This window comes from Pseudomonas sp. LAP_36, from assembly GCF_019456785.1.
In the GTDB taxonomy this organism is placed as follows: Bacteria; Pseudomonadota; Gammaproteobacteria; order Pseudomonadales; family Pseudomonadaceae; genus Aquipseudomonas; species Aquipseudomonas tritici.
The window spans coordinates 971487-1086829 of the sequence record NZ_JAHZMS010000001.1 but is presented as its reverse complement, the minus strand read 5'-3'; the positions used below and the strand labels follow the sequence as shown (position 1 = coordinate 1086829).

Here is a 115343-nt window from a genome sequence, read left to right as displayed (position 1 = left end):
TGTGCGGCAAATCGTCAGTAACCTGCTGTCCAATGCCTTAAAATTCACGCGCTTCGGCCGGGTCGATGTGCGCCTCAGCGCGCTGGATGGCCGAGTGCGCATCGAGGTCTGTGATACCGGCATCGGCATTGCGCAGGAAGCCCAGGTAAAGATTTTCCAACCGTTCACCCAGGCCGGAGCCGGTATCACACGCCAGTTTGGCGGCACGGGTCTCGGCTTGGCGTTGACGCACAACCTGTGCGAAGCGATGAAAGGCCGACTGAGCATCAGTTCGGAGGTCGGCTTCGGCAGCCAGTTCTGCGCCGACCTGCCGTTGCCGATCCATTTGCCCGCCGTTCAACAGGTGCCGCTCAAGGGTGAGGTGATCGCCATCACCAGTGCCGGCAGCGGCCTGACGGAACTGCTGACCACCCTCCTGCCCCACTGGGGGCTGACACCGCGCTGCTACCCGCGTGATGAGGATTTAAGCGGGCAAACGCCGGACTTGCTGATCACCGACTGCCCCGAATGCCTGTTCCGCCTGCGGCCTTCCATCACCGCGCCGATCCTGCTGGTGACCGCCTATGGCAATTTCATGCCCAGCGAAGAAGTCGCGGCACTGGCGCCGTTGCAGCAACAGGCGCGCCCGCTGAGCCGCAATGCGCTGTATCAAATCCTGGAACGTAACTTGCGCAGCGATCACCCACTCATCCTTGATCCCATCCAGATAGAAGCCGTGCCCCTGGCACGCCGGGCGCGCATCCTGCTGGTGGAGGACAACGCGGTCAACCAACTGGTGGCCAAAGGCATGCTCAGCAAACTGGGGTGTGAAGTGATCGTGGCCGCCCACGGTGGGGAGGCGCTCAAGTTTCTTGAAGAACAACACTTCGACATGGTGTTGATGGACTGCAATATGCCGGTGATGGACGGTTACGAAGCCAGCCGGCAGATCCGTCGCAGCGGGCGCTGGCCGGAACTGCCGATCGTCGCGTTGACAGCCAACGCCCTTTCCGAAGAACGCGAGCGTTGCCGGGCTGCGGGCATGAATGACTACCTGGCCAAGCCGTTTCGGCGCGAGGAACTCAGCGCTTTGCTGGACGTGTGGGTGCCGAAGACGACACGTCTCTGATCTGCAGCAGCAACTGGTCCAAGCCGTCGCGCAAGGCATCGGCCTGGTTCAGGTCGATGCCGCTGTCGCACAGCAGCCGGGTCTTGAGCGCATGGGTCTGGTCGCGCAACTGCACACCGCTTTCGCTGAGGCTCAGGTGCACTTCTCGCTCATCCTTGGCGCTGCGCTGGCGCTTGACCCACTTAAGGTGCTCAAGGCGCTTGAGCAACGGCGTCAGCGTGCCGGAATCCAGCATCAAGCGTTCGCCCAAGGCCTTGACCGTGGGTTGCGCGGGGGCTGTGTCGTGCCATTCCCACAACACCAGCATCACCAAGTATTGCGGGTAGGTCAGGCCCAGTTGATCCAGCATCGGCTTATAGGCGCGGGTCACCGCCCTGGACGCAGCGTAGAGCTTGAAACACAGCTGGTTATCGAGGGCCAGGGATACGCTCATTTGAGCAGGGCTTCGATCTCTTGAGTCAGGTCCTGCGGCTTGGTGGTCGGGGCAAAACGCTTGACTACCTGGCCGTCACGACCGATGAGGAACTTGGTGAAGTTCCACTTGATGCCTTTGGACCCAAGCAGGCCCGGGGCCTGTTGTTTCAGTTGCACGAACAACGGGTGGGCATCGCTGCCATTCACGTCGATTTTCTTGAACAGCGGGAAGCTGACGCCGAAGTTCAGCTCGCAGAACTCGGAGATCGCCCCTTCGTTACCCGGTTCCTGCTTGCCGAACTGGTTGCAAGGGAAACCCAGTACCACCAGCCCCTGGTCCTTGTACTGCTGCCAAAGTTGCTCCAGGCCCTTGTACTGCGGGGTGAAGCCACACTTGCTGGCAGTGTTGACCACCAAGATGGCCTTGCCGGCAAAATCGGCCAAGGTCTTTTGCTCACCTTTGATGGTGGTGCAAGGGATGCTCAGCAGGTTGTCGCTCATGGCAGTGCCTCGATAACGGAAAGAAAGAATAAACATAGTGATCAATTCAATTGTGTTCAATTCAATTGACCAGAATGATAGGCCGATATCAGACGATGTGTTTATCGCGGGACGAGGTCCAGGCACACCGAATTGATGCAATAACGTAGCCCAGTCGGCGGCGGACCGTCGGGGAATACATGGCCCAAGTGGGCATCGCATTTGGCGCAGGTGACTTCGGTGCGGATCATGCCGTGGCTGACGTCACGGATTTCGATCATCGCGCTGTCGGCAATCGGCGCGTAGAAACTGGGCCAGCCGCAGCCGGAATCAAACTTGGTGGTCGAATCGAACAGCGGCTCGTTGCAGCAGATGCAGTGGTACACACCGTCCGTCTTGGTGCCGTTGTACTTGCCGCTGAAAGGTCGCTCGGTACCCTTGAGACGACATACGTTGTACTGCTCGGGGTCGAGCATGGCTTTCCATTCATCAATGGTCTTCTGCAGCTTTTCCATCGGTACACCTCGGCAACTGAAAAAGCCTGATCTGTGTCTTTTCCGTAGATCAGGCGGCACGTATGATTGCGCCTCTTCAAAACGCCAGTCTGGCACCCGCGCTACCGGCATTCAAACGTATTTATGGGGGCGGCCCCGCGGGATTCACAGTACGGTAGTGTCCACACCGTCTGGATCGTTCATTTTCAGGATCACATCGCCATGCAGGTCAGCAAATCGAACAAGCTCGCCAACGTCTGCTATGACATTCGCGGCCCGGTGCTCAAGCACGCCAAACGCCTGGAAGAGGAAGGCCATCGCATCCTCAAGCTGAACATTGGCAACCCGGCGCCCTTTGGTTTCGAGGCGCCGGACGAGATCCTCCAGGACGTGATCCGCAACCTGCCCACCGCCCAGGGCTACAGCGACTCCAAAGGCCTGTTCAGCGCGCGTAAAGCGGTGATGCAGTACTACCAGCAAAAGCAGGTCGAAGGTGTTGGCATCGAAGACATCTACCTGGGCAATGGCGTGTCCGAGCTGATCGTGATGTCCATGCAGGCCCTGCTCAACAATGGCGACGAAGTGCTGGTGCCGGCGCCGGACTACCCGCTGTGGACCGCCGCCGTGACCCTGGCCGGTGGCAACCCGGTGCACTACCTGTGTGACGAAGGCGCCGACTGGTTCCCGGACCTGGCCGACATCAAGGCCAAGATCACCCCGAACACCAAGGCCCTGGTGATTATCAACCCGAACAACCCGACCGGCGCCGTGTATTCCAGGGAGGTGTTGCTGGGCATGCTCGAACTGGCGCGCCAGCACAACCTGGTGGTGTTCTCCGACGAGATCTACGACAAGATCCTCTACGACGACGCGGTGCACATCTGCACCGCGTCCCTGGCGCCAGACCTGCTGTGCCTGACCTTCAACGGCCTGTCCAAGTCCTACCGCGTGGCGGGGTTTCGCTCCGGCTGGATCGCCATCTCCGGCCCCAAGCACAACGCGCAAAGTTACATCGAAGGTATCGACATGCTGGCCAACATGCGCCTGTGCGCCAACGTGCCGAGCCAGCACGCGATCCAGACCGCGCTGGGCGGCTACCAGAGCATCAACGACCTGGTCTTGCCCCAAGGTCGCCTTCTGGAACAGCGTAATCGCACCTGGGAACTGCTTAACGCCATCCCGGGCGTGAGCTGTGTGAAACCCATGGGAGCGCTGTACGCCTTCCCACGGATCGACCCGAAGGTGTGCCCGATTCTCAACGACGAGAAGTTTGTGCTCGACCTGCTGCTCTCGGAAAAACTGCTGGTGGTGCAAGGCACGGCGTTCAACTGGCCGTGGCCGGATCACTTCCGCGTGGTCACATTGCCGCGTGTGGATGACCTGGAGATGGCCATTGGTCGCATCGGTAGCTTCCTCAAGTCCTATCGCCAGTAACGGAAACGGCGCTGTACGATCGACAATCGGTCGTACAGCGAGTATCTGGCAACACTTCTCTGCCCCTTCTCCGTTGCAGCCGTTTGCTGGCGCAGCAAAAGCTATCTCCCCCCTATAATTACTGGGCTGGAAGGTATAGGTGAACCGATCAGGGGGTCTTTTTTACGTCGGAAAATCCCTTCAAGGCTCTACATTCAGGCTGTAGGACACAGTTTGAAATAGTCGCTCGGTTGAATCACCCCATGCCGCACCTTATATACCCCGCAGTACGCGACATATTAAGCATGAGGAGAACTCTACAACCATGATGCGCATCCTGCTGTTCTTGGCCACTAACCTTGCGGTCGTGCTGATTGCCAGCATTACCTTGAGCCTTTTCGGCTTCAATGGGTTCATGGCGGCCAACGGGGTTGACCTGAACCTCAATCAGCTGCTGGTTTTCTGTGCGGTCTTTGGTTTTGCCGGCTCGCTGTTCTCGCTGTTCATCTCCAAGTGGATGGCGAAAATGAGCACCAGCACCCAGGTGATCACCCAGCCACGTACCCGGCATGAGCAATGGTTGCTGCAGACCGTCGAGCAATTGTCCCGAGAAGCCGGCATCAAGATGCCCGAGGTCGGGATCTTCCCGGCCTATGAAGCCAACGCCTTTGCCACCGGCTGGAACAAAAACGACGCACTCGTTGCGGTCAGCCAGGGCATGCTGGAACGCTTCTCGTACGATGAAGTAAAGGCGGTGCTGGCCCACGAGATCGGCCACGTGGCCAACGGTGACATGGTCACCCTGGCGCTGGTCCAAGGCGTGGTGAACACCTTCGTGATGTTCTTCGCGCGGATCATCGGCAACTTTGTCGACAAGGTGATCTTCAAGAACGAAGAAGGCCGCGGTATTGCCTATTTCGTGGCAACCATCTTCGCCGAAGTGGTGCTGGGCTTCCTGGCCAGCGCGATCACCATGTGGTTCTCGCGCAAACGCGAATTCCGCGCAGACGAAGCCGGTGCCCGCCTGGCCGGTACCGGGGCGATGATTGCAGCGCTGCAACACCTGCGCTCCGAACAGGGCCTGCCGGTGCATATGCCGGACAGCCTGACGGCCTTTGGTATCAACGGTGGCATCAAGCAGGGCATGGCTCGCCTGTTCATGAGCCACCCGCCACTGGAAGAGCGTATCGACGCACTGCGTCGTCGGGGCTGATAGCTCGGTAGTGACACCGAAAGGGGCGATCTGATCGCCCCTTTTTCGTGGGTACGTCCTTGACCATCGCGGCATAGCTATCTACACCTCTTTTGAAGACGCAGAAGCATCCTGTAGTGAGCGGGCTTGCCCCGCGCTGGGCTGCGAAGCGGCCCTAAAAACCTGATATCGAGCTTTACCTGAAGAAACGCAGCGGCCTTATTGGGGCCGCTCCGCAGCCCAGCGCGGGACAAGCCCGCTCACTACCCTACTCTGTGGTCATCGCGGGCTCAGCGCATCGCCAGCTGATACACCCGTTCCTCAAGCCGCGTAACGCCGTCCTGCACGAACTTCCAGCTTTCGCCCAGGATGTCTTGCTCTTCCTGCACCGCCAAGGCCCAATGCGAGCTAAGCAGCACCTTCACCTCATCATGCGTCACCGCAAACGGCGGGCCGGCTTTTTGCGTCTGGTCATAATCGAGGGTGATCAGCAGCCCCTGGCAACCCGGCCGCAAAAGCGTATTCAGGTGTTCGGCATACTGCGCACGCAGCAGCGGTGGCAGGGCGATCAGCGCGGCGCGGTCATAGAGCGCGGTGCAATCAGCCAGGACTTGCGCGTCCAAGGCGAAGAAATCGCCGCACCATACTTCGATCAAATCCGCCTGATACACCTTGAAGGCGCCTCGTTCGGTGACTCGCGGTGTCAGACTCTGCTCTGTGAAGAAGGCTTCCACCGCCTGTTCCGACAGCTCCACGCCCAGCACCCGAAACCCCAGGCTGGCCAGCCACATCAGGTCCAGGCTTTTGCCACACAATGGCACCAGCACTTTGGCGCCCTCGGCGAGGGCCAACTTCGGCCAGTGCCGTTGCAGGTAAGGATTGACCTCGGGCAAATGAAAGCCGATCTGATTGCGCGCCCAGCGCTCCCGCCAAAACTCAGGCTCCATGGATGCCCCCAAAAATTCGATCAAATGGTGCTAAAACTTATATTAGATTTAGATCAATGATCTGATTAAAGATGGGCCCATGTTAACGCTCAGGACCCCACTTATGTTCCCCAGCCTGTTTATCTCCCACGGTTCGCCCATGCTCGCCCTGCAACCCGGCGCCAGCGGCCCGGCGCTTCAGCGACTTGCCGCCGAGATACCACGGCCGAAGGCAATCGTGGTGGTGTCGGCGCATTGGGAAAGCCATGAGCTGCTGGTCAGCGGCAGCGCCGCGCCTGACACCTGGCACGATTTTGGTGGCTTCCCCCGCGAATTGTTTGCCGTGCAATACCCCGCGCCGGGCGATCCGCAGTTGGCCGGCGAAATAGTCGAGTTGTTGCACGCCGATGATTTGAATGCACGCATAGACGACCAACGCCCGTTCGACCACGGCACCTGGGTACCGTTGTCGCTGATGTACCCGGCGGCAGACATTCCAGTGGTGCAGGTTTCCCTGCCCAGCCGTATGGGCCCTGCCCTGCAGACGCGGGTCGGGCATGCGCTTGCCAGCCTGCGCGACAGAGGTGTGCTGTTGATCGGCTCGGGCAGCATCACCCATAACCTGGGCGAACTGGACTGGCACGCGGGGCCTGAGAGCATAGAGCCCTGGGCGCAGGATTTCCGGGACTGGGTGGTGGATAAGCTGGCGGCCAACGATGAGACCGCGCTGCACGACTATCGCCGTCAGGCACCGCATGCGGTACGTAGCCATCCCAGCGATGAGCATTTGTTGCCGCTGTACTTTGCACGTGGCGCCGGTGGCGATTTCAGCGTGGCGCACCAGGGGTTCACCATGGGCGCCCTAGGAATGGACATTTACCGCTTCGACTAACGAACGCCTCCTCTTGTGGGCGCTGGCTTGCCTGCGATGGCGGTGGTTCAGTCAAGCACATTTATCACTGATACATCGCTATCGCATGCAAGCCAGCTCCCACATTGGATTGGGTGCTGATCCGGACACAGCCTGAATCCAAGGCAAAAAAAATCCCCGAACCAGTCGGGGATTTTTTATGTGTGATCAATCAGCCCAAGGGCGGATCAATCTTCGCGGTAGCGACGCAGCTTCAACTGCTTACCGGCAACGCGAGTGTCTTTCAGCTTGGTCAGCAGTTTTTCCAGACCATCTTCCGGCAGCTCCACCAGGGAGAAGCTGTCACGGACCTGGATGCGACCGATGGCTTCACGTGCCAGGCCACCCTCGTTGAGGATAGCGCCCAGCAGGTTCTTGGCAGCGATACCGTCACGCGCGCCCAGCGCGGTACGGCAACGAGCACGGCCTTCAGCCAATGGAACCGGAGCACGACGCTCACGATCACCACGGTCTGGACGGTCGCCAGTACGCTCTGGACGATCACCGCGTGGCGCGTTGTTCGGCACCAGTGGGCGTTCTTTCTCGATGGCTGCCAGGGTCAGGGCCTGACCGTTGGTCGCTTTACGCAGCAGGGCTGCAGCCAGGGCACGTGGGGTGCAACCGATATCGGCGGTCAGGCGGTCAAGCAGTTCGCCGTGGGTCGATTCAGCGTCAGCCACCAGCGGCGACAGGCTGTTGGTCAGTTTCTTGATGCGAGCATCCAGAACGGCCTGGGCATCCGGCAGGCGGACTTCGGCGACTTTCTGACCGGTCACACGCTCGATCACTTGCAGCATGCGGCGCTCACGTGGAGTCACCAGCAGCAGTGCACGACCTTCGCGACCGGCACGGCCGGTACGGCCGATACGGTGAACGTAGGACTCTGGATCGTACGGCATGTCAACGTTGAACACGTGGGTGATACGTGGAACGTCGAGACCACGTGCAGCCACGTCGGTCGCCACAACGATGTCCAGACGGCCATCCTTGAGGGAGTCGATCACGCGCTCACGTTGGTTCTGGGCGATGTCACCGTTCAGCGCAGCGGCTTTGTAGCCTTTGGCTTCCAGGGCACTGGCCAGGTCCAGGGTCGCTTGCTTGGTGCGCACGAACATGATCAGGGCGTCGAAGTCTTCGACTTCCAGCAGGCTCAATACAGCCGAGGTCTTCTGGTCAGCGTGAACCAACAGGTGAGCCTGTTCGATCGCGGTAACGGTCTGAGTCTTGGTCTGGATCTTCACGTGTTGCGGATCGCGCAGGTGGCGTTCGGCAATGGCACGGATCGACTGTGGCAGGGTGGCCGAGAACAGTACGGTCTGACGGGTTGGTGGCAGCGCCTTGAAGATGACTTCCAGGTCATCCATGAAGCCCAGCTTCAACATTTCGTCAGCTTCGTCGAGAACCAGGTGGTTCACGGTCGACAGGACTTTCTCGTCGCGACGCAGGTGGTCGCACAGACGGCCCGGGGTGGCGACAACGATCTGTGCGCCGTTACGGATTGCTTTCAGTTGCGGGCCCATCGGCGCGCCGCCGTAAACGGCCACAACGGTAACGCCAGGCATTTGCTTGGCGTAGGTTTCAAAAGCGGTTGCTACTTGCAGCGCCAACTCACGCGTTGGCGCCAGGATCAGGGCTTGCGGTTCGCGCTTGGCAGGATCGATGCAGTGCAGGATAGGCAGGGCGAACGCGGCGGTTTTACCAGTACCGGTTTGCGCCTGGCCAATCATGTCCTGGCCGGCCATGATGATCGGGATCGATTGCTGCTGAATCGCCGAAGGTTCTTCGTAGCCGGTCGCGATGACGGCAGCGAGAATGTTCGGGTTAAGATTAAAAGCGGCGAAGCCGCCGGTTTCCTGGGTCATGGGTCTGCCTCTAAGTGCATCCGCAAAGACCCATGCTCCAAAGCTGCGCATGCCGTGTTGAGACTCAAGAGTCGCCCTGGCTGCTTTGTCGGCGGGGATTTGCGAAAACGAATGAATGAAAAAGATTCGTCAAGGGAGAGTCCGCTGTGCGGACGTGCAGCCGAAGCTGACTTCGGGGAATTGCGCTACCTAAACGCGGCCCGGTTAAAGGCCGGCGCGCACTATACCGGAAATAGCTGAAAAAGGGAGCTTTTTTTATCGTAAAGCACTGATAAACCGCGTTGCGTCACAGTCTTTGCAGATAACACGCGTAAGGTCTATTTTTCAAAGGCCCGGCCCTGTTGGTCATTACGCTTAAACGGTTCACCCAACCCTTCCGACCCTTTGGTCTGAAACACTTCCCCGCGCCCGAGGGCACACCCGATGAATCAAGCCAGCAGCAGCCGCGTCAGCCGAGAACTGCAGGGCCATGTCCTGCTGTTGGGCCTGGACCGGGTAGCCAAACGCAACGCTTTCGACCTGGACCTGCTCAACGCGCTGAGCCTGGCGTATGGTGAATTTGATCGAAATGCCGATGCGCGGGTGGCGGTGGTGTTTGCCCATGGTGATCACTTTACCGCCGGGCTGGACCTGGCCAATGTCAGCGCGGTGATGGCCGGCGGCTGGCAACCACCGCTGGGGGGCTGCGATCCCTGGGGCGTGTTTGCCGGCCCGCGCGTGAGCAAACCGGTGATCGTCGCGGCCCAGGGCTACTGCCTGACCATCGGTATCGAGCTGATGCTGGCGGCGGACATCAACCTGTGCGCAAGCAATACGCGCTTTGCGCAGATGGAAGTACAGCGTGGGATTTTTCCGTTTGGCGGCGCGACGCTGCGCTTTCATCAGATCGCCGGCTGGGGCAATGCGATGCGCTGGCTGCTGACCGGCGATGAATTCGATGCCCATGACGCGCTGCGCTTGGGTTTGGTGCAGGAAGTAATGGCCAGCGAAGATTTGCTGCCGCGCGCCGTCGAACTGGCTAACCGTATTGCGCGCCAGGCACCGTTGGGTGTGCAAGCCACGTTGATGTCGGCACGGCTGGCGCACATGGAAGGCGAAGCCGTCGCGGCAGCGGCTTTGCCGCCAGTGGTGGATAAGTTGCTTAACAGCGAGGATGCCAAGGAGGGTGTGCGGGCGATGATTGAGAAGCGGCCGGGGGTGTTCAAGGGTATATGAACAACCTGAATTAGCCGTCGACAGTGATGGCCTCATCGCGGGCAAGTCGAAGCGTCGAACCGCCGCTCCCACATTTTGACTGCGTGCATCCTGTAGGAATGCGGTCGAATGTGGGAGCCGGGCTTGCCCGCGATGGCGTCGTTCCAGGCAACTAAGTAGCCGGCCGAATCGCCTTGATCAGCGACTGCAACGAATAGCCCAACCGCGGTGCCAGCGCTTCAGCACGCGCCGAAAGCGCGCCAAGGTCCAGTTCCTGATCCAACTCCGAAGGCACCAGCAGAATCACATTCCCCTCCTTCACCGGCAATTCCCAGTAATGCCGGTGGTACAACCCGCGCAACAACGCCGCACCCAACGGTTTGCCATCGTCGGTGGCCCATTGGTTGATCACCAGCCAGCCGCCGGGGTTGAGTTTTTTCTGGCAGTTTTCCAGGAAGGTCCAGGCCAGGTGCCCGACGCCGGGGCCGACGTCGGTGTAGAGGTCGACGAAAATCAGGTCGGCCGACTCAGCCGTGTCGAGCAATTGCAGCGCGTCGCCGACGCGGATATACAGCCGTGGGTCATCGTCCAGCCCCAGGTATTCGATGGCCAGGCGCGGTACGTCGGGACGCAACTCGATGGCCTCCACGTCCTCCAGCGGCAGGAACTTCAGGCACGCCTGGGTCAACGTGCCGGCGCCCAGGCCGAGGAACAGCGCGCTTTCCGGCTGCTCATGGCACAACGCGCCGATCAGCATCGCGCGGGTGTAGTCGTACTCCAGCCAGCTCGGGTCTGCCGTGAACACGCAGCTTTGCTCGATGGCATCGCCGAACTCGAGAAAACGGTAATCGGCCACTTCGAGCACACGGATCATGCCGAAATCATCATGGACTTCGGCGAGCAGGCGCTCGACACGCTCCTCGGTCATCACTACTCCTAAAGGGTTTGCTGCACGGCAAAGGCGCGATTGTCGGCCAACCGGCGGCAACAGGTCACGCACTAATTGCTGATAACATTGGCGCCCGACCGTCAATCAACAATCGAGTGCATGATGAGCCAACCCTGGAGCCCCGACAGCTGGCGCGCCCTGCCGATCCAGCAACAACCCCAGTACCCGGACGCTGCGCACCTGCTGCACGTGGAGCAGAGCCTGGCCAGCTACCCGCCGCTGGTGTTTGCCGGGGAAGCCCGCGAGTTGCGTCGTCAGTTCGCCGAAGTGACCCAGGGACGCGCGTTCCTGCTGCAAGGTGGCGATTGCGCCGAGAGTTTTGCCGAATTCTCCGCCGCAAAAATCCGCGACACCTTCAAGGTGTTGCTGCAGATGGCCATTGTGATGACGTTCGCCGCCGGCTGCCCGGTGGTCAAAGTCGGGCGCATGGCCGGCCAGTTCGCCAAGCCGCGTTCGGCCAACGACGAGACCATCGACGGCATCACCCTGCCCGCCTACCGTGGCGATATCGTCAACGGCATCGGTTTCGATGAAAAAAGCCGCGTGCCGGACCCGGACCGCTTGTTGCAGTCCTATCACCAGTCCACCGCCACCCTCAACCTGTTGCGCGCGTTTGCCCAAGGCGGTTTTGCCGACCTGCACCAGGTGCACAAGTGGAACCTGGACTTCATCGCCAACTCCGCCCTGGCCGAAAAATACAGCCAACTGGCCGACCGCATCGATGAAACCCTGGCCTTCATGCGCGCCTGCGGCATGGACAGCTCGCCGCAACTGCGCGAAACCAGCTTCTTCACCGCCCACGAAGCGCTGCTGCTCAATTACGAACAAGCCTTTGTGCGCCGTGACAGCCTGACCAACGACTACTACGACTGCTCGGCGCACATGCTGTGGATCGGCGACCGTACGCGCCAGTTGGACGGTGCCCACGTCGAATTCCTGCGCGGGGTGAACAACCCGATCGGCGTCAAGGTCGGCCCGAGCATGAACCCGGATGACTTGATCCGCTTGATCGACATCCTCAACCCGGACAACGACCCCGGCCGCCTCAACCTGATCGCGCGCATGGGCGCCGGCAAGGTCGGCGACCACCTGCCAGGCCTGATTCGTGCGGTACAGCGCGAGGGCAAGCAGGTGCTGTGGAGCTCCGATCCGATGCATGGCAACACCATCAAGGCCAGCAGCGGCTACAAGACCCGCGACTTTGCGCAGATCCTGGGCGAGGTGAAGGAATTCTTCCAGGTGCACCAGGCCGAGGGGACGTATGCCGGCGGGATTCATATCGAAATGACCGGGCAGAACGTCACCGAATGCATCGGCGGCGCGCGGCCGATTACTGAAGATGGTTTGTCGGACCGCTATCACACCCATTGCGACCCGCGGATGAATGCTGATCAGTCGCTGGAGTTGGCGTTTTTGATTGCCGAGACGTTGAAGCAGGTCAAGCGCTGAGATTTTTGTCGACTGAGCCGACGCCATCGCGGGCAAGCCCGGCTCCCACAGGGGAATGCGCTCCAAATGTGGGAGCGGCGGCGCGACGATTCGACTTGCCCGCGATGGGGCCCTATAGGCCAATATCCATAGTCATCATTGCCGCCCTTAACCGGTCGGCACTCGGCCGTTGGCAATTGAGCTGGACCTGTTCAAGTCCCAGCCAATCAGCCATCTGCCGCAGGTTCAGCGCCAGCGCCAACATCCCCTCCTCATCAAGCCCCGGCGCCTCCTCATGCACCGCATGCACCGCCAAACGACCATTGGCGCGCTCGGCGCGCAAGTCGATGCGCGCGGCGATCCGTTCGTTGTGCAAAAACGGCAGCACGTAATAGCCGTAGACGCGTTTGTCCTGTGGCGTGTAGATCTCCAAGCGGTAACGGAAATCGAACAAGCGCTCGGTGCGGCTGCGTTCCCAGATCAACGAATCGAATGGCGACAGCAATGCGCTGGCCGTGACGTTGCGCGGCACTTTGGGTTCGGGCAGGCAGTAGGCCGGTTGTTTCCAACCTTGTACCTGGCAAACCTGCAGTCGGCCGTGTTCCACCAGTTCGGCGAGGCGATTGCGGCTGTCGGCAGGATCGAGACGGAAGTAATCGCGCAGGTCCTTCTCGGTGCCCACGCCCAACGCCGTGGCGCTGTGCAGCAGCAAGCCGCGCTGGGCTTCGGCCTCAGTCACAGAGGTTTGTAGGACAGCGCTGGGAATGACCCGCTCCGGCAAATCGTAGAGACGCTCAAAGCCACGTCGGCCAGCAACCGTCACCAGGCCGGCCGCAAACAACCATTCCAGCGCGTGTTTCTCATCGCTCCAGTCCCACCAAGGGCCGGCGCGCTCCTCACGCGTCGAGAGGCTGCCGGCACCCAATGCGCCCTGTTGCTCGACCGTGCGCAAAACGCGCTGGATCGTGGCCTGCTGCTCCCGACCAAAACGCGCCATCTGTGAATAGATACCCTGCCCCTGCTGCGCCCGCACCATGCGCCAGCGCATCAACGGGTAAAGCGCCAGCGGCAATAGTGACGCCTCATGCCCCCAGTATTCGAACAACGAACGCCGCCGGCCCTGGCTCCAGGCCGCCTGCTCAAGGAGCAAAGGGGAGTAATTGCCCAATCGGGAAAACAGCGGCAGGTAATGCGAGCGCACCACGGCGTTCACCGAGTCGATCTGCAACACGCCGAGGCGCTCAATCATCCGGTTGAGATGCGTAGCCTTAATCAGCGCAGGCGCCTGGCGTCCGGAAAAACCTTGGGCCACCAGCGCCATGCGTCGAGCTTGCTTGAGTGAAAAAGACAGGTCGGCGGGCATGAGGTTCTCCGTGTGGACTCACCGACCACCCTACTGCATCCGCGATCATTTTCGCAGCGGGTCTTGCCAGAAATGCAGGTGTCGCTCCTGCTCTACGTCGCCGCGATTGAGCCCGATGTCCTTGAGTGCCTCATCACTCAAGGTTGCCAGCATCTGCCGCTCCTCGTGCACCACCTGCCAATGGGAAATCTTGTGAAACAGCCCGGAAAATGGACGTTTCACCAGCACTACAAAACCTCTTTGACCTTTCATCTTCTCGCCCTCCAGTGGGGATGGCGCAAGTGTGTGCTCGGGCTTATGATCAATCCAACGAATGTTTCTTATGCAATACATCTCAGAGATTGATCATTTGTCCAGTTTTCCAAGCATCGACACAGAAGTGCTGCGCACCTTCGTCGCCATCGCCGATCAGGGCGGTTTCACCCGCGCCGGGGAATTGGTCAACCGCACCCAGTCGGCGGTGAGCATGCAGATGAAGCGCCTGGAAGAAGACGTGTTGCAGCGCAAGCTGTTCGAGCGTGATGGTCGGCAGGTACGGCTCACACCCGAAGGCCAGGTGTTGCTGGGGTATGCACGGCGCATCCTGAAACTGCACAGCGAGGTGTTCAACACCCTGCGTGAGCCGCACATGGTGGGCTTGGTGCGCATCGGCACGCCAGATGACTACGTGATGCGTTTCCTGCCAGGGATTCTCAAGCAGTTTTCCAAGGCCTATCCGCTGATCCAGATCGAGATGCACTGCGAATCCTCACCAGTGCTGATGCAGCGCCGTGATTTGGCGTTGACCGTTGTCAGTCGCGAGCCAGGCAATGAAATCGGTGAACTGTTGCGCACAGAACGCATGGTGTGGGCGGCGGCGCCATGCTTTTGCACGGACGAGCATGAGGCCCTGCCACTGGCGATGTCCGGTGCCGATTGTCTTTACACCCAGTGGGCACGCTCGGCACTGGAGGCGGCCGGACGGGATTATCGCCTGGCCTATCACAGCTCCAACGTGGCGGCGATCCAGGCGGTGGTCAACGCCGGCCTGGCGATGATGGTCAGCATGGAAAGCCTGGTGACTGATGACCTGCGCGTGCTTGGCAAGGACGAGGGCCTGCCGCCACTGCCGTCGATGAACCTGCACCTGTTGCGCAACCCACAGATGAATTCGCCCATCACCGAATGCCTGGCGGACTACATCCTCGAAGGTTTCAGACTTTAAAGGTCAGCATCACCGCGCACACCACCAGGAAGCCACAGAACAAGCCGCGCAGCACGCGCTCCGGCAGCGCATGCGCCACCTTCACACCCCAACTGATACTGAGCAAGCCGCCGACGGCCAACGGCACGCCGATCATCCAGTCCACTTCCTGGTGCCAGGCGTAGGTCACCAGCGTTACGCCGGTGCTGGGTAGCGCCAAGGCCAGCGACAATCCTTGCGCGACCACTTGGCTGGTGCCAAACACGCTGGTGAGTACCGGCGTGGCGACCACCGCGCCCCCCACGCCAAACAGGCCGCCCATAGAGCCCGACGCCGCACCCAGTACGCCCAGCCAGGGCCAGGAGTAACGCATCTGCGCAGTCGGGGGTGCGTTGCGGGTGAACATGCGCAGCAGGTTATAGGCCGCCAGCACCATCAGAAAGACGATAAAGCCGATGCGCATCGCCCCCGCATCCAGGCCCACCGCCCAGATCGAACCGAGCCAAGCAAAACTGAAGCCCATGATCCCCAACGGCAGCGCATGCCGCAGTTCGATGCGGTTGCGTTGGTGATAGCGCCACAGCGCAAGCATCACGTTGGGCACCACCATGACCAGCGCCGTGCCTTGGGCCAACTGCTGGTCCAGGCCGAACAATACGCCGAGCACCGGAATCGCAATCAGCCCGCCACCAATGCCAAACAGGCCGCCCACCGTGCCGAGGGCCGCGCCCAAGATCAAATACATCACTAAATCCAACACTGCGCGTTACTCCTCAATCCCAGGCCTTGCATGCTACGCAGTCGGCTATGGCGTGGAAACGCATAGCAACGCACAATGGCTGTGCCAATCTCGCATAAGCGTTTGAGTCATGAACCCGAATACCTTGACCGATCAGCTGGGCCTGTTTCTCGATGTACTGGAGACCGGCAGCTTTTCCGCCGCCGCACGTCGCCACCCGCTGACGCCCTCAGCGGTGGCACGGCGCATCGACAGCCTGGAAAGCTCAGTGGGCAGCCGCCTGTTCCAGCGCAGCACCCACGCGGTAGTGCCGACCCCGGCAGGCCTGGCGTTTGCCGAGCGGGCGCGACGGATTGTCAGCGAGTTGCAATTGGCGCGCGCCGAAGCGGTGTCCCTCAGCCATGCGCCGGAAGGCTTGATTCGTGTGGATGCGCCGGCAGCGTTTGGACGACGGCATCTGGCGCCGGTGATTGCAGATTTCCTCAATGTGTATCCGGGGCTGGATGTGCACCTGCATTTGATCGACAGCTTTGTGGATATGCAGGGCGCGCACCTGGGCAAGGTCGATCTGGTGCTGCGCGCCGGGCATATCGTCGATACCCGGCTGATCGCCACGCCCCTGGCGAGCATCGTACGCATCGCCTGCGCCAGCCCGGCCTATCTGAAAAGCCGTGGCACGCCGCTGCATCCTCGCGAGCTAAGCGAACACGACGGGCTGGACTGGGATGGCTTGGCGCCGATGTTCGCCTGGCGCTTTGAGCTGGATGGGCGCCGCGCGACCTATCGCCCGCAGCGCATCCGCATGAGCGCCAACAACGCTGAAGCCTTGCTGTCCGGCGCACTGGCGGGGCTGGGTATTGCCCATCTGCCCACATGGCTCGCCAGTGAGTACTTGGTGCGCGGCGAGCTGTTACCGTTGTTTTGCGAAAACGGCTTGCCCAGCCCCGAGACCACCGGGATCTATGCGCTGCGCCTGGAGCAGCAACCCAATGCACGTAGCCGCTTGCTGCTGGAATACCTCAAAACCCGTTTCAGCCCAGTACCGCCCTGGGACCTGGCATTGCAAAGCGGCTTGGTCTGACCACCCGGACAGAATTATCTGGCGCATTAAAGATTTGCCCGCTAGATTCCAGCCCAGACACGTTTTTTCGAGGCACCGCCATGAGCAAAAACCCTGATCCGTGCGAATCGCTGATGCTGGACAACCAGCTGTGCTTCGCCCTGCACTCCACCTCGCTGTTGATGACCAAGGTCTACAAGCCTTTGTTGCAGGCCCTGGGCCTGACCTATCCGCAGTACCTGGCGATGATGGTGCTGTGGGAAGAGGACGGTTTGACCGTCGGCGAAATCAGCAGCCGCCTGCTGACCGATCCGGGCTCCCTCACTCCGCTGCTCAAGCGCCTGGAGGTCGAAGGCCTGCTCAGCCGTACACGCAGCCGTGAAGATGAGCGCGTGGTCGTGGTGGAATTGACCGACGCCGGCCGGGCGTTGCAGGACAAGGCCATGGGGATACCTCAGTGCATTCTTGGCGCCAGCGGCTTGGAATTGGACCAGTTGCGCAAGCTGCAAGGCGATTTGATTGCGTTGCGCACCAACCTGCAAGCCAGCATCTAACGCGCTAGACCAGCCACCCAATATCTAAATGTGGGAGCTGGCTTGCCTGCGATAGCGGTCTATCAGTCACAGCAGCATTGACTGACCCACCGCTATCGCAGGCAAGCCAGCTCCCACATTTGGTTTTGTGGCGCGTCAGAAAACTACTCAATGCAAACTTTTTTATAAATTTAGCTTGCGCGCTAAACATTAGCGCTATACATTCGCCTCACCAACTACTTAGCGCACAAACATTTAGCGCTAAAACCCAAGAGGACAACACCATGCAAACGCTCTATACCGCAGTAGCCACCGCCACCGGCGGCCGTGATGGTCGTGCTGTTTCCAACGACAACATCCTCGACGTCAAACTCTCCACCCCCAAAGAACTCGGCGGTGCCGGTGGCCAGGCCACTAACCCTGAACAACTGTTCGCTGCCGGCTACTCGGCCTGCTTTATCGGCGCGCTGAAATTCGTCGCCAGCCAGACCAAACGCAAAATCCCGGATGACGCCTCGATCACTGCCCACGTCGGCATCGGCCAGATCCCCGGTGGTTTCGGCCTGGATATCGACCTGCACATCAGCCTGCCGGGCCTGGCTCAGGACGACGCGCAAAGCCTGGTCGACGCGGCTCACCAAGTCTGCCCGTACTCCAACGCCACCCGTGGCAACGTCGATGTGCGCCTGCACGTGACCGTCTGATGACCTTGGCCGCCCCTGGAGAAAGACATGAATACAATTGGTAAAGCGCTCACCGGTACCCTGCTCGCCCTGTCTATCACCAATGCCTTTGCTGCGACGGGTGATGTGGAACACAACACCCAGGCCTTTCTGGATGCGTTGAACGCCGGCACCGGTAAACCAATAGAGCAACTGACGCCAAAGGACGCCCGTGCCGTACTCACTGGCGCCCAGGCCGGTGTGAAGCTGACCTTACCCAAGGCGGAAGTGAGCCAGAAGACCATTCAGGTCGATGGTAAGCCGCTGGACCTGACCATCGTGCGTCCGGCCGGGGTCAAGGGCACATTGCCGGTGTTCATGTTCTTCCACGGTGGCGGCTGGGTGCTGGGGGATTACCCGACTCACGAACGCCTGGTGCGGGATTTGGTGGCGGGCTCAGGTGCGGTGGCGGTGTTCGTCAACTACACGCCTTCGCCGGAAGCGCATTATCCGGTGGCGATCAACCAGGCCTACGGCGCCACTAAATGGGTGGCCGAGCATGGCAAAGAGATCAATGTCGATGGCAAGCGCCTGGCGGTAGCGGGCAACAGTGTCGGCGGCAATATGGCGGCCGTGGTCAGCCTGATGGCCAAGGACAAGGGCACGCCAGCCATCAAATTCCAGCTGCTGCTGTGGCCGGTGACCGACGCCAGCTTCGACACGGGGTCCTACGACCAGTATGCCGAAGGGCACTTCCTCACCCGCAATATGATGAAGTGGTTCTGGGACAACTACACCACCGACGCCAACCAGCGCGCCGAGATCTACGCCTCGCCGCTGCGGGCCACCCCTGCTCAGCTCAAAGGCTTGCCGCCCGCGCTGATCCAGACGGCCGGCGCCGATGTGCTGCGTGATGAAGGCGAGGCCTATGCCCGCAAACTGGATGCAGCCGGTGTGCCGGTAACTGCCGTGCGCTACAACGGCATGATCCACGACTACGGTTTGCTCAATGTGGTCAGCCAGGTACCAGCGGTGCGCTCAGCCCTGCTGCAAGCGTCGGACGAACTGAAGCAACACCTGAAGTAAGTCAGTACGACGCCCACGAAAAAGCCCGACACAAGGTCGGGCTTTTTTTCGTATCGGCTGGGCCAGAATTACTTCTTGGCGCGACCTTTGTACGAACCGCCTTCGCGGGTATCGATTTCGATCATGTCGTCGATTTCGATGAAATCGGCCACTTGCAGTTCGGTACCGTTGCTCAGCTTGGCAGGCTTCATCACCTTGCCGGAAGTGTCGCCGCGAGCGGAACCTTCGGTGTAGGCCACTTTACGCACGATGGTGGTCGGCAGCTCTACGGAAACCAGGCGCTCTTCGAAGAAAATAGCTTCGCAAACGTCTTCCATGCCTTCTTCGATGAACGGCAGAACGGCTTCGATATCTTCAGCGTTCAGCTCGTACATGGTGTAGTCGGTGGTGTCCATGAACGTGTAGGTGTCGCCGCTGATGAACGACAGGGTCGCTTCTTTGCGGTCGAGGATCACGTCGTCCAGTTTGTCATCGGCGCTGTAGACGATCTCGGTCTTGTAACCGGTCAGCAGGTTCTTCAGCTTGGTCTTCATGATTGCGCTGTTACGACCAGACTTGGTGAACTCAGCTTTCTGAACCAGCCAAGGGTCGTTTTCGAGACGGATCACTGTACCGGGTTTCAGTTCTTTACCAGTTTTCATTGCATATATCCGAAATTTGGATGGGATTTACAAAATTCAAGGTGGCGTATCATATCCAACTTTCATAAAACTTCACCAGCGCCGTCGCAAGATCGGCCTGCAAGCCTTGTTCCAGACACCATGTTTCGGCGTGCTGGCTCACCTCCGGCCCGTGTTCCAGCAGCATTTTCCACGGTTGTGCCATATCGCCCTCCGTGTTCCAGGCTTGCCAGAGCCCGATCAAGGCAGCCTTTGCCGCCACTGATAAGCCGGCCGTGTACAGCTCCAGGAAGGCATCGAGCTTGTCGAGATGGATGTCTTCGTCCTGGCGATAGATGTGCCACAGCAACGGCCGGCCGGCCCATTGGGCGCGCACGAACGAGTCTTCGCCGCGTACGGCATTGAAGTCGCAGCACCACAGCAGGTGGTCATATTGCTCTTGGCGTACGAACGCGATGACCTGCACCGTCAGCGCTCCGCGTTGCTGGATGTCCCCCGCTGCCAGCCGGTCCAGGCCCAGCCAGCGCTGCACATCACCCAGAATACGGCCCTCCGGAACCAACAGATGAGTGGCACGCCCATCCGTCGATAACACGTCCAGCCAACTGGCCAGCCCGGCATTTTCGTAGGCAAACAGTGAGATCAGCCGCGCATCGGCTGCGGGAAATATGCCCAAGGCTTGCAGGAAATCTCGCTGCGCGCTGGCATCCTGCTGAAAGGCCCGACGCTGCTCCAGCAGACCCGCCTCGCGCAGCAAGCCTCCGGTGCCGGGACGAAACCCGGGAAAGAAGAAGTACTTCTGCACGCCTTTGAATTTCACCGAAGGCAACCGGTGACACCCCACTACCCAGTCTTCCGCGCTGAGGTAATCCAGGTTCATCCATAACGGCGTACGCTCGCGTTCGGCCATGGCTTCCATATAGTCGGGCGGTAACTGACAGGCGAAGGCGGCGATCACTACGTCCGCCGCAGGCGCCCCCACCCACTCGGCCGGCCAATGGCACACTTCGACGCCTTCCTGCCATTGCAGGTCTTGCTGCACATCAATTTCCGGGCACATGCGTTCGAAGGCACGCAGGTCATCGACCCACAAACGCACAGCGCAAGCGTGCTCCGCCACCAATTGCCGGGCCAGGCGCCAGGTCACGCCGATGTCGCCGTAGTTGTCGACGACGCTGCAAAAAATATCCCAGCGGGCTTTCATTCCGGGCTCCAACGATCAAAGGCTCGATTGTCCGCATAAATGCACCGATGCAGAAGGCTTGATCGCGATTATTCTGCACAGCGGCTGTGCGACAATCGCCGCCACGCCGCAAATGCCTGCCAGGAGGCCGCCATGTCTGATCGTTCGTTCTCGCTGCTCAAGCTCAGTGTCTCTATCGCGTTTGGCGTGTGGCTGGGGTTTATCGCCATCGTGCTGACCACTTGGCTGGCTTCGCGCTATCTGTTCCCGCAGAGCTTGGCGCCGGTGGCCCAGGCGGTCCAGCAATTGGGCAAGCCTGCGGTTGTGGAACCTGAACCGCCGAACCGCCTGTTCGAGCAATACCAGCAGAACCTGCAGAAGCAGGAACAGCAGCAAGCCCTGGATCAGGCCCGCAACAATGCACGCAACCTGTCCAACCCCAAATGCCAGTTCTGGCTGCAACAAGACCAGAACGCTCCCAACGAAAAGACTCGGGCCAATGTCCTGCAATTCTGCGATTGATCACTATGAATAAACACGCCGTCCACCAGTTGGTCCTGGAAAAGCTCAGCGTCGACCTCGACATTGCCCAACGGGCCGCGCAGACCGCCTACGAAACTGCGACCCACGAAGAAAACATCGCCGAAAACAAATACGACACTCTGGGGCTGGAGGCTTCCTACCTGGCAGCCGGGCAAGCCAAGCGTGTCGAGGAAATCAAGCAGTCGCTGGCGCTGTGCCAGAACATGGCACTGCGTGCCTACGATGATCAGCGGGGCATAGAAATCGGCGCGCTACTGGGCCTGGATGATGAGAACGGTCGCCAGCAGTGGCTGTTCCTGGCGCCGGACGCGGCGGGTTTGAAAGTGGACGTGGTCGGGCAACCGGTGACCGTCATCACCCCGCGCTCGCCGCTGGGCAACAGCCTGCTGGGCAAGTTTGAAGGTGATGAGGTGGAGATTCTGGTGGCAGGCGCTCGGCAACTGTTTACGGTTACCGAGGCCAAATAAACCACTCAGTGAACGGGCAGTTCAACGCCGTCGAACAGCTCTTCCAGTTCCTGCTTGTTGTGGCACTGGATCGCCTTGGCCATGACTTCACGGGTCAGGTGGGGCGCAAACTTCTCGATGAAATCGCACATGAAACCACGCAGGAAAGTGCCGCGACGGAAACCTATCTTGGTCACACTCGACTCGAACAGCTCGCTCGCATCAAGCACTACCAAGTCTTTGTCGAGGGCCGTGTCGACCGCCATCTTGGCGACGATACCGACGCCCAGGCCCAGGCGCACGTAAGTCTTGATCACGTCGGCGTCGGCCGCAGTGAACACCACTTTCGGCGTTAGGCCACGATGGCTGAAGGCTTCGTCGAGCTTGGAACGGCCGGTAAAACCGAATACGTAGGTCACGATCGGGTATTCAGCCAGGGCTTCCAGGGTCAGTTTCGGCAGCTTGGCCAACGGGTGACCTTGCGGCACGACCACGCAGCGGTTCCAGCGATAGCACGGCATCATCACCAGGTCCCCGAACAGCTCCAGGGCTTCGGTGGCGATGGCGAAATCGACGGTGCCGTCAGCGGCCATCTCGGCGATCTGCATCGGCGACCCCTGGTGCATGTGCAGGGCCACGTCAGGGTACTGCTTGATGAAATCACGGATCACCGGCGGCAACGCATAACGAGCCTGGGTGTGGGTGGTGGCGATGGACAGGGTACCCTTCTTCTCGTTGGAGAATTCCTGGGCAATCTGCTTGATGCTCTCGACTTTGCGCAGGATCTCGCCAGCGGTGGTGATGATGCGTTCACCGGCCGGGGTGACACGGGTGAGGTGCTTGCCGCTGCGGGCGAACACTTCGACGCCCAACTCATCTTCGAGCAGGCGGATCTGCTTGCTGATACCAGGTTGCGAGGTGTACAGGCTTTGAGCGGTAGCGGAAACGTTGAGGTCGTGGTGCGCCACTTCCCAGATGTAGCGCAGTTGTTGAAGCTTCATATGTGTCCCTCAAAGCAGATAGACGCCACGGGTATCAGCGACGATATATAACTATATTAAAGGTTTGATGGATAAATCTAGAACTTTTTATCGTTTTTACCCATCACGCATCATCACTGCGTCGACGTTGTAACGAAGGCACCAGGTACACAGGTACCGTAGACAACTGCAGCACCCGTGCAGCGGTGCGCCCCAACGGGGTGGCCGCCGCGATCGCGTGGCTATGACTGCCTACGATCAACAGGTCCACGGACAGTTTGCGCAGTTGGTCGAGTATCACCTCGCACGGGTCCCCCTGGATCACCCGTACCGAGCGGATCAACTTCAGGTCTTGCTCCCCTTCCCCCAACTCCTCGCGAAAGCTGTCCAGCACCCGCTGCTCAATCGTCGCCATCACCGTGGTCAGCCCCTGGCTCTGCCATTCACTCAGGGCCTTCTCATCAAGGTAGCTCTGTAACACCGATTCGGCGAACAGCCCGATGGGCTCGACCACGTGAATCACATACAAATCTGCCTTGAACGTTCGGGCCAGCGCCAGCGCGTGCTGCATCACATAAGGCGCGTACAGACCGAGGTCCGTGGCGTACAGCATCGAACGAATCATAGAACCCCCCCGGAACTGCCAGGATGGCGGAGATGAAATGAGCTTAGCAGTGCCCGGGCGAATACGATTAGCTTAGATCTTCACCTCATTACTGATGCCATGGGGCACATGCCCGGTCGCTACAAACTCCCTGGCTTTCTCGCAATGCCCGGCCTGGTCATCGAAAAACACATCGGCAGCAAACGCCTCCAGAAACGCGGATTTTTCCAGGCCGCCGAGGAACAACGACTCGTCCAGCCGGATATCCCACTCACGCAAGGTGCGAATCACTCGCTCGTGCGACGGCGCCGAGCGCGCGGTGACCAAGGCCGTACGGATCGGGCAGGACTCATCGGGAAACTCGCGCTGCAGCAGGTTGAGCGCCGCCAAAAAACCCTTGAAAGGACCGCCGTGCAAAGGCTGGCGCGCCGACTCCCGCTCGTTGGCCTGGAACGCTTCCAACCCCCCAGCCTGGTACACACGCTCCGACTCATCGGAAAACAACACGGCGTCACCGTCGAAGGCGATGCGCAGCTCTTCGCTGGAGGCCCGGTTTGGACCGCCGGATAAAATCGTCGCAGCAGCGAAACCGGCATCCAAGGCACTGCGCACATCTTCAGCATGGGTCGACAGAAACAGATGGCAGCCAAACGCTGCCAAATAAGGATAAGGACTACGCCCGCCTACGAAAGCGGCGCGGGAAATATCCAGGCCGTAATGCTGGATCGAGTTGAATACGCGCAGGCCGGTATCGGCACTGTTGCGCGACACCAGCACCACTTCGACCCGGGCACGGCCCAGGCTGGCGTTAAGACTCAGCAGTTTCTTGACCAACGGGAAGGCATCGCCGGTCTCGAGGATTTCTTCTTCGTGTTCGATCTGGTATTTGCGGTAGGCCTCGACGCCTTGGGCGAGGTAGACCTTGTGGCTGTCGCTCAGGTCGAACAGGGCGCGCGACGAGATCGCCAGCACCAGTTTGTCGCCCAATCCCTTTGCCATGGTGTGTCCCCCGGCTCAGCGGTTATGCCGATCAATAAAACTCAAGGCCTGGTACAGCGCCTGCATCCGCGGCAGTTCGCAACCGGCAGCTTTTGCCGCAGCGAGTGGCCGGGCGTAGATCGCCGCCAATTCCAGCGGGCGTTTGTGCACGTGGTCGTGGTACATGCTCGGCAAGTAGTCGACCATCGTTTCGGTCATGGTGAACATCTGCTCGGCGTAACTCTTGGGGATTTCATGGCCGCAGGCGTGGGCGCCTAGTACCACTTCGGCCATCAACGCCTGAATCAGCTCGCGGCTGGATTCGTCCGCCATCAACGCCGTGGTGCCCGTGCCCAATAAAACCGAAAGGCCGTTGTAGGGCACGTTCCACACCAACTTATGCCAACGGGCCTGATGCACGTTCGCCATGGCCTGGGACTCGATGCCCGCCTTGTGAAACAACGCGGCGCCGGCTTCGACGATCGCCTTTTGGCGGGTTTCATCATTGGCCGCCGTGCCACTGTGATAACCCAGGTTGACCCGGCCCAACGCCTGATGCTCGATAACGCCGGGGGCAGAACGATGCACGCCGATGTAACACAGGCCGCCGAGCAAATGCAGTGATGCGGGCAGGTGCTCGCGCAGGCTGTCTTCCACATCGAGGCCATTTTGCAGCAACACCACCTTGGCATCCGGCGCCGCAACCTGGGCGATGGTCGGGGCCAGGTCGACGTTGCCGGTGGACTTGGTGCCCACCAGAAGCCAGTCGCACGGCGGCATATCGGCAGCCCGGGCGTAGGCCTGCACCGGGTGCAGGTGCAAGGGGCCATGCACGGTGCTGTTGAGGTGCAGGCCGTGCTCGCTGACCGCTGCGTACTCACTGCGCAACAGGAAGTGCACATCAAAACCGGCGCGTGCCAGCATCAAACCGTAGAAACCACCGATGGCGCCGGTGCCGATGATGCCAATGCGGGGTGATTGTGCGGTCATGGCAGATCCTCTGGAGTGCGGGTAAGCGCATGTTTTATAGAGTCAGCAAGGTCAGAAGGTGTAAGACGCGTCTGTAATTGTCCGAGGAATTGACCCTCGCACACCACGAACAACGCCGGCAAATGAAAGATCTGGTAGCGTTCGACCGCGCCGCCGTTGTGCCCGGCATCCACCCAGCACACCCGGTCCAGCGGCAACGGCCAGCCTGGTAATTGCTGGCGCGCCCAACGGCAACTGGAACACCCTACGCTTGTGAACACGACAAGCGAAATACCTGGCAATCCCAGCAATTGCTGGTCAATATCCAGGTCGGTCAATTCCAGTTCCTTCACTATACTGCTGCTGCCGCCGTCAACTGGACGGTGCTCGGAGTCCGTGTACATGGGTCGTTTTTTACCTCACCCTGATGATGTCGCTGTCGAGTTAATCCAACGCCCCTCTCCTGCCATCCCCCGCCAACGCCTGCACACTATCGGCCTGGGCGGTGTTGCCTGCGATTGGCCACGCGCCTGGCGCGAGGGCACGGCGGTTGATCTGCACATCCCTTCCCTGGGCGCCAGCGCGCGTTATCCGGGCTATGTGGCGTGGTGCCGCAAGGTGGAAAACGGCTACCGCGTCGGTGTCTCGTTTACCGATGAACATGCACTGTTCGGTGCGCGAATGGGTGAGCAAGCATGCCGGATAGAGCGCTATTGCCGCCAGCACGAAGACGCAGAACCCACCGCCCAGCAATTCGAAGCATTGGCCCGCGAGTGGGTATCGCGCCATGCCTGCGAGTTCTCTCATGAGGCGTTTGTGGCGCCAGCGCTGGATTAAAGCGGGCTTTGCCCATTGTCGCGGGCCCGTGTTACGCGCTAAGGTTCCTTCCCCCTGCATCCAAATCATGCTGTGCTCCGCCGCACGGGGATGGCTGGCGGCCGGCACCCGTGACCCTGACGAGTAACACGATGGCTGATTTACCGATCAATGACCTAAACGTCGAATCCAACGAGACCCTGATCACACCTGATCAGCTCAAGCGCGAAATCCCTTTGAGCGACGCTGCCCTGCAGACCGTCACCAAGGGCCGCGAAGTCATCCGTGACATTCTCGACGGCACCGACCACCGCCTGTTTGTCGTCATCGGGCCCTGCTCGATCCATGACCTCAAGGCTGCCCACGAGTACGCCGAGCGCCTCAAAGTACTGGCGGCGGAAGTATCCGACACCCTGTATCTGGTGATGCGCGTCTATTTCGAAAAACCGCGTACCACCGTCGGCTGGAAAGGCTTGATCAACGATCCGTACCTGGACGACTCGTTCAAGATCCAGGATGGCCTGCACATCGGTCGTCAATTGCTGCTGGACCTGGCTGAAATGGGCCTGCCCACCGCCACTGAAGCCCTGGACCCGATCTCCCCGCAGTACCTGCAGGATCTGATCAGCTGGTCGGCGATCGGCGCACGCACCACTGAATCCCAGACTCACCGAGAAATGGCGTCCGGCCTTTCCTCGGCCGTGGGCTTCAAGAACGGCACCGACGGTGGCCTGACCGTGGCGATCAACGCGCTGCAATCGGTCTCCAGCCCGCACCGTTTCCTGGGTATCAACCAGGAAGGTGGCGTGTCCATCGTCACCACCAAGGGCAACGCCTACGGCCACGTGGTGCTGCGCGGCGGCAACGGCAAGCCCAACTATGATTCGGTCAGCGTTGCGCTGTGCGAACAGGCGCTGAACAAGGCCAAGATCAAGCCGAACATCATGGTCGACTGCAGCCACGCCAACTCCAACAAGGACCCGGCCCTGCAACCGCTGGTGATGGAAAACGTCGCCAACCAGATCCTCGAAGGCAACCAGTCGATCATCGGCCTGATGGTCGAGAGCCACCTGAACTGGGGTTGCCAGGCGATTCCAAAAGACCTGGCCGACTTGCAATACGGCGTGTCGATCACTGATGCCTGCATCGATTGGGCCGCCACTGAAAACACCCTGCGCAGCATGCACGCCAAGCTCAAGGACGTATTGCCGAAACGCAAACGCACCTGACACAACACTGCGCACACAAAAACGCCGGGCTGAGCCCGGCGTTTTTTATGGTGCTATTTATTTACAGCTTCGCGGCATGGCGCTGGTGGCGCTCCATGTAGCGTTCAACGTAGGAGCAGGACGGGATCACCGTATAGCCTGCCTGTTCGGCGAACTTCAAGGCTTCCTCGGTCAATGCCGCCGCAATACCACGGCCCCGCAGTGCGTTGGGCACAAAGGTCCGATAGATATCCAGGGTCTGTTTGCCGAGGTCCATATAGGTCAGATAGGCACGATGACCGTCCACATTGGTCTCGAACTGATGACCAGCCTGGTCATGGTGGATGGACAACGCCTCGCTCATCACTACTCCTCGCGGGTCTTGGTTTCTGACCCCTACCTTACCGATGTTTTTCCGGCGAAGGAACATCTACGCCACCCCGTGCCGGTTCCGACAACGAGAAAACCCTGAGCGCTCACAACCAGCACGTAGGGAATAGTAGGCACCAATCCTGCGATTGCTCAAGGCGCACCTGTCATCCCCTGCCGCTGGTGGATATAGAAAAAGCCTCGATCAACCGATGATCGAAAGCCTGTACATTGCCGGCAGTTGAACCTTGAGACGAACAGACGCTCTTAAAGTCACCTCTACATGCGCAAAAGATGCCGGGCAACGCAAAGCCGTGCTGAACGAAAGTGTCAGCTGTATATATAAATTTTCATCTGTTTACAGGGCTTAACACATGCGGGCCGGCCCTTCCAGCCTGGATCCAATTGTCGCCTGATTGAAAAAAATTGGACGCTTTTTATACAAACCTTCAAAAGGTTAGCCAAAATAGATTCGGCACGAGAATTTTTTTTGCTTCTTGCGCTACGTCAGTTTACTTACTACAAGTAATGGGTAGTATGTACGCCGGCTATTAGCTCACTCTGGGCGAACTAGCCATCTAATAGAAAGTCCTTGAAGGGGAACACGATGAACAACGTTCTGAAATTCTCTGCTCTGGCTCTGGCCGCAGTTCTGGCTACCGGTTGCAGCAGCGTCTCCAAAGAAACCGAAGCTCGTCTGACTGCAACTGAAGACGCAGCAGCTCGCTCCCAGGCTCGTGCAGACGAAGCCTACCGTAAAGCTGATGAAGCTCTGGCTGCTGCTCAAAAAGCACAACAGACTGCTGACGAAGCTAACGAGCGCGCACTGCGTATGCTTGAAAAAGCTAGCCGCAAGTAATAATCCTTCGGGGTTGTTATCAAGCCGATCCATTTATGGGTCGGCTTTTTTATTGCCTGGGATTTATACCTGAATAACGCACAATAAAAAGCCCGCCGAGGCGCAAGGCCTTGACGGGCTTTTGAACGAACGCCTTATTGCTGCAGGTCGATCGGCGCGCTGGAGGCGATCGGTGCCGGGCCCGGCACGCCGATTTCCGTCGGCAAACCATCTTCTGCCGCCACCACATCCCGCACCTGGTCCCAGTTCACGCGCAACTGATTGGACAGGTCCTCACGCTTGAGCAAGGCGTTGATCACCGCCGTGTGCTTGTCCACCACCGACGGCGTACCGTCGTCGTTCAATGGGGTATGTGCTTCAAGGTAGACCTTGCCGCCGCTGGCGCCGAACTTGTAGGCATCGTTGATGATGCGCACCGACGTGCCCACCGGCACCATGCCGGCCATCTCCAGCACGTTGTTGTTGAACATACGGAAGCAGCCGTGGCTGGTACGGGTGCCGATGCCGAACTTCGCGTTGGAGCCGTGGATCAGGTAACCCGGCGTGCCCAGGGTGAACTTGAACGGGCCCAAGGGGTTGTCCGGGCCGGCCGGCACCACGTTGGGCAGCGGGTCACCGTTGGCAGCGTGCTCGGCCTTGATCGAGGCGGGCGGCGTCCAGGTCGGGTTCGGCGTTTTGGCAATGATGCTGGTATGGGCGATAGGCGAACCCCAGCCTTCACGACCAATGCCCAGCGGGAAGGTGTAGACCACGTTCTGGCCCTTGGGGAAGTAGTAGAGCCGGTACTCCGCCAGGTTGATCACAATACCTTCGCGCGGGCCCGGCGGCAGGATGAACCGCGTCGGCAGCACGATCTCGGTGCCCGCCCCCGGCAACCAGGCATCCACACCCGGGTTGGCCGCGACCATCTCCGAATAGCCCAGGTCATAGGTGGTGCCCAGGTCGGCAAAAGTGTCTTCGTACTTGGCCTTGATCACCTGGACCTGACCGACGATGTCTTCACCCGGCGGTGGCAAGGGCAACTGCAAAGCTGACGCAGAACCAGCCGCACAGAGTGCAGCGAGAGACAGGCAGCAGGTGACGACGGAAAGGCGCGACAACATCCGGAAAATCCTTCGCAGAACGACGGGGAGGTAAAGATCGATTGTATACGTGAAGCGCGCTTCTAGCTGCCCCTTACAGCTCGAAACGCAGCTCCGGCCAGATCGGCGGCGTACCGCGCTTCTGGGATTCCAGGATCGCACGACACAAGGGGCACAGTCGCTGGTCCTGGAAGATCGAGCGATCAACCCGCGACCAACGCGGTTGCGCCGGCAATAGCGTGCCGCACAGCGTGCGATCGATGGTGCCGCCCAGTTCCAGTTGACGCGTCACCAGATGCACCCGCACTTCCTGGCAGGCGAACAGATCCAGCTGCTCGTCCGGCTCGATCAGTTGGTAATTAAACAGGGACCAGGCGGGACGCGACATCAGGGGCTCCAAATCGGGGGGGCGCCACCTTAGCCGAAAGCCTGCCGGTAGAAAAGCGTCATAACAGTGGTTTTAGCGTCGGCCAGACATTTTCCAGCAACTTGCCCTGGGCGCCGACCGCCGGGTGCAGTTGATCCGCCTGCATCAGCTCCGGATGACCACCCACGCCATCGAGGAAAAACGGTACCAGCGGGACGTTTTTTTCCTTGGCCAACACACCATAGACTTCGGCAAATGCGGTGGTGTATCGCGGGCCATAGTTGGGCGGCAGCTGCATACCCAGCAACAACACCTTGGCACCACCGGCCTTGGACTGGTCAATCATCGACGCAAGATTTTGTTTCAATTGCGCCGGGGGTTGCCCACGCAATCCATCATTGCCGCCCAACTCGATCACCACCACGTCCGGCTTATGCTCTGCAAGCGCCGCCGGCAGCCGCGCCAAGCCCCCGGCACTGGTATCCCCGCTGATGGAGGCGTTGATCACTTTATCGTCGAAACCTTCCTGCTTGAGCCGTTGCTCCAGCAGGGCAACCCACCCCTTGCGGGTATCCAGGCCGAAACCGGCACTGATACTATCGCCAACGATCAGGACTGTACCCGCCGCTGCGTTCTGGGCCATGCACATCAAGGCCAGGCCAGCACTCAAAAACCACATTCGCATCGGATTCTCCATGGGCGCAAGCATTCTCACCGCGCGGAACCTTAGCAAAGTGGTTCCCAGCGCGGAAGGTGAACTGACTATCCTGCACGAACTGAGCCTGGAACTGAACAAGGGCGATAGCCTGGCTATCGTCGGCAGCTCCGGTTCCGGCAAATCCACCCTCCTCGGCCTGCTGGCTGGCCTCGACCTGCCCAGCAGCGGCGAAGTCACCCTCGCCGGCCAAGCCTTGAGCACCCTGGACGAAGACCAGCGCGCGCGCATCCGTGCCGAGCACGTAGGGTTCGTGTTCCAGTCCTTCCAACTGCTCGACAGCCTCAACGCGCTGGAGAACGTCATGCTGCCGTTGGAGCTGGACGGCCGCAAAGACGCCCGCGAGCGCGCCCGGCACCTGCTCGAACGTGTCGGCCTGGGCCAACGCCTGACCCACTCACCCCGCCAACTCTCCGGTGGCGAGCAACAACGCGTGGCGATTGCCCGCGCCTTTGCCGCCGAGCCGGACGTGCTGTTTGCCGACGAACCTACCGGCAACCTCGACAGCCACACCGGCGAGCGCATCAGCGACCTGCTGTTCGAGCTCAATAAAGAGAGCGGCACGACCCTGGTGCTGGTCACCCACGACGAGCGCCTGGCCCACCGTTGCCGACGCCTGATCCGCCTTGAAGCCGGCCTGATGGTCGCGCCCCTGGAGCCTTGATGGCACGTTTGCCGCTGTTGCGCCTGTTCAGCCTTGCCATGCGCCAATTGCTGCGCGATGCCCGCGCTGGCGAATTGCGTGTGTTGTTCTTCGCCCTGTTGGTGGCCGTGGCCGCCAGTACCGCCATCGGCTACTTCGGCGCTCGCCTCAATGGCGCCATGTTGTTGCGCGCCACCGAGTTTTTGGGCGCCGACCTGGTGCTGGAAGGCAGCTCGCCGGCCCGCCCCGAGCAAATCCAGTCTGGCACCGAACTGGGCCTCGATCACGCTCGCGTGGTGGAGTTCTCCAGCGTTATAGCCACTGATAACGGCATCCAGCTCTCCAGCATCAAGGCGGTCAACGAGCAGTACCCGCTGCGCGGCGAACTGAAAAGCGCTGCTGCGCCCTTCGGTGAGGAGACCCCTGGCGGCGAGCCCAAACCCGGGGAAGCCTGGGTTGAAGCCCGGCTGCTGACAGCACTGGACCTCAAGGTCGGCGACAGCATTGATGTGGGTATGAAAACCCTGCGCCTGGCCCGCGTGCTCACCTATGAGCCGGACCGCGCCGGCAACTTCTACAGCCTTACGCCCAGGGTGATGATCAACCTGTCGGACCTGGACGCTACCGGTGTCGTACAGCCCGGCAGCCGTGTCAGCTACCGCGAACTGTGGCGCGGGCCACAGGGCAGCACGGCGCTGCAAACCTATCGTGACCTGATTAAGCCAGGACTCGCCGCCAACCAGCGGCTGCAGGACTCACGGGACGGCAACCAACAGATCGGCGGCGCGCTGGGCAAAGCCGAGCGCTACCTGAACATGGCCAGCCTGGTCGCAGTGCTGCTGGCCGGCGTGGCCGTGGCGCTGTCGGCCAATCGCTTCGCCACCCGGCGTTTTGACGCCAGTGCCTTGCTGCGCTGCCTGGGATTGTCACGGCGCGAAGCCATGTTGCTGTTCAGTTTGCAACTGAGCGTACTGGGGCTGCTGGCGAGCCTGACCGGCGCCCTGCTCGGCTGGCTGGCGCAATTTGGCCTGTTTTACTTTCTCCATGACCTGCTGCCTGCGGACGTTCCACCCGGCGGGCTGTTACCGGCAATTGCGGGAATCGGCACCGGCCTGGTCGCCCTCGCCGGTTTCGCCCTGCCGCCCTTGGCCGCCCTGGGTCGTGTCCCCCCGCTAAGGGTATTGCGTCGCGACCTGCTGCCGATTCCCTCCAGTACCTGGATGGTCTACGGCGCGGCACTGTTTGCATTGGGCCTGATCATGTGGCGCCTGAGCCTCGACTTGGTGCTGACCTTCGCCCTGCTGGGCGGTGGCGTGGTGGCTGCACTGGTCCTCGGCGGCCTGCTCCTGCTGCTGTTGCAAAGCCTGCGCCGCCTGCTGGCACGCGCCTCCCTGCCGTGGCGCCTGGGCCTGGGCCAATTGCTGCGCCACCCGTTAGCGGCGGCCGGACAATCCCTGGCGTTTGGCTTGATCCTGCTGTCCATGGGCTTGATCGCCCTGCTGCGTGGCGAGTTGCTCGACACCTGGCAAAACCAGTTGCCCAAGGACGCGCCCAACTATTTCGCCTTGAATATCCTGCCGGCCGACAAGGATGCCTTTGGCGACCGCCTGCTGGAACTGCAAGCGCAATCCGCGCCGCTGTACCCGGTGGTGCCGGGTCGCCTGATCAGTATCAACGGCGAGCCAGTACAGGAAATCGTCAGCAAGGATTCAAGCGGCGATCGCGCGGTACAACGCGACCTGAGCCTGACCTGGGCTGCCGACCTGCCACCGGGTAATGCCCTGACGGCGGGCTCATGGTGGTCACCGCAACCCACCGATGAAATCCCTGGCGTCTCCGTAGAAGCCAAGGTAGCGGAAAGCCTCAAGCTCAAGCTCAATGACCACTTGGTGTTCACGGTGGGCGGCGAAAATCGTGAAGCGCGGGTGACCAGCCTGCGGACCATCAACTGGGATAACTTCCAGCCCAACTTCTTCATGATTTTCCAGCCAGGCACCTTGAAGGACCTGCCGGCCACCTACCTGACCAGCTTCTACCTGGCACCCGGGCATGACCAGCAAATCGTCGACCTGTCCCGGGCGTTCCCGGCGGTAACCATCCTGCAGGTCGAGGCACTGCTGGAGCAGTTGCGCAGCATCCTCGCCCAAGTGACCCTGGCGGTGGAGTACGTACTGCTGTTTGTTCTGGCAGCGGGGATGGCGGTGTTGTTCTCGGGCCTGCAGGCCACGCTCGACGAACGTATCCGCCAAGGCGCGCTGTTGCGCGCACTGGGTGCCGAACGCAAGCTGCTGGTCAAGGCCAGGCGTATCGAGTTCGGCTTGCTGGGTGCCGTCAGTGGCCTGTTGGCGGCACTGGGGACCGAACTGGTGACCTTTGTGCTGTACCGCTATGCATTTGACCTGGCCTGGCAGCCTCACCCATGGTTGCTGTTGCTACCGGTGATTGGCGCCGTGCTGATCGGCGGTGCCGGTGTGTTTGGCACCCGCCGTGCCCTGAACGCCAGCCCACTGACTGTATTGCGCGAAGGTTGAAGCGCCGTGTGGGAGAGCTTTAGCAACGCGGCGAAGGGATCACCGCGCGGTCTTTGCCAGACCGCAGCGCCTGCATCGCAGCGTCGCTGAAGCTCGACAGCTCCCACATGTGATCTCTAGTGTTTTCGGAGCCCCGCTCACTTCACATACTCGATCCCGGTGATCCACCAGCACACTTCACCACTCGGGGTCTGCACGAGGGCCTCGTCGTCTACTTCCTTGCGCAGCAGCGCACGGGCCATGGGTGAGTCGATGGAGATGTAGTCCATCCGTTCATAGATCTCGTCATAGCCGACGATACGAAAACGCTTGGTCTCGCCCTGTTCATTTTCGATGTCCACCCAGGCGCCAAAAAACACCTTGCCCTCCTGCTCGGGCATGTACTCCACCACACGCATGTCTTCCAGGCGCTTGCGCAGGTAGCGCACGCGACGGTCGATCTCGCGCAGCAACTTCTTGTTGTACTGGTAATCGGCGTTTTCGCTGCGGTCCCCCAGCGAGGCCGCCCAGGTCACTTTGCGCGTGGTGTCCGGGCGCTTCTCACGCCAGAGGTAATCCAGCTCCTTCTTCAGCGCTTCATGGCCTTCTTTGGTAATCAGCTTGGTACTCAAACGCTTGCATCCCCAGGCAATGTCCATAGGTGCCGATACGCCTGGGTTTCAAGCCCGGGCGTTGGCTGGCTGGCGTTGATGATAAATGAACCCGGGAAAGTAGCCAGGCCAGTCTAGCTATCCAACGCCCGATCCAGCTCAAGCAGCATGCCTCTCAGGCTTTGCCGCAGGCCCGCCACCTGCGACGTCATCACCTTCAGGGCTTCGGTCCTCTGGCTGACCGCAAGCGACTGATCATGCAGTTGAGCGGTGCGTTGTTCCAGTTCTCGAACCTTCTCATCCAACTGGGTTTGCCCCTGCTGCAACCGCGCCTGCCACTGCTCAAGTGCGGCCTCCTGCTCGATTGCCGCGAGTTTTTGCTGGGTCAGCTCCTGGGCGACACGGGCAAGGTTGGTCAACGTACTGTCCACCTCGAACAACGTACTGTGGTCACCTGACGCAGGGGGTTGCGGTTGCGCCGGCGCGACGGGTGCAGGTGGGATTGCAGGTGGCTGCGGCGCGATGATCACGGGCGTTTCGACGGAAGCTGGCAGGGGCTCCTCAACCAGATGTTCATGCGTCGGCCGGGGTGGCTCTGAGGGGCCTGCCCCTTTGACCGGGGAGCTCATTTGTGACGAAAAACGAATGGACGGCACAATCAATGAAGCACTTTCGATAGCCGGCAGTGTCGAGGCCGACATGCCCAGGGTGATCACTTTCATCACAAGCGCTTTCTTGATAATCACCGAGTGATGATCCTCGGGCCTGGCGGGCGGCAGCTTGCAACCTTTCAAATCGACAAAATGATAGGGCACCTGGGTCTCAGTAACGCCGCCCGCCTTAACCCCCGAAGCGGCCAATGTCAGTATTTGCTTAAACACATGTAAGGCCACCTGCAAGTCTTCCTTGGACTCGACCCCGCCCAGGAAATACCGGTCAAGTTTCTTACGCAAGCCCGCGATATAGACCCTGGAACTTCCCGGCTCTACCTCCTCATCCAAACTGTAAACAAGAAAGTTGGAGGCCGTCTGACCTACAGCAAACCCACAGAGCAGTGCACCGTTAACTGGAGCATCTTGACCGTCGCGTTCAAGCACAAGGGTACGTAGCAGCATCATGGCATTCAGGCCTCATTATGCGGGGCAGAAAGTTTATATAAACAACAAATAAACATTCAAAAATTGGACGCTTTTAAAACACGACACATTGTTTCAGTGGCTTGACTGCCGCGCACGTAGGACTTGTCTTATTAATAGTTATCGGCGTTCCCAAAAACAGTCATTACCCGTACCCTTTTTTCACGCCCCCTACGTCATGCCAAACTTATTCGGTAAAAAAATGATCGAAATAAGCAATCTGACAAAACACACGGGTAACACAACTATAATCAGCGACTTTTCATTTAGCGCCCATTCACAAGAATGCCTGGGTTTATTCGGAGAAGATCATACGGTCAAAACAGCCCTGCTCAATCTAATAGCCGGTTCGACGCAGCCGTCCAGCGGTTATATAAATATCCAGGGCTTCAATACTCAAACCCACGCACTTAACGCGAAAAAACTCGTCGGCTACCAACTGTCCAAAGACCTCGGCCATCCAACAATGTCCGTCAACACATTCCTTGGCTTTATCGCGGCCGTTCGCGGCCTCCACGGCGCCGAAAAGCGCGCACGGTTGGAACACGTTGTTGCACGACTGGAACTGTTTCCGGTGCTCAATGCCCCCCTCGACGCGCTCTCCCTTGCCTGGAAACGCAAAGTCGCTATTGCCCAAGCCATCCTGCATGGTCCAGCCCTGTTACTGCTGGATGAACCAACCGAAGGGCTCGCACCTGATCAGAAACATACATTCAGGGCGCTTATCCAATCACTGACGCAAGAAATGACAGTGATCATCGCCTCTCGTCACTGCGATGAATTGTCCGAATTGTGTACACGCGCACTAGTCATAGCCGGCGGTCGCCTGGTGGCCGATACCCCACTGCCCGATCTACAGCGCGACTCCCGTCACTTCCAGGCCGTCACACTTGCTGCGGACACCCCGTTGGATCTGCTGGCCCTCGCCGTACTGCCAGGCGTGGCAGGCATCGAGGAGCATCGGCATGCACCCGGCACGGTGACCGTTCTCGCGATGCCGGGGCACACCATCTATCCCCATATCAACACGCTGATTGCCAGTCGTCGCTGGAAAATCAACTCACTGAATCTGGAACCAGGTCGCCTCAATGATGTAGTCCACCAACTGAGCCAGGAGGCGTCTCTGTGAAACTATTGCCTGTCATTTTAAAGCGTCAACTTGCCAGCTTTGCCTGCACACCCAGTATTTACCTGAACATTGCGATCTTCCTGATACTGTCAGTCACATTGGGCATGTACATAAGCTCGTGGCCGGAACAAAACAGCGGCGACTTGCAGGTCTTTTTCCAGTTCCATTCCTGGCTGTACTTATTGTTGATTCCCGCCCTGGCCATGCAACTATGGTCGGATGAAGCCAATGCAGGTTTTTTCGGCGTGATGAAAACCATGCCCATCACGACATTTGAATGGGTTATCGGGAAATTCCTCGCCGCCTGGCTCGTCGCAGGTACAACGCTGCTTCTGATGTTTCCTCTCGTCATTATTGCCAACTACTTGGGCAGAGCGGACAACATCGTTATCGCTTCACAATTTTTGGCGAGTTGGCTGCTCGCGGGCAGCTACCTGTCCGCTGGTTGCTTTATTTGCACATTTGTAAGCCAGCGCACTGTCATTTTCGTACTGACCCTGGGCTTGCTGCTGACCGCCAGTGGACTCTCTAGTGTATTGGATGCGCTTGAGCACCAAGCCCCGATAGGGTTGATCGACAGCCTGGCCACACTCAGCCCGGCTTTACGATTCAGCAGTATCGATGATGGAAAACTTACACTTCGCGACACGCTTTACTTCATTAGCATGATCCTCGCCTTTCTCGCTGCGGCGACCGTCACACTCAACTACAAACACAGCTGAGAAGGGAAACCCTTAATGCGGTCCACTCTGCGCACCGGCATGACACTCACCGTCACCTTGTTGCTTTTCCTGGCGTTCAATCTGGTTTGGATAGGTAAACTTCCTGATATCCAGTGGGATCTTTCTCAACAAAAAGTTCACACTTTATCGTCTTCAGCACAACATCTAGTTGCCACACTGGAAAGCCCCGTCGACCTGTATTACTTCAACTCGAACAACGACCCGAAAAGAAACTACGCCGTGCAACGCTACAGCAAGCGTGTAGAGGAACTGCTCAAGGAGTACGAAAAAACGGCCAATGGCATGATTAACCTGCACCTTATTGAACCTGCACCTTTTTCCGAGGACGCCTATAAAGCCCGGCTATCCGGACTCGACCACAACGCTGGGTTTCTCGGCCTTATCGGCACCCGCGCCGGTCACAGTGTGCGCCGTATCGGTTCCTTCAGCCTCGACCGGGAGCCCTTGCTCGAGTATGAAATCAGCCACCTGCTCTATAAGTTGCAGCACCCGGAGCGCCCGGTCATTGCACTGCTGTCGGGGCTGGCGATGGACGAAGCTGCAGGTCGGCTGTTGCAGGATCTACGACGTGAATTTGATCTGGTCAACCTGGAGTCGACTGCCGCGCACGTCCCCGAGCGTATAAAAACGCTGATGGTTGTGCACCCACAGGCGTTATCTGAGCGAACGCTGTATGGGATTGAACAATTTGTATTGAGGGGCGGCAGATTGATGATGTTTATTGACCCCTTGAGCGAGCAACGCTCAAACGCTGCCCCTGCCAACACTCTAGTGGACCAATTACTGGCTGCCTGGGGTATCCAGATGCCAGCGGACAAGCTGCTGGCCGACGACCTCTATACGCCTTGGGAAACGCCAGGGGCGCCCACTCAGGTCCGATTGAACCTGCCTCGGCAGGCGATGAACACAAACGATATCAGCACCTGGAACCTCAACAGGGTGACGGTATCGAGCAGTGGCGCTCTCTCACGAATGAGTAAAAGTCGCACGACCTTCACCCCTCTCCTGCACAGCTCCGAGCAATCGGTGCTGCTGGATGCCAATAGCTTCACCCGCGCTACCACGGTCGACTCATTGATTGAACAGGCGTCGGGCCAAGAGCGGCGTCATGTGATCGCCGCACGTATCGAGGGGCCGAGCTATTCTGTCTTTCCGGATGGCCTCAAGGGGCAGCCGCCCGGTGTGCAGAAAGCAGCGCAGATACATGTCGTGGTCATTGCTGACACCGACTTGCTCACGGACAAGGTCAGCAATTCGGCACCTGACAGCAACGCGTTGTTTGTCTTGAATACATTGGACAACCTGTCCGCCCCCGACACACTCGCCGCAATTCGCCCTCGCGTGCCGCAGGAACGGGAGCCGACAGTGCTGGAGCGCATGCACGAGGTCGCGAAGCACGCCTATCGCTCGAAGGCCAGCGAACTGGAACGACGCCTGCAACGAACGGAGCAGGAATGGCAACGGCTGATCCCGTGGACCACTGCCCTCGGCACCCAGGCGGTGGACACCACCACCCAGTTGCAAGCACTCAACAAGGAACGCCTGCGCTTGCCCATGGAGCTGCATGCCTTGCAACGCGAAGCCTATGCCCAGGTGCGTCACCTGGAACTGGCGATAAAACTGGTCGTGACGTTTGCCATTCCGCTGACGTTATGCCTGATCGCCTGGGGGGTCTTCCGGGGTCATCGCCGTCGTCGGCTGCACGCTGGCAGCCTGATTCACTAAACGATTAACGTCGGGCGATCAGCCCTTGTCGAGCGATGCGGGTCAATTGGCGGATGACTTCTGCGGCGTCGCTGGCACTCGGGGCCTGGATGACCGCGAGGTCAAAGCTGTTGCTGGCAAAACGCGCAAGGGAATCGCCATCTTCGACAAACTGGATCAGGAACGCTGAGGGTCGGCCAGTACGGCGCGGCCAGCCATCCAAGTAACGCAAGAGCGTAGGCTGGTGCTTGCCGCCAAGGAGAATTTTAGGATTGCGTTGAGTCAGGTCCGCGGTGATCGGGGCCAGGCGTATCAGGGGGCGTAGTGCATTCATCGTGTCGTGTCTCTGCCTCAAAAGTCTGCGGGCAGGTGAGAGGCAACACCGAACCAGCGCTTTAGCGGAATTTCGAAGCATGGAACATGCTTCTGTCGGGACCGATAGCGATCACCCATGGCGCCCCGCAATTAGCTGTTTAAATCGGCGCATGAACGGCATCCTAGAGAAGCCGGTGGGGCGATGTCAACAATCCCGAGCAACGAAAAGGCCCGCACATGGCGGGCCGATTCAAGGTTTTGCAGAACGATCAGTTGGCGATAGCGCGGTCGGCAGACAGTTTGCCCGCCCCTTCCAACAACACCGCCAGGGTGCCGCCGAGCAAGGCCAGTGCGAACTCATAACCGTTGTTGGCCATGAACAGACCGTTATGGATATGCACCGAGAAGATCGCCACCAGCGTCAGGATGGTCAAGCCGAGTGCCGCCGGACGCGCCAGCAGGCCAATGATCAGTGCCAGGCCGGCGAAGAACTCGGTCCCCCCCGACAGCAGCGCCATCAGCGTACCCGGCGCCAGGCCGATGCTTTCCATCCACTGGGCAGTGCCTGCCAGGCCGTAGCCGCCAAACCAGCCAAAGAGTTTTTGCGAACCGTGGGCGGCGAAGATAATGCCGACAATAATACGCAGGATGGTCAGGCCGTAACCGGCACGGGTGGACAGGACGCTTTTGATCAGTGGGCTCATGGTGATAATCCTTTTCAAAGTAGGGGTTGGTTGGCCGCTATATTAATCAGTTTAAACAATGATAAAAGCCGAAAAAATGCCTGATTAATATCGATTAAATCGATTACTTCCGTGAAGCGATTTTCGGCGCTGGCGGTTCCAGGGATTCCCGCTCCCGATCGAACGCCAGATAGTACTTGTTGACGCTATTAACATAGCTGACGCCGCCCATGCCTACTTGCTCCATGGCAATGCGTTCAACCTGGAAGAACCACTGGTTGGGGTTGAGCCCCCGGCGCTTGGCCTCCGTGCGCATACCCTGCACCCGCTCTGGCCCCATGTTGTACGCCGCCAGCACAAAGGCCATGCGCTCGCGCTCATTGAGCTTGGGGCTGGCGAAGAACTTGCGGCGGATCATCGCCAGGTAGCGCGCACCCGCCTGCACATTACTGTCGAGACTTTCGATATTGTTGACCCCCACGCGCTGCGCCGCCGAGGGCGTAATCTGCATCAGGCCGGTGGGGCCGCCGCTGTTGCGTGCGCCAGGGTCAAGCGCGGATTCCTTGAAGGCCAGCGCGGCAAGGTTCAACCAATCCATGCCCTGCTCGCGGGCGTGTTTCTGCAACACCGGGCGCAATTTTTCCAGGCGCTGGCGGTCGACGCGGGCCAGCGGGTTGCGTACTTGGTAGAGGCGACGGTAGATGCGTTGAAACGCCACATCCTGGTCTGCGGGGGTTCGATAGGTCTTGAGGAATCGATCAATGCTGGCCCGCAGCATCGAGGCATCCTGGCGCACAAACCAGTACTCGTCGCCCGGCTCGCTGATGACCACCTGTTTATCGAAACGCAACTTGGGCAGGATCTTCGACCAGCGCTCGGCAATCGGCTTTTCGACAATGGTCAGGTGGAAAATGCCAGCCTGGACCATCTCCAGCACATCTTCCACGGCCAAGGTCGGGTCAACCCATTCCACCTCGATGGGTGGCTGCTTGTGCAGGGCCAGCTTCTGATTGACCTGGCTGATGGCATCCGCCGCCGCACTACCGGTGGTCAGCGCCAGGGTGCGTCCGGACAGTTGCTCCAACTTGGTAAACCGCCGCTCACCTTTCACGCCCACCAGCCACAGCGGCACATCGCTGGCAATCGGATCGCTGGTGCTGATCTTGTGCGCGGCCTTTACATCCACCAACTCACCGGGCGCCACCAGGTCACCTTCACCACGGGCCAGCGCGCCAAGCAACTGGTCCTTGGCCTTGGGAATGATCTTGAGGTTGATTTCCTGGCCGTCACGGGCATGGCCGTTGAGGTATTGCTCGAAGGCGCGCAAACGATGGTATTCCACACCGATGGCCTGGCCCTGAACCTCGCCTGAACTGTTACGGCTCTGGTTGACCAATACGCGCAGGGTGCGGCTCGAGCGAATCTCCGCCAGATCGCGGACCTTGCCGGGCTTGGTCACTTCCAGCGGCCCGTCCAGGCGCGCAACCGCGGCCATGGGCAGCAGCAGCGTCAGGCACAACATAAGCAACGCCGAGGGTCGGATCATCCGCTCTCCGGAAAAGAATACTGGCCAACATCCTCGCGAAAAACGAGGTGGTGGGGTCAGAAACAGAGCGCTATAAGCGCGGGCTTTGCGCGCAACGGTGACACAGGGCAAAGCTTTGGACACAACCCAATGTCACTGGCGACGTTCAAAGACAGCTATAACTCGTTGTAGTTCTTAGTTTTTCTTATAAATCTACAGCTCTGATATGCTTTCCGGCCGCAGGCGGAGATAGCACCATGCAACTCATTGATATCGGCGTCAACCTGACCAACCCCAGTTTCGACGAGAAGCACCAGGCCGTGCTCGAACGTGCCTATGCCGCCGGCGTGCAACAATTGGTGCTCACCGGCACCAGCGTCGAGGGCAGCGAACACGCCCTGGAGCTGTGCGTAAAACTCGATGAAAGCGGCCAGCGCCTGTTCAGCACCGCCGGCATTCACCCCCACTCCGCCAATGACTGGAACAGCGACAGCGCCCAGCGCTTGCGTGGATTGCTCGGTGAAAGCCGCGTGCGTGCCGTGGGCGAATGCGGGCTGGATTTCAACCGCGACTTCTCGCCCCGCCCCCAGCAGGAAAAAGTCTTGGAAGAACACCTGGCCCTGGCCGTCGAGCTGAAACTGCCGGTGTTCCTCCACGAGCGTGACGCCAACGTGCGACTGCTGGAGATCCTCAAAGGCTACCGCGACCACCTCACCGCCGCCGTGGTGCATTGCTTTACCGGCGAACAGCAGGCGTTGTTCAGCTACCTCGACCTCGACTTGCACATTGGTATCACCGGCTGGATCTGCGACGAACGCCGTGGGACGCACCTGCACCCACTTGTCAGGGAAATTCCCCGAGGCCGTCTGATGCTGGAAAGCGACGCGCCCTACTTGCTGCCACGCACACTGCGCCCAAAACCGAAAAATGGTCGCAACGAGCCCGCGTATCTGCCGGAGGTACTGCGCGAAGTCGCCCTGCATCGCAACGAAAGCGTGGAAGACCTGGCCCAACACAGCACCGCCAGCGCACGCGCTTTTTTCGGCTTGCCCACCCTCGCTTAATGCGGCGCATTGACCCATGTCAAAACGGTTTTCCTGAGTAGCGGCACAATAATGGCACCTTGCCAATGCTGTTTCCGCTATCAGAGAAAACCTTCCATGGGTGCCTGGCTTAGCAATATCTCGCTGAAGTACAAATTTTGGGCCGTCAATGCGGTCGCCTTCATTACCACGCTGCTGCTGGTGCTCTACGCCGTGCAGCTTGAACAACAGGCCCGCAGCACGGCCTCACACGCCTCGGCGCAGGCGCAAGCGCGGTTACTCAGCGCCTGGCCGGCGGACAAAACGCTGCCCAACGGAGAGCTTTGGCTGACGTTCGCAGGTGGCCGAGTCCCCCAACTGGCCGATCAAGATCTGTCAGCCCTGAGAAACGCCAACGGCTGGGTCGAACTCAATCACATGCCCCTCTTTGGCGAAAACCCACTGATGGGTGCCGAAGTGATCGCCCGCCCCGACGGGCAACACGTCGCCGTGCTCGCCTACGCCCCCAGCTTGAGCCAGGTGTTCGCCGAACGCTTCGCCAACTACGCGGTGGCGGTATTGGTCCTGATGCTGGCAATGCTCGGCGCCTCGCAATTGCTGATCCGCTTCCTGCTCAGCCAGCTCAACACTCTAAAAGACGTGATGCTGCACGTGGAAAAAACCGGCGACCTGTCCGCCCGCGTGCCCTTGGCGTGCAAGGATGAAGTTGGCCAGATGGCCAGCGCCTTCAACGCCATGCAGGCCGGTTACCAGCGCGTGGTCAACACCGTGGCGCATACCGCCCGGCAACTGGACGAGGGTGCTGCGCGGCTGGCCAGCAGCATGAACGAGGTGCAGCGCGGCATGCTCGGCCAGCAAAGTGAAACCGACCAGGCCGCCACTGCCATTAACGAGATGACCGCCACCGTCCATCACATTGCCCAACATGCCGGCGCTACCCGGGATCTGTCGCAGACCGCCGACACCCTAGCCGGCAGCGGCCAGGAAGTGGTCACCCGCGTGCAACGCTCGATTGCAGGCCTCTCCACGGGGGTGCAACAGACTGCCGAAATGATCCAGAAACTCGCCGAGGACAGCCAGAAAATCAACGGCGTGGTCAGCGTGATCCATAGCATCGCCGAACAGACCAACCTACTCGCCCTCAACGCCGCCATCGAAGCCGCCCGCGCCGGGGAAATGGGCCGTGGCTTTGCCGTGGTTGCCGACGAAGTGCGTAACCTGGCCAAACGCGTGCAAAACTCCACCGACGAAATCACCCGCATGGTCTCGGCACTGCAAGACGGCACCCGCGACGCAGTGGACTTCATGCAGGAAAGCTCGTTCAAGGCCGACGACTGCGTCCAACAAGCCCAGGAAGCCGGCGCCGCACTCGCCGAAATCACCGGCGCCGTGGCGCAGATGCGCGAAAGCAACACCCAGATCGCCGTCGCCGCCGAACAGCAAAGCCACGTCGCCGAAGAGATGAACCGCGCGGTAGTGAGTATTCGAGACGTGACTGAGAACACCGTGCAACAAACCGTGGACTCGGCGACTACCAGCAATGAATTGGCGACCTTGGCCGGGGAACTGAGCAAAGCGATTGGGCAGTTGAAGCTGTAGGACTGTTCAACCTGTAATCCCTTGCCTACAACGAAGCCTCGATTTACCCGAGGTTTTGGTGAAACTTCCTAGCTATCCTGGCGAATAACGCCGACTTCTTTTCCCTACCAACCTCTCCAAAGTCTCTCGCCTGATCAATCAGCGCGAGGGACCGCCGATGCACTTCTCCGTTAACACCCTGACCCGTTGGACGGCCTCTTGATTCCGGTCATTGGCAAGTTTGTCCTGTCGCCGATGAATGCCAAAGCGCCCGACGTCGAAGGCGTCCTTCGTGACTTTCGGGATTGCCTGAACACTTTCGACGAATGGGCCGAGCGCTTCTGGAGTGGCTCTTCGCTGGAAGTCGAGCAGGTGTTCAAGGTGGGGGAAGAGGTTTCTCTCGTCGCTCCGGCGTCTTCCAAAAAAACCAATCGCACGGTGGCCGTCTGCAAAGCCCAGGGCGCGTTGACCTTGGTACATATGTTCGAGAGCACACGCTTTGTGCCCATCGGCAATACGCCGGTGATGCTGCAAGCGATTGCCCCTGATGGCAGCCCGATGGGCGCGCCGATCCATCACACCATTGGCCCCAGCGGCATTCTTGAAATCAAGGATTGCACCCGCGACCAGCACTACCAGATCACTTTTTATCCCAACGTTTCCAAGGATCACGTCAAGGCGCTGTATGCGTCTTATCAGTCGGTGATCGCGGGGTTGGAAGGTCGTCTGCGTGATGAATGGAAAACCACCTTCAAGCCGCAATGGAGCCGCTTTGCCAATACCGCGCCGCTCGAGCGCAGCGCGATGCAGGCCGTGGCGTTTTCAACAGGGATTGGTAAAGCGCTCTATAACCTCTGGGACAATTTCACACAGCTTTACGAGCTATTGGCGGACCTCAAGGCCAACAGCGAGAAGTTGTTGCAGTACATCACCCAAGCCGAGCTGGATGAATTGCTGAAACTGGGCAAAGACGCCATTGCCCACGGCCTGCTGGTGCTTAGCGATGAGCCGCTGTTGTTCATCTATTTGTCAGCGATGGTGGCCTGGATACGCATGCTCCCGCCGCCGCAGATGTACGAACTGCTGGGCGAGATTACCGGCGAGGTGCTGATCAATCTGTTTTTGATCTGGGCGACGCGGGGGATGGGGGTGCAGATACGCCTGGGTGCGCAGGTGCTGGGGCATATCAAGTCCGGGCGGGTGCGTAAGTGGCTGGAGATGCTGGCCGATCAGCTTGCCGAACCGCGCTTGGAGCAGCATGTTGAAGCGGCCAAGCCGTTGTTGGTGGGTAGCCCGGCGACGCCGATCCGGACGATTCCGGATGTGCCGTTGAAGGCTGGGAATCAGGTGGTTTCCAACCCGGTGCCGGTGATTCGGGACAAGGCCCAGCGGACGGTGTTGGTGCGGCAGGAGCCTGTCGACGATGCGCCTGTTGTTGCGAAGAACCCGGCTGGGGATGCGGCGGCTGCTTCGGATAAGACCGCGACTAATGGGTGCCCGGTATCGATGGTTACCGGGGAGGAATTGCTGACGCTGACCGATGGTGCGCTCGATGGGATTTTGCCGTTTGAGTGGACACGGTTGTACCGCACCAGTGCGGTGGAAGTGGATTGCGGGTTGGGGTTTGGCTGGAGTCACTCGCTGGCGCATCGACTTAGTGTTTCTGGTGATTCGGTCGTTTGGACGGATCATGAGAATCGCTCCACCACCCTGCCCTTGCCATCTGCTTCTCGGCCCGCGACCACCAACAGCCTTGCCGAAGCGGCGATCTACTTGGGGGCGTTGCCTGATGAGCTGGTGCTGGCTCAGGCGTCGCGTTTCTACCACTTCCGCGACGGTGTGCTGACTGCGATCAGCGATGCGTATGACAACCGGTTGCGCATTTTCCGTAACTACCTGGGGCAGATCGAGCGGCTGGACAACGGCGTCGGGCGCTCGTTGTTTTTGCGCTATGCGTCGGGCCGCATTGTAGCGGTGGATTACCAGGTTGAGCGGGCTGTGGATGACGGTCCGTTTGTCTGGGTGACGGAGCAGAACGTTGTTTCCTACGCCTATGACGGTGCCGGGCGGTTGGTTTCAGCGACCAATGCTGTAGGTGAAAGTGAGGTTTATCGGTACGACAATCAGCACGTCATTCTTGAGCGCGGACTGGCCGGTGGGGCGAGTTTCTTTTGGGAATGGGAACGGTCTGGCAAGGCGGCGCGGTGTGTCCGGCATTGGGCGAGCTTTTCGCAGATGGACACGCGGTATGTCTGGGATGACGACGGGCAGGTCACGGTTCATAACGCCGATGGCAGCCAGGAAGTCTACGTGCATGACCAGCGGGCGCGGCTGGTGCAGCGGGTGGATCCGGATGGTGCCGAGCACTTTAAATCCTACGATGAGAAAGGCCGGCTGACGGTTGAGCAGGATCCTCTCGGCGCGATCACGGCCTACCAGTACGACGAAGCCGGACGCTTGGTGGCGTTGTTTCCTGGGGATGATGAGCCGACTTCCTACGAGCATGAGAATGGGTTCGTACGGGTTGTGCGGCGTGGTGAAGCGGTTTGGAAGTATGAGCGTAATGACCAAGGCGACGTTACGCGCAGGACCGATCCTGACGGCAACGCTACTGACTACAGCTACAACAAATATGGGCAGCTGGTTGGGGTTTGGTATCAGGATCACAGCTGTCAGAAGCTGGTTTGGAATGAACGTGGGCAGTTGCTTGAAGAGCAGTTGCCGAATGGCGGGATCAAGCGCTATCGCTATGACGATCTGGGGCGGCAGGTTGCGCGTGAGGATGAACATGGCGCGCTGACTCAGTATCAGTGGGATGCAGCAGGCCGCTTGCTGAAAGTGACTCAGCCTGACGGCGCAACGCGGGAATACAGCTACAACCCCTACGGAAAAATCACCTCCGACCGCGATGAACTGGGAAATATCACCCGCTACGAATACGCCGACGGCCTGCACCTGATCAGTCGCCGCATCAACGCCGATGGCACCCAGGTCAAATACCGTTACGACAACGTGCGGTTGTTGCTGACCGAAATCGAAAACGAAGTCGGCGAAACTTACCGGCTCCAGTACCACAGCAATGGCCTGATCCAACAGGAAACCGGGTTTGACGGCCAGCGCACCGCTTACGTTTATGACCTGAACGGCAACCTGCAAGAAAAGACCGAACACGGCGACGACGGCAGTCAGCTAGTCACCCGCTACGAGCGCGATCACGCCGGACGACTCGTAAGAAAAACCCTACCCGACGGCAACATCGTCGATTACGCCTACGACCGCCAAGGCAACCTCCTCAGCGTCGACGACGGCCACTGGGCGCTGGCCTACGAATACGATCCCCAGAACCGCCTCACCGCCGAGCACCAGGGCTGGGGCACTCTGCGTTATGGCTACGACGCCTGCGGCCAACTTAAAAACCTACGTTTGCCGGACAACAATCGCCTGGTGTTCAATCACAGCAAAGGCGGTCAACTCGAGAAAGTAGAGCTCAATGGCCGCACGCTCACCGCCCACCGATTTGATACGGGTCGAGAACACCAAAGAGGCCAAGGAAGTCTACTCAGCAGCTACCAATACGACGAACAAGGACGCTTGTTCAACCATGGCCTATGCGACGTCGAAGGTGCGATATATCAGCGCCAATACCACTACGACAAATCCGGCAACCTCACCCGCCTCATCGACACCCGCAAAGGCGAAAGCCATTACCACTACGACCCGCTAAGCCGCCTCACCCGCGTCCACCACTCCCAAGGCGAACAGGAACGTTTCGGCCCAAAAGAAACAAAGCCCTACTACTACCAACTCGACCACCTTGGCACACCACAAGAACTCACCGCCCCTAACGGTGAAGTCGTCTGGTCCGCCCATTACCGCGCCTACGGCGAAATCACCCGCCTCGACGCCAATAAAATCGACAACCCGCTGCGCTTCCAGGGCCAATACTTCGACCCGGAAAGCAGACTGCACTACAACCGCCATCGCTACTACAATCCGGATATTGGTCGTTACCTGACACCGGATCCGGTGAAGCTCGCGGGTGGGATCAATGCCTACCAGTACGTACCAAATCCTACTGGGTGGGTGGATCCGCTAGGGCTGAGCGCCAACTGCCCGCCGAAAGGGAAATACCCGTCAGCCTGTAAAACATGGAATGAACCAGAAGCACCCGATATTTCACGCAAAGGCGCTTTCAGAGGAGCGAAAAGAGATGCCGGTATACCAATGAGCCAGAGCCCGGACATGGTAGTAGACCCAGACACAGGAAAGACCAAACAATACGCTATTGAAAAAATGACGGACAAAAATGAAAAAAGAATACTGGATGACAACGGTATGCCCATCGACACAAGGGTATATCAATTTACAAGATCAAATGGTTCAAAAATCCTTATTCAAGACCACTCAGCGGGCCATAAATTCGGTAGAGTAGATAGCATTGGAGATCACTCTTCGCACTTCAATTTGCGGCCAATCGACAAGCCTCGAAAAGGTTATATCGAAGGAGCAAAAAAACATTATCCATTCAGGAAATAAGCATGAAATACTGGAATAACTTAGATGGAAGCATATTTTTTAACAAACTTTTTAGCTCCTCTATTGAAATTGGAAAAATAGCTCTTTTTTCTATAAGGATAGAAAATGACCAACCTTGTATTGGCATGGGTTTCGACATACCCGAGTTTCCAGATAACTTACCAGAAAAATGGAAGAATAAAGGGTATAACATGTGTAGATTAGGTCTAACTTTTTATGAAATCAAAGACTTAAAAATTTCAAATATTCCTGCACATGAGGTATTTACCGTAAACATCAACAAAGATAGTGACTATTTCACATTTGAAGCCGTCAGCAACAACGCTTCCATAAAGTTCAATGCAAAATTCATTTCACTTAAAGATCCTAATGTTTATATTAACGGACCGGACGACTACTACTTCAAATAGTTCGAGTGTTTTAACTCGCAAACACACATCCAAACGGTACCAGAGTATTGAGTCACCTTGAAAAGGAAATAGGCCAAGCTTTAAAAAGCTGCATATCCGCTCTAGAAACTGCAATCGAGCGAACTTGCCACTTTCATCCACGCTCTGACGAGAAAGTTCTTCAAATCAGAAAGCGATATACTCGACCCGGTCAAACTGTTCGAAAAAAGCACCGAGCACAACCCGACTTCTGGAAAGAAATACAGCATCGCATCATTAAAAAAAACTGATTCTATTAGTGCTCGACTCAACGTACAGCGCTTGGACGGTCAGCAATTCCCAAGACATTGCAGACATCCTAGGTGAATCGATCGGATACCCATTTTGGGTGGCCGATATCGAACTCACTTTTCTGGTGCACTTGGATGACCATGACTGCGTAATTTGGGCATAAAGTGGCTTGCGGCAATTGCGCTCTATGACCCCCATAGTTAGCCCCAATTCGCCGCCCCAGCCGCTCCCACCTAAACTCTGCCCAGGCTATTTCAACGGACAGAGGATTCACCATCATGGGCAAACGTCACCCCAATCTCCCCGCCTGGCAATGGCGCAGCTACCCGCAAAACCATCAGCACCCGACCAACCTGGCGTTGCACCTGATTGCCGTGCCGCTGTTTATCGTCGGGTTCCTGTTGATCGTATCCGGGGTATTCAGCCTGAGCCTGGCCAGTTTTGCCGTCGGCGTTGTCGGCATCCTGGCCGGCTTGGCGCTACAGCGCCATGGCCATAGCCTGGAAGCCCAGGCCAGTGAGCCGTTCAGTGATCGTAAAGACGCAGTACAACGCCTGGTGGTTGAGCAGTTCGTGACCTTTCCGCGTTTTGTATTGAGCGGTAGCTGGTGGCGCGCTTGGCAGCAGCGCCACAGGCATTGAGGTCAGGCGAAGACCACCACGGTCTGGCGGCTGATGGCGATCAATTCGCCGGTCGGGCTCCATAACGCGGCAGCGGCATGGCCGTAGCCGTCGCGGGCGTGTTCGATGGTGACGTGGTACTGGCACCAGTCGAGGGTGCTCAGAGTCTGCAGGGGTTGGATGAACTCGATGGTCCAGGTCAGGGTGCTGCCCGGCGCTGGCTTTTTCAGGTGCGGCAGCAAGGCCGGCGGCCAGGCGTCGACCAGGGCGAGGATATGCGCCTCGGTCAGTGGCTCTTCTTTCACATCCCCGCGTAAACGCACCCAACCGCCCATGTCGCGGGATTTGTTGCCGGTAAACGGCAAGCCGCCCACACTCCAGCGCATCGCCAGGTGGCGCATGAATTCAGGGGTAACGCCCTTGATATAGGGCAGTTCCTGACACTCGTCCCAGTGTTTGAACACGGGCGGCGCTTCACTCTCGACAGCAATTTCCGACTCACGGGAGGCGCCGAAACTGGCTTGTACCAGTGTCGCCACTTCACCGTTCTGCACTACGCGGCCGAGCAACTGGCTGACGGCCTTGCCTTCGCGCAACACTTCGACTTGATAACTGGCAGAAACGTCCGGCGCGACCGGGCCAACAAAGGTGATTGCCAGTGATCGTAAAGGCCGATCAGCTGGCACCTGGGCGCGCAGGGCTTCGTATTGCAATGCGGCGACCAGCCCACCAAACGTTGCGCGGCCCTGGGCCCATTCGGCGGGGATGGTCACATCCAGCGGGTTGCTTCGTGCGGCGTCGAGCAAATCACTAAAGCGCATGGCGCGTCTCACATCAGAAGGAACAGATGGGTGATCTTAATCATCGGCCCCATGAGGTGCAGCGCCTATTCCGGCCAAAAGCCGGACCGGCTCAGAAACAATCGGCGCTGAGTTTGTCCAGCACGCGATCGGCCTGCCCTTCCGCCTTGGCCATGGTGCGATGCCATACCGCAACACAAGGTTGCAGGTCTGCCTGGTGCTCGGCCTGGGCCAACCACTGCCAGCAGTCATGCCAATCCCCGAGGGTAGCCTGGGCTTTTTTCAGGCGTGACATGGCGTTGGCAGGCAACTTGTCCAGCTCGGGATACGCTTCCGCCGCGTAGCGCACGCGCTTGATCAGCAACCGCAGGCGGTGGCGATCATGGTCGGGGTCTTTCAAGGCTTCACCGAGTTTCTGCCATTGCTTGGCCAGACGCTTCTCGATACGTGGGCGCAGGCCTTTGAGCAGTTTCTGGTGTTCAGAGGCACGAATAAAACGCGGGAAGGCGTCGAGTATCCGCAGCAAATGGGCAACTTCCGGGCTTTGTGCCACCTGGCGATAGGCATCGGGTTGCAGGCGTAGGCGCCGGTCAGCGGCCTCGTGATGGCCATGCTGATGCAAATACGCCGCCAGCACCTCACGGTCGCGTAGCGGCGTTGTCATCTGGCCCACACTGCTGGCGGCCGATTCAAGCTGTTCAACCCCTGGCAACCCACGCAGGGGGCGCAACAGGCTGCGCAGTCGGCGCACGGTGGTGCGCAGGTCATGCAAGGCTTCATCGTCGGTGACGGCGGCGAGGCGAGCCTGGCAGCTCAGTAACCCTACTTCCAGGCCAATGACCTGAGCGACTAACTGATCGACCAAAGCTGACATCCCTTCCTCCCCCTGACGACGAAAATTCCCAGGTAACTCATGGCCGCCGACGCAGCCTCGTTGCACTCGACAGCTGCTACGCGTCAACGCCCGGCGCGAGACTCACGAATATAGAACCGCGCTTTCTCGGCTTTATTGGAGCAGCCTTCAAAGGCTTCAAATTGTTGCTGGGTTTTGGCGCCGGTCAACAAAGACAAGGCCTTGGAGTAGCTCACCGTGCCGGCAAAACCTTCAGCCTTGGCCAGGTCAAGTTCTTTCCAGGCGGCGTCCAATTGCGAGCCACAGCTGTCGCGGTACGCGGTTTTACCGGCACAACCGGCCAGGGCCAACACGATCACAGGCACACACATCCAGGCTTTCATCGATGACACCTCAAAATAAAGAAAAAACAGTCGTACGTTGTAGACGTTGCCTACATGGAAAAGTGCCTAATCCTTAGCCTGAAATCGATAGTACCTATATACCCCAACATCCCAGAGCATACCCGAGCGCCGCGAGTATTCAGGAAAAATATTACATGCCTTGCGAAGATTGAAGCCGCCACCTCAATGGGTGCATTGTGGGCACCTGCATTGGGAAGGACATGGACCATGAAAAAACGTGTTGCCTTGGTGCTGGGCTCCGGCGGAGCCCGGGGCTACGCCCATATTGGGGTTATCGAGGAAATCGAACGGCGCGGCTACGACATCGCCTGTGTCGCCGGGTGTTCCATGGGGGCCGTGGTCGGCGGGATCTACGCCGCCGGCAAGCTGGAGGAGTATCGAAACTGGATTGAAAGCCTCGACTATCTCGACGTGCTGCGCTTGGTCGACGTGAGTTTTCGCCTGGGGGCGATTCGCGGCGAGAAGGTCTTCGGGCAGATCCGCAAGATCGTCGGTGAGATCAATATCGAAGAACTGCGCATCCCCTACACCGCCGTCGCCACCGACCTGACCAACCAGCAGGAAATTTGGTTCCAGGAAGGCTGCCTGCACCAGGCCATGCGCGCTTCGGCGGCGATTCCCAGCCTGTTCACCCCGGTGATGCAAGGCAACCGCATGCTGGTGGACGGCGGCCTGCTCAACCCGCTGCCCATCGTGCCGGTAGTGTCGAGTCATTGTGACTTGATCATCGCGGTCAACCTCAACGCCACCAACCAGAAGCAGTACCGGTTGCCGGTGATCCAACGCCCGCCAGCCTTCAAGAGTCGCTTCAACAACCTGGCGAAATCACTCGGTTCGCACCTGCCGTTTCGCCGCAAGCAGGCCGAACAATTGCTGAAGCTGGAGCAAGAGGCACTGGAGGCGCAAGCGGCAGAGATCAATCCGTGGCTGGACTCGGCCGAGCCGGAATCCCAACAACCCGCCGCCGCACCGGAAAAACCCGGTGCACCGAGGTCAGCGACCGGCTCATTCATCATCGATAACGTCGGCCCGGCGTCGCTGCTCGACTTGATCAACCAGAGCTTCGAAGTGATGCAAACCTCGCTGGCGCAGTACAAGATTGCCGGCTACCCGCCGGATGTGCTGATCAACGTGCCGAAGCGGGTGTGCCGGTTTTTCGAGTTCTACAAAGCGCCGGAGTTGATTGCGCTGGGAAGGGAAATTGCCAGTGATACGTTGGATCGGTATGAGAGTGAGCAGAGTTGAGGGTTAAGGTGCTGCTGATGACGCCATCGCAGGCAAGCCAGCTCCCACCTTTGGAATGCACGCCCCTGTGGGAGCCGGGCTTGCCCGCGATGGCGTCGGAACCGACGCCAAACATCTAAGCACTCAACAACCGATACCCCACCCCCGCCTCGGTCACGATAAACCTCGGCTGAGTCGGATCATCCGCCAGCTTCTGTCGCAGATGCCCCACCACAATACGCAGATAGTGGCTGTCCTCGGTATGGGTCGGGCCCCAGATATCCTTGAGCAATTGCTGCTGGGTAATCACCCGCCCCGGATGCCGGGCGAGCTGCGCGAGCACCGCATACTCCTTGCGCGTCAGCGCCACTTCGGCACCGTCCAGCAGCACCCGGCGATAGGCCAGGTCGACCGTCAACGGGCCAAACCGCAAGGCCGCTTCCTGGGCTTCACCCGCGGGCGCCTGGCGCAGCAGCGCACGTACCCGGGCGAGAAACTCCTGGATGCCGAAGGGTTTGGTCACATAGTCATTGGCGCCACCGTCAAGCGCTTCGACTTTTTGCCCTTCACTGGCCCGCACCGACAGCACCAACACCGGCACCGTCGACCACTCACGGAATTCGCGCAGCACCTGCTGGCCGTCCATGTCCGGCAAGCCAAGGTCGAGCACCAGCAAATCCGGCTTGCTCAGTGCCGCCTGGGCCAGGCCTTCGCTGCCGGTGCCGGCCTCAATCACTTTGTAGCCCTGGGAGGCCAGGCTGATGCGCAGGAATTTGCGGATCTGCGGTTCGTCATCAATGACCAAAATCGTCGCGGTCTGGCTCATGGTGTCCAATCAAAATCCGTGAAGAAAACAGGGTAGCTCATGCCTCGCGCTCCAGGCCAGGCTGAGTCGGCAAGGGCAGGAACAAGGTGATGCAGGTGCCGCGCCCGTCAATGCCGTCGGCTACGCTGATATGCCCGCCGTGGGCACCGACCATGCCCTGGCAGATTGCCAGGCCCAAGCCTGTGCCCTGCCCGCCCCGATCACCGCGTGCGGCGGTATAGAACATGTCGAAAATCTTTGCGCGCTCGTCTTCGGGAATACCTGGGCCTTCATCGGCGACGGCAAAAAACAGCTGGTTATCCAGCACGCCTGCGCTCAGTTGCAAGCGCCCTTGAGACGGTGAAAAACGCGCGGCGTTTTCCAGCACATTGACCAGCGCTTGTTCGATCAGCGCAGCATGCACATACAACAATGGCAACTCAGGCGGCACGTCGGTACTCACCTGCAACGGCGCCAGCACCGCACGCAAACGGCCGAGGGCGCTGCCGACGATATCACCGGGCGACACCCAATCCCGCGCCAGTTTCAACGCGCCGTGGCCGAGGCGCGTCATGTCGAGCAAGTTCTGGATATAGCGGTCGAGACGCTCGGCCTCATCGCGGGTGCCTTCAAGCAACTCGCGGCGATCTTCCAGCGGGATGGCCTCACCCAGCGCCAACAGGCTGTCGATGCTGCCGCGCATGGAGGTCAGCGGCGTGCGCAAATCGTGAGACACCGAGGCCAGCAAGGCGCTGCGCAGTTGCTCGGTCTCACCGTGCAACCGTGCGGACTCCAGCTCCTGGGCCAGTTGCGCCCGCGCCAGCGCCTGGGCCAATGGCTGGCTCAGGGCAGTCAGCAAGCGACGGCGTTGGCCGCTCAGCTCCTGGCCGGGTTTTGGACTGACGCCCAGCAAACCCAACGGGCCCTCTTCGCCCGACAACGGCCACCACCACCAACGCCCGAACGGCAAGGTGCCGGTGCCCATGCCCGCCGGCTGGTCATGCTGCCAGGCCCAATCAGCAGCGGCGCGCTCGGCTTCGCTAAGCGTCAGGGGGCCGCCGGTCTCAATCGCCCAACCGCCCTGGCCATCGCGGTTGACCAGGCACAGGTCCAGGTCACTCCAGCCTTCCAGGTGATGCGCCGCCGCGCTGATCACCGCCTGGCGATCAGTGGCGGCCGTCAGTTTGCGTGACAGGTCGAGCAGTTCGCTGGTTTCTTCCTGGGTGTCGCGCAACGCCTGCAACTGACGGCGTTGACGCGCGGCGAGGTTGCCGGTCAGCGCCGCCATCAACAGGAAGAACAACAGGGTCAGCACGTCCTCTTCGCGCTGGATGGCGAAGGAAAAATTCGGTGGGATAAACAGGAAGTCGTAGGTCATGAACGACAACGCCGCACACACCAGCGACGGCCCCAGGCTGCTGCGCACAGCCACCAGCAATACCGCCGCCAGGAACACCAGCGAGATATTCGGCAGCGGCAAGACGCTGGACACTGCCCAAGCCAATACCGCAGCAACCACCGTCGCCACGACCGCAAGCGCATAGTCGAACCACACCAGCCCGCGCGCGTCCGGCAAGCGTGACGGTGCGGGGATGTCATCGCTGTCGAGGACGTTGATTTCCAAGCCACGGGCATTCCGCAGCAACCGTGCAGCCAGGCCGCCACCGAACAACCTCCGCCGCCAACGCATCCGCGACTGCCCCACCAACACCAGGCTGGCGCGGCGTTCGGCGGCATGCTGGATCAGCGTCTTGGCCACCTCGCCGGCTCGCAGCAACACCACTTCACCGCCCAGGCGTTCGGCCAGTTGCTGGGCATTTTGCAGGCGTAATCGAAACTGCTCGTCCCGCGCGCGGCCGTTGTCGATGTGCACCAGGCTCCACGGCAAATGCCGGCGTTGGGCAACACGGCTGGCATGGCGCACCAGGCGTTCGGCCTGTGCATCGCCGTCCACGCCGACCAACAAACGCCCACGCACTGCCGGCGCGGCCTGGCCAAGTTGGCGGTAGCCTTGGGCCAAATCATCGTCGACATGAGCGGCGGCGGTTTGCATCGCCAACTCGCGCAAGGCCATGAGGTTGGTCTGGGTGAAGAACGCATCGATGGCCGCGCGGGCTTGCTCCGGCACATAGACCTTGCCGTCGCGCAGGCGCTCCAGCAACTCGCGAGAGGGCAGATCGATCAGCAGCAGTTCGTCGGCCTCTTGCAGCACCCAGTCCGGCAGGGTTTCACGCACCTGCACGCCGGTGATGCCGCGCACCTGGTCGTTGAGGCTTTCCAGGTGCTGGACGTTGACCGTGGTAAACACATTGATGCCAGCGGCGAGCAATTCCTGGATGTCTTGCCAGCGCTTTTCATGGCGACTGCCGGGGGCGTTGCTGTGGGCCAGCTCGTCCACCAGCACCAGCTTGGGCTTGGCGGCGAGCAGGCCGTCGAGGTCCATTTCTTCAAGCATCACGCCACGATAGTCGGTGCGCAGCAACGGTTGCTGCGGCAGGCCGCTGAGCAAGGCTTCGGTCTCGGCGCGACCATGGGTCTCGACCACGCCGGCGATCAACTTCACGCCCTGGCGCAATTGGGTGTGGGCGGCCTGGAGCATGGCGTAGGTCTTGCCCACGCCGGGCGCGGCGCCAAGGAAGACTTTGAGCCGGCCACGGCCGTTGCGGGGCAGATCGGCTAGCAGGGCATCGGCGCGGCCGGAGTCGCTCATGCTTGGGGGTTCCTTCAGGTATTCATATGGAGTCTTTTATGCCGCCATCGCGGGCAAGCCCGGCTCCCACAGGGGAATGCATTCCAAATGTGGGAGCGGCGGTGCGACGATTCGACTTGCCCGCGATAGAGGTATTCCTGCCTATAACTTTTCCAGAGCCATGTTCAGCGCCAGCACATTCACCACCGGCGGCCCAACCAACGGGCTTTCGATGTGCTCATCGAGCAACCGCTGCAAGGTCGACACCGGCACACTCCGCGCCGCCGCCACCCGCGCCAGTTGATAGGCAATCGCCTCCGGTGGCAAGTGTGGATCAAGACCGCTGCCGGAGGTAGTCAGCGACGCCAAAGGCACCGGCCCCTGGCTGGGCACGAGCTGTTTATTTGCATCATCAAAGATGCGCGTCGCCAGCGCCGGGTTGCTTGGGCCAAGGTTGCTGGCGCTGCTGGAAACCGTCGCGAAAGCGCCGGCCGAGGGGCGCGGATGGAACCAGCTGTCACCGGTAAAGTCCTGGGCGATCAGGCTGGAGCCGCGCACTTTGCCGCTGGCGTCGCGCACCAGGCTGCCATTGGCCTGGTCCGGGAAAGCGACTTGGGCGACGCCGGTCACTACCAATGGGTAGGCGACGCCGGTGATCAGGGTCATGAGCACCAGCAGGCTCAGGGCCGGGCGGACAATGTTGGACATTTTGGATTCCTCAATTTGTGGGACGCTCTGCCGTGTTGCAATGGGGCTGCTTCGCAGCCCGACGCGGGGCAAGCCCGCTCACTACAAAGAGCAGGTTCGGTTACACCAGGTGCAACGCAGTCAGCAGCATGTCGATCGCCTTGATACCCACGAACGGCACCAGCAGCCCGCCCAGCCCGTAGATCAGCAGGTTGCGCCGCAGCAACGCCGCCGCACTCGCCGCCTGCACGCGCACACCGCGCAGCGCCAGCGGGATCAGCACCACAATGATCAGTGCGTTGAACACGATGGCCGAGAGGATCGCGCTCTGCGGGCTCTGCAAGTGCATTACGTTGAGCACGCCGAGTTGCGGGTAGATCGAAGCGAACAGCGCCGGCAAAATCGCGAAGTACTTGGCCACGTCGTTGGCGATGGAAAAGGTGGTCAGCGCACCGCGCGTCACCAGCAATTCCTTGCCGATCTGCACCACGTCCAGCAGCTTGGTGGGGTCGCTGTCGAGGTCGACCATGTTGGCGGCTTCGCGGGCGGCCTGGGTGCCATCGTTCATCGCCATGCCAACGTCCGCCTGGGCCAGCGCCGGGGCGTCGTTGGCGCCGTCGCCGCACATCGCCACCAGGCGACCGTCGTTCTGCTCATGACGAATACGGGCGAGTTTTTTCTCCGGCGTGGCTTCCGCCAACACGTCGTCCACGCCCGCTTCGGCAGCAATCGCAGCGGCTGTCAGCGGGTTGTCGCCCGTCACCATCACGGTCCGAATGCCCAGTTTGCGCAACTCAGCGAAACGCTCGCGGATGCCGGGCTTGACCACGTCCTTCAGGTGAATCGCACCGAGCAACTTGCCATCGGCACACACCAGCAACGGCGTACCACCGCTCTGGGCGATCTTGTCGATTTCCCGCGACAGTGCCGGTTGCAGGTCGCTGCGTTGCTGACCGATAAACGCCAGCAGCGAATCCACGGCACCTTTGCGGAACACACGGCCCTGATAATCGACACCGGACAACCGGGTTTCAGCACTGAACGGCACGGCCGTCAGCTCATCCGCGGTCGGCTCGGCTTGCGGGTGCAAGGCGCGCAGGTATTCAACGATGGATTTACCTTCCGCGGTGTCATCCGCCAGGGAGGCAAACAACGCGCCTTCGGCCACGTCCTTGCCGCTGACGCCAGGCGCCGCGACCACCGCCGCACATCGCCGGTTACCAAAGGTGATGGTGCCAGTCTTGTCGAGCAGCAATACGTGCACATCCCCCGCCGCTTCCACGGCGCGGCCGGACTTGGCGATCACATTGAGGCGCACCAGGCGGTCCATACCGGCGATGCCGATGGCCGACAACAAGCCGCCAATGGTCGTAGGAATCAGCGTCACCAGCAGTGCGACCAGGAAAACCAACGGCAAGCTGCCATTGGCGAAGTGGGCGAACGGTTGCAGGGTCACCACCACCAACAGGAAGATCAGCGTCAGGCCAATCAGCAGGATATCCAGCGCGACTTCATTGGGGGTTTTCTGGCGTTTGGCGCCTTCCACAAGGGCGATCATGCGGTCCAGGGTCGACTCACCGGGGTTGGCGGTGATGCGGATCAGCAACCAGTCCGACACCAGGCGGGTGTTGCCGGTGACGGCCGAGCGGTCGCCACCGGACTCGCGGATCACGGGGGCGGATTCGCCAGTGATCGCCGCTTCGTTAACCGCCGCGATGCCTTCGACGACTTCGCCGTCACCGGGGATCATTTCCCCAGCGGTAACGCGCACCACATCACCTTTGCGCAGGCTGGTGGCCGGCACCACTTTGAAGCTGCCATCGGCCTCTTTGCGGCGTGCGCTCAAGCCTTCGCTGCCCGCCTTGAGGCTGTCGGCGCGGGCCTTGCCACGTCCTTCGGCCAACGCTTCGGCGAAGTTGGCGAACAGCACGGTGAACCACAGCCACACGGCGATTTGCACGGCGACGTAGGTCGGCACGGTCGTGTCCGGCACAAAGCACAGCACGGTGGTGAGGATGGCGGTCAGCTCGACCACCAGCATCACCGGCGAACGTTGCAGTTGGCGCGGGTCCAGCTTCACGAACGCCTGGACCAGCGCCGGGCGCCACAGCGCGGAGATCGCAGTTTTGGCGGGCTGCTGGGTTTGGACCGGGGCCGCGTTTTTTGCAGGCATATTCATTTTCATATCCCCTTCGCTCTTCATTTAGAGGCAGCCATGCTCAAGTGTTCAGCAATTGGGCCCAGTGCCAGCGTCGGCAGGAAGGTCAGGCCGCCCACCAGCAAAATGGTCACGGTCAACAGGGTCACGAACAGCGGGCCATGGGTCGGGAAGCTGTTCTGGCCAATCGGTGCGGCCTTCTTCATCGCCAGGCTGCCGGCCAGGGCCAGTACTGGAAGGATGTAGCCGAAGCGACCGATCAACATGCCCAGGCCGAGCATCAGGTTGTGGAACGGTGTGTTGGCACTGAAGCCGCCGAACGCCGAGCCGTTGTTGGCACTGGCCGAGGTGTAGGCGTAGAGCAACTGGCTGAAGCCGTGCGGACCTGGGTTGCTGATGGCACCGGCCGGGCCAGGCAGGCTCGCGGCAATGGCGCCGAGCACGAGTACGCCAACCGGCATGACCAGCAGGGTCACCACCAGCAATTGCACTTCCTTGGCCTGCAGCTTCTTGCCGAGGTATTCCGGGGTGCGGCCGATCATCAGGCCGGCGAGGAACACCGCGATCAACACGTTGAGCAACATGCCGTACATCCCGGCGCCGACGCCGCCGAAGATCACTTCGCCGACCATCATGTTGACCAGCGCCACCATCCCGCTGAGGGGGCTGAGGCTGTCCTGCATACCGTTGACCGAACCGTTGGACGCGGCGGTGGTGGTCACCGACCACAGCACCGTGCCGGTGGTGCCGAAGCGCGCTTCCTTACCTTCCAGCGGCGCGGTCTGCTCAACGGCCGGGTTGTTCAGGGTCGGGTTGGGCTGGTATTCGGACCACAACGAGGTCGCGCCACCGATCAGGAACAACGCCAGCATGCAGCCGAGGATCGCACGGCTCTGACGCAGGTCTTTGACGTAGTGGCCGAAGGTGAACACCAGCGCCACCGGGATCAGGATGATCGATGCCACTTCGAACAGGTTGGCCCAGGCAGTCGGGTCTTCAAACGGGTGCGCCGAGTTGACACCAAAGAAGCCACCGCCGTTGGTGCCCAATTGCTTGATCGCAATCTGGCTGGCTGCCGGGCCCAGGGGGATCACTTGATCCACGCCTTGCATCGTCACGGCATCAACGTAGTGAGCGAAGGTTTGCGGCACGCCCTGCCACACCAGGAACAACGCCAGTACCAGGCACAACGGCAACAGGCCGTAGAGGGTGGCGCGGGTCATGTCGACCCAGAAGTTGCCCAAGGTCTGCGCCGATTTGCGACCGATCCCACGGCAAAGCGCGACCAGGACTGCCAGGCCAGTGGCAGCACTGACGAAGTTCTGCACGGTGAGGCCGGCCATCTGGCTGAGGTAGCTTAAAGACGCCTCACCGCTGTAGGACTGCCAGTTGGTGTTGGTCATGAAACTGACCGCAGTGTTGAAGGCCAGCGTCCATTCCTGACCCGGCAATTTCTGCGGGTTCAGTGGGAGATAGTCTTGGAACACCAGGATCGCGAACAACAGCAAGAAACCCGCGAGGTTGAACGCGAGCAAGGCCAGCATGTATTTCTGCCAGCTTTGTTCTTGCTGCTCGTCCACGCCTGAAAGGCGATAACAGGCTTTCTCCACAGGCCACAGAACCGGGCTCAGCCAGGTGCGCTGCCCTTCCATCACCTTGTAATAGAACCGCCCCAGGAACGGGGCCGGCACCAGCACCACGGCAAAAAAGGCAATGATCAGCCAATAGTCATAACTGTGCATGGCCAGCTCCTAGTTCCGATCCGCGCGTAACAGCGCAACCAGCAGATAAATGAACAGCGCCACGGCCAATAGCAGTGACACCCCGTCCAGAACGCTCATGGAAGTCTCTCCGTTTAGCGGCGAGTGCCGCGTGTGGGGCAATTGTCCGCAGGAGTGGTGTAAAGGAACGAGAGCGAGGGTATGGGCGGGGCGTAAAGACGGCGTAAAGAGTGGGTTTATGCGGGGTTTACAGGGGGATTTGCTGTGGATAGGAGGGCCTCATCGCGGGCAAGCCCGGCTCCCACACTCGACCGCGTTTCAGCAGGAGATACGCGGCCCAATGTGGGAGCGGGCTTGCCCGCGAAGGCGCCAGCTCAGTCAACACAGCACTTATCTGGTGCAACGCAGGGCAAATTCAAACGCCAAACCGTTCCCGTGGCGACAGTTGCACGGCTTTACGACAATGATTCTCAGCCTGGCATGCACGCTGCAACACCTTGAATCATTCCAAACCGTTCAGGGAGCAGCACAATGAACACACAACTAAAACCCACCTTGGGCACGCTGCACTTGTGGGGCATCGCCGTCGGCCTGGTGATTTCCGGTGAATACTTCGGCTGGAGCTATGGCTGGGGCGTCGCCGGGACCTTGGGCTTTTTGGTGACCTCGTTGATGGTCGCCGCCATGTACACCTGCTTCATCTTCAGTTTCACCGAGCTGACGACCGCGATTCCTCACGCGGGTGGGCCGTTTGCCTACAGCCGTCGTGCCTTTGGTGAGAAAGGCGGTTTGATCGCGGGGCTCGCGACGCTGATCGAATTTGTCTTTGCGCCCCCCGCCATCGCCTTGGCCATCGGCGCTTACCTGAACGTGCAATTCCCGGCGCTGGACCCGAAACACGCAGCCGTCGGCGCGTACATCGTGTTCATGGGCCTGAACATCCTTGGTGTGAAACTCGCCGCCACCTTCGAATTAGTCGTGTGCGTACTCGCCGTCGCCGAGTTGCTGGTGTTTATGGGTGTCGTAGCGCCCGCCTTCAGCTTCAGCAACTTCGCCCTGAACGGCTGGGCCGGTTCCGACACCTTTGGCGCCCCGGCAATTGCCGGCATGTTTGCCGCGATTCCGTTTGCTATCTGGTTCTTCCTCGCCATCGAAGGCGCGGCCATGGCCGCCGAAGAAGCGAAAGATCCGAAGCGCACCATTCCAAAAGCCTACATCAGCGGCATCCTGACCCTGGTGATCCTGGCCATGGGTGTGATGTTCTTTGCCGGCGGCGTGGGCGACTGGCGCACCCTCTCCAATATCAACGACCCATTGCCACAAGCCATGAAAACCGTGGTCGGCGACAGCTCCGGCTGGCTGCACATGCTGGTGTGGATCGGCTTGTTCGGCCTGGTGGCGAGTTTCCACGGCATTATCCTGGGCTACTCGCGTCAGTTCTTCGCCCTGGCCCGCGCCGGCTACCTGCCGTCTTTCCTCGCAAAACTGTCGCGCTTTCAGACACCGCACCGGGCAATCATCGCCGGCGGCGTGGTCGGTATCGCCGCGATCTACAGCGACGGCCTGATCAACCTGGGCGGCATGACACTGACCGCAGCGATGATCACCATGGCCGTATTTGGCGCCATTGTGATGTACATCATGAGCATGCTCAGCCTGTTCAAACTGCGCAAGACCGAACCGTTGCTGGAGCGCACCTTCCGCGCACCGGGCTACCCCATCGTGCCGGGCATTGCGCTGGTGCTGGCGGTGGTGTGCCTGGTGGCCATGGCCTGGTTCAACACGCTGATCGGGCTGATCTTCCTGGGCTTTATGGCCGTCGGATTCGTTTACTTCCAAATGACCGCGCAAGACCGCGCGGATGCACCCGCGGATGCGATGTTGACCGGACTCTGAGGTTAACGAGGCGGAACAGGCCTACACTGAACTCCTGAGAAAGCCTGTTACTCAAAGCAGTTATTCCCGTGGGAAAATTCTCCCACGGTGATCTGCCTCAAGGAGAGCCTTATGCCGTGGTACGCGTGGTTGATTATGGTAGTAGCGATCGGGTCGATCGTCGGTGGGCTGATGATGCTGCGAGACAGCGCCAACAAAGTGGAACTCACCGACGAACAACGCAAACGCGTGGCCGACCGCAACGCCCAAGCGGATGCGAAGGACGCGCAGGATCGCTGACTTGGCTGCCCTGACACACACCTGTGGCGAGGGAGCTCGCTCCCGTTGGGCTGCGAAGCAGCCCCTCTAAAAAGCTACTCCCAATCCGCCTTGGCAATGTGCAACCCGTGCTGCCCTTTATAAGCAGCACGCTCCGGCTGGCTCCAGCCGTTCAGCAATCCCTCCTCCAGTTTATAAATCTCGACGCCCAACGGACGGCATACCGTCAAGGGGTCCTGCGCCTCCGGCCCCCACATCGGCAGCGATAAATCCCCGCCCGGGCACGTCGACAGCGCACACAGCAAATCAATCTCGGCAAAAAACTCCAGGTAATCGCCCTTCTGCGCCGGGCAAGCCTTCATGAAATACATGTCGTCATGATTCAGGCCCGTGCACTGGAAAATGTTCAGCACGTCATGCACGTCGAATTCCGTCAGACCGTGGGGTAACACCGCGCGAGTCAGGTTCGAATGGCAATGGTGATGGAAGTCCTCTCCGGTGAGCATCCGGTTCACATACGGATCGCAACGCGTGCCGAGCAAATCATGCAGACGCCCGCCATGCTCATCGATGCCGTAACTGGCCAGGCTGTCATCGGTGATCGTCACCAGCGGTCTTAAAAATGGCAGATTCGACCACAACCGGTCATGCGTGCTCACATGGGCGCCCTGCAACTGACGCGTGCGCGCCGCCCACAGGCGTTCACGAGGGTCGTTGGCATTCCACACATTGAAGTCACCCACCTGTGGACCGACCGGCGTGGTCACACGAAACACATGCCCAGCCGGCACCTTCCACGCCCTGCCCGTGCGGATTGGCACCTCGAACTGCTCGATCACCGTACGTTGCTGTTTTTGGTCACGGATGCGCTCGTAAAACGCCGTGTCGACCTGCAGCGCCGAACCTTTGCTGACCTGATAAGCGGCCGGATAGTCTTTGTACATGATGCAGATCCTCGATCAGGGGTGGTGAAACAAGGCCAGGGAAAGGCGTTCCGAATCATCCAGGTAGAGGCTCATCGCCTCCCCTGCCGCCGGTTTATCCTGTTGGGCCAGTAATGTGTAAATCTCACGATCACGCTCTAGCCACGGCGACTGGAAGCGCTGCTCATCAGGCGCGGCGCAGAACACCAAACGCAGTTGCGCGATGACCTGAGCAAAAAACTCATCGAACAAGGGGCTGCGCATCAACCCGACAATCTGCTGGTGAAACACCAGGCTGTGGGTGGCAACCGCACGCCAGTCTTCGCGCTCACGGGCCAGGGTGGTGGCGTCGATAGCGTTTTGCATGCGTTCGGATTGGGCCTCTGTCAGCGGACCGCTCTGGGCGATGGCCTGCAACTCCAGGGTGCGGCGGACTACAAACAAATCACGCACCTCATCACGTTCCAGCCGCCGGACCATGACGCCCTTGTTACGCACGTAGCGGGTCAGGCCTTCCTGGCCTAGACGGTGCAGTGCTTCGCGGATGGTGTTGCGCGAGGCGTTGTAGGCGGTCACCAGCTCGGCTTCGACCAACGGCATGCCGGGTAACAGCCGCCCGCCGATGATGTCGGCGCGCAGTTCCAGGGCGATTTGGTCTGCTAGGGATAGGGTGAGGGTCATGGTTACCTTGGGATTGTTGAACAATCTGTTTGGTAAAGGTAATCACTTTTTATGCCAAGGACTCTTTACTGCGCGTTGTCGAATTAATCTTTCATGTGAACAACCTCGTTGCCGATAAAGCGTCTTAAGGTTCACAAACAACCTTCTCAATGTGTGTAAGACTCAAGTGAACGGCATAGCTGGAGTGTCCTGCTATCTGCAACGAGATTCGCGCCACATTCAGGGATGATTAAGAGAGGTAGCAGGTATGATAAAAATGCTCAAAAAGCTGACCATCGTCATTTCAGAATTCGTCACCTATTCAGAAGACCCTCACGAAGAGTGCCGCCCGTCTTTTGAATCGCGCATTCCCGCTGAGCGCCTTGAGCGGGACGACGACGGGGGATATCTGGATCCGGTTATAGCGGCAAGATGGAAGAAGCTCAGCGTTGATCGCCAAAAAAAGGCCAGTCAATGACCGGCCTCCTCAGGTTATTTAATTGATCATCAGCCTCTCGCGGTTCTTCTCCAGCAACGCCTTGCCGATTCCCTTCACCTCCAACAACTCATCCACCGCCGTGAACGGGCCATTGCTTTCTCGGTAGGCCACGATCGCCTTGGCTTTCGCTGCACCGATGCCAAAGAGGTCACGACGCAGGGTTTCGGCGTCGGCGGCGTTGAGGTTGACCTTGGCAGGCTGCTCGGCCTTGGACATCTGGGCGGTGATCGGGGTTGGGGCTTCGGGCTTGATGGACGGGGCTGCGGTGGTGGTAACGGAGAGCGTGGTGAGGAAAGCGAAGATGAGGGAGGTGAGGTAGGTGTTTTGCATTTTGAATGCTCCATGATATTGGTGAGGAAAGCAGCTGTTCCGAAGCTGCTTCCCAAACTTAGGTGATATCAGGCAACTGTCAAAAATGTGTCCATTACAGGATGTTAAATCTCACTGCCTGTACTTTCTACGTTTACATCAATAACTCTACGCACGGCCAGTTTACGCCATACTACGCTCCAACTCACCCGCACGAAACTTGACTGCCAAAAATATCAACGGGGCATAAGCCACAGCCAATACCGTAGCGCCGTCCAAATCGTAGAGAATCAGACACAGTGCAGCAGGCAACAGCCAGAATACGTTGAATATTCCTACAGCCAAAGTGACAGGCAGATGCTTGCCAAATTGCCGCGATGCGAACTGGTAAGCATGGCTGCGGTGTGCTTCGTAAACTTTGTCACCTCGTATCAGGCGACGTAACAAGGTAAACGTAGCGTCTACAATGAATACCCCAAGGAGTATCAACCAAGCCCAGAACATCGTCGGTGAAACCCAGGCTGCCTGAATCGATAACACGCCGAGTGCAATGCCAAGAAATCCACTCCCGGCATCGCCCATGAATATCTTGGCTGGCGGAAAGTTCCAGAGTAGAAACCCTGCGGCGCAACAGGCCAGGGTAACTAACGACCACCCTTCGACAGAGGAACCGTTGACCCAGTACAGGACGCAACCGCTCAGGCAAACTGTAATAGCCTCAACGCCGGCGATGCCATCAATACCGTCCATGAAATTATAAAGGTTAAGCATCCAGACCAAATAAAGGACCGCGAACAAATAACCAACCCAGCTAACGTCGACACTCAAGCCGAACACGCTTATAGCTGGCAACCCTCCGATCCATACCACCGCCCATACTGCCGCAGCGAAGTGCGCCAGCAATCTCCAGCGCGCAGCTATATGTCCATGATCATCCAGAAATCCGACAATTGCGGTTAATACGCCAGCTCCGATGAGCGCATAAAACAAGGGCGAAGCGATGAGCCCACCTGCAAACAACGCAACCAAGGCCACCAGATAGCTCAGTACAATCGCAACGCCTCCCCCACGCGGTGTGGGGACGGAATGAGAACTGCGACCATTGGGTATGTCGAGCATTTTTCGCGACAACGCATAGCGACGCAGGGCTGCCGTCAGAAAAAAGGAAAGTCCGGCCAATGCCGGAATCAGCCACCAATAGTTCATTATCTAAAAAACTCCAAAACCTAATATTTCCTATTGGCACTAATAACTGCTTGGCCTGCTGCACGATTCAGAGAGTGGAGGTTCAATTCAATCTCTGCCTAATAAAGGGCCGTCAGCATCTTCCTGACGACGCATGTGGATCAGGTCCACAATCTGACACTCGGGAACATAACCACTTACCGTATCGCCGAGCAGTTCGCGGACTTGAACATAGTTATCCGAGGTGACGGCATCGATTAGTGCCGAAATCGCAAGTTTGAACTGCTCCCACGGCAAATGCTCCTCATCGGCCCGCATGATCATCGAGTGTTCGGTCGGAGATACGTTGTCTCCGATCAGCAGCTCCTCATAGAGCTTCTCACCACGGCGCAGGCCGGTGAACTCGATCGCGATGTCTCCGCTGGGTTTTTCCGGACTACGCAATGACAGGCCGGAAAGGTGCACCATCTTTTCAGCCAAGTCTGCGATTTTTACCGGGTGCCCCATATCGAGTACGAATACGTCACCGCCCTGCCCCATTGAGCCGGCCTGGATGACCAATTGCGCAGCTTCAGGAATTGTCATGAAATAGCGGGTCATGTTCGGATGGGTCACGGTAATCGGCCCGCCATTCTTGATCTGCTCGCGGAACAACGGGATGACCGAGCCCGATGAGCCCAACACATTACCGAAACGGACCATGGTGAAACGAGTGTTGTTAGTGCAGGGCTGTGTGAACTGCTCACCGAACAACAGAGGCTGGGCCTCACGACTTAGCGCCTGCAGGGTCATTTCTGCCAAGCGTTTGGTGCACCCCATGACGTTAGTCGGGCGCACTGCCTTATCGGTGGAGATCAGTACAAAGTGCTCCACTCCAGCTTGCACCGCAGCCTGAGCGGTGAGCAAAGTACCGAGGACATTATTCAGCACGCCCTCAGCGACATTATGTTCGACAATAGGCACGTGTTTATAAGCAGCAGCGTGATAAACCGTATTGACCTTCCAAGTACGCATCACATCCAGCAGGCGCTCACTGTTGCGAACCGAGCCTAGGATCGGTACCAGCTCCAGATTCAATCCTGTGTCTTGGATCAGCTTTTCCAATTCGATCTGGATGCTGTAAAGGTTGAACTCACTGTGCTCGAACAGGATCAACGCCGTCGGCCTACTGGTGAGGATCTGCCTGCACAATTCCGACCCAATGGAGCCACCCGCGCCTGTCACCAGCACGACGTGATCGCGGATGCAGCGCTCGAACAAAGCCTGCTGTGCAGCAACCGGATCGCGGCCGAGCAGGTCGACAATATCGACTTCCTGAAGATCGCTGACACTGACGCGGCCGTTGGCCAAGTCCATGAACCCAGGGATCGTACGCACGTGTACCGGATAGCGTTCAAGCGCAGCAAGAATCTCACGGCGCCGGGCGCGTGAGGCCGACGGGATGGCTAACAGGACTTCAGTTGCACCTGTCTCCTCGATCATCTGTTCGATATCAGAGAAGGGGTAAACCTTGAGCCCGGCTATTACCCGGCGCGCAATAGTTGCGTCGTCGTCGATAATCGCAACCGGCCGCATTGACTTGTCCGACCGCAGGGCCGCGACCAGCTGGTTACCTGCCGCGCCACCGCCATAGACCGCGACCTTGGTCGCGTCGTCGTCCTGGCGTAAAAAAGGCACATGCTGACCCGCAAGGAACCAGTCGCCGAGGAAATACTGGCGCATGAACAACCGTAGTCCGCCGATCATCAGCAGATTAAGCCACCAATAGTTGATGATCAACGAGCGCGGGACCAGTACGTCCGGTCGATACAGGTAGACGTAGACCGTCAATACCAACGACGACAACGCTACGGCTTTGAAGATGCTGACCAACGCTTCGTTACCGAAGTAGCGCATCACCGCGCGATACAGGCCAAACCGGATAAAAATAGGAATAGAGATGATCGGCGCAGCAATGAATAACCAGGCGTAATCACCGAACGGGTTGATGGGTTGTTCAATACCCAACCTCACCACAAACGCGAGCCAAAGCGCGACCCACACCAAAATCACATCGACCATCAACTGCAAGAAACGCTTGTAGCTGCGCGGCAGATTCAATAAACGCTCACGCATTGCACGAGATCCCTTCGTTCGAATTTCGGATTGCCCACCTCCCTTCCCGTCCACGCTCAATGCTCCAGAAAGTCTTTTGCCGTTTTTTCCAGCGCCCCATCCACACTGATTGCGGGGGTCCAACCAAGCAGCACTTTAGTTTTATTGATATCAACCTGAAGCGATCCACACAGACGTTGGGATATCGCCTTCTTGCCAAGCAACTGCGCGACGCCACCCAACAGTTCCATCGGAAGCGGCAACAGACGCGCTGGACGACCCAATGCCCGCGCCATCATCCGCAGCAACTCCGTCGTCGACAGGTCTTCATCATCGCTCACCAAAAAAACTTGGTTCGCAGCGGCAGGATGGTGTACACACGTCACAATCAGATCGACCAGATTATCCACCGCCACAAGGCTTCGTTTGTTGATAATGGCACCCAAGGGCAACGGGACGCCACGATTGAGCCAAGCCATCATGCTGCGAAAATTGGCTTTTACCCCAGGGCCGTAAACCAGCACGGGTCGAATAATCACGACTTCCATTCGGGTTTTAGCTGCGAGCAACAGCAACGCCTGCTCGGCTTCCCACTTGGAAATACCATAAGGGTCCAGCGGAGCCGGCACATCATCCGCCGTATAAGCATGCCCTGGCTGCGTGCCCTCACCGTTGACCTTGATCGAGCTCAAGTAAATGAAGCGGCGCACACCAGACTCTGCCGCTTGTTCCGCCAGGCGCAAAGTGCCCCGTACATTCACACGACGAAAGGCCTCCAACGGATCGGCTTCGCGCTCTTCCATGACATGTACCCGAGCGGCACAGTGGATGACAACCTCAACGCCCTTGAGCGGCCCAAGCCAATCGGTGTCTGGCTCAATCCCAGGCACCTGAACGGTCTGCAGATGGGCTGGCGACTGCTGCGGAACCTGGCGGTAAACCGAACGCACGCTGTAGTGCGGATCGCTCAGCAGCCGAGCCTGGACGGCGGATCCGACAAATCCGCTGGCGCCTGTCAGAAGAACACGTGTCATAGGACGCTCAAGCCTTCTTCCACACCGTACGATTGATGTAGTCGGTGTAGCTCAGGACCACGCGCACGACCTGCAACGAAACCGGCCCGCCTTGATAATCCGGTACCACAGGCACTCTGCGATGTTCGCGTGCATGCTGGCTGGTAACGACTCGAACCGCATCCATCACCGATTCACGCTTGAGGCCGCTCATGATCAATGTGCCCTCGTCCATGCCCTCAGGGCGTTCATGGGCGTTGCGCAACGTGACGGCAGGGAGACTCAACAACGAGGCCTCTTCAGTGATGGTGCCGCTGTCGGACAGCACACAAAATGCCGACATCTGCAGCTTGATGTAGTCCAACAGACCAAACGGTTTGACGAAACGAATCAGTGGATGGTCAAGGGATTCGCCCAAGGCTTCCAAACGCTTGCGCGTACGTGGATGTGTCGAAACGATCACTGGAAAACCATAGTGGTCCGCCAACGAGCGGAGGGTATCCAGGAGATCACGCAGGTTATCCGGCGTATCAACGTTCTCCTCCCGGTGAGCGCTGATGATGAAAAACTTGTCCTGTTCCAAGCCACTTCGCGCCAACACATCAGACTGCTCGATCTTGGGCATGTAGTAGTCAAGGACTTCCTGCATGTGAGAGCCCGTCTTGATAATCGTCTCCGGCCGAATGCCCTCGGCGATCAAATAACGGCGAGCATGTTCAGTCAACACCATGTTGATATCGCTGAGGTGGTCGAGCACCTTACGGTTGAGTTCCTCAGGCACCCGCTGGTCGAAGCAGCGGTTACCAGCCTCCATATGGAACACCGGTATCTTGCGGCGCTTGGCCGCAATCACAGCGAGGCAGGTGTTTGTGTCGCCGTACAAGAGCAACGCATCTGGCTGTTCCAGCTCGAAGATTTCATCCGACTTGGCAATGACTTCGGCGATGGTTTTTGCGGCGGTATCACCCGCGGCGCCGAGAAAATGGTCCGGCTTGCGGATTTCCAGATCGTCGAAGAACACTTGGTTGAGTTCGTAATCGTAGTTCTGCCCGGAATGCACCAGGACATGATTGACCTGGCGATCGAGCTCGGCGATAACCCGGCTCATTTTGATCAACTCGGGACGTGTGCCGACGAGCGTCATGACCTTAAGCATCGAGTTGCTCCTTGATGTAATCGAGCTTGAGCAGCAGTTCCTTGATGCCAGATACATCCAGGCGATCGGTATTGTGCGAGGTGTAGTCGTAGAATTCGGATATACGTTCCTCGCCTTCAACAAAGTACTTGTTGTAGTTCAGGTCACGGTTGTCCGCCGGAATCCGGTAGTAACGCCCCATGTCCTCAGCCTTGGCCATTTCCTCGCGAGAAACCAGCGACTCATAAAGCTTCTCGCCATGGCGCGTACCGATCACCTTGACCTCGTTTGTCTTGCCGAACAGTTGCTTGAGAGCTTCGGCCAAGTCGCCAACTGTTGAAGCAGGGGCCTTCTGGACAAACAAATCGCCTTGCAGACCGTGTTCGAAAGCGTGCAAAACCAGATCGACCGAATCTTCCAGCGACATAAGGAAGCGGGTCATCTCGGGGTCGGTCACCGTCAGGGCGCCGCCCGTGCGAAGTTGGTCAACAAACAATGGAATAACCGAGCCGCGAGAAGCCATGACATTGCCATAACGTGTCGCGCAAATGACCGGGCCACTGGCAGGGATCATGCGCGACTTCGCAACCATCAACTTCTCGGACATCGCCTTGGAAATGCCCATAGCGTTGATCGGATAGACCGCCTTGTCAGTGCTCAACACCACCACCCGCTGTACACCACTGGCGATGGCGGCATTCAGCACGTTTTCGGTGCCTAGCACGTTGGTGCGTACCGCTTCCATTGGGTAAAACTCGCAGGACGGAACCTGCTTCAGGGCTGCAGCGTGAAAAATGTAGTCCACACCCACCATCGCCTGATCCAGGCTGTCGCGATCACGCACATCGCCGATGTAGAACTTGACCTTGTCATTGGCCAGGGCGATGCGCATGTCTTCCTGCTTCTTCTCATCACGACTGAAGATGCGAATCTCGCGCACAGCGGTATTGAGAAAACGCTTGAGGACCGTATGGCCGAAAGAACCTGTACCACCGGTGATCATCAATACCTTGTCGTCGAACATGTAAACCTTCCGAATTCGTTAGCGAGTGGCGTGCATCAGCTCAATGAGCTGGGGCCAGGTTGGAGCTTTGTAGCCGGTTGCCTGGGTGAAGCGCTCACTGTTGAGCGAGCGGTCAATCACTAATGCGGCGTCTGGACGGATCTCGATTGACTTGCCGTATTGGCTGGCAATTTGTGTCAGCAGATCAAGCTTGGCGATTGGTTCTGCGGACACATGATACAGGCCATTGAGCTCTGGGTGCGGGAGGACGAAGTCTTTCATCACGCGGGCCAGTTCGGCGGTGGGTAGACCGGAGAAGATAGCCTTGGAGAAGCCCCGGGTACTGCCCTCTTGTGAAAGGAACCAATCAACCAATGAATGGTTGGAGTTTAACTCGTGCCCGATGATGGAGGTGCGCAGGGTAATTGCGTGAGGCAAATCGTGCAGTTCGCCGATGTACTTTGACTTCCCGTAGAGGTCTTCGGCGTCTGAAACGTCGCTTTCCAGATAGCCACCCCGGCGGCCCGAGAACACGCAGTCGGTACTGATGTGGATGAGTCGGGCGCCACTCAGGGCACAAAGCCGCGCGAGCCTATGAGGCAGCATGGCGTTGATGGGCAACGCAGTTAGCGGGTCCTTGGCATCTGCAAGTTGCTTGATGAGCCCTACGCAGTTGATTACAACATCAGGACGCACCTCTGCAATAACTGCGGTGAGTGCGTCCTGATCGAGCACATCCACACCGCTGAGCAAATGCGGCTGGTGCTGCGGCGCGAAATAACGCAGTGCGGCGGTGCTCCGTACCGTGCCCCAAGTGTCATGATCTAGATCGCCGGAAAACACTTGGAACACTGCGTTACCGAGCATACCGGTTACGCCAAGAATCAAAATTTTCATATTTATCCTTTAACTCAAGCTGCCTAACGACGCCCGGAAAAACCAGACAATCTGAGTCGCAAGCGATTCAAAAGATGATGAGCAAAAATTCGCTCATCCGCTCCCATGATCAAAAAACTGAAGACCAGTGCCGGTATGATAAGAATGAAGTGCCACGAATAGAGTTCTCTATCATCCCAACAAAGCCAAGCAATTAGCGCGACTATCAAAAATCCAGTCAACCAATATAGAAGCTTCCGTTTCTTCAATACCACCCCATGACTAAACCGCAAGCGTGATGTCAAGAATACAAGATAAAATACGTAGCTGACGAAATATGCAAAGCCGACCCATTCGAGCCCGTAAGGAAGAAGACACAAGGATATCGACATGAAAATCAAGCTCCAAAGACCCTCGGCCATCGCAAAACCTTTCATGTCCGCACGCGCTACCAAAGCCGTAGAGATAACCCAGCCCAATACCCTGACAAAATCCCCAACAAGGACCCAACGCAATACATCAAGCGACGGGAGAAACTCATGACTGAAGAGCAAAGACACAATAAGAGGCTTCATCACCACCAAACAGCCTATGAGCGGTAGAGATATTAACAACGAAAAATGAAACGCCTTTGCCAGTGCCGAATGCAATTCGTATCCATCCTTAACTTTGCTGAGCTCAGGTAATAGATAGCTTTGCAAAGAAGTCAGAAACAACGCCAGATACATTGCACTGATGCTCCAAGCGGCATCAAATTGCCCAGCGCCCTCCAACCCATAGAACCGAACTATGTAACTTCGAACGATCAAAACACTACCAAGCGTTAAAAATAACGACAGCAAGGACGGCAGTGCTACCCGCAAGAAACGCACGGTTGCACCCCGCGTAGCCCCTGAAGGCAATACAGACTTTATATCTTTGAAATAACCTATACGTCGAACATAAAAGAAAGCTGCGATCAACCCAAGTAGAGGTCCGCCAGCCAGAAGCAAAACCATGATATTTGAATTACCGCGTGCATAGGCCAGTCCTACTGGTAATGCGACGAGCGCAGCCCCCAAGCCAGTAAGGATAGTGACTAAGCTAAGCGCCCCAAACTCCATTTCAGCAGTTAGCACACCTCGAAAGAAGAAAAGCAGTGATCCAAGGACGATCGGGATAATCAGCCAACGAATAGCGGAAGTATGCTCCCCTTCGAAAATCCAATCAGCAATGAAATCCGCAAATATAAAAACCCCTATAGAGAGTAATAAACTAGCAACAAAAAAAACATAGAAAGACGAAATGAAAAATTGTCGTTTTGAAACTCCTTGATGACTACTTAGACCCTGAACGACGGCGTTCTGGCCTCCAATGGAGCCAACGGACGAAAGCATTTGCTGCAAATGGCGCAATATAGAATATAGTCCTACCCCTGCAGGCCCGGCTAAGACTGCGAGCAACTTCACCGCGACAGCGCCTAGTATCAGGCCAACAAACTGCCCCACGGCGGTTTTTAGCGTAGATACTGCCATGCCTGGTTTCACTTATCACCACCAGTTTTACCCAGAGCCGGTACATCAGCTCTATTGTCAAAAAGAAGAAAGGCTAAAACTACATATATAAAGAGCCCACCACTAAGAAGTGTAGCAGTCAGCGAACTCACTGACGCCACGAAAAAGCATACGACACTTGAAACCATCAAAACCTGGCTCCCAGAAGAAAATATACAGGCAGCGCAAAAAGTAAAGATCAGGCAGTACACCAGCACTCCAGCCCATCCAAACGCGAGTTTTGCGTCTACAAAAAACGCAGTATTGGACGCCCCTGCCCCCCCTGGCGAGGGACCGAACTCATAAACGTAAACCATCTTTTCCAGCAACATTTTTGGCTCACCATAAAGATGGTGAATAAAGCTGACCGAACGTCCTAATGTCAACTCCCCATTCAAGATTTTTCGGTGAAAACCTAACCAATCGTAAGCGGTGATATAAGGGATCCATACGATCCTATTCAACAAAATAAATATTTTGCCGGACGCCTCATTTGCGTCAACCGGGACTTGCCCAAATCCAAATTGATCTTGAATCATGTTTGGTAGAAAAAATCGTCCTGGCCGCCCCATAGCTTCTTGAATTGGCATACCGGGTGGTATCGAGACCTCTAAAGAATGTGCGTCCTTCGCTCCAGCACTAACACTTTTCATTTGCGCATCCCCAACCCCCCCCATCGCAAGAAGGGCCATAATACCGATGCTCGCAACCATCAAAAAAATCACGCCAACCGAGAACAACCATTTTTTCAAAGTAAAATAATAAAATATGCAAGGAAGAAATATAAAAACCGGCGCAGCCTTTTCCAGAGACAGCATTGAAAGAGCGAGCAGTGCAATCAAAAGTAAATACCGCAACCTTGAACCAAAAACAAACGCTGCAACAAGAACCAGCGGCATCAACGATCGACCGAGTATAAAAACTGCATATCTAAGTAAACTCTCGTACCCTTCTAGCCCAGCTAAAAACTGACCGCGCGCCTGAGCAATATCCATCAAGGTGCCTCCCTTGAGCGCAACCATCAGGGGTACTACCTCGGCTAGATGAACAGCATAACCAAGACTCGCTACGTAGATAACAAATACGATGAAGGACAGCCGATACCAAAACACCATAGAGACATTAATCAAACTTGATATTTTTCGGGCCACAGAAACAAATATTCTAGAAAACAATCCATAAGAACAAAAATAAGTAAGACAAAACAATAAAATCAGTAATAGAAGCTCAACCGACTCTTTATCATGAAAAAAAATCAGTCCGAGCAACGAGGCCGGAAAATAAATCATCCCAATTAAATAAACAGGAAAAGCTCTAATACCCATAGTAAAAATAGCTCAAAAAACACCTTCCCAATCAATGTCACCAACTCTGGAATACCTATGACAAAATGCGTACCAGATTGTTCACTTGGGACGGCATATCGAAATTCGCGTCAAAATAATCTCGACCCGATTTCCCCATAGCGTCACGTTCAGCTACGTCGAGTGCCTGCAAGCGACGGATGTTCTCCACAAGAGGCAGGACCTCCTCGGCAACCGAAGTCAACCCCGCGCCCGCTTCCAATACGACCCGCGCGCCCTCACCATTAATGCTAGCGAGGATCGGTCGACCTGCTGCGAGATATGCCTGAATCTTACTCGGAACCGTTTGAGCGAAAGCCTCGTTATCATTAAGCGAAACGAGCAATGCAGATGACTTTTCAAAGATCTTTGGCATCGCTTGTGGTGCAAACCGTCCAGCAAGGATCAAGTTATTCAAGCCTAATGCTTGCTGTTGTGACTGGAGCCACGCCAAGCGACTTCCGCTTCCCACCAGCACCAACCGCACTTGCGGATCATCCCGTAATTGCACGGCAGCTTCTACAAGCGTATCCAGTGCCTGCGCGGTACCCAGATTACCGGCAAAAACCACACAGAAGTGCTGGTCCAGCAATTCACCCAACTCATAGGGGATAGGTGCCGCCTCCACAGACGGGTGTGCATCTATGGAGTTGGGGTAATAAATGATTTTTCTAGGATCAGCATAGCGCGACACAGGTTCAAAAAAGGCACGTGACTGCACCAATAAGATGTCGCAGCTACGATAAATAACTTTGACCAACCACCCAACGGTTTTGAGTGCATGAGGATTACTAATAAATCCAGTCGCTTTGAGGCTTTCCGGCCAAAGATCCTGTACCCACAAAGCAAGCCTTGCCTTCTTCAGCCACTTTAATGGAATTGCGGGAATAGCCTGCAGGACGGGTGATGGAGCAAACACCAGAATCGCGTCAAACTCTCGTTTTCGCAGCATCCAGGGCAGAAAAATTAAGCCCGCCAAAACAAATGAAAGATAATTGAGTATCAGGTTTTTCGCCCCGCCCGCTCCTCGCGGCCAAAGTGGTACGCGGAGCACGTCGATTTTGCCGAGATAGCGCTCGTGCTGCGTCCCCGCGGCGCTATAGCCGTCGAAAATCTTACCATCCGGGTAGTTTGGCTTTCCGGTGGCCACGACGACTTCATGGCCCTGATCATCGAGGGTCCGCACTATGTCGTTAATAATGAAGCTTTCGGGCCAAAAATATTGGGAGAGAACGAGGATCTTCATAGTTAATAAGGGGAACTCAATCAATGATCCTAGCAACGTGATCGGCTATGGCTAGGCTGGCAGTCAGCCCGGGTGATTCTATCCCATAAAGATTCACTAGTCCGGGCAGGCCGTGGGTTTGCGAGCCCTGAATAAGAAAATCTCCAGCAGGCTGTCCAGGCCCTGAAAGTTTGGGTCGAATGCCGCAGTAACCTGGCGTAAGGCGCTGTGGATCAAGCCCGGGGAAGTAGCGCTGGATTGCCACTGAAAACTCGCTTTTGAGGGACTCTTCGACCTGGTAATCAATGCTGTCCGTCCAGGCTACGTCCGGTCCGAATCGAACCTGTCCCCCCATGTCGATAGTGGCATGTACGCCAAGGCCAGCGGTATTCACTTCTGGCATAGGGTAGATCAGGCGTGTAAATGGTGAACTACCGCTGTAGGAAAAATAGCGGCCCCGGCACCACTGGGTTGTCGGCACATGACGCGCCTCGAGGCCGTCGATGCGTGTAGCGAGCTGGCTGGAAAAAAGCCCCGCCGCGTTTATTACACGCTGCACGTCCACTGAGAAAGGCTCATCGCAGCTCTCGCCTTCCACGATCCATACCTTACCATCGTGGTGCAGCCGCTCAACGCGCGTCTCCAGCGCCAGATCGGCACTATGTCGCTGCGCATCACCGAGCAGTGACATCAAATAGGCGTGACTATCAATAATGCCAGTATCCATCGATAACAGAGCTGCAACACCGGAGACAGCAGGCTCCATTTGACGGAGTTGCGCCGCACCCACTTCCTGCAATGAATCCACCCCCGACTGCTGTGCATTCTTCTGAAGGGCATCAAGCGCAGCAATTTCATCCGAGCTTACCGCGACGAGCAACTTGCCGATCCGCCTGTGCTCGACATGATGGTCTGTGCACCAACGATACAACAAATCGCGTCCTTCCACGCACAGACGCGCCTTCAACGAATCGGGAGTGTAGTAGATGCCCGCGTGAATAACTTCAGAATTGCGGCTGGAAGTATGCGAGCCAATCAAACGCTCTTCTTCGACCACCAGCACGCGCTGTCCTGAACGCGCCAGGCGCGAAGCGCAGGCCAATCCAATAACTCCGGCGCCGATGATGAGACAATCATAAGAACTCATATTACGAGTGCCTTGTAAGAATCAGGATTTGGAAAGAAGACGCAAGTAGACGCTGTGCATCAGCTCGGCATTAGCTTTGATCGCAAAGTTTTCCTCTGCCCATTGGCGAGCCTGGCGGCCCAAGGCCTGACGCAAGGCATGGTCCTCTGCCAAACGCTGCAAAGCATCGGCAAGCAGCTCAGGGTCAGGCCGCGGAATCGCCAGTCCCGTCACCTCGTGCACCAGAGCGTCAGGCACCGGGTTTGCCACTGCTACCACGCTGGGAATCGAATAGAAAGCAGCCTCGAATACCGGCCGACCCGCCGCATCCAGATGAGAGGGAAAGCAAAGAATGTCGAGTTGTGGGTAAAGCGACCTAACGTCGCCAACGAATCCCAGCATACGAACCTGATTCTGCAAACCGTAATCGCCTATCATGCGTTCCACGTTGGCACGCACATCATCGGCAAAACCCAGCTTACGAAGCGTCCAGGCCTTTAGCCCCGTGAGCTTACGGGCATTCTCCCCAGCTATCAGACACTCAATGTTTACGTTACGAGCCTTGAGTATGCGCATCGCCTCAATCAACTCATAGATCCCCTTGAGTGGGATCAAAACACCGAGAAATCCGACGCGGACAGGTTTTCCAGCATTTTGCGACGATGAGTCCTGAATATCGTTTTCAATCCCGAGACCGTTGTGCACGATGCTTAAGGGCAAGCCTGCTGCCAGTGTTGCAGCGACAGTATGATCGATCGGTACGACAGCGTCGGCAAAACGCCGTAACCAGGCATTTACGAGTCGCGTACGAAAGCCAGAGTCCGGCGCGCGCTGCAGAGAGCGCACATGTACAAGCATCGGCACACGTAGCAACCACTTGGCGACAATACCTAAGGGCAGTAATGTTACTTCGTTAACATGCAGCAAATCGAACTTCTCATGACGCAAGCGCCAGATCGCTGCTACAGAAAACGGCAACAGGTAAATCTCTCGCAGCAAAATAATCCAGCGTAGTCGGCGATAGTGACTAAAACGAGTATTGTCGAACTGACTTAGCCCGTTTACTTTGCGTACATCCATGCCTGCTTTGGCAAAAGCGCCGCAGACCGGACCGTCCGGCGTCAGTACCGTGCCGTCTACACCCAGGGCACGCAGACAGATGAACAATTCGATAAGGCTCTTTGACGCGCCACCGAACGCCGCAGCCGGATGCAAGTAAAGCACCCGCATTGATGATTCGTTCATCGTAAACTTCCATACCAGCGCGCAAAGTTAACCCAGCGCCAAACCTGCCAGGTATAAGGGCGACGACCCGAAACCACCGCGTCGAAATGTTCAAGGAGTTTTGCCTGGTCAAGAAATGGCAGTCCTAGATCCTCTTTCAACCAGGGCCTCAATACGTCTGCCATCCCCATAAGCCATTGCTGTTCCGGCGTCGCAAAACCGATTTTATCGCGACGCTCAAGCACCTCTGCCGGCACGATCCCACGTAGCGCGGAACGCAACAGATGCTTGGTCTCACCCGCAGGGGAAACAAGATACGCTTCTGGTAATGACAGCATGAAGTCGGCGAGATCGGTTGTCAGGAACGGTACGCGGCTTTCCACCGAGAAACGCATTGAATTGCGATCACCGTGGCGAAGCAGGCCGAGTAAACCGCGGGTATTCAGCGAGGACGCCAACGTACTCATCATGCGACGGCCCGGTATCTGCTGGGATGGCGCGTGTTTGGGAAAACCGAGATGGACGCCGCTCTCGCGCAACGGCCCTGGTCGGATCCATGCTGGGCAATTGTCCATACCGTTAAGCCCACGTAGCAGATCGTGCAGACCGCCCTCACTGTATTCGCCGACAATCCGCTTCAACCCCTCAACACGACTGCGCCCCGGCCATTTCGACCATTGACCCAAAAAGCTCCAGGCTTCTCGCAATTGGCCGTCGTCTAGCAGGCTGCGAATACGTTGCCCCACATATCCGTTATACCCACCTTGATTCTCGTCGGCTCCCTGTCCTTCCAGAGTTACGGTAACTCCCTGTTCTCGTGCCTTTTTGAACACCCGATACTGGGCGTAGATGCTCGTACTGCCAAATGGCTCACCCTGCGCGGTAATCAAATCTTCGAGATCGGCCGCCAGTTCTTCCCCCGACACAATAACCTTGTGCGCCTTGGCACCAACGTGCGTGTTGACTTTATCTACCCAGCTTTCTTCACTGACGCCACTGCCGCGGGCAATATAGCTGAACGTATTGATATCCGAATCCGGCTCAAGGTGACGCATGGCGCAAACGATCGCAGACGAGTCGACGCCTCCAGACAAGGCAGCACCCACCGGCACATCACTCCGCAGATGCAGACGCACATTGTCGAGAAACATTTCGCGTAGCTGATCACTTGCGCTGGAAAAGCTCATGGACTGAGTCTTTAAGATGGAGGGCTTCCACCAAGTCTCGGGACTGGATACCTTGAGCGCAGCTAGGTTGACAGTGACTAGCTGTCCGGGAAGTAAACTCACCACGCCATCGATGAAACTCTCCTGGCCGAAGTCATATTCACCATGCACCAAATAATCGTATGCACGCTGCCAGTTAAGTGTAGAGCGTTGAGTCTTCAGCGCTCGAAGGGCCGGGAGCTCCGAGCCGAAGATGAACGCACCATCCTCTAATGCGTAGAAGAACGGTTTAATACCGAATGCATCGCGAACACAGGTCAGTGAGCCCTCTTGCCGATCAAATACTACGAACGCAAACATCCCCTTGAGCCGAGGCAACGCAGCTTTACCCCAATGACTCCAAGCAGCAAGCAACACTTCAGTGTCCGAACGAGTGCGAAATTTCGCTCCAAATGACTCTAGCTCTGCTCGCAATTCAATATAGTTGTAGATCTCGCCGTTGAACACCAGCCCAAATCGTTGATCGGCGGTATACATCGGCTGCTGGCCTGACGCGGAAAGGTCAATGATTGCTAGCCGGGTATGGCCGAGCACAACAGCGCCCTCACCTACCGGGCGACGATCAAAGCCTTGATGATCCGGGCCTCGCAGTCGCATCGCTGCCAGCGCGGCGTTGACCCGTTGGTCCAGCCCCGGAGGAGTAACACGCCAAAACCCACCTGTAATTCCACACATTTTATTTGGCGACCTCTGCTGTCGAATGCAGGGCTTTTTCGTAGTCGTCCTTGATCTCGCGAGCAATGCTCAGCGGATCATGCCAACGCTCAACGAATGCCCGACTTCGCTTGCCTAGGGCGACTAGTGCTTCACGGGACATCTGCAACAAATCGCGCAAATCGTCCTCCACTGTAATGGGAGTAACCTGAAGAAAGGGCAAATCAGCTTTCATTTCAGGCGGAATGAAACCCAAGTCTTCATCCCGAATGTAAACAAGCACTGGCTTGCCAAGCGCCATCAACTCGACAGCCAAGCCGCCGTACCAACCCGCGAACAACTGATCGACAAGAACGTCTGCAGACTCATAAATCTTCCTTGCCTCGGCATTGCTCATGCCTTCGACCAGCAGCAATTCGAATTCAAAACCTTGAACACGTAGCCTTTCCAGCGCGCTGAGAATAAGGTCAGAACCTTTAACCTTGCGATTACTTGGCGCATGCACGATACGTAAAGGCCGGTTCTGATCCTGAGTATAGGAAGGTATCCATTCATCTAGAAATACCAGTGAATAAGGTGTAAAGCGCGCACTTTCTGGAAGCACATGCATGAGATCAGGGTTCACTGAGTAGACCTGACTAGCAATACTTGAAAGCAATTTGATATTGCGCCGCTTGAAGGCATCAGAAGCGGCGCAGTAATATCCATCTTCAACCTGACTGGCAATGTTGATAGAAAAATGCTCGCGACTGTAATCACCCTGACGAGCATCATCGCCTTGATAGGTTACGAACACAGCCTTGCCAAGAATACGAATATAGGCAATCTCGAGACGCTGCAGCGCACGCAGGTAGCCTGCATAGAAAAGGCGCAGAAATCCTTTAATGCCTTGATTAGGGCTGAAGCTGAAGGCGTAAGCGTTAGCGAGCGTAGTGCCAGCATTGTAGTGGATTACGTCAAAGCGCGGGAGCAAGAAAAGAATGGCTCCTATACGTTTGAGTTCTCGCATTAGTAAACTCTGACCAGGGCGATGCAGCTCAATATCAGCGGGATAGGCGAGGTAATTTTGCGACACCACAAGGGAATGGCTTTGTACTCCCAACAGCTGCAGCGCCCTACTGAGCGCTTGAGGATTGCCACCCACGGAACTGGGAGCGTGCAGGACACTATATTTCTTCATCAGGGAATGAGTTCCAAAATTCCTCGAGCGAAAGAAATTTTGGGTGCAATTAATGACTCACTCAACGCATCAATATTGGCGATGAGATTGCGAGACTCAATATTTTCTATATTAAAAACTGGATCACGCCCGACTGCCTTGCCTATGATGCCGGCAATATCTCGAAGTGAAAGAACCTCTGCTCCAGCGACATTGAACGTATGACTGCCCTCAAGTGCCAGGCAATGTTCAAGCGCAGCTACCGCGTCACTGACGTGGATTGGATTAATCTTTATCCCATCAGGCCCCTGCAACGTGATGGGCTGCCCAGACATAATATTGTCAATCAAACGAGGAACAAGCATTGAGCGCTTCTGTCCTCGACCATACATAAAAAAGAATCTAAGAACAGTGACGTTCATTAAAGATGAATAATTCTGCGCTAGTACTTCACCACACAACTTGCTGCCAAGATAATAACCTAGCTGCCCATGATGGGGGATTTGGGCGTTTTCTTTGAAGGCCTCATTCCCAGCCCCATAGACCCCGCCTGATGAAGCCAGGACGAAATGTCGCGCCCCTGCGGTCCTCGCATAGTCCAATAGACGTGCAGTGGATGCCACGTTGACACCAAAGACATCCAAAGCTTGATCGGGAAACTCACGGAATCTAGACGATTGTGCCAGATGGATAACTGCATCCACTGAAACCGGCAACATCCGCGCGGACCACGCTTGCGAGAGATCCAAAACATGGTAGGTAACTCCCGCCACAGGTGCTTCAGGCGCGGTATGAACTATCGCATGTACCTGATGCCGAGCAACCAGTTGCGCTATAGAATGTGTGCCCAATAACCCATTGGCACCACTGATAATAATATTCAAAATTGCAACCCCACCTAATTAACCTTCCTAGGCCTGTTCTCGGCTGTCCCCTTGGGGAGGGCCGATCAATTTGGCGAAAATTTCGGAAAAAACGAGCGAAATGGCCTCCACGGAGTGATGACGCTCGATATAGCCTCTGCCCTTACCCGCCGCGACCTCAAGAATATCGCGATTTACATACAGGTTTCTAACAACTTCTTTAAAGGAAAAAGCGTCTGCACGAATAATTGGGATCTCGTCGAACCCTTGGAGCAGACCAGTCGCGACATAGAGCTCTTCAAGATCACGCCGAAGGTGGCAAATGACCGGTTTCCCGGATGCCATCGCTTCGATTGCAAACATCGCGTACCACCCGATAACTAACTGATCGACGATGACGTCCGCCTCAAGAATCATGCGCCGCACTTCCTCGTTTGGCACCCGCTCCAGCATTGTCAATTCTATATCAAGCCCCTCTGCGCGTAACTCGTCCACAGCCCGCAGAATGTGCCGCGTACCCTTGATTTCGCGGTGATTCGGAGCGTGCAACAGTTTCAGCGGTCCATTTCTAAACGGCTCGCTAGCGCTAATCTCAATGAGATTTGGTAAGGGAATGGAAAAATGAGCGATCATCAGCGTATCCCAATGGTGCATGTAGTCGACCCACTCGCAGCCACCAATGATATGACTTCCTGCTGAACTCCATATATCAACCATCGTTCGGATATGACGATGTCGCTTGCCGTGCTGTGGGTAATCCATCGCCATAGCATGCTTAAACTGGAGATTGGGAGAACGAGACATAATCTGAACGTCAGAACCATAAGGTAAAACGACCACTTTTACACGAGCCCATCGATACAGGTAAGGTTCCAGTCTCCATAAGAAAGCCGTCCCTTGCCCCAGCGGGCCACCATCAAAATATATAATTAATGAGCGATAACGTAAAATCGACCAACAGAAAATATAGATATTGAGAAAAAATTTACGACAAAAAAAGTTTTTCGATAGCCAATATAAGTCAAACCGGACATCAAAACTATTTGTAATGTGCCATACCTGACTCACGAAGGTTTCAGCGGAATAGCCGGCTAGCTGCAGCGCTCTCTTATGATATAAATTATTGATAAGCGGAAAAGGACCTAAGCCAACATCTATACTTTTATTAACATGCCTTGCAGCCAAGACCATGAAACATAAAAAAGGGAAAACAACTGCCTCGAACAAGAAACGAAAAAAATAATAAATAAATTTCATTTTCTAATGACCACCTGAGTCGCCTGTAATTCTCGAAATACTTTCAGATTAAGAGCTGGCATTGCAAGAGCGAGGCAGCACATAGCCCCCCCTAACTTCATTAACATAATTACGATATTCATCTCGTATTGCTGAAAAAAAACACTAAAAACAAGAACGATGGTACCTAACAGACATATCCAGAGTAATCGCCTCCAACAAATAGGCAGAGGGTAGTAACGCTGCGTGAAAAACAAGAAGCCGGAAGATAGAAAAATATATGCCGCAACTGTGGCCCATGCCGCACCCGAAACACCAAATTTCGGAATCAGAAGCCAGTTAAGTACAACATTTATCATCGCCGCCGCCCATACAAGATAAGCGAAGACCTTAGTACGATTCGCAAGGGAAATACCAATCGCTGTAACTTGCTGACTAGCTTGCAACACAGCAGTAAAACACAGTATTGAAAGAGGGACAGATGCCGAAAAATACTCTTTTGTCAAAAAAACTCTCAATATCTCTCCCGAAAATAATGCAATAAATCCAGCAATTGATAACATCACTACAAGCAAAATCAGTAAGACCTCGAAGTATAGTTGGCGGTATTTCGTAGGATAATCAGAGCGCAATTTTACAGCATAGGGACTCCATGCCATGCCAAAAGCTGTGGCCACAAAAATCGCAAGGGTCGAAAATCGAAAGGCGACAGAGTATAGCCCTACATCATCGACACCCGACATCGACGCTAACATCCATCGGTCGATCGAGGCAAAAAGCCAATATGCCAGCTCAGTAAAAATGAAGGGCGAGCCATACGCCAAGAGGCGTCGCGACCAAACATAATCAAACTTTAAAATCAAATCTTTGCGAACAAGCCAAAGCCCTAGGGGAATGGCTAAAAAAAGTATAAGCGCTTGAGATAAAAGTACCCCTTCTACACCAGCACCCCAATGAAGAACAGCAACAACCGACAATAGTGCGCCAAGCGCACGGCTAGTAAAAGAAAACCCTAAAAACCTCCAAGGCGAAAAATGCAGTCGGAGTACATCCTGTAGAAATTGAGCCCATTGAGTTAACGGCAATAGCAATGCGACTGCCAGTGCGCCAACAGCACTAAGCTTAACCAAATCTGAACTTATCAAAGGTACTACATAGGGGATAGTCAAATACGCTATTAGCCCGAAAAAAGCTCCTAAAATAAACGTTATAAAAAAACCAGTCGAGACGAGTAACGGTCTCTCGCTAGATGATACAGTTTCATCCCAATAAAAACGCTGAACTGCGTTATTAAGACCAAATCTGACTACAATACCACCCAACATCACGACCGTCATCGCCAACTCAAGCACGCCATACCCAGAAGTTGAGAGCGCAGCTGCCAATAAGGGAAAAGTAAAAAAGGCAACGAGCTTGAGCAGAAAATCCACCCCGCCATATATTGCACTGTCCTTAAACAAACTACGCAACAATGTCAATTTTGAATCCGACCGTTTTTTAATGGATGTTGAACCTTCTTCTTTCTCATTACAAAGTCGCCATAAAGTGGATGGCAGAAATCGGCCAATGTAGATCTATCTTTATACACATACTCTAGAACTGCAGAAAAAAAGAAATTCGCAGCTTCATAACTGTGATATTTTTCTATATATTCACGGCTAGCACAACCCAATTCTTGACGCAGTTCAGGATTACGGACCAATTGCCTTAAAACATCAACTAAAGTTTCTGGAGAAGCAGAAACAATAGGACACTCAGAAAAGAATGACCACCGCCTTAGAGGCAGAATATATCGGTCATCTTCAAGATTACAAATTACCGGCAATCCAGAGGCCATCCCTTCAATCGCGTTTAAACCATGCCCACTAATTACAAGCTGTTCAATTAGCAAATCTACGTCTTTTTCAAAAGTTTCCTTAACAAAAGAATTTGGCATTCCTTCAATCAAGACCAAATCGACTTTTAACCCTTCCTTTTGTAGTATTCTAACCGCTTCTATAACAAATTCACTACCTTTAAACCCCCTGAAATTTGGGGAGTGGGCAACGTAAACGGTGCCGCCCTCACCGCCGTCTGCTGTGCTCAAGCGTCTCGACGGATTCCACAAGTTATCATCAATGAACAATTGACTCCCTAGTAATACATCCCACCGACCTAATCCATCGAATCCTATAAACCCCGGAATGACACAGTCAGCGCGCTCACACCAGTAGTCGACTCTCTTCGCTACGGAGCCCTGCTCTCTAGAGCGCAACGGGATTGAAGCTTGTAGACCATGACTCACCGCAGTGGATCCTACACGTCGATATACGTAAGAATCCAAGCCAAACGGTATAACTACGATTTTTTTACCTGCCAACTTTAAAAGAAAGGACTCTAAAAACCAATAAGGCGTTCGCCCAAGAAAAAAACCATTAAACGAGATAAAAAAAACATCATAAGAAAACAACGAACCAAAAAAACCCAGGTAGTACTTCAAAAATACTGGCACTCTCCAAAACTTATCCTGCAGGACCAAATCATAGTCCTCCCGCGCATTTATGGAAGAGCAATAACCATTTGTATAGGAATAAGAAACGTAGCCTGCTTTTCGCATAGCTCGCGCCCAATAGCTATTATTTATTATCGGCGCCTCCCCCCAAACGAGGCGATGCTTTTGATTTCGCTTACAACAACATCGAGCACAGAACGCAATAGAGAGAAACGCTAACAACGTAATCGGAAGGAAAAACCAGCACACAGCTGCATAAAACTTATATTTAATGCTCATAAACCACCCTAAATCATGTCCCACTCATCCGAACCTTTTTCGGGACGCCAAAGTTTTATACACACTTTCTGCCCCGCATATAAGAAGTACGCAGGATATGTTTCAGGATCACAAGCACGAATTTCATTAATCAACTCAATTAACGGTTTTTGCGGATCTATAATTGAATCAACCGGCGTTCTTACTTTAGAATACTCACTCGCCTCGTTTTCATCTTGAGCAATCACTGAATAAGACCCAGTTTTTAAAAGCTGGATTGCCTCGTACAGGATTTTAGGCTCAATTTCTTGCCCTTTGCGATATACACTGCTCGGGGTATCAAATACAGACAGTGGAAAGGACTCCTGCACCAAAATACCTCCACGATCCATCTGTGAAGTAATAAAGTGAACAGTAACACCAGAACTTTTTTCGCCATTTATCAATATATAAGGCCCACTTCTAAAACCACGATATTTAGGCAGAAGAGTCGGATGTACGTTGATAGCAAAGCGAGCTAAGGCAATGGCTTTTTTCGATATAATGTAAGGGAATCCGCAAGACACAATCACATCAGGCTTCAACTTTTCCAATAATTCAAAAATGCCTTCACGCGCAACGGGATATACAGGAACACCGAATTCAACTGCGGTAAGAATTACGTTTTCAAAACGCCTATTAGAATCGGATAAAAAAGGCGTAATGACAGACCCTACCTTTTCACCTTGTTCCAAAAGATATCTAAGAGCATTATGTCTTGCACCGCCGGAAAGAAATGCGATATTCATTTATTCAACCATTTAAAAGGCACCGTATAAAAATACGGAAACTCCGAAAGCAATACATCACTATCAGCACCAAGCACTGAAGCGTCAAAAATATTTGTGTAATAGCTGTAGGGCATATCTATGGCCCCCCAACTTTTTTTAAATCTATAAACTCCTTCTTGTGTAGCCCACGTACCGCCCCAATTCCAGTAGCGATAGCCTCGTTCCACAGCTTCTCGCATTGCGTTAAATATCAAGCATGTCAACGGCTGCATCGAACGATACTCAGATTTTATAACCGGAGTAAAATACTCGACTGTTTCACCACTATAAAAAAGAAGCAACGCCGATATAGGACGCCCGTTAAGATATGCTATATAAACCAGATAATCTGACCCATATTTAAAACTTGACTTTAATAACTCAAAAAAATCATTTGGCTTAGCCAACCCACCAATTTCCCTCATATTTTCTTTATGTGTTTCAGCTAGAAATTCCAGCCCCCAATCGACATAAAGAGAAGACCATTCGATGTCTTGTTTTTCCGACTTGCGAACCATATTTCTTGTTTTACTGGCAAGACTTGCCATGACAGCATCGTAGCTTGAATCAAATGGAAGCTCGGTAACCTGACCAATTCTGGTATCACTGGGCACTACTTTCAAACCGCGCTCATAGAGGGCTGAATCGCCTGTAAATGGCGAAGATATTAGTGTGCTTACTGAACATCTCACCCCCTTAATGTAGGCTAAATAAAACTCTAAAATCTCTAAAAATAGAGGCTCGTCTTGAGTGAGTAAAACAACCCCTCCATGGCTACCGTAAAACGGCATTGAGTTTGCTACACTCATGCCGCCCTTTTCTTTTATAAAAAAAGGCAACGCACCGATCACTTCCCCATCATCATTAACCGCGACAACACAAAAATACTTAACTTTCAAAAAGGCGCTTATGACTTTAGCGTATTTTATAGAATGATATAAAAGCGCATTGGGAACTTTTGAAAAAAAAGCATCCAATGCAACTGAATCGCTTAGATCAAACAAATCTAATTTATAATCCACAAACAATTTCCTTAGCTGATTCAGATATACGAGCAATACAAGCATCTGATAACGCAGGATAGCAAGGAATCGAAACGGTATTATTGAATGCGATGACTGCATTAGGATAGCGTGCATCGCTCAATCCTCGCGAGCGATGCAACAAGGCATCCACCCCTCTACGTACAAGTATTCCCTTATTTCGAAAAAGAGGGGCTGCCCGATCAAATCCTTCTGAGAAAGACAGAGGAAATCTAAAGAAAATTGACTGATGACGCACTGCCCGAATCTTATCAGAACAAACAGCAGGTATCTGTTCAAAATAAAAGTCGGCTACAGTTTTTCTTTTTTCTAACATTTTTTTATAACGGGAAAGTTGAGAGACTCCAAGAGCTGCCTGGAAGTCGCTAATACTATTAGATTTTGATTTAATAGCATCTTCATTTTTTAAAATTGAAGATTTGGGAATTGTCAACAACCCCCCCTCCCCTGTTGTGAGACATTTGGTTGCGTGAAATGAATAAATCGCAACTGCTCCATCACTGCCGACATCAGAATGAAAACACTGAGCACAATCTTCGATAATTGGAACACCGAACACTTTAAGTGATTCTATATCAATTTTTATCCCAAACATGTGCACGGCGATAATTGCCACTACAGAAGAGTCAAAAAATTTAGCAATAGACTCCGTCGTCACGCACCAAGCATCGCCGATATCACAGTAAAGTGGTCGTAACCCAACATTTATCACTGCAGCTTCAACCGAAGAGCACACATAAGTGGGGATAATAACCGCCCCACCCTCTTCCAAATCGAGAAGAAGCAACGCACGTTCAAGGGCAACTTGTCCTGAAGCGGTCAATTCTGAATATCCGCAGCCTAAATATTCGGAACACTGATTCTCAAATTCATTTGCCCGCTGTCCCGAAGCAAGCATTCCTGAATTCAAGACAAGGTTCACCGAAGCGATATCCTCATTAGTGATCCAAGGAGATGAATGAGATATTTCTCCGTTTATTTTAAGTTCGCGCATATCCACTCTTCAACGCTCAACATAGACCAGATAAGTAAACGCCGGTTGCTGTTACCATCAAGATGTTCCCCGACCAATCCAGATACACTTTCAAAATCGAGATACTCATAAATTTTACTTTTTGGTTCGATTATTTTTCTTTTTACAAAATCAATACTCTCGCCTTTGAACCAACTTGCGTCCGGTGCGGAAAAACCTTGCTTTTCGGCTTTAGTAATATCACTCGGAATATATTTCCCCATCACATCGCGTAAGATCTGCTTTCCATCACGTGTTTTTTGAAAATATTTATCGGTTTTGCCACCCGCCTCGTTCTCATTAAGACGAACCACTTCAGAGAGGTTATTTAATTTCAAATGAACTGGACAACGCATCGCAAAATCGACAAGGTCATTATCCAAAAAAGGAACTCGACTTTCTAGGCCGTGCGCCATGCTGAGCTTATCTTCAACAACTAGAAGGCCATGCAAAAACGTCTTAGCTTCAAAATACAAGGAGTGATTTATATAATCTTTAGGCGAGTAGAGATTATCCGCATGATGCTTGAATACATCTCGAAAAATATCCCTGGTCCAAACATGTTTTACGTCATCCCAAATAGGCGAAAAAACCTGTTTTATCTGAGCATTCGGGATGAGGCGCTGCCAGAAATTATAGTACTTGTCAATGTAATGTTCGAAGTTATCATTTACAACAGCCCTGTAATAGCGCCAAGGGTAGCCACCAAAAAGTTCGTCCCCCCCCGCACCAGACATCACTACCTTGACGAATTTCGAAGCCAACTGCGCGGCATAATAGTTTGGATAGCTCTGACCTACACGAGGCTCTTCCAAGTGCCACGCCAACTTTGGCAAAACTCTTTCCATATCCCCCGCCTTAAGCACCATCTCGTAATGCTCAGTTTTGAAGTGGTAGGACATGTACTCGGCCTTGCTACGCTCATCAAACCCCATCTCAATGCCCGAAGCAGAGTTAAGGTCAAAACCGCAAGTGAACGTCTTCATGTACGGATAAGACTTCGCGGCTATCGCTGTGATAGAACCAGAATCCATACCGCCACTCAGATAGCTGCCAAGCTCCACATCGGTCACCAGTTGGCGATTGACAGCCTGCGTGAACAACCGATCAAGTTCCTCGCGATACTCTTCATCGCTAGCCTTATTTTCAGGCTCACGAAAGTCGTAATCCCAGTATTGGGTAAATTGCAACGCTGGCGTTTTACGCTTCAAATCCAAAACTGCATAGTGCCCTGCCGGTAGCAGCTTCACGTCGTTAAGTAGAGTTTTGTCGGTGAAGATGTTCTGAAACGTGAAATATTCCAACAGAGCTTCTTTGTCAAGGCTGCGCCGAAAATCCGGCATGGCAAGAATCGCCTTTTGCTCCGAGCCAAATGCCAGCGTCTGTCCTTGCATCGAGTAGTACAGAGGCTTGATACCGTAGCGGTCGCGCGCGAGCAGGAGGGTTTGCTCTTGTCGATCCCACAACGCCAAACCAAACATGCCGTTGAATCGCTCCAGCCCCTTTGCCCCCCAAGCAATCAGTGCATTGAGTACAACTTCGCTGTCGGTGCGAGAGCGGAATTGGTAGCCCAGAGACTCGAGTTCGATACGAAGTTCACGGTAGTTGTAAACCTCACCGTTGTAGACCATCACATAGCGCTGAGATATGGAGGCCATCGGTTGATGACCGGCAGGCGAAAGATCGATGATTGCCAGGCGACGATGACCAAGGCCGACGTTGCCTTCGATCCAATGACCTTCTCCATCCGGGCCGCGATGAGCAATCGCGTCCGTCATGCGCTGCAGCACTACAGGCGATACCGGATTGTTATTTAGATGAATGAGGCCGGCAATACCACACATGCGCTTTTGTTGCTCCTGAAAAACGGGGAAAGATGATGAGCTGGAAACACCTCTTCCGACTCATCACCTGGATGTTCGCCTCTGGCAACAGCCAGAGAGATGTCCACTACAGGCTTAACCCAACTGGCGTATTGCCTCAACTACATATACGTAATCTTCACGCGACATGCGATTGTGTAATGGTATAGCCATACTGTGATCGTTGCAGTCGCGTGCACCCGGGAAGTCGTCCGGCTTGAGGCCGAAACGCTCGCGATAGTAAGCCAGCATATGCGCGGCATGGGTACCCGGACGGGTTGCGATGCCCTTTGCTTGAAGTATTTCCATCATGTCGTTACGCGGCATCGGAGCTTTGGCCGGATCGACATAGGTCACAAATGCTTGCCAGCCATGACGGCTCCCTTCGGGGGTAGAAGGCAGACGTAACCAGTCGATATCTGCCAATTGGTCGCAGTAGTACTCCGCCCAACGCGAGCGCTCGTCGATGAATCCATCGAGTTTACCCAGTTGAACGATCCCGACAGCGCCCTGCAGATCGGTCATTCGATAGTTGAAACCCAGCAGGTTGAACTCCGGCAACAAATACGGCCGAGGCCCATTGTGACGCTGCTCTTCGGAAAGCGTGGCACCGTGGTTGCGCAGCTGGTTCATACGCTCAGCCAACTCCGCGTTGGCCGTGGTGACCATGCCACCTTCGCCGGTCGTTACCGACTTGCGCGGATGGAAGGAGAACGCCGCGACATCGCCAAGGCTGCCCGCCGGGCGACCTTTCCAACTAGCCCCCGCTGCACAGGCGGCATCTTCAACGATGGCAACACTGGCTGGCAGTTGTGCACGCAGGGAGTCCATATCCAGGCAACGGCCAAACAGGTGCACAGCGATGACCGCGCGAGTTTTTTGCGTCAACTTAGAGGCGATCTGCTGAATATCGAGGTTGTATGTCTGAGGGTCGACATCCACGAAGACAGGGGTCGCGCCGCAATACAGGACCACGTTGGCAGTGGCAACCCATGTGAAGGCAGGCACTATCACCTCATCACCCGGGCCGATACCCAGACCAGCCAAGGCCAGGTGCAGACCAGTGGTGCAGGAAGTCACTGCCAGTGCATAGGGCACTTCGTGACGCTCAGCAAAGGCTTTCTCAAAGGCAGCGACCTTAGGACCTTGGGTCAGCCAGCCGCTCATCAGCGGCTCTCGAGTTGCCTGCCATTCTTCCTCACCGGTACAGGGAAGCGAGATAGCGATATTACGCATTTCCATTAAGCTCACTCCGCACCGTGCTCTGCACGCCAATCGATCAGTTTCTGCAAGCCTTCCTGCAACTCATACTTGTAGGTAAAACCAAGGTCTTCTGCTGCTTTTTTCGGGCAACCGATACGGTTTTGCACCATGCGACGCGCGTCGTCTGCGCTGTACGGACGATACTCGACAACTAGGTCAGACTTTTTCAAGTCCAAGATGCCATCGCACAATTGCTTGATGCTTGTTTGAACGCCAGTACCGACGTTGTAGAACTGGTCAGTGACTTCTGCCTCAAGGGCCAGGACGTTGCAACGTGCGACGTCTTCCACGTAGATGAAGTCATAAGCCTGCGTACCGTCACCGTTGATGACCGGGCCTTCGTTGGCGTCGATCTTGTTCAGCATGATCGGGATAACACCGGTATAGGCCGCAGTCTGGTCCTGGTGCGGGCCATACACGTTCATGTAGCGCAGGCCGACGTAGCTCAGGCCGAAACGATCATGGTAAGCGTGGCACATGGCCTCGCCAGCGATCTTGGTAGCACCATAGAAGTTACGGTTGTTGAACGGGTGATCTTCGGTCATCGGCACTTGCACCGCGTCACCATAGACGGAGGCGGAGGAAGAGTAGACCAAACGCTTGATGTTGTTCTGAACACAGGCTTCGAGTACGTTGAAAGTACCTTCGATGTTCACGTGGAACGCTGTACGCGGGAAGTCTTTGCAGTGTAGAAGCCACATGGCGGCGAGATGAATTACGCCATCCATGCCTTTCATTGCATCGTTCAGCAGGTCGATTTCGCGCACGTCGCCGCCATTCGCATAGAGGCTGCAGCGTGGATCCTTCAACTGTTCTGCGATATTGCTGACTTTGCCACGAGCAAAGTTATCGTAGATAACCACTTGCGCAGCACCGGCTTTCAACAGTTCCGAGACAACGAAACTACCAATGAAACCAGCACCACCAATAACCAGAACTTTAGAACCTTGGACTTTCATGCAACATACTCCATTCAAACGTGGATGGCGGCCGATAGTGATTCACAGATGAATTGCTGGTCAGCCAGACCGAGATAGGGGTGCATTGGTAAACTCATTACCCGCTTGGCAATGGCGTCACCGATAGGCAGATTTGCCTCATCATCCTTGACTGCCGGCTGGCGATTTAACGGAATCGGATAGTGAACTGCGGTAGGAACGCCTGCCTGCTTCAGATGGTCTTGGGCAGTGTCGCGTTCGTTCACCTGAACGGTGTACTGAGCCCATGCGCTGGTGTTGTGGGCTTCGACAAAAGGAGCCGCGATCCGTGTCTCACCAAGAAGCTTCGCGTAGCGGCCTGCTACTTGCAAACGCAGCTGGAGTTCATCTTCGAAGATATCCAGCTTAGGTAGCAAAATCGCAGCCTGCAGCGTGTCAAGACGGCTGTTCACACCCACGCGAATATGGTGGTAACGACGATCCTGGCCGTGACGAGCTATCTGGCGTAGCAGCTTGGCAAGCTCGTCATCATTGGTGAAAATCGCACCACCATCACCGTAACAACCCAGCGGCTTGCTTGGGAAGAAACTGGCACACGCTATAGTGGTCAAGTTGCAGGAACGTTTGCCCTTATAGGTAGCACCAAAACTTTGCGCCGCATCCTCTATCACCGGGATGCCGTGCTTGGCTGCAACGGCGTTAATTGCGTCGAAGTCCGCGCACTGCCCGTATAGCGACACTGGAATGATTGCCTTGGTGCGAGGTGTGATCGCAGCTTCCAGCAGTGCCGGATCAAGGTTATATGTGAGTGGGTCAACATCAACGTAGACCGGTTTTGCACCCAATAGCGCTACGGTTTCTGCGGTCGCGATATAGGTAAATCCCGGGGTTATTACTTCGTCTCCCGGACCAATACCCAACGCCATCTGAGCAATCTGCAAAGCATCAGTGCCATTGGCGCAGGTGATGCAGTATTTGGCGCCAACAAATGCAGAAAGGCGCTCCTCCAACTCCGACACTTCTGGACCAAGAATGTACTGCCCATGCGCTAATACGCGCTGGATGCCAGCATCAATCTTGTCCTTGATTTTGGCTTGCTGGGTCTTGAGATCAATAAACTCGATCATTGCACGGCCTCCTTGACCAGCGCTTTACCGCTCAATACGTATCGAGCACCGCTGTGCTCGCAAATAGCAATTCCATCGCCTTCCAACGGTAAGTCCAACTGCTCGCCATACTCGCTCATCCAGCCGATCTGCCTTGCCGGCACGCCGACTACCAGAGCATACGCGGGGACCGACTTGTTGATCACCGCGCCAGCGCCGACGAACGCGTATGCTCCAATGGTGACACCGCAGACTATGGTGCAGTTGGCGCCTAAGGTGGCGCCTTTTCTAACCAAGGTGTCCCGGTACTCACTTTTGCGTTCGATAAGCGAACGTGGATTGTAGACATTGGTAAACACCATGCTTGGCCCGCAGAATACGCCTTCTTCCAGTGTGACATTGTCATACACCGACACGTTGTTCTGGATCTTGCAGTTGTCGCCGATAACTACCTTGTTGCCGACGAAAACGTTCTGCCCGAGAGATACGCCTTTGCCAATATGCGCGCCACTGCAGACATGCACGAAATGCCACACGCGCGAACCGTCACCGATCTGTGCGCCTTCATCGACTATTGCGGAAGGATGGACCTGATAGTTCATGCCAGCCTCAGCGACTCAAGGTTGTAAGGAAAGGATGACCCTCATTATTTTGTGGTGTAACGATGGCGGACGAGCGGATAGTGTTCACCGTTTCTACACAGTGACGCGCATCTTCGATACCGTAGCCACGACCTGCAAGGATCTCCTTGTAGCTGGTGGTGTGCAAGTCGGTAAAGCCTTCGGAAAATTCCATTTCATCACCGTCTACGGTGATGGAACGGTAGGTAGGTTTTTTGCCCTTGACTGATTCCGGCAGGTCATCTGCATCGATCGACAGGAACCAACGTACACGGGCCTTTTCATACTCCAGGTAGCCAGCAGCCTTGTAATCGTTGGCATAGTGCACGACGTTGCGCTGAAGCTTACCGAAGATGAAATGCAGCATGTCGTAGAAGTGCACGCCAATGTTGGTCGCGATCCCATAAGACTTGCGAGGGTCCCCCTTCCAACTTTCCATGTACCACTTGCCTCGCGACGTGATGTAGGTGAGTTCTACATCGTATTTGCCGTCACGACTCTCACGGGCGACCTTTTCCTTTAGATCAAGAATGGCCTGGTGATGGCGCAATTGCAGGATGTTGTAGACGCGCTTGCCCGTTTCACGTTCAACGAGAGACAGCTCATCCAAAATCGCCGGCGTAGGCACCAGCGGCTTCTCGCAAATCACGTCGCAGCCAAGGCGCAGGCCGGCTGCGATATGCGAATGATGCAGATAATTGGGCGAACAGACTGCTACGTAATCTAGAGCTTTGGCCGGATCGCGCTTGAGTTGCCAGGCGTGCTCGACGAAGCGCTCAAACTGAGTAAAGAACTCGCTTTGGGGAGAAAGGCTATCAATGATTCCCACGGAGTCATTGATGTCGTAGGCGGACACCAACTCGTTGCCGGTGTCTTTGATTGCGCGCATGTGCCGCGGGGCGATGTAGCCAGCGGCTCCGATGAGGGCGAAACGTTTCAAAAGCAACACTCCTGCAATCAGGCTTTGATGATATGAGCTTCAGGGGTGCGGTATTTGCCGCGACTGTCGACCAGCAACTGAGCGTGTTTACGAATCAACTCGTAGTCAAACTTATCGTGGTCAGTCGCCAGAACAATGGCATCAAAGCTGGCGATATTCTCAGCGGTCAGTGCTTCGCTAGATAGGTTGAAGTGATGCTCACGCATCTTGGGGAATACCGGCACGTGTGGGTCGCTATAAGCCACAACGCAACCTTTGGCTTCTAGCAGCTCCATGATCTCCACTGAAGGCGACTCACGCATATCGTCCACGTTTTTCTTGTAGGCAATACCCAGCACCAGCACCTTGCTGCCCTTCAGCGGTTTGCTGTTGTTGTTGAGGCCGTCCATCAGCTTGCTGACTACGTACTCGGGCATGGCTTGGTTGACTTCACCGGAGAGCTCAATGAAACGTGTATGCAAGCCGTACTCGCGAGCTTTCCAGGTCAAGTAGAACGGGTCGATGGGTATGCAGTGTCCACCAAGCCCTGGACCTGGATAATAAGGTGTAAAGCCAAACGGTTTGGTTGCAGCAGCGTCGACGACTTCGAAAATATCGATGCCCATCCGATCAGCCACTACTTTCATTTCGTTGACCAAGCCTATATTCACTGCTCGGTGAATATTTTCCAGCAACTTGGTCATTTCAGCTGCTTTGGTGGAGCTGACGGGCACGACCTGATCGATTGCCTGATCGTACAACGCGATACCGACCTCAAGGCAAGCGGGGGTATGCCCACCAATTACTTTTGGAATGGTGCGAGTTTCAAAATTTGGATTACCCGGATCTTCACGCTCAGGCGAATAGACGAGGAAAATGTTCTCACCGACCTGCAACCCGCCTTCCTGAACACGCGGAAGCAGTTCTTCTTCAGTCGTCCCTGGATACGTGGTGCTCTCCAGAGATACAACCTGTCCTGCACGCAAGTAAGGCTTAATAGCTTCCGTGGTATTAACCACGAAGCTCATGTCTGGTTCGCGGTACTTGTTCAAGGGCGTCGGAACACACAAAATCAGGGCGTCACATTCGCTTGCACGCTCAAAGTCAGCGGTTGCCTCAAAGCCGCTCTGGCGGGCTTCCCGGACTTTCTCTGCGGGAATATGTTCGATATAACTCTGACCAGCGTTCAGCCGGGAGACTTTAGCCTCATCTATATCAATACCTAATACACGAAATCCAATGGCGTTATAACGCAACATCAAGGGCAGACCGACGTATCCCAATCCAACGATGCCAATTAGGGCTTTTTTGCTTTTGAATTTGTCAACACTTGACTGCTTGATGCCTGACATCAGGTAAAACTCCATTAGCTAATTCTGGAACGATCAACACATCAACTATCCCGGGAATCACAACCCGATGCTGAGGTTCTCTCTTCATACGCGTCTGACGACTCCTAGACGCGCGTATCGTTATTTGTTCCTTACGCTGCGGCTCACTTCACACCGCGCCGAAAAAACGCTGCTGCTCTCTATACAAGATCCGGACAACGAGCCCGCCGCAGATGATGCCATTTCGGCTTAACAAGCCGTCGACAGCCTCATGGGATAAATCATGGGCAACGTGTCAAAGGCCACATTATGCCGTTATTCTGCCCGCGTGGCTGTAGCGTAATTGATGATTCCTCCACAGCACCGTAGATAAATGCCAGCAATCGTGGCACCTCAACACATGAATTCAGGTACCGGACGCACGTATTTGAACAGGGGGCCATCAATGCTCCCTGAAGATCGTCTCGAACCACCGCGAGCTAAAATTCGTGGCTTGCTTTCGCGAAACAGTCGTACCGAAACAATGCCGAAGTGCCAGGCAGGACCAATTAGCGACAGATCATTCCAAGACTTGAGCCAAAAAAAAGGGTGGCATTCTGCCATAAACGAAAGAGAGATCAAGCGAGACTATCAATTTAAGCGAGAGCAACGAACCGGTTCGGTAGGGGTAACGTGAAATATTTGAAGCCGCAATGGAAAAGCACCAACCCCAAATCGAATCATCATGGGAAAAAATAGGGGAATCTACGTATAAAAATCGCCTTAACCAGAAGCATTGCGCCACCAGGTGAGCTCACCAAATCAAATCATTAGCGTGACAGCGAGCCTTATGCAGAGCGCGCGGCTACTCCTCTTTGATATCACACTCGGCGACCGAATGTACAAATCAACGATGGACCAACCAGATTAATCAGTTATCTATTCAGCCTCGACCTTGCTACACGCCTCATCCCCGCCAACCAGCTGATGACTGGTCCAATGCAACAACCCACCAGCAAAGCCAAAACAATATAGACCGCCACAGAAGCCTGAGGCGTAGACCATGAAAGGAACACAAGGGCTACTGGCTGATCATTTTCGAGGGTAAATATGACAACGACCGCGACAACCAAAATGAGCAGCGCGACTGCGATCAATTGCTTAACTTTGCTCATCTACACCCCCAAACGAAGACTAAAGATTACCTTCATCTTCCTCATCCTCATTAACCCGATCCCGCAACTCCTTCCCCGGCTTGAAATGAGGCACAAACTTCCCATCCAGACTCACCGACTGCCCGGTCTTGGGATTCCGCCCTACCCGCGGCGCGCGATAGTGCAGTGAAAAACTCCCAAACCCACGGATCTCAATCCGATCACCCGTCGCCAGGCACTGGGACATTTGCTCAAGCATGGTCTTGATAGCCAGCTCCACATCCTTGGATGAGAGCAGCCCTTGATGGGTGACAATTCGTTCGATCAACTCCGACTTCGTCATATTTTTCCCTTCTTTTTCAAGCAGCTAGGAAAAGCGCTTCGAAGGTTTTAGCATGACTTGATGAATTTGAACAGCCCATACATAAACTTATCTGCTAGTTGAATAAACACCCGTAGCGAACATGCCACACCCTCAATTGCAGATCACCAACATCGTCCGCGTTACCGCGCCGGCGGGGTTCCAGCCGAATGGATAGTCGCCCTCTTCGTCCTTGGCGTCGCTGGACTTGGTGATGACCTTGTAGCCCTGCATCTTGCACTCTCTGGCCGCGCGCTTCTCGCACTTGCTCCAGTTGTTGCCCAGGCCCGAGCAATCGATCTCGATGCCGCTGACGCCTCGCTTGGCGTGGGTCTTGGCACTGGTAGCGGTACAGCCTGCAAGCATTACCACTGCGAATATTAAGATAAGCCTGTTCATTCAAATCCTTATTGAAGCCGCAACACGCGAACCACTTTTCCTATGACTATAGTCAGTTCTGACACTGAGCTGTGCATCTTGGTTCTCCGTGTTGATTCAACGAATTTCAGGCACAAAAAAGGGCGACCGAAGTCGCCCTTTTTCTATGGTCTGACAGAACTTAGTTCTGTTTTTCCATTTGTGCACGCAACAGGTCGCCCAGAGTGGTAGGACCAGCAGCGATGCTATCCGAAGGCTTGTCTTTCAAGCTTTGGATGGCTTCTTTCTCTTCAGCATCGTCTTTCGACTTGATGGAGAGCTGGATTACGCGGCTCTTGCGGTCAACGCTGATGATCTTGGCTTCTACTTCCTGGCCTTCTTTCAGAACGTTACGCGCGTCTTCAACGCGGTCACGGCTGATTTCGGAGGCTTTCAGAGTCGCTTCGATATCGTCGGCCAGAGTGATGATGGCGCCTTTAGCGTCAACTTCTTTCACGATGCCTTTAACGATTGCGCCTTTGTCGTTGTCCTGAACGAATTCAGAGAACGGGTCGCTTTCCAGTTGCTTGATGCCCAGGGAGATGCGCTCGCGCTCTGGGTCAACCGACAGGATAACGGTGTCCAGCTCGTCGCCCTTCTTGAAACGACGAACAGCTTCTTCGCCCACTTCGTTCCAGGAGATGTCGGACAGGTGAACCAGGCCGTCGATGCCGCCGTCCAGACCAATGAAGATACCGAAATCGGTGATCGACTTGATGGTGCCGGAGATTTTATCGCCCTTGTTGAACTGGCCAGAGAAATCTTCCCATGGGTTAGATTTGCACTGCTTGATGCCGAGGGAGATACGACGACGCTCTTCGTCGATGTCCAGAACCATAACTTCCACTTCGTCGCCGACTTGTACGACTTTCGAAGGGTGGATGTTCTTGTTGGTCCAGTCCATTTCGGAAACGTGTACCAGGCCTTCAACGCCTTCTTCCAGCTCAGCGAAGCAGCCGTAGTCAGTCAGGTTGGTAACACGCGCGGTGACGCGAGTGCTTTCTGGGTAACGGGCTTTGATAGCGACCCATGGATCTTCACCCAGTTGCTTCAGGCCCAGGGAAACACGGTTGCGTTCGCGATCGTATTTCAGAACCTTGACATCGATCTCGTCGCCAACGTTGACGATTTCGGAAGGATGCTTGATACGCTTCCAAGCCATGTCGGTAATGTGCAGCAAGCCATCGACGCCACCCAGATCGACGAATGCGCCGTAATCGGTGAGGTTCTTGACGATACCTTTGACTTGTTGGCCTTCCTGCAGGGATTCCAGCAGAGCTTCACGCTCGGCGGAGTTCTCTGCTTCCAGGACGCTGCGACGGGAAACGACAACGTTGTTGCGCTTCTGGTCGAGCTTGATGACCTTGAATTCGAGTTCTTTGCCTTCCAGGTGCGTGGTGTCGCGCACTGGACGAACGTCGACCAAAGAACCTGGCAGGAACGCACGGATGCCGTTAACGTCGACAGTGAAGCCGCCTTTAACCTTACCGTTGATAACGCCCTTGACCACTTCTTCAGCTGCGAAGGCTGCTTCGAGAACAATCCAGCATTCAGCGCGCTTGGCTTTTTCACGGGACAGCTTGGTTTCACCGAAACCGTCTTCAACCGAGTCCAGAGCAACGTGAACTTCGTCACCGACATTGATTGTCAGATCGCCAGCATCGTTGTAGAACTGTTCCAGCGGGATCAGAGCTTCAGACTTCAGACCAGCGTGAACGGTTACCCAGCGAGCTTGGTAATCGATATCAACGATAACACCGGTGATGATGGAGCCTGCCTGAAGGTTCAGGGTTTTTAGGCTTTCTTCAAAGAGTTCCGCAAAGCTTTCGCTCATTTTAATTCCTGTTGATAAGGGCGAAGAATACGCCCATCTCCACACCCCAGACGGTGTGGGTCAGTTTCAATTAAAAGAAGCACCACAGGACTATGACTGGTCCCCTGCGGCCTTCTTGGTCACCCGGCGATATCGCGAATGGCGATCTCGCTCATGATGCGTTCCAGCACCTGCTCGATGGACAACTCCGTGGAATCCAGCTGTATGGCATCAGCCGCCGGCTTTAGCGGGGCTACTGCGCGCTGGGTATCACGCTCATCGCGTGCACGGATCTCATCTAGCAGACTCGACAGACTAACACCATCGACTTTGCCCTTCAACTGCAAGTAACGGCGGCGAGCCCGCTCCTCGGCGCTGGCGGTCAGGAAAATCTTCAGCGGCGCCTCTGGGAACACCACGGTGCCCATGTCGCGGCCATCGGCCACCAGGCCAGGCGGCTCCTGAAACGCCCGCTGACGCTGCAGCAAAGCGTCACGCACGGCCGGCAGCGCGGCGACCTGGGACGCCCAGGAGCCGACTTGTTCGTTACGCAGATCATCGGTCACATCATCGCCTTCGAGGATGATGCGCTGGGGATGACCTTCCGTCGCGCCGACGAACTGCACATCCAAATGTGCGGCCAGCAGCTTCAGGGATTCTTCGTTGGTCAGGTCGACGCCGTGGTTGCGAGCGGCAAACGCCAGCAAGCGATACAGCGCGCCGGAATCCAGCAGGCACCAACCCAGGCGCTTGGCCAGGATGCCGGCGATCGTGCCTTTGCCCGAACCGCTTGGCCCGTCGATGGTAATCACCGGTGCTTTGATATTCACAATTGAGCCTCTTGGGCAACACGGATGCCGACTTGGGCACACAGTGTAAGAAAATTCGGAAAAGACGTAGCAACATTGGCGCAGTCACGGATACGGATCGGCGCCGCCGCCCGGAGGGAAGCCACACTGAACGCCATGGCAATCCGGTGATCGCCATGGGCATGCACTTCACCACCGCCCATCAGGCCACCGTCAATGATAATCCCATCGGGGGTCGGTTCACACTTCACCCCCAGCGCCAGCAGACCGTCGGCCATCACCTGGATACGGTCAGACTCCTTCACGCGCAGCTCCTCAGCCCCGCGCAACACCGTGCGCCCCTCGGCACAAGCTGCCGCGACGAACAGCACCGGAAACTCATCGATTGCCAACGGCACCAGCGCCTCGGGAATCTCGACCCCCTTCAGTGCCGCTGCGCGCACCCGCAAGTCCGCTACAGGTTCACCGCCGACTTCGCGCTGGTTTTCCAGCGTAATATCTGCGCCCATCAGCCGCAGGATGTCGATCACCCCGGTACGCGTCGGATTGACACCGACATGTTCCAGCAACAACTCGGAACCCTCGGCAATCGACGCAGCCACCAGGAAGAACGCAGAAGAAGAGATATCCCCCGGTACTTCTATATGGGTAGCCGTCAACGCATGGCCCGACTCCACCGAAGCCGTCGCGCCCTGCACCGCCACCGGATAACCAAAGCCGCGCAACATACGTTCGGTGTGGTCACGGGTCGGTGCCGGCTCGGTCACGGCGGTCTTGCCCTCGGCATACAAACCAGCCAATAACAGGCAGGATTTGACCTGGGCGCTGGCCATCGGCATGTCATACGCCACGCCTTTCAACGACTGGCCACCACGAATGGTCAGCGGCGGACGCCCTTCCGGCCCGGTCTCGATCACCGCGCGCATTTCCCGCAGCGGCTTGGCCACGCGATTCATCGGGCGCTTGGACAGGGACGCGTCACCCGTCAGCACGCTGTCAAAGCTCTGCGCTGCCAGCAAGCCAGACAGCAGGCGCATGGAGGTGCCAGAGTTACCGAGGTAAATCGGCCCCGGCGCCGGTTTCAAGCCATGTAGACCCACGCCATGAATGGTCACACGCCCATGGTGCGGGCCTTCAATCACCACGCCCATGTCGCGAAACGCCTGCAAGGTCGCCAAGGCATCTTCGCCCTCGAGGAAACCCTCGACCTCAGTCACACCCTCAGCCAGCGAACCAAGCATGATCGACCGATGGGAGATCGACTTGTCGCCCGGCACCCGCATGCGCCCGCTCAAGCGGCCACCCGGATTGGCGAGAAAGGTCAGTTCATCAGCGCTCACAGCGGTTTCCATATAGGCCCGGCGCGCCAGGATCTTGCTGAAATGCTCACGCGCCACCCGTGCACGGGTGAACACGCCCAATAATTGATGGCCATCTCCCGCGTCGACCGCATCGCGCAAGGCGTCGAGGTCACTGCGGAAGGTGTCCAGGGTGCGCAACACCGCTTCGCGATTGGCAAGGAAGATGTCGTGCCACATCACCGGGTCGCTGCCGGCAATCCGCGTGAAATCACGGAAGCCACCGGCGGCGTAACGGAATATCTCGAGGTTCTCGTTGCGTTTGGCCAGCGAATCCACCAGGCCAAATGCCAACAAATGCGGCAAATGACTGGTCGCCGCCAGCACCTCGTCGTGACGCTCGACCTGCATGTGCTCGACATCCGCGCCCAGCTCACGCCACAGACGATCCACCACTGCCAGCGCAGCGGGGTCGGTCTGCTCCAGCGGTGTGAGGATGACTTTGTGACGACGGAACAGCTGCGCATTCGACGCCTCTACCCCGCTCTGCTCGGAACCGGCAATCGGATGGCCCGGCACGAACCGCGCCGGCATGCCGCCAAACGCCTGTTGCGCCGCACGCACCACATTGCCCTTGGCACTGCCGACGTCCGTCAGGATCGCCTGGCCGAGGTCCATACCGGCCAACACGCCGAGCAATTTCTCCATGGCCAGGATTGGCACCGCGAGCTGGATCACGTCAGCGCCACGGCACGCGAGCGCCAGGTCCGCTTCACAGCGATCCACCACCCCCAACTCAACCGCCAACTTACGCGATTGCGGGTCCAGGTCCACGCCAACCACTTCGCCACATAGCCCGCTTTCACGCAGGCCTTTGGCGAAGGAGCCGCCGATCAAGCCCAGACCGACCACCACTAGGCGACCGATCATAGGCACAGCAGGTTGCAATGCAGTGACATCAACCACGAGCCAGGACCTTGGCCAGCGCTTCCAGGAAGCGGCTGTTTTCAGCTGGCAAACCGATGGTGATGCGCAGGTGGTTCGGCATGCCGTAGTTGGCCACCGGACGCACGATCACGCCTTCGCGCAGCAGCCCCTGGAACACCGGGGCGGCCACTTGGCCGAGGTCGACGCAGATGAAGTTGCCCTTGGACGGAATCCAGCCCAGGCCCATCTCACGGAAGCCTTCCTGCAATTGCAGCATGCCGCTTTCGTTGACGCGACGGCTCTCTTCCAGGTACTCGGCATCCTTCACCGCCGCACAGGCCGCCGCCAGCGCGAGGCTGTTGACGTTGAAGGGTTGGCGTACGCGGTTCAGCACATCGGCAACCACGGCAGTGGACAGACCGTAGCCGACCCGCAACGACGCCAGGCCATAGGCCTTGGAGAAGGTGCGCGAGACCAGCAGGTTCGGGTAGGCCGCCAGGAAGTCCAGGCCGTCCGGCAGGTCGCTGCCCTCGGCATACTCGATGTACGCCTCGTCCAGCACCACCAGCACGTGTTCCGGTACGTCTTGCAGGAAGTCGTTCAGCGCCTGGGCGTCGAACCAGGTACCGGTCGGGTTGTTCGGGTTGGCGATGAACACCACACGGGTCTGCGCGTCGATGGCCGCCAGCATGGCCGGCAGATCGTGGCCCCAGTCCTTCGCAGGAATGATGCGTGCATCCGCACCGACAGCCTGGGTGACAATTGGATACACCGCGAACGCGTGCTCGCTGAACACCGCATTCAGGCCCGGCGCCAGGTAGGCACGGCCGACCAGCTCGAGAATGTCGTTGGAACCGTTGCCCAACGTCACCTGGTTCAGCTCGACGCGGCACTTCTGCGCCAGCAGCGACTTTAGAGCAAAGCCATTGCCGTCGGGATAGCGCGTCAGCTCCGCCAGCTCCTCACGAATCGCGGCGAGCACTTTAGGGCTCGGGCCCAGCGGATTCTCGTTACTCGCCAACTTGACGATCTTGGAAGGATCCAGATTCAACTCACGCGCCAACTCGTCCACAGGCTTACCCGGAACGTAAGGCGACAGTTGTTGCACGCCCGGCTGAGCCAGGGCAAGAAAGTTGCCACTCATGTTAACGCCTCACAAAACCGCTTTCGGGTAAGAGCCCAGCACCTTGAGTGCCACGGCTTCCTGACTGATTTTCTCGAGCACACCCTTGACCAGTGGGTCGCGGTGATGACCGACGAAGTCGATAAAGAACACGTAAGTCCATTTACCGCTGCGCGAAGGACGAGTCTCGATGCGCGTCAGGTCAATCCCGTTGTCGTGGAACGGCACCAGCAGCTCATGCAGCGCGCCGGGCTTGTTGCTCATGGAGACGATGATCGAGGTCTTGTCGTCGCCGGTCGGCGGCACTTCCTGGCTGCCGATCATCAGGAAACGCGTGGAGTTGTCCGGGCGGTCCTCGATTTTTTCGGCCAGGCGCGTCAGGCCATACAGGCCCGCTGCCATGTCACCAGCGATGGCCGCCGAGTTCCACTCACCCTTGACCCGCTTGGCGGCTTCGGCGTTGCTGGACACCGCCACGCGCTCGACATTCGGGTAATGCGCGTCCAGCCACTTGCGGCACTGCGCCAGGGACTGGGCGTGAGAATAGATGCGGCTGATACTGTCGGTCTTGGTGCTCTCGCCCACCAGCAGATGGTGGTGGATACGCAGCTCGACTTCGCCGCAGATCACCATGTCGTGCTCGAGGAAACTGTCCAGGGTGTGGTTGACCGCGCCTTCGGTGGAGTTTTCCACCGGGACCACGCCAAAGTTCACCGCACCGGCCGCCACTTCACGGAACACTTCGTCGATCGCCGCCATCGGCTTGCTGATCACTGCATGGCCGAAGTGCTTCATGGCCGCCGCTTGCGTGAAGGTGCCTTCCGGGCCGAGGTACGCCACTTTCAGCGGCTGCTCAAGCGCCAGGCACGACGACATGATTTCACGGAACAGCCGCGCCATCTCTTCGTTGCCCAGCGGGCCCTTGTTACGTTCCATCACGCGCTTGAGCACCTGGGCTTCACGCTCCGGCCGGTAGAACACCGGCACTTCGCCTTCTGCCAGGGACGCCATCTTCACCCGTGCCACTTCCTGGGCGCACCGCGCGCGCTCACTGATCAGCTCCAGGACTTTCTCGTCCAGGCTGTCAATGCGTACACGCAGGGCCTTGAGTTCTTGCTCAGACATTAGCCGTGTTCCTTTTCGAACTCTGCCATGTAGGCAACCAGCGCGTTGATGGCGTGGATGTCGACAGCGTTGTAGATGGAGGCGCGCATACCACCGACCGAACGGTGGCCCTTGAGGTTCAGCAGGCCGCGCGCGTCGGCACCGGCCAGGAACGGTTTGTCCAGACGGTCGTCCGCCAGGCGAAACGGCACGTTCATCCACGAGCGATCAGTGAGGTTGATCGGGTTGCTGTAGAGGCCGCTGGCGTCGATGAAGTCGTACAGGGTGCGCTTCTTCTCTTCGTTGCGCTTGCCCATGGCAGCCACACCGCCCTGCTCTTTCAGCCACTCGAAAACCAGGCCGGACAAGTACCAGGCGAACGCTGGCGGGGTGTTGTACATCGAGCCATTATCCGCCGCGACCTTGTAGTTGAGCATGGTCGGGCACAGCGAGCGGGCACGGCCGAGCAGGTCTTCGCGGATGATGTTGACCAGGATGCCGCTCGGGCCGATGTTCTTCTGCGCGCCGGCGTAGATCATGCCGTACTTGGACACATCGATCGGGCGCGAGAGGATGTCCGAAGACATGTCGCACACCAGCGGCACGTCGCCCACTTCCGGCACCCAGTCGAATTCCAGGCCGCCGATGGTTTCGTTCGCTACGTAGTGCACGTAGGCCGCGTCCTTCGACAGCTTCCACTCGTTCTGGCCGGGAATCGCGAAGTAGTCGTACGGCTTGGCGGTGCCCGCCACGTTGACGTGACCGTAGCGGGAGGCCTCTTCAATCGCCTTCTGGCCCCAGATACCGGTGTCGATATAGTCGGCCGTGCCGTCTTCCGGCAGCAGGTTCAGCGGGATCTGGGCGAACTGCTGGCTGGCGCCGCCTTGCAGGAACAGCACTTTGTAGTCGGAGGGGATGTCCAGCAAGTCGCGCAGGTCCTGCTCGGCCTTGGTGGCGATGGACACAAACTCATCGCTGCGATGGCTCATTTCCATCACGGAGAGGCCTTTTCCATGCCAGTCGAGGAGTTCACCCTGCGCACGCTGCAGGACTGCTTCAGGAAGCGCCGCGGGACCGGCACAGAAGTTATAGGCTCTCTTGCTCACATCCAATCTCACTCTGATCTGGTGGTAGTCACGCAAACATATCAGGCGACACCCGATCCAATGTGGGAGCGGGCTTGCTCGCGAAAGCGATCTAACAGCCGACATTTGTAGTGAATGTCAGTCCGCCTTCGCGAGCAAGCCCGCTCCCACAAGGAATCTGCTTGGGTATCAACATTTCCATCCGGACAAACAACAAGGGGGCGAATCTTCATCCGCCCCCTGTGTGTCCGCTTATTCCTGCGGTTCTTCTTCGTCTGCGGCTGCATCGAGGGTTGGCTCGTCGACGCTGTCATCGCCGGCTGCGATCACCTCGCCATCAAAGCCTTCACCTTCAAGCTCGTCGCCTTCCAGCTCTTCGCCTTCAACTTCCGACGGTTCCTGGACACGCTCCAGGCCGACCAGTTTCTCGTCCTTGGCCAGCTTGATCAGGGTCACGCCCTGGGTGTTACGGCCCAGGCTCGAGACTTCAGCCACACGGGTACGTACCAGGGTGCCCTGGTCGGAAATCAGCATGATTTCCTCGCCATCGAGCACCTGGACTGCGCCGACCAGACGGCCGTTGCGGTCGTTGCTGACCATGGCGATCACGCCTTGGCCGCCACGTTTGTACTCCGGGAACTCGCTGATAGCGGTACGCTTGCCATAACCACGCTCGGAAGCGGTGAGGATCTGGCTGCCTTCTTCCGGGATCAGCATCGAAATCAGCTTCTGCCCTTCCGGCAGGCGCATGCCGCGCACACCGCGGGCAGTACGGCCCATGGCGCGAACGTCGGATTCCTTGAAGCGCGTTACTTTACCGCCATCGGAGAACAGCATGACTTCGCGCTCGCCATCGGTGATGGCCGCGGAGATCAGTACGTCGCCTTCATCCAACTCCAGGGCGATCAGGCCCACGCTGCGTTGACGGCTGAAGGATTCCAGCGGGGTCTTCTTCACGGTGCCCTTGGCGGTCGCCATGAAGATGAAGTGACCTTCGGTGTATTCCTCGACCGGCAGCATGGTGGTGATGTATTCATCACTGTCCAGCGGCAGCAGGTTGACCAGTGGGCGACCACGGGCGGCGCGGGAGGCTTCCGGAATTTCGTAGGTTTTCAGCCAGTACACTTTGCCTTTGCTGGAGAACAGCAACAGCGTGGTATGGCTGTTGGCGACCAGCAGGTGAGCGATGTAGTCCTCATCCTTGACGCCGGTAGCCGACTTACCTTTACCACCACGACGCTGGGCCTGGTACGCAGCCAATGGCTGGGTCTTGGCGTAGCCACCGTGGGAGATGGTCACAACGCGCTCTTCTTCCGGGATCATGTCACCCAGGGTCAGGTCGAGGCGTGCATCGAGGATCTCGGTACGGCGCACGTCACCGTATTCGGCGCGGATCACTTCCAGCTCTTCGCGGATCACTTCCATCAGGCGCACAGCGCTGTTGAGGATGCGGATCAGCTCGCCGATCTGGTTGAGAATCTCCTGGTACTCGGCCAGCAGCTTCTCGTGCTCAAGACCGGTCAGGCGGTGCAGGCGCAGTTCGAGGATGGCCTGGGCCTGTTCCGGCGACAGGAAATACTTGCCGTCGCGCAGACCGTATTGCGGGTCCAGGGTCTCAGGGCGGCATGAATCGGCGCCGGCGCGCTCAACCATCGCCACTACGGCGCTGGATTCCCACGGCATCTTGATCAGTGCTTCTTTAGCTTCCGACGGGGTCGGCGAGGCTTTGATCAGGGCGATGACCGGGTCGATGTTCGACAGCGCAACAGCCTGGCCTTCCAGGATGTGGCCGCGCTCGCGGGCCTTGCGCAGTTCGAACACGGTACGGCGGGTAACGACTTCGCGGCGGTGACGAACAAAAGCTTCCAGCAGATCCTTGAGGTTCAGGATGCGCGGGCGGCCGTCGATCAGTGCAACCACGTTGATACCAAACACGCTTTGCAGCTGGGTCTGGGCGTAAAGGTTGTTGAGGATCACCTCAGGCACTTCGCCACGACGCAGCTCGATCACTACGCGCATACCGTCTTTGTCGGACTCGTCGCGCAGTTCGGTGATGCCTTCAAGCTTCTTCTCTTTGACCAGCTCGGCGATCTTCTCGATCAGACGCGCCTTGTTCAGCTGGTACGGGAGTTCGGTGATGACGATCTGCTGGCGACCACCGACTTTGTCGATGTCTTCGATCATTGAGCGGGCGCGCATGTAAATGCGGCCGCGACCGGTGCGGTAGGCTTCGATGATGCCGGCGCGACCGTTGATGATCGCGGCGGTCGGGAAGTCCGGGCCGGGGATGTATTGCATCAGCTCATCGACGGTCAGCTCAGGGTTGTCGATAAGCGCCAGGCAACCGTCGATGACTTCACCGAGGTTGTGCGGCGGGATGTTGGTGGCCATGCCCACGGCAATACCGCTGGAGCCGTTGACCAGCAGGTTGGGAATACGGGTTGGCATGACCGCCGGGATCATTTCGGTGCCGTCGTAGTTCGGCACCCAGTCCACGGTTTCTTTGTGCAGGTCAGCCAGCAGCTCGTGCGCCAGCTTGGTCATGCGCACTTCGGTGTATCGCATGGCCGCGGCGTTGTCGCCGTCGACCGAACCGAAGTTACCCTGGCCGTCTACCAGCAGGTAGCGCAGGGAAAACGGCTGGGCCATCCGAACGATGGTGTCGTACACCGCAGTGTCGCCGTGAGGGTGATACTTACCGATCACGTCACCGACAACACGGGCAGATTTCTTGTACGGCTTGTTCCAGTCGTTACCCAGCTCGCTCATCGCGAACAGCACACGCCGGTGCACGGGCTTCAAGCCATCGCGCGCATCAGGCAGTGCCCGACCGACAATTACGCTCATCGCGTAGTCGAGGTAGGACTGTTTCAGCTCGTCTTCGATATTGACCGGGAGGATTTCTTTGGCCAGTTCGCCCATGAGAAGCCTGATTCCTTTTTCGGGTGAAACCTCGTCACATCCATATGGGACGAACGAAGCTCGCCGCTGCCGGCAGAGTGCCTGACAACGACTTACGACAAATCAACGAGTTATGACACGGATCTGCACGTTATAGGCTACCCCTTGGGGCAGCCCTGGAAACCGCCGGATGTTATCACAATCGCCGCCACGCACCTATCCCCCTGATGCGCATGGAGCATAGTAAGTTGACGGATGACAGGCTTGAGAGGGACGAGAGGGGCTCAGAAGTGGGGTGGTGCTATTTTTTGAGGGTATATCCGAGCGTTTTATTGACTTACAGGCCCATTCGCGAGCAAGCCCGCTCCCACATTTTGAATGTGTTCACAAGTCAAATGTGGGAGCGGGCTTGCTCGCGAGGGCGATCGGGTAGGCGCCAAGGCTTCTAATGCAGGCGCTTACGGCACATCAACTTGGCCAATTTGGCTGTATCCGGCCGCTCGACTACGCCTTTCTCCGTGACGATCACATCGATCAAATCAGCCGGTGTGACATCGAATACCGGGTTCAACGCAGCAACCTCAAGGCGCTGCCCCATCACCTCCAGCAACTCCGCGGCATCGCGCTCTTCCAGCGCAACGTCATCGCCAGTGGCCATCATCATGTCCAGCGTCGAACTCGGTGCCACCACCATGAAACGCACACCGTGGTGCATCGCACACACGGCCAGCTGGTAGGTGCCGATCTTGCCGATCACATCACCATTGGCGGCAATGCAGTCGGCACCGACGATCACCCAGGTCACGCCTTTGGTCTTCAGGATATGCGCACCGGCCGAGTCGGCATTCACCGTCACCGGGATGCCCTCGCCCGCCAGCTCCCACGCGGTCAGCCGCGAACCTTGCAGCCAGGGCCGGGTTTCATTGGCGTAGACCTGTTCGACCATGCCCTCCAGGTAGGCCGCGCGAATCACGCCGAGCGCGGTACCTACACCGCCGGTCGCCAGGGCGCCAGCGTTGCCATGGGTGAGGATTGCCTGGGCATTGCCCTGGTGCTTGCGGATCAGTTCGACGCCCAGTTGGGCCATGGTCAGGTTGGCTTCGCGGTCGCTCTCATGGATCGCAATCGCTTCGGCTTCCAGCACCGCCAGCGGATCGGCGTGCTTCTTGACGCGGTCCAGACGGTCGCGCATGCGCTTCAGTGCCCAGAACAGATTCGACGCGGTCGGTCGGGTATCGGCTAACAATGCGTAGTCTTCTTCCCAGGCTGCCTGCCAGTCACCGCCTTCGGCGATCCGATCGCGGGCCGCCAGCACCAAGCCATACGCGGCACTGATACCAATGGCCGGCGCACCACGTACCACCATCGAACGAATGGCTGCAGCCACCTCATCGACCGTAACGCAGGCCACCCAGCTTTCCCGGGACGGCAAGGCACGCTGGTCGAGCAGGTACAGCGCGCCATCACGCCAATCGATGGCCTTCACTTTCTCCGCTGCCAACAGTCGATCGCGCATCCCTTACTCCGCACTCATAAACAAAGCCGCCGATTATAGCGATCCGCCAGCCAGGACGCTCGGGTATACTTCGCCCTTCTTTTATAGCTGCCTGGGAAGAAGCCTGCGATGACCGCCACTGCCGCCCCGCTCGACTTGTTGTTGCTGCCAACCTGGCTGGTACCTGTCGAACCTGCCGGCGTGGTGCTCAAGGAACATGGCCTGGGCATCCGCGATGGGCGCATTGCCTTTATCGGGCCACGGGCCGCGGCCTTGAAGCTTTCGGCCAACGAAGTGCGCGAACTGCCGGGCATGCTGCTCAGCCCCGGCCTGATCAATGCCCACGGGCACGCGGCGATGAGCCTGTTTCGCGGCTTGGCCGACGATTTGCCACTGATGACCTGGCTGGAAAAACACATCTGGCCCGCCGAAGCCAAGTGGGTCGATGAAGCCTTCGTACGTGATGGCACCGAGCTGGCCATCGCAGAACAGCTCAAAGGTGGCATCACCTGCTTTTCCGACATGTACTTCTACCCCAAGGTCGCCAGTGACTGCGTGCACAACAGCGGCATGCGCGCGCAGATCGCGATCCCGATCCTCGACTTCCCGATCCCCGGCGCCAGCACCGCCGATGAAGCGATCCGCCAGGGTGTCGAGCTGTTCGGCGACCTCAAGCACCACCCGCGCATCAAAATCACCTTCGGCCCGCACGCGCCCTACACGGTGTGCGACGACAACCTGGAAAAAATCCGGGTAATCGCCGAGGAGCTGGATGCCGCGATCCATATGCATGTTCACGAAACCGCCTTTGAAGTGCAGCAAGCGGTCGAGCAGACCGGCGAGCGCCCACTGGCACGCCTGGGTCGACTCGGCCTGCTGGGCCCGCGCTTCCAGGCCGTTCATATGACCCAAATCAGCGAGGACGACTTGGCTTTGCTGGTAGAAAGCAACACCAGCATCATCCATTGCCCGGAGTCGAACCTGAAACTGGCCAGCGGCTTTTGCCCGGTGGAGCGGTTGTGGCAGGCTGGCGTCAATGTGGCCATCGGCACCGATGGCGCCGCCAGCAACAATGACCTCGACCTGCTGGGCGAAACCCGCACCGCCGCGATGCTGGCCAAGGCCGTCGCCGGTTCAGCTACCGCGCTGGATGCCCACCGCGCCCTGCGCATGGCGACGCTCAATGGCGCGCGGGCCATGGGCCTGGAAAACGAGATTGGCTCACTGGAAGTGGGCAAAGCGGCGGATATGGTCGCCTTCGATCTGTCGGGGCTGGCGCAACAACCGATCTACGATCCTGTCTCACAGCTTATATATGCCACCGGACGCGATTGTGTGAAACACCTTTGGGTCGCCGGCAAGCAGTTGCTCGACGACCGGCAATTGACCCGCATGGATGAACAACAGTTGACCGCCACGGCCATTGCCTGGGGCCAACGCATCAGCGGGCACAGCGAATAACGCCGGTTTTGAACCCTGACGTTCAGAAACGGCCAACCGTTTTATCAGATTTAGAGGATTCACCATGAGCAACGTCGACCACGCCGAAATCGCCAAATTCGAAGCCCTGGCTCACCGCTGGTGGGACCGCGAGAGCGAGTTCAAGCCCCTGCACGACATCAACCCGCTGCGCGTCAACTGGATTGACGAGCGCGTCAACCTGGCCGGCAAGAAGGTTCTGGATGTCGGTTGCGGCGGCGGCATCCTCAGCGAAGCCATGGCGCAGCGCGGCGCGACCGTGATGGGCATCGACATGGGCGAAGCGCCATTGGCCGTCGCCCAACTGCACCAGTTGGAATCCGGCGTTAACGTCGAATACCGCCAGATCACCGCCGAAGACCTGGCCGAAGAAATGCCCGAGCAGTTCGATGTGGTCACCTGCCTCGAGATGCTCGAGCACGTGCCGGACCCGTCCTCGGTGATCCGCGCCTGCTTCCGTATGGTCAAGCCGGGCGGCCAGGTGTTTTTCTCCACCATCAACCGCAACCCCAAGGCCTACCTGTTCGCGATCATCGGCGCGGAATACATCATGAAGCTGCTGCCGCGCGGCACCCATGACTTCAAGAAATTCATCCGCCCGTCCGAGCTGGGCGCCTGGAGCCGCCAGGCCGGGCTGACCGTCAAGGACATCATTGGCCTGACCTACAACCCGCTGACCAAGCACTACAAGCTGGCCAGCGACGTGGACGTCAACTACATGATCCAGACCCTGCGCGAGGAGTAAGCCTGTGAAGTTGCGAGCGGTTCTCTTCGA

The 115343-nt window shown here is 57.0% G+C and carries 108 protein-coding genes (2 of these 108 cut by a window edge); 33 read left to right on the top strand and 75 right to left on the bottom strand.

What is annotated here, in order from left to right:
* Positions 1 to 1108 carry the end of a response regulator gene (locus JBO08_RS05080; protein ID WP_065872719.1) on the top strand. Its footprint begins 1202 nt before the window's first position, so only the last 1108 of its 2310 coding nucleotides appear in the window; its start codon lies off the left edge, out of view; it ends in the stop codon at positions 1106 to 1108.
* On the opposite strand, the gene JBO08_RS05075 is transcribed toward JBO08_RS05080, so the two are convergent.
* From JBO08_RS05075 to msrB, 3 genes are all read right to left on the bottom strand, one after another.
* Positions 1062 to 1541: a MarR family winged helix-turn-helix transcriptional regulator gene (locus JBO08_RS05075; protein ID WP_065872720.1), complete on the bottom strand. Its 480-nt coding sequence runs from the start codon at positions 1539 to 1541 to the stop codon at positions 1062 to 1064. The two genes, JBO08_RS05080 and JBO08_RS05075, sit on opposite strands and share 47 nt — an antisense overlap.
* Positions 1538 to 2023, bottom strand: a complete 486-nt coding sequence (locus JBO08_RS05070; RefSeq protein WP_049709284.1) for a glutathione peroxidase — start codon at positions 2021 to 2023, stop codon at positions 1538 to 1540. The genes JBO08_RS05075 and JBO08_RS05070 overlap by 4 nt, the downstream gene beginning before the upstream one ends.
* 101 nt (positions 2024 to 2124) lie before the next feature.
* Positions 2125 to 2517 (bottom strand): peptide-methionine (R)-S-oxide reductase MsrB, encoded by a 393-nt coding sequence (gene msrB / locus JBO08_RS05065; RefSeq protein ID WP_049709285.1) that lies wholly within the window; start codon positions 2515 to 2517, stop codon positions 2125 to 2127.
* 201 nt (positions 2518 to 2718) lie between these two features.
* Here msrB and JBO08_RS05060 point away from each other — a divergent pair, with 201 nt between their 5' ends.
* Both JBO08_RS05060 and htpX read left to right on the top strand, forming a co-directional pair.
* Entirely contained in the window at positions 2719 to 3930 is a 1212-nt protein-coding gene (locus tag JBO08_RS05060) for a pyridoxal phosphate-dependent aminotransferase (protein WP_065872721.1), read from the top strand.
* 304 nt (positions 3931 to 4234) lie between these two features.
* The gene (gene htpX, locus JBO08_RS05055) at positions 4235 to 5122 is read left to right on the top strand and encodes a protease HtpX (RefSeq protein ID WP_034102803.1); all 888 of its coding nucleotides are present in this window, start codon (positions 4235 to 4237) and stop codon (positions 5120 to 5122) included.
* Between the two features lie 269 nt (positions 5123 to 5391).
* On the opposite strand, the gene JBO08_RS05050 is transcribed toward htpX, so the two are convergent.
* Positions 5392 to 6048, bottom strand: coding sequence for a thiopurine S-methyltransferase (locus tag JBO08_RS05050; RefSeq protein WP_220074451.1), 657 nt, complete (start codon positions 6046 to 6048; stop codon positions 5392 to 5394).
* Positions 6049 to 6151: 103 nt separating this feature from the next.
* Between JBO08_RS05050 and JBO08_RS05045 the strand changes: the two genes are divergently transcribed.
* Positions 6152 to 6919 (top strand): class III extradiol ring-cleavage dioxygenase, encoded by a 768-nt coding sequence (locus JBO08_RS05045; RefSeq protein ID WP_065872723.1) that lies wholly within the window; start codon positions 6152 to 6154, stop codon positions 6917 to 6919.
* A 206-nt stretch (positions 6920 to 7125) separates the two neighbouring features.
* On the opposite strand, the gene JBO08_RS05040 is transcribed toward JBO08_RS05045, so the two are convergent.
* Entirely contained in the window at positions 7126 to 8799 is a 1674-nt protein-coding gene (locus JBO08_RS05040; protein WP_065872724.1) for a DEAD/DEAH box helicase, read from the bottom strand.
* A 423-nt stretch (positions 8800 to 9222) separates the two neighbouring features.
* On the opposite strand from JBO08_RS05040, the gene JBO08_RS05035 reads away from it, so the two are divergent.
* Positions 9223 to 10014, top strand: coding sequence for a crotonase/enoyl-CoA hydratase family protein (locus JBO08_RS05035; protein WP_220074452.1), 792 nt, complete (start codon positions 9223 to 9225; stop codon positions 10012 to 10014).
* Positions 10015 to 10165: 151 nt separating this feature from the next.
* Here the strand turns inward: JBO08_RS05035 and JBO08_RS05030 are convergent, their stop codons facing one another.
* Complete coding sequence (locus JBO08_RS05030) at positions 10166 to 10921, bottom strand: spermidine synthase (RefSeq protein ID WP_049709291.1); 756 nt, start codon at positions 10919 to 10921, stop codon at positions 10166 to 10168.
* Positions 10922 to 11044: 123 nt separating this feature from the next.
* Here JBO08_RS05030 and JBO08_RS05025 point away from each other — a divergent pair, with 123 nt between their 5' ends.
* Positions 11045 to 12391 carry a class II 3-deoxy-7-phosphoheptulonate synthase gene (locus tag JBO08_RS05025; RefSeq protein WP_049709292.1) on the top strand — a complete coding sequence of 449 codons (1347 nt, stop codon included), beginning with the start codon at positions 11045 to 11047 and terminating at the stop codon, positions 12389 to 12391.
* A 112-nt stretch (positions 12392 to 12503) separates the two neighbouring features.
* On the opposite strand, the gene JBO08_RS05020 is transcribed toward JBO08_RS05025, so the two are convergent.
* Both JBO08_RS05020 and JBO08_RS05015 read right to left on the bottom strand, forming a co-directional pair.
* Positions 12504 to 13733, bottom strand: a complete 1230-nt coding sequence (locus JBO08_RS05020; RefSeq protein ID WP_065882424.1) for a winged helix-turn-helix domain-containing protein — start codon at positions 13731 to 13733, stop codon at positions 12504 to 12506.
* Positions 13734 to 13778: 45 nt separating this feature from the next.
* Positions 13779 to 13985: a DUF1127 domain-containing protein gene (locus JBO08_RS05015; protein ID WP_065945662.1), complete on the bottom strand. Its 207-nt coding sequence runs from the start codon at positions 13983 to 13985 to the stop codon at positions 13779 to 13781.
* A 70-nt stretch (positions 13986 to 14055) separates the two neighbouring features.
* On the opposite strand from JBO08_RS05015, the gene JBO08_RS05010 reads away from it, so the two are divergent.
* Complete coding sequence (locus JBO08_RS05010; protein WP_065882422.1) at positions 14056 to 14937, top strand: LysR family transcriptional regulator; 882 nt, start codon at positions 14056 to 14058, stop codon at positions 14935 to 14937.
* Here the strand turns inward: JBO08_RS05010 and JBO08_RS05005 are convergent.
* Positions 14927 to 15676: a sulfite exporter TauE/SafE family protein gene (locus tag JBO08_RS05005; RefSeq protein ID WP_065872729.1), complete on the bottom strand. Its 750-nt coding sequence runs from the start codon at positions 15674 to 15676 to the stop codon at positions 14927 to 14929. The genes JBO08_RS05010 and JBO08_RS05005 overlap by 11 nt on opposite strands.
* A 109-nt stretch (positions 15677 to 15785) precedes the next feature.
* Between JBO08_RS05005 and JBO08_RS05000 the strand changes: the two genes are divergently transcribed.
* The 4 genes from JBO08_RS05000 to JBO08_RS04985 all read left to right on the top strand — a co-directional run bounded on the left by JBO08_RS05000 (position 15786) and on the right by JBO08_RS04985 (position 18996).
* Positions 15786 to 16736 (top strand): LysR family transcriptional regulator, encoded by a 951-nt coding sequence (locus JBO08_RS05000; RefSeq protein ID WP_049709297.1) that lies wholly within the window; start codon positions 15786 to 15788, stop codon positions 16734 to 16736.
* Between the two features lie 80 nt (positions 16737 to 16816).
* Complete coding sequence (locus JBO08_RS04995; RefSeq protein WP_065872730.1) at positions 16817 to 17269, top strand: MarR family winged helix-turn-helix transcriptional regulator; 453 nt, start codon at positions 16817 to 16819, stop codon at positions 17267 to 17269.
* A gap of 263 nt (positions 17270 to 17532) precedes the next feature.
* A complete protein-coding gene (locus JBO08_RS04990) occupies positions 17533 to 17952 on the top strand; it encodes an organic hydroperoxide resistance protein (RefSeq protein WP_010211852.1) in 420 nt (139 codons plus the stop codon).
* A gap of 27 nt (positions 17953 to 17979) precedes the next feature.
* Complete coding sequence (locus JBO08_RS04985; protein WP_083214605.1) at positions 17980 to 18996, top strand: alpha/beta hydrolase; 1017 nt, start codon at positions 17980 to 17982, stop codon at positions 18994 to 18996.
* Between the two features lie 68 nt (positions 18997 to 19064).
* Here JBO08_RS04985 and JBO08_RS04980 read toward each other — a convergent pair whose 3' ends face one another.
* Together JBO08_RS04980 and earP are read right to left on the bottom strand one after the other, a co-directional pair.
* The gene (locus tag JBO08_RS04980; protein ID WP_065872731.1) at positions 19065 to 19637 is read right to left on the bottom strand and encodes an elongation factor P; all 573 of its coding nucleotides are present in this window, start codon (positions 19635 to 19637) and stop codon (positions 19065 to 19067) included.
* 49 nt (positions 19638 to 19686) lie between these two features.
* Entirely contained in the window at positions 19687 to 20820 is a 1134-nt protein-coding gene (gene earP, locus JBO08_RS04975) for an elongation factor P maturation arginine rhamnosyltransferase EarP (RefSeq protein ID WP_065889656.1), read from the bottom strand.
* A 132-nt stretch (positions 20821 to 20952) separates the two neighbouring features.
* Here earP and JBO08_RS04970 point away from each other — a divergent pair, with 132 nt between their 5' ends.
* Complete coding sequence (locus JBO08_RS04970) at positions 20953 to 21321, top strand: hypothetical protein (RefSeq protein ID WP_065872733.1); 369 nt, start codon at positions 20953 to 20955, stop codon at positions 21319 to 21321.
* 5 nt (positions 21322 to 21326) lie between these two features.
* Positions 21327 to 21809 carry a transcription elongation factor GreAB gene (locus tag JBO08_RS04965; RefSeq protein WP_065872734.1) on the top strand — a complete coding sequence of 161 codons (483 nt, stop codon included), beginning with the start codon at positions 21327 to 21329 and terminating at the stop codon, positions 21807 to 21809.
* 5 nt (positions 21810 to 21814) lie between these two features.
* Here JBO08_RS04965 and cysB read toward each other — a convergent pair whose 3' ends face one another.
* The 5 genes from cysB to JBO08_RS04940 all read right to left on the bottom strand — a co-directional run bounded on the left by cysB (position 21815) and on the right by JBO08_RS04940 (position 25723).
* The gene (cysB, locus tag JBO08_RS04960) at positions 21815 to 22789 is read right to left on the bottom strand and encodes an HTH-type transcriptional regulator CysB (protein ID WP_012722988.1); all 975 of its coding nucleotides are present in this window, start codon (positions 22787 to 22789) and stop codon (positions 21815 to 21817) included.
* A gap of 103 nt (positions 22790 to 22892) precedes the next feature.
* Positions 22893 to 23393, bottom strand: coding sequence for a universal stress protein (locus JBO08_RS04955; protein WP_049709304.1), 501 nt, complete (start codon positions 23391 to 23393; stop codon positions 22893 to 22895).
* Between the two features lie 72 nt (positions 23394 to 23465).
* Entirely contained in the window at positions 23466 to 24371 is a 906-nt protein-coding gene (locus JBO08_RS04950) for a 5'-nucleotidase (protein ID WP_049709305.1), read from the bottom strand.
* Positions 24372 to 24386: 15 nt separating this feature from the next.
* A complete protein-coding gene (locus JBO08_RS04945; protein WP_220074453.1) occupies positions 24387 to 25340 on the bottom strand; it encodes a putative 2-dehydropantoate 2-reductase in 954 nt (317 codons plus the stop codon).
* Positions 25337 to 25723: a thioredoxin gene (locus JBO08_RS04940; RefSeq protein WP_065872737.1), complete on the bottom strand. Its 387-nt coding sequence runs from the start codon at positions 25721 to 25723 to the stop codon at positions 25337 to 25339. The genes JBO08_RS04945 and JBO08_RS04940 overlap by 4 nt, the downstream gene beginning before the upstream one ends.
* Here JBO08_RS04940 and JBO08_RS04935 point away from each other — a divergent pair.
* Entirely contained in the window at positions 25722 to 26156 is a 435-nt protein-coding gene (locus JBO08_RS04935) for a PilZ domain-containing protein (protein WP_065882417.1), read from the top strand. The two genes, JBO08_RS04940 and JBO08_RS04935, sit on opposite strands and share 2 nt — an antisense overlap.
* Positions 26157 to 26287: 131 nt before the next feature.
* Positions 26288 to 27364: a 3-deoxy-7-phosphoheptulonate synthase gene (locus JBO08_RS04930; protein WP_016975370.1), complete on the top strand. Its 1077-nt coding sequence runs from the start codon at positions 26288 to 26290 to the stop codon at positions 27362 to 27364.
* A gap of 61 nt (positions 27365 to 27425) precedes the next feature.
* On the opposite strand, the gene JBO08_RS04925 is transcribed toward JBO08_RS04930, so the two are convergent.
* Entirely contained in the window at positions 27426 to 27707 is a 282-nt protein-coding gene (locus JBO08_RS04925) for a GNAT family N-acetyltransferase (protein WP_049709309.1), read from the bottom strand.
* Between the two features lie 612 nt (positions 27708 to 28319).
* On the opposite strand from JBO08_RS04925, the gene oprI reads away from it, so the two are divergent.
* A complete protein-coding gene (gene oprI, locus JBO08_RS04920) occupies positions 28320 to 28571 on the top strand; it encodes an outer membrane lipoprotei OprI (protein WP_003172710.1) in 252 nt (83 codons plus the stop codon).
* Between the two features lie 134 nt (positions 28572 to 28705).
* Here the strand turns inward: oprI and JBO08_RS04915 are convergent, their stop codons facing one another.
* From JBO08_RS04915 to JBO08_RS04905, 3 genes are all read right to left on the bottom strand, one after another.
* Complete coding sequence (locus JBO08_RS04915) at positions 28706 to 29674, bottom strand: L,D-transpeptidase family protein (protein ID WP_065872739.1); 969 nt, start codon at positions 29672 to 29674, stop codon at positions 28706 to 28708.
* A gap of 73 nt (positions 29675 to 29747) precedes the next feature.
* Complete coding sequence (locus JBO08_RS04910) at positions 29748 to 30041, bottom strand: hypothetical protein (RefSeq protein WP_065872740.1); 294 nt, start codon at positions 30039 to 30041, stop codon at positions 29748 to 29750.
* 58 nt (positions 30042 to 30099) lie between these two features.
* Positions 30100 to 30705 carry an arylesterase gene (locus tag JBO08_RS04905; RefSeq protein ID WP_065872741.1) on the bottom strand — a complete coding sequence of 202 codons (606 nt, stop codon included), beginning with the start codon at positions 30703 to 30705 and terminating at the stop codon, positions 30100 to 30102.
* A gap of 10 nt (positions 30706 to 30715) precedes the next feature.
* Between JBO08_RS04905 and JBO08_RS04900 the strand changes: the two genes are divergently transcribed.
* Both JBO08_RS04900 and JBO08_RS04895 read left to right on the top strand, forming a co-directional pair.
* Positions 30716 to 31399, top strand: a complete 684-nt coding sequence (locus JBO08_RS04900; RefSeq protein ID WP_005786391.1) for an ABC transporter ATP-binding protein — start codon at positions 30716 to 30718, stop codon at positions 31397 to 31399.
* A complete protein-coding gene (locus JBO08_RS04895) occupies positions 31399 to 33909 on the top strand; it encodes an ABC transporter permease (RefSeq protein ID WP_065889654.1) in 2511 nt (836 codons plus the stop codon). Before JBO08_RS04900 ends, JBO08_RS04895 begins: the two co-directional genes overlap by 1 nt.
* Positions 33910 to 34046: 137 nt before the next feature.
* On the opposite strand, the gene greB is transcribed toward JBO08_RS04895, so the two are convergent.
* Positions 34047 to 34520, bottom strand: coding sequence for a transcription elongation factor GreB (greB, locus tag JBO08_RS04890; protein WP_065872762.1), 474 nt, complete (start codon positions 34518 to 34520; stop codon positions 34047 to 34049).
* Positions 34521 to 34633: 113 nt separating this feature from the next.
* A complete protein-coding gene (locus tag JBO08_RS04885) occupies positions 34634 to 35617 on the bottom strand; it encodes a hypothetical protein (RefSeq protein WP_065872743.1) in 984 nt (327 codons plus the stop codon).
* A 220-nt stretch (positions 35618 to 35837) separates the two neighbouring features.
* Between JBO08_RS04885 and JBO08_RS04880 the strand changes: the two genes are divergently transcribed.
* From JBO08_RS04880 to JBO08_RS04870, 3 genes are read left to right on the top strand one after another with little or no spacing between them, the layout of a single operon-like run.
* Positions 35838 to 36764 (top strand): ABC transporter ATP-binding protein, encoded by a 927-nt coding sequence (locus JBO08_RS04880; protein WP_065872744.1) that lies wholly within the window; start codon positions 35838 to 35840, stop codon positions 36762 to 36764.
* Positions 36761 to 37486 carry an ABC transporter permease gene (locus JBO08_RS04875; RefSeq protein ID WP_220074454.1) on the top strand — a complete coding sequence of 242 codons (726 nt, stop codon included), beginning with the start codon at positions 36761 to 36763 and terminating at the stop codon, positions 37484 to 37486. Before JBO08_RS04880 ends, JBO08_RS04875 begins: the two co-directional genes overlap by 4 nt.
* Before the next feature lie 15 nt (positions 37487 to 37501).
* Positions 37502 to 39232 carry a Gldg family protein gene (locus JBO08_RS04870; RefSeq protein ID WP_065882407.1) on the top strand — a complete coding sequence of 577 codons (1731 nt, stop codon included), beginning with the start codon at positions 37502 to 37504 and terminating at the stop codon, positions 39230 to 39232.
* A gap of 4 nt (positions 39233 to 39236) precedes the next feature.
* Here JBO08_RS04870 and JBO08_RS04865 read toward each other — a convergent pair whose 3' ends face one another.
* The 3 genes from JBO08_RS04865 to JBO08_RS04855 all read right to left on the bottom strand — a co-directional run bounded on the left by JBO08_RS04865 (position 39237) and on the right by JBO08_RS04855 (position 41755).
* Positions 39237 to 39545, bottom strand: coding sequence for a hypothetical protein (locus JBO08_RS04865; protein ID WP_065882405.1), 309 nt, complete (start codon positions 39543 to 39545; stop codon positions 39237 to 39239).
* A gap of 250 nt (positions 39546 to 39795) precedes the next feature.
* Complete coding sequence (locus JBO08_RS04860; protein ID WP_065872748.1) at positions 39796 to 40230, bottom strand: DoxX family protein; 435 nt, start codon at positions 40228 to 40230, stop codon at positions 39796 to 39798.
* A gap of 103 nt (positions 40231 to 40333) precedes the next feature.
* Positions 40334 to 41755 carry a transglycosylase SLT domain-containing protein gene (locus tag JBO08_RS04855; protein WP_220074455.1) on the bottom strand — a complete coding sequence of 474 codons (1422 nt, stop codon included), beginning with the start codon at positions 41753 to 41755 and terminating at the stop codon, positions 40334 to 40336.
* 236 nt (positions 41756 to 41991) lie between these two features.
* Here JBO08_RS04855 and JBO08_RS04850 point away from each other — a divergent pair, with 236 nt between their 5' ends.
* From JBO08_RS04850 to JBO08_RS04830, 5 genes are all read left to right on the top strand, one after another.
* Positions 41992 to 42798, top strand: a complete 807-nt coding sequence (locus JBO08_RS04850; RefSeq protein WP_220074456.1) for a TatD family hydrolase — start codon at positions 41992 to 41994, stop codon at positions 42796 to 42798.
* Positions 42799 to 42894: 96 nt separating this feature from the next.
* The gene (locus JBO08_RS04845) at positions 42895 to 44376 is read left to right on the top strand and encodes a methyl-accepting chemotaxis protein (protein WP_220074457.1); all 1482 of its coding nucleotides are present in this window, start codon (positions 42895 to 42897) and stop codon (positions 44374 to 44376) included.
* Positions 44377 to 44574: 198 nt separating this feature from the next.
* Positions 44575 to 48891, top strand: a complete 4317-nt coding sequence (locus JBO08_RS04840) for an RHS repeat-associated core domain-containing protein (protein ID WP_220078208.1) — start codon at positions 44575 to 44577, stop codon at positions 48889 to 48891.
* Between the two features lie 2 nt (positions 48892 to 48893).
* Positions 48894 to 49301: an Imm50 family immunity protein gene (locus JBO08_RS04835; RefSeq protein WP_220074459.1), complete on the top strand. Its 408-nt coding sequence runs from the start codon at positions 48894 to 48896 to the stop codon at positions 49299 to 49301.
* Positions 49302 to 49849: 548 nt separating this feature from the next.
* Positions 49850 to 50212 carry an Mpo1-like protein gene (locus tag JBO08_RS04830; protein ID WP_065874987.1) on the top strand — a complete coding sequence of 121 codons (363 nt, stop codon included), beginning with the start codon at positions 49850 to 49852 and terminating at the stop codon, positions 50210 to 50212.
* Positions 50213 to 50214: 2 nt separating this feature from the next.
* Here the strand turns inward: JBO08_RS04830 and JBO08_RS04825 are convergent, their stop codons facing one another.
* The 3 genes from JBO08_RS04825 to JBO08_RS04815 form a co-directional block, all read right to left on the bottom strand.
* Complete coding sequence (locus tag JBO08_RS04825; protein ID WP_065874986.1) at positions 50215 to 51012, bottom strand: acyl-CoA thioesterase II; 798 nt, start codon at positions 51010 to 51012, stop codon at positions 50215 to 50217.
* A gap of 91 nt (positions 51013 to 51103) precedes the next feature.
* Complete coding sequence (locus tag JBO08_RS04820) at positions 51104 to 51865, bottom strand: CHAD domain-containing protein (RefSeq protein WP_065874985.1); 762 nt, start codon at positions 51863 to 51865, stop codon at positions 51104 to 51106.
* A gap of 83 nt (positions 51866 to 51948) precedes the next feature.
* Positions 51949 to 52227: a hypothetical protein gene (locus JBO08_RS04815; RefSeq protein ID WP_012722962.1), complete on the bottom strand. Its 279-nt coding sequence runs from the start codon at positions 52225 to 52227 to the stop codon at positions 51949 to 51951.
* Positions 52228 to 52455: 228 nt separating this feature from the next.
* Here JBO08_RS04815 and JBO08_RS04810 point away from each other — a divergent pair, with 228 nt between their 5' ends.
* A complete protein-coding gene (locus JBO08_RS04810) occupies positions 52456 to 53493 on the top strand; it encodes a patatin-like phospholipase family protein (RefSeq protein WP_065874984.1) in 1038 nt (345 codons plus the stop codon).
* Between the two features lie 115 nt (positions 53494 to 53608).
* Here JBO08_RS04810 and JBO08_RS04805 read toward each other — a convergent pair whose 3' ends face one another.
* From JBO08_RS04805 to kdpF, 6 genes are all read right to left on the bottom strand, one after another.
* Entirely contained in the window at positions 53609 to 54298 is a 690-nt protein-coding gene (locus tag JBO08_RS04805) for a response regulator (RefSeq protein ID WP_065874983.1), read from the bottom strand.
* 37 nt (positions 54299 to 54335) lie between these two features.
* Entirely contained in the window at positions 54336 to 56987 is a 2652-nt protein-coding gene (locus JBO08_RS04800) for a sensor histidine kinase KdpD (protein WP_065889566.1), read from the bottom strand.
* A gap of 141 nt (positions 56988 to 57128) precedes the next feature.
* Positions 57129 to 57674 (bottom strand): potassium-transporting ATPase subunit KdpC, encoded by a 546-nt coding sequence (gene kdpC / locus JBO08_RS04795; protein ID WP_065874981.1) that lies wholly within the window; start codon positions 57672 to 57674, stop codon positions 57129 to 57131.
* 100 nt (positions 57675 to 57774) lie between these two features.
* Positions 57775 to 59832 carry a potassium-transporting ATPase subunit KdpB gene (kdpB, locus tag JBO08_RS04790; protein ID WP_175403008.1) on the bottom strand — a complete coding sequence of 686 codons (2058 nt, stop codon included), beginning with the start codon at positions 59830 to 59832 and terminating at the stop codon, positions 57775 to 57777.
* A 20-nt stretch (positions 59833 to 59852) separates the two neighbouring features.
* Positions 59853 to 61553 carry a potassium-transporting ATPase subunit KdpA gene (gene kdpA, locus JBO08_RS04785; protein WP_186752992.1) on the bottom strand — a complete coding sequence of 567 codons (1701 nt, stop codon included), beginning with the start codon at positions 61551 to 61553 and terminating at the stop codon, positions 59853 to 59855.
* A 9-nt stretch (positions 61554 to 61562) separates the two neighbouring features.
* Positions 61563 to 61652: a K(+)-transporting ATPase subunit F gene (gene kdpF / locus JBO08_RS04780; protein ID WP_003218754.1), complete on the bottom strand. Its 90-nt coding sequence runs from the start codon at positions 61650 to 61652 to the stop codon at positions 61563 to 61565.
* Positions 61653 to 62063: 411 nt separating this feature from the next.
* On the opposite strand from kdpF, the gene eat reads away from it, so the two are divergent.
* Complete coding sequence (gene eat, locus JBO08_RS04775; protein ID WP_049709334.1) at positions 62064 to 63428, top strand: ethanolamine permease; 1365 nt, start codon at positions 62064 to 62066, stop codon at positions 63426 to 63428.
* Positions 63429 to 63539: 111 nt separating this feature from the next.
* Complete coding sequence (locus JBO08_RS04770; protein ID WP_065874977.1) at positions 63540 to 63707, top strand: DUF2897 family protein; 168 nt, start codon at positions 63540 to 63542, stop codon at positions 63705 to 63707.
* A gap of 74 nt (positions 63708 to 63781) precedes the next feature.
* On the opposite strand, the gene JBO08_RS04765 is transcribed toward JBO08_RS04770, so the two are convergent.
* Positions 63782 to 64630 carry a DUF1989 domain-containing protein gene (locus JBO08_RS04765; protein WP_220074460.1) on the bottom strand — a complete coding sequence of 283 codons (849 nt, stop codon included), beginning with the start codon at positions 64628 to 64630 and terminating at the stop codon, positions 63782 to 63784.
* Positions 64631 to 64645: 15 nt separating this feature from the next.
* Entirely contained in the window at positions 64646 to 65290 is a 645-nt protein-coding gene (locus JBO08_RS04760; RefSeq protein WP_220074461.1) for a GntR family transcriptional regulator, read from the bottom strand.
* Positions 65291 to 65546: 256 nt separating this feature from the next.
* Here JBO08_RS04760 and JBO08_RS04755 point away from each other — a divergent pair, with 256 nt between their 5' ends.
* Positions 65547 to 65747 (top strand): hypothetical protein, encoded by a 201-nt coding sequence (locus JBO08_RS04755; RefSeq protein WP_220074462.1) that lies wholly within the window; start codon positions 65547 to 65549, stop codon positions 65745 to 65747.
* Between the two features lie 18 nt (positions 65748 to 65765).
* On the opposite strand, the gene JBO08_RS04750 is transcribed toward JBO08_RS04755, so the two are convergent.
* The 39 genes from JBO08_RS04750 to mtnA all read right to left on the bottom strand — a co-directional run bounded on the left by JBO08_RS04750 (position 65766) and on the right by mtnA (position 113110).
* Positions 65766 to 66098: a ComEA family DNA-binding protein gene (locus tag JBO08_RS04750; protein WP_065889554.1), complete on the bottom strand. Its 333-nt coding sequence runs from the start codon at positions 66096 to 66098 to the stop codon at positions 65766 to 65768.
* Positions 66099 to 66260: 162 nt separating this feature from the next.
* A complete protein-coding gene (locus JBO08_RS04745; protein WP_220074463.1) occupies positions 66261 to 67283 on the bottom strand; it encodes a glycosyltransferase family 4 protein in 1023 nt (340 codons plus the stop codon).
* An 87-nt stretch (positions 67284 to 67370) separates the two neighbouring features.
* Positions 67371 to 69377: a nucleoside-diphosphate sugar epimerase/dehydratase gene (locus JBO08_RS04740; protein ID WP_220074464.1), complete on the bottom strand. Its 2007-nt coding sequence runs from the start codon at positions 69375 to 69377 to the stop codon at positions 67371 to 67373.
* A 56-nt stretch (positions 69378 to 69433) separates the two neighbouring features.
* Positions 69434 to 70390 carry an SDR family oxidoreductase gene (locus JBO08_RS04735; RefSeq protein WP_220074465.1) on the bottom strand — a complete coding sequence of 319 codons (957 nt, stop codon included), beginning with the start codon at positions 70388 to 70390 and terminating at the stop codon, positions 69434 to 69436.
* 7 nt (positions 70391 to 70397) lie between these two features.
* Positions 70398 to 71525: a non-hydrolyzing UDP-N-acetylglucosamine 2-epimerase gene (wecB, locus tag JBO08_RS04730; RefSeq protein WP_220074466.1), complete on the bottom strand. Its 1128-nt coding sequence runs from the start codon at positions 71523 to 71525 to the stop codon at positions 70398 to 70400.
* A complete protein-coding gene (locus JBO08_RS04725) occupies positions 71518 to 72528 on the bottom strand; it encodes a polysaccharide biosynthesis protein (protein WP_220074467.1) in 1011 nt (336 codons plus the stop codon). The genes wecB and JBO08_RS04725 overlap by 8 nt, the downstream gene beginning before the upstream one ends.
* Positions 72529 to 72546: 18 nt before the next feature.
* Positions 72547 to 73404 (bottom strand): SDR family oxidoreductase, encoded by an 858-nt coding sequence (locus JBO08_RS04720; protein WP_220074468.1) that lies wholly within the window; start codon positions 73402 to 73404, stop codon positions 72547 to 72549.
* A 23-nt stretch (positions 73405 to 73427) separates the two neighbouring features.
* The gene (locus tag JBO08_RS04715; RefSeq protein ID WP_220074469.1) at positions 73428 to 74897 is read right to left on the bottom strand and encodes an oligosaccharide flippase family protein; all 1470 of its coding nucleotides are present in this window, start codon (positions 74895 to 74897) and stop codon (positions 73428 to 73430) included.
* 8 nt (positions 74898 to 74905) lie between these two features.
* On the bottom strand, positions 74906 to 76240 hold the full coding sequence (locus JBO08_RS04710; RefSeq protein ID WP_220074470.1) for a hypothetical protein: 1335 nt from the start codon (positions 76238 to 76240) through the stop codon (positions 74906 to 74908).
* A 55-nt stretch (positions 76241 to 76295) separates the two neighbouring features.
* Positions 76296 to 77504, bottom strand: coding sequence for a glycosyltransferase family 4 protein (locus JBO08_RS04705; RefSeq protein ID WP_220074471.1), 1209 nt, complete (start codon positions 77502 to 77504; stop codon positions 76296 to 76298).
* Positions 77505 to 77520: 16 nt separating this feature from the next.
* Positions 77521 to 78630, bottom strand: a complete 1110-nt coding sequence (locus tag JBO08_RS04700) for an NAD(P)/FAD-dependent oxidoreductase (RefSeq protein WP_220074472.1) — start codon at positions 78628 to 78630, stop codon at positions 77521 to 77523.
* A 21-nt stretch (positions 78631 to 78651) separates the two neighbouring features.
* On the bottom strand, positions 78652 to 79854 hold the full coding sequence (locus tag JBO08_RS04695; protein WP_220074473.1) for a glycosyltransferase family 4 protein: 1203 nt from the start codon (positions 79852 to 79854) through the stop codon (positions 78652 to 78654).
* Positions 79851 to 81734 (bottom strand): asparagine synthase (glutamine-hydrolyzing), encoded by a 1884-nt coding sequence (asnB, locus tag JBO08_RS04690; RefSeq protein WP_220074474.1) that lies wholly within the window; start codon positions 81732 to 81734, stop codon positions 79851 to 79853. The genes JBO08_RS04695 and asnB (JBO08_RS04690) overlap by 4 nt, the downstream gene beginning before the upstream one ends.
* Position 81735: 1 nt before the next feature.
* Positions 81736 to 82893 carry a glycosyltransferase family 1 protein gene (locus JBO08_RS04685; RefSeq protein WP_258407068.1) on the bottom strand — a complete coding sequence of 386 codons (1158 nt, stop codon included), beginning with the start codon at positions 82891 to 82893 and terminating at the stop codon, positions 81736 to 81738.
* The gene (locus JBO08_RS04680) at positions 82893 to 83756 is read right to left on the bottom strand and encodes an NAD(P)-dependent oxidoreductase (protein WP_220074475.1); all 864 of its coding nucleotides are present in this window, start codon (positions 83754 to 83756) and stop codon (positions 82893 to 82895) included. The genes JBO08_RS04685 and JBO08_RS04680 overlap by 1 nt, the downstream gene beginning before the upstream one ends.
* 27 nt (positions 83757 to 83783) lie before the next feature.
* A complete protein-coding gene (locus tag JBO08_RS04675) occupies positions 83784 to 84992 on the bottom strand; it encodes a hypothetical protein (RefSeq protein WP_220074476.1) in 1209 nt (402 codons plus the stop codon).
* Complete coding sequence (locus tag JBO08_RS04670; protein ID WP_220074477.1) at positions 84989 to 86449, bottom strand: flippase; 1461 nt, start codon at positions 86447 to 86449, stop codon at positions 84989 to 84991. Before JBO08_RS04670 ends, JBO08_RS04675 begins: the two co-directional genes overlap by 4 nt.
* Positions 86446 to 87567 (bottom strand): glycosyltransferase, encoded by a 1122-nt coding sequence (locus tag JBO08_RS04665; RefSeq protein WP_220074478.1) that lies wholly within the window; start codon positions 87565 to 87567, stop codon positions 86446 to 86448. The genes JBO08_RS04670 and JBO08_RS04665 overlap by 4 nt, the downstream gene beginning before the upstream one ends.
* A 182-nt stretch (positions 87568 to 87749) precedes the next feature.
* Positions 87750 to 88508, bottom strand: a complete 759-nt coding sequence (locus tag JBO08_RS04660; protein WP_220074479.1) for a methionyl-tRNA formyltransferase — start codon at positions 88506 to 88508, stop codon at positions 87750 to 87752.
* Positions 88505 to 89551 carry a GNAT family N-acetyltransferase gene (locus tag JBO08_RS28285; RefSeq protein WP_220074480.1) on the bottom strand — a complete coding sequence of 349 codons (1047 nt, stop codon included), beginning with the start codon at positions 89549 to 89551 and terminating at the stop codon, positions 88505 to 88507. The genes JBO08_RS04660 and JBO08_RS28285 overlap by 4 nt, the downstream gene beginning before the upstream one ends.
* Positions 89541 to 90566, bottom strand: coding sequence for a DegT/DnrJ/EryC1/StrS aminotransferase family protein (locus JBO08_RS04650; protein ID WP_220074481.1), 1026 nt, complete (start codon positions 90564 to 90566; stop codon positions 89541 to 89543). The genes JBO08_RS28285 and JBO08_RS04650 overlap by 11 nt, the downstream gene beginning before the upstream one ends.
* Entirely contained in the window at positions 90548 to 92428 is a 1881-nt protein-coding gene (gene asnB / locus JBO08_RS04645; RefSeq protein WP_220074482.1) for an asparagine synthase (glutamine-hydrolyzing), read from the bottom strand. The genes JBO08_RS04650 and asnB (JBO08_RS04645) overlap by 19 nt, the downstream gene beginning before the upstream one ends.
* 114 nt (positions 92429 to 92542) lie before the next feature.
* A complete protein-coding gene (locus tag JBO08_RS04640) occupies positions 92543 to 93688 on the bottom strand; it encodes a DegT/DnrJ/EryC1/StrS aminotransferase family protein (RefSeq protein ID WP_220074483.1) in 1146 nt (381 codons plus the stop codon).
* Between the two features lie 5 nt (positions 93689 to 93693).
* On the bottom strand, positions 93694 to 94668 hold the full coding sequence (locus JBO08_RS04635; protein ID WP_220074484.1) for an SDR family NAD(P)-dependent oxidoreductase: 975 nt from the start codon (positions 94666 to 94668) through the stop codon (positions 93694 to 93696).
* Positions 94669 to 94682: 14 nt separating this feature from the next.
* Entirely contained in the window at positions 94683 to 95774 is a 1092-nt protein-coding gene (locus JBO08_RS04630) for a DegT/DnrJ/EryC1/StrS aminotransferase family protein (protein WP_220074485.1), read from the bottom strand.
* Entirely contained in the window at positions 95771 to 96355 is a 585-nt protein-coding gene (gene wbpD / locus JBO08_RS04625; RefSeq protein ID WP_220074486.1) for an acyltransferase, read from the bottom strand. Before wbpD ends, JBO08_RS04630 begins: the two co-directional genes overlap by 4 nt.
* A 7-nt stretch (positions 96356 to 96362) precedes the next feature.
* Positions 96363 to 97313, bottom strand: coding sequence for a Gfo/Idh/MocA family protein (gene wbpB / locus JBO08_RS04620; protein ID WP_220074487.1), 951 nt, complete (start codon positions 97311 to 97313; stop codon positions 96363 to 96365).
* A gap of 17 nt (positions 97314 to 97330) precedes the next feature.
* The gene (gene wbpA / locus JBO08_RS04615; protein ID WP_220074488.1) at positions 97331 to 98644 is read right to left on the bottom strand and encodes a nucleotide sugar dehydrogenase; all 1314 of its coding nucleotides are present in this window, start codon (positions 98642 to 98644) and stop codon (positions 97331 to 97333) included.
* Positions 98645 to 99537: 893 nt separating this feature from the next.
* Positions 99538 to 99777, bottom strand: coding sequence for a lipopolysaccharide assembly protein LapA domain-containing protein (locus JBO08_RS04610; RefSeq protein WP_220074489.1), 240 nt, complete (start codon positions 99775 to 99777; stop codon positions 99538 to 99540).
* A gap of 19 nt (positions 99778 to 99796) precedes the next feature.
* Positions 99797 to 100099, bottom strand: a complete 303-nt coding sequence (gene ihfB / locus JBO08_RS04605; RefSeq protein ID WP_220074490.1) for an integration host factor subunit beta — start codon at positions 100097 to 100099, stop codon at positions 99797 to 99799.
* Between the two features lie 132 nt (positions 100100 to 100231).
* On the bottom strand, positions 100232 to 100516 hold the full coding sequence (locus tag JBO08_RS04600; protein ID WP_220074491.1) for a hypothetical protein: 285 nt from the start codon (positions 100514 to 100516) through the stop codon (positions 100232 to 100234).
* Between the two features lie 160 nt (positions 100517 to 100676).
* Positions 100677 to 102368 (bottom strand): 30S ribosomal protein S1, encoded by a 1692-nt coding sequence (gene rpsA, locus JBO08_RS04595; protein ID WP_065910428.1) that lies wholly within the window; start codon positions 102366 to 102368, stop codon positions 100677 to 100679.
* A gap of 119 nt (positions 102369 to 102487) precedes the next feature.
* Entirely contained in the window at positions 102488 to 103177 is a 690-nt protein-coding gene (cmk, locus tag JBO08_RS04590) for a (d)CMP kinase (protein WP_012722932.1), read from the bottom strand.
* On the bottom strand, positions 103174 to 105384 hold the full coding sequence (locus JBO08_RS04585; protein WP_258407079.1) for a bifunctional prephenate dehydrogenase/3-phosphoshikimate 1-carboxyvinyltransferase: 2211 nt from the start codon (positions 105382 to 105384) through the stop codon (positions 103174 to 103176). The genes cmk and JBO08_RS04585 overlap by 4 nt, the downstream gene beginning before the upstream one ends.
* A gap of 28 nt (positions 105385 to 105412) precedes the next feature.
* The gene (gene hisC, locus JBO08_RS04580) at positions 105413 to 106525 is read right to left on the bottom strand and encodes a histidinol-phosphate transaminase (protein WP_220074493.1); all 1113 of its coding nucleotides are present in this window, start codon (positions 106523 to 106525) and stop codon (positions 105413 to 105415) included.
* Positions 106526 to 106534: 9 nt separating this feature from the next.
* Positions 106535 to 107629 (bottom strand): prephenate dehydratase, encoded by a 1095-nt coding sequence (pheA, locus tag JBO08_RS04575; RefSeq protein ID WP_017477317.1) that lies wholly within the window; start codon positions 107627 to 107629, stop codon positions 106535 to 106537.
* The gene (serC, locus tag JBO08_RS04570) at positions 107629 to 108714 is read right to left on the bottom strand and encodes a 3-phosphoserine/phosphohydroxythreonine transaminase (RefSeq protein WP_065874929.1); all 1086 of its coding nucleotides are present in this window, start codon (positions 108712 to 108714) and stop codon (positions 107629 to 107631) included. The genes pheA and serC overlap by 1 nt, the downstream gene beginning before the upstream one ends.
* A 231-nt stretch (positions 108715 to 108945) precedes the next feature.
* Entirely contained in the window at positions 108946 to 111615 is a 2670-nt protein-coding gene (gene gyrA, locus JBO08_RS04565; RefSeq protein WP_220074494.1) for a DNA gyrase subunit A, read from the bottom strand.
* A gap of 424 nt (positions 111616 to 112039) precedes the next feature.
* Positions 112040 to 113110 (bottom strand): S-methyl-5-thioribose-1-phosphate isomerase, encoded by a 1071-nt coding sequence (gene mtnA, locus JBO08_RS04560; RefSeq protein WP_065945687.1) that lies wholly within the window; start codon positions 113108 to 113110, stop codon positions 112040 to 112042.
* A gap of 108 nt (positions 113111 to 113218) precedes the next feature.
* Between mtnA and JBO08_RS04555 the strand changes: the two genes are divergently transcribed.
* From JBO08_RS04555 to mupP, 3 genes are all read left to right on the top strand, one after another.
* The gene (locus JBO08_RS04555) at positions 113219 to 114550 is read left to right on the top strand and encodes a TRZ/ATZ family hydrolase (RefSeq protein WP_065945688.1); all 1332 of its coding nucleotides are present in this window, start codon (positions 113219 to 113221) and stop codon (positions 114548 to 114550) included.
* Between the two features lie 64 nt (positions 114551 to 114614).
* A complete protein-coding gene (ubiG, locus tag JBO08_RS04550) occupies positions 114615 to 115313 on the top strand; it encodes a bifunctional 2-polyprenyl-6-hydroxyphenol methylase/3-demethylubiquinol 3-O-methyltransferase UbiG (protein ID WP_017734479.1) in 699 nt (232 codons plus the stop codon).
* 4 nt (positions 115314 to 115317) lie between these two features.
* Positions 115318 to 115343, top strand: partial view of an N-acetylmuramic acid 6-phosphate phosphatase MupP gene (gene mupP, locus JBO08_RS04545; RefSeq protein ID WP_065945689.1) — the start only. It continues 646 nt past the right edge of the window; 26 of the gene's 672 nt are visible here — the first part of the coding sequence; the start codon lies at positions 115318 to 115320; the stop codon falls past the right edge of the window.

Coding starts and splice junctions, on each gene's coding strand:
- JBO08_RS05075 (WP_065872720.1), bottom strand. CDS start 1,541: ATGAGCGTATCCCTGGCCCTCGATAACCAGCTGTGTTTCAAGCTCTAC.
- JBO08_RS05070 (WP_049709284.1), bottom strand. CDS start 2,023: ATGAGCGACAACCTGCTGAGCATCCCTTGCACCACCATCAAAGGTGAG.
- msrB (WP_049709285.1), bottom strand. CDS start 2,517: ATGGAAAAGCTGCAGAAGACCATTGATGAATGGAAAGCCATGCTCGAC.
- JBO08_RS05060 (WP_065872721.1), top strand. CDS start 2,719: ATGCAGGTCAGCAAATCGAACAAGCTCGCCAACGTCTGCTATGACATT.
- htpX (WP_034102803.1), top strand. CDS start 4,235: ATGATGCGCATCCTGCTGTTCTTGGCCACTAACCTTGCGGTCGTGCTG.
- JBO08_RS05050 (WP_220074451.1), bottom strand. CDS start 6,048: ATGGAGCCTGAGTTTTGGCGGGAGCGCTGGGCGCGCAATCAGATCGGC.
- JBO08_RS05045 (WP_065872723.1), top strand. CDS start 6,152: ATGTTCCCCAGCCTGTTTATCTCCCACGGTTCGCCCATGCTCGCCCTG.
- JBO08_RS05040 (WP_065872724.1), bottom strand. CDS start 8,799: ATGACCCAGGAAACCGGCGGCTTCGCCGCTTTTAATCTTAACCCGAAC.
- JBO08_RS05035 (WP_220074452.1), top strand. CDS start 9,223: ATGAATCAAGCCAGCAGCAGCCGCGTCAGCCGAGAACTGCAGGGCCAT.
- JBO08_RS05030 (WP_049709291.1), bottom strand. CDS start 10,921: ATGACCGAGGAGCGTGTCGAGCGCCTGCTCGCCGAAGTCCATGATGAT.
- JBO08_RS05025 (WP_049709292.1), top strand. CDS start 11,045: ATGAGCCAACCCTGGAGCCCCGACAGCTGGCGCGCCCTGCCGATCCAG.
- JBO08_RS05020 (WP_065882424.1), bottom strand. CDS start 13,733: ATGCCCGCCGACCTGTCTTTTTCACTCAAGCAAGCTCGACGCATGGCG.
- JBO08_RS05015 (WP_065945662.1), bottom strand. CDS start 13,985: ATGAAAGGTCAAAGAGGTTTTGTAGTGCTGGTGAAACGTCCATTTTCC.
- JBO08_RS05010 (WP_065882422.1), top strand. CDS start 14,056: ATGCAATACATCTCAGAGATTGATCATTTGTCCAGTTTTCCAAGCATC.
- JBO08_RS05000 (WP_049709297.1), top strand. CDS start 15,786: ATGAACCCGAATACCTTGACCGATCAGCTGGGCCTGTTTCTCGATGTA.
- JBO08_RS04995 (WP_065872730.1), top strand. CDS start 16,817: ATGAGCAAAAACCCTGATCCGTGCGAATCGCTGATGCTGGACAACCAG.
- JBO08_RS04990 (WP_010211852.1), top strand. CDS start 17,533: ATGCAAACGCTCTATACCGCAGTAGCCACCGCCACCGGCGGCCGTGAT.
- JBO08_RS04985 (WP_083214605.1), top strand. CDS start 17,980: ATGAATACAATTGGTAAAGCGCTCACCGGTACCCTGCTCGCCCTGTCT.
- JBO08_RS04980 (WP_065872731.1), bottom strand. CDS start 19,637: ATGAAAACTGGTAAAGAACTGAAACCCGGTACAGTGATCCGTCTCGAA.
- earP (WP_065889656.1), bottom strand. CDS start 20,820: ATGAAAGCCCGCTGGGATATTTTTTGCAGCGTCGTCGACAACTACGGC.
- JBO08_RS04970 (WP_065872733.1), top strand. CDS start 20,953: ATGTCTGATCGTTCGTTCTCGCTGCTCAAGCTCAGTGTCTCTATCGCG.
- JBO08_RS04965 (WP_065872734.1), top strand. CDS start 21,327: ATGAATAAACACGCCGTCCACCAGTTGGTCCTGGAAAAGCTCAGCGTC.
- cysB (WP_012722988.1), bottom strand. CDS start 22,789: ATGAAGCTTCAACAACTGCGCTACATCTGGGAAGTGGCGCACCACGAC.
- JBO08_RS04955 (WP_049709304.1), bottom strand. CDS start 23,393: ATGATTCGTTCGATGCTGTACGCCACGGACCTCGGTCTGTACGCGCCT.
- JBO08_RS04950 (WP_049709305.1), bottom strand. CDS start 24,371: ATGGCAAAGGGATTGGGCGACAAACTGGTGCTGGCGATCTCGTCGCGC.
- JBO08_RS04945 (WP_220074453.1), bottom strand. CDS start 25,340: ATGACCGCACAATCACCCCGCATTGGCATCATCGGCACCGGCGCCATC.
- JBO08_RS04935 (WP_065882417.1), top strand. CDS start 25,722: ATGGGTCGTTTTTTACCTCACCCTGATGATGTCGCTGTCGAGTTAATC.
- JBO08_RS04940 (WP_065872737.1), bottom strand. CDS start 25,723: ATGTACACGGACTCCGAGCACCGTCCAGTTGACGGCGGCAGCAGCAGT.
- JBO08_RS04930 (WP_016975370.1), top strand. CDS start 26,288: ATGGCTGATTTACCGATCAATGACCTAAACGTCGAATCCAACGAGACC.
- JBO08_RS04925 (WP_049709309.1), bottom strand. CDS start 27,707: ATGAGCGAGGCGTTGTCCATCCACCATGACCAGGCTGGTCATCAGTTC.
- oprI (WP_003172710.1), top strand. CDS start 28,320: ATGAACAACGTTCTGAAATTCTCTGCTCTGGCTCTGGCCGCAGTTCTG.
- JBO08_RS04915 (WP_065872739.1), bottom strand. CDS start 29,674: ATGTTGTCGCGCCTTTCCGTCGTCACCTGCTGCCTGTCTCTCGCTGCA.
- JBO08_RS04910 (WP_065872740.1), bottom strand. CDS start 30,041: ATGTCGCGTCCCGCCTGGTCCCTGTTTAATTACCAACTGATCGAGCCG.
- JBO08_RS04905 (WP_065872741.1), bottom strand. CDS start 30,705: ATGCGAATGTGGTTTTTGAGTGCTGGCCTGGCCTTGATGTGCATGGCC.
- JBO08_RS04900 (WP_005786391.1), top strand. CDS start 30,716: ATGGGCGCAAGCATTCTCACCGCGCGGAACCTTAGCAAAGTGGTTCCC.
- JBO08_RS04895 (WP_065889654.1), top strand. CDS start 31,399: ATGGCACGTTTGCCGCTGTTGCGCCTGTTCAGCCTTGCCATGCGCCAA.
- JBO08_RS04885 (WP_065872743.1), bottom strand. CDS start 35,617: ATGATGCTGCTACGTACCCTTGTGCTTGAACGCGACGGTCAAGATGCT.
- JBO08_RS04880 (WP_065872744.1), top strand. CDS start 35,838: ATGATCGAAATAAGCAATCTGACAAAACACACGGGTAACACAACTATA.
- JBO08_RS04870 (WP_065882407.1), top strand. CDS start 37,502: ATGCGGTCCACTCTGCGCACCGGCATGACACTCACCGTCACCTTGTTG.
- JBO08_RS04865 (WP_065882405.1), bottom strand. CDS start 39,545: ATGAATGCACTACGCCCCCTGATACGCCTGGCCCCGATCACCGCGGAC.
- JBO08_RS04860 (WP_065872748.1), bottom strand. CDS start 40,230: ATGAGCCCACTGATCAAAAGCGTCCTGTCCACCCGTGCCGGTTACGGC.
- JBO08_RS04855 (WP_220074455.1), bottom strand. CDS start 41,755: ATGATCCGACCCTCGGCGTTGCTTATGTTGTGCCTGACGCTGCTGCTG.
- JBO08_RS04850 (WP_220074456.1), top strand. CDS start 41,992: ATGCAACTCATTGATATCGGCGTCAACCTGACCAACCCCAGTTTCGAC.
- JBO08_RS04845 (WP_220074457.1), top strand. CDS start 42,895: ATGGGTGCCTGGCTTAGCAATATCTCGCTGAAGTACAAATTTTGGGCC.
- JBO08_RS04835 (WP_220074459.1), top strand. CDS start 48,894: ATGAAATACTGGAATAACTTAGATGGAAGCATATTTTTTAACAAACTT.
- JBO08_RS04830 (WP_065874987.1), top strand. CDS start 49,850: ATGGGCAAACGTCACCCCAATCTCCCCGCCTGGCAATGGCGCAGCTAC.
- JBO08_RS04825 (WP_065874986.1), bottom strand. CDS start 51,012: ATGCGCTTTAGTGATTTGCTCGACGCCGCACGAAGCAACCCGCTGGAT.
- JBO08_RS04820 (WP_065874985.1), bottom strand. CDS start 51,865: ATGTCAGCTTTGGTCGATCAGTTAGTCGCTCAGGTCATTGGCCTGGAA.
- JBO08_RS04815 (WP_012722962.1), bottom strand. CDS start 52,227: ATGAAAGCCTGGATGTGTGTGCCTGTGATCGTGTTGGCCCTGGCCGGT.
- JBO08_RS04810 (WP_065874984.1), top strand. CDS start 52,456: ATGAAAAAACGTGTTGCCTTGGTGCTGGGCTCCGGCGGAGCCCGGGGC.
- JBO08_RS04805 (WP_065874983.1), bottom strand. CDS start 54,298: ATGAGCCAGACCGCGACGATTTTGGTCATTGATGACGAACCGCAGATC.
- JBO08_RS04800 (WP_065889566.1), bottom strand. CDS start 56,987: ATGAGCGACTCCGGCCGCGCCGATGCCCTGCTAGCCGATCTGCCCCGC.
- kdpC (WP_065874981.1), bottom strand. CDS start 57,674: ATGTCCAACATTGTCCGCCCGGCCCTGAGCCTGCTGGTGCTCATGACC.
- kdpB (WP_175403008.1), bottom strand. CDS start 59,832: ATGAATATGCCTGCAAAAAACGCGGCCCCGGTCCAAACCCAGCAGCCC.
- kdpA (WP_186752992.1), bottom strand. CDS start 61,553: ATGCACAGTTATGACTATTGGCTGATCATTGCCTTTTTTGCCGTGGTG.
- kdpF (WP_003218754.1), bottom strand. CDS start 61,652: ATGAGCGTTCTGGACGGGGTGTCACTGCTATTGGCCGTGGCGCTGTTC.
- eat (WP_049709334.1), top strand. CDS start 62,064: ATGAACACACAACTAAAACCCACCTTGGGCACGCTGCACTTGTGGGGC.
- JBO08_RS04770 (WP_065874977.1), top strand. CDS start 63,540: ATGCCGTGGTACGCGTGGTTGATTATGGTAGTAGCGATCGGGTCGATC.
- JBO08_RS04765 (WP_220074460.1), bottom strand. CDS start 64,630: ATGTACAAAGACTATCCGGCCGCTTATCAGGTCAGCAAAGGTTCGGCG.
- JBO08_RS04760 (WP_220074461.1), bottom strand. CDS start 65,290: ATGACCCTCACCCTATCCCTAGCAGACCAAATCGCCCTGGAACTGCGC.
- JBO08_RS04755 (WP_220074462.1), top strand. CDS start 65,547: ATGCTCAAAAAGCTGACCATCGTCATTTCAGAATTCGTCACCTATTCA.
- JBO08_RS04750 (WP_065889554.1), bottom strand. CDS start 66,098: ATGCAAAACACCTACCTCACCTCCCTCATCTTCGCTTTCCTCACCACG.
- JBO08_RS04745 (WP_220074463.1), bottom strand. CDS start 67,283: ATGAACTATTGGTGGCTGATTCCGGCATTGGCCGGACTTTCCTTTTTT.
- JBO08_RS04740 (WP_220074464.1), bottom strand. CDS start 69,377: ATGCGTGAGCGTTTATTGAATCTGCCGCGCAGCTACAAGCGTTTCTTG.
- JBO08_RS04735 (WP_220074465.1), bottom strand. CDS start 70,390: ATGACACGTGTTCTTCTGACAGGCGCCAGCGGATTTGTCGGATCCGCC.
- wecB (WP_220074466.1), bottom strand. CDS start 71,525: ATGCTTAAGGTCATGACGCTCGTCGGCACACGTCCCGAGTTGATCAAA.
- JBO08_RS04725 (WP_220074467.1), bottom strand. CDS start 72,528: ATGTTCGACGACAAGGTATTGATGATCACCGGTGGTACAGGTTCTTTC.
- JBO08_RS04720 (WP_220074468.1), bottom strand. CDS start 73,404: ATGAAAATTTTGATTCTTGGCGTAACCGGTATGCTCGGTAACGCAGTG.
- JBO08_RS04715 (WP_220074469.1), bottom strand. CDS start 74,897: ATGGCAGTATCTACGCTAAAAACCGCCGTGGGGCAGTTTGTTGGCCTG.
- JBO08_RS04710 (WP_220074470.1), bottom strand. CDS start 76,240: ATGGGTATTAGAGCTTTTCCTGTTTATTTAATTGGGATGATTTATTTT.
- JBO08_RS04705 (WP_220074471.1), bottom strand. CDS start 77,504: ATGAAGATCCTCGTTCTCTCCCAATATTTTTGGCCCGAAAGCTTCATT.
- JBO08_RS04700 (WP_220074472.1), bottom strand. CDS start 78,630: ATGAGTTCTTATGATTGTCTCATCATCGGCGCCGGAGTTATTGGATTG.
- JBO08_RS04695 (WP_220074473.1), bottom strand. CDS start 79,854: ATGAACGAATCATCAATGCGGGTGCTTTACTTGCATCCGGCTGCGGCG.
- asnB (WP_220074474.1), bottom strand. CDS start 81,734: ATGTGTGGAATTACAGGTGGGTTTTGGCGTGTTACTCCTCCGGGGCTG.
- JBO08_RS04685 (WP_258407068.1), bottom strand. CDS start 82,893: ATGAAGAAATATAGTGTCCTGCACGCTCCCAGTTCCGTGGGTGGCAAT.
- JBO08_RS04675 (WP_220074476.1), bottom strand. CDS start 84,992: ATGAAATTTATTTATTATTTTTTTCGTTTCTTGTTCGAGGCAGTTGTT.
- JBO08_RS04665 (WP_220074478.1), bottom strand. CDS start 87,567: ATGCGAAAAGCAGGCTACGTTTCTTATTCCTATACAAATGGTTATTGC.
- JBO08_RS04660 (WP_220074479.1), bottom strand. CDS start 88,508: ATGAATATCGCATTTCTTTCCGGCGGTGCAAGACATAATGCTCTTAGA.
- JBO08_RS04650 (WP_220074481.1), bottom strand. CDS start 90,566: ATGCGCGAACTTAAAATAAACGGAGAAATATCTCATTCATCTCCTTGG.
- asnB (WP_220074482.1), bottom strand. CDS start 92,428: ATGTGTGGTATTGCCGGCCTCATTCATCTAAATAACAATCCGGTATCG.
- JBO08_RS04640 (WP_220074483.1), bottom strand. CDS start 93,688: ATGGAAATGCGTAATATCGCTATCTCGCTTCCCTGTACCGGTGAGGAA.
- JBO08_RS04635 (WP_220074484.1), bottom strand. CDS start 94,668: ATGAAAGTCCAAGGTTCTAAAGTTCTGGTTATTGGTGGTGCTGGTTTC.
- JBO08_RS04630 (WP_220074485.1), bottom strand. CDS start 95,774: ATGATCGAGTTTATTGATCTCAAGACCCAGCAAGCCAAAATCAAGGAC.
- wbpD (WP_220074486.1), bottom strand. CDS start 96,355: ATGAACTATCAGGTCCATCCTTCCGCAATAGTCGATGAAGGCGCACAG.
- wbpA (WP_220074488.1), bottom strand. CDS start 98,644: ATGTCAGGCATCAAGCAGTCAAGTGTTGACAAATTCAAAAGCAAAAAA.
- JBO08_RS04610 (WP_220074489.1), bottom strand. CDS start 99,777: ATGAGCAAAGTTAAGCAATTGATCGCAGTCGCGCTGCTCATTTTGGTT.
- ihfB (WP_220074490.1), bottom strand. CDS start 100,099: ATGACGAAGTCGGAGTTGATCGAACGAATTGTCACCCATCAAGGGCTG.
- JBO08_RS04600 (WP_220074491.1), bottom strand. CDS start 100,516: ATGAACAGGCTTATCTTAATATTCGCAGTGGTAATGCTTGCAGGCTGT.
- rpsA (WP_065910428.1), bottom strand. CDS start 102,368: ATGAGCGAAAGCTTTGCGGAACTCTTTGAAGAAAGCCTAAAAACCCTG.
- JBO08_RS04585 (WP_258407079.1), bottom strand. CDS start 105,384: ATGATCGGTCGCCTAGTGGTGGTCGGTCTGGGCTTGATCGGCGGCTCC.
- hisC (WP_220074493.1), bottom strand. CDS start 106,525: ATGAGTGGCAACTTTCTTGCCCTGGCTCAGCCGGGCGTGCAACAACTG.
- pheA (WP_017477317.1), bottom strand. CDS start 107,629: ATGTCTGAGCAAGAACTCAAGGCCCTGCGTGTACGCATTGACAGCCTG.
- gyrA (WP_220074494.1), bottom strand. CDS start 111,615: ATGGGCGAACTGGCCAAAGAAATCCTCCCGGTCAATATCGAAGACGAG.
- mtnA (WP_065945687.1), bottom strand. CDS start 113,110: ATGCGCGATCGACTGTTGGCAGCGGAGAAAGTGAAGGCCATCGATTGG.
- JBO08_RS04555 (WP_065945688.1), top strand. CDS start 113,219: ATGACCGCCACTGCCGCCCCGCTCGACTTGTTGTTGCTGCCAACCTGG.
- ubiG (WP_017734479.1), top strand. CDS start 114,615: ATGAGCAACGTCGACCACGCCGAAATCGCCAAATTCGAAGCCCTGGCT.